General features: G+C 61.2%; 122 protein-coding genes, 1 tRNA gene and 3 pseudogenes (2 of these 126 cut by a window edge). 59 read left to right on the top strand and 67 right to left on the bottom strand.

The window, feature by feature from the left end:
• On the bottom strand, positions 1–396 hold the start of the coding sequence (mfd, locus tag ACPPVP_RS23715; protein WP_426524956.1) for a transcription-repair coupling factor. 3,123 nt of this gene lie to the left of the window's left edge; only the first 396 of its 3,519 coding nucleotides appear in the window; its start codon is at positions 394–396; its stop codon lies off the left edge, out of view.
• Positions 393–683, bottom strand: coding sequence for a succinate dehydrogenase assembly factor 2 (locus ACPPVP_RS23720; protein ID WP_426524958.1), 291 nt, complete (start codon positions 681–683; stop codon positions 393–395). The genes mfd and ACPPVP_RS23720 overlap by 4 nt, the downstream gene beginning before the upstream one ends.
• Before the next feature lie 205 nt (positions 684–888).
• Between ACPPVP_RS23720 and recG the strand changes: the two genes are divergently transcribed.
• Complete coding sequence (gene recG / locus ACPPVP_RS23725; RefSeq protein ID WP_426524960.1) at positions 889–2,997, top strand: ATP-dependent DNA helicase RecG; 2,109 nt, start codon at positions 889–891, stop codon at positions 2,995–2,997.
• 20 nt (positions 2,998–3,017) lie between these two features.
• Here the strand turns inward: recG and ACPPVP_RS23730 are convergent, their stop codons facing one another.
• Positions 3,018–3,803: a DUF502 domain-containing protein gene (locus tag ACPPVP_RS23730; RefSeq protein ID WP_426524962.1), complete on the bottom strand. Its 786-nt coding sequence runs from the start codon at positions 3,801–3,803 to the stop codon at positions 3,018–3,020.
• Positions 3,804–4,020: 217 nt separating this feature from the next.
• Positions 4,021–5,847, bottom strand: coding sequence for a glutamine--fructose-6-phosphate transaminase (isomerizing) (glmS, locus tag ACPPVP_RS23735; protein WP_426524963.1), 1,827 nt, complete (start codon positions 5,845–5,847; stop codon positions 4,021–4,023).
• Positions 5,848–6,711: 864 nt separating this feature from the next.
• Here glmS and ACPPVP_RS23740 point away from each other — a divergent pair.
• The 4 genes from ACPPVP_RS23740 (at position 6,712) to ACPPVP_RS23755 (ending at position 9,792) form a co-directional block, all read left to right on the top strand.
• Positions 6,712–6,942, top strand: coding sequence for a helix-turn-helix transcriptional regulator (locus tag ACPPVP_RS23740; protein WP_426524965.1), 231 nt, complete (start codon positions 6,712–6,714; stop codon positions 6,940–6,942).
• Positions 6,943–7,074: 132 nt separating this feature from the next.
• Positions 7,075–7,971: a DUF7146 domain-containing protein gene (locus tag ACPPVP_RS23745; RefSeq protein ID WP_426524967.1), complete on the top strand. Its 897-nt coding sequence runs from the start codon at positions 7,075–7,077 to the stop codon at positions 7,969–7,971.
• Entirely contained in the window at positions 7,968–9,365 is a 1,398-nt protein-coding gene (locus ACPPVP_RS23750; protein WP_426524969.1) for a primase-helicase family protein, read from the top strand. Before ACPPVP_RS23745 ends, ACPPVP_RS23750 begins: the two co-directional genes overlap by 4 nt.
• 265 nt (positions 9,366–9,630) lie before the next feature.
• A complete protein-coding gene (locus tag ACPPVP_RS23755) occupies positions 9,631–9,792 on the top strand; it encodes a hypothetical protein (protein WP_426524971.1) in 162 nt (53 codons plus the stop codon).
• Positions 9,793–10,138: 346 nt separating this feature from the next.
• Here the strand turns inward: ACPPVP_RS23755 and ACPPVP_RS23760 are convergent, their stop codons facing one another.
• Positions 10,139–10,315, bottom strand: coding sequence for a helix-turn-helix domain-containing protein (locus tag ACPPVP_RS23760; RefSeq protein WP_426524973.1), 177 nt, complete (start codon positions 10,313–10,315; stop codon positions 10,139–10,141).
• 154 nt (positions 10,316–10,469) lie between these two features.
• Between ACPPVP_RS23760 and ACPPVP_RS23765 the strand changes: the two genes are divergently transcribed.
• Both ACPPVP_RS23765 and ACPPVP_RS23770 read left to right on the top strand, forming a co-directional pair.
• The gene (locus ACPPVP_RS23765) at positions 10,470–10,658 is read left to right on the top strand and encodes a hypothetical protein (protein ID WP_426524975.1); all 189 of its coding nucleotides are present in this window, start codon (positions 10,470–10,472) and stop codon (positions 10,656–10,658) included.
• Between the two features lie 52 nt (positions 10,659–10,710).
• Positions 10,711–11,385: a hypothetical protein gene (locus ACPPVP_RS23770; RefSeq protein WP_426524976.1), complete on the top strand. Its 675-nt coding sequence runs from the start codon at positions 10,711–10,713 to the stop codon at positions 11,383–11,385.
• 211 nt (positions 11,386–11,596) lie between these two features.
• On the opposite strand, the gene ACPPVP_RS23775 is transcribed toward ACPPVP_RS23770, so the two are convergent.
• Positions 11,597–11,836 (bottom strand): helix-turn-helix domain-containing protein, encoded by a 240-nt coding sequence (locus ACPPVP_RS23775; protein WP_426524978.1) that lies wholly within the window; start codon positions 11,834–11,836, stop codon positions 11,597–11,599.
• Between the two features lie 187 nt (positions 11,837–12,023).
• A complete protein-coding gene (locus tag ACPPVP_RS23780) occupies positions 12,024–12,602 on the bottom strand; it encodes a hypothetical protein (protein WP_426524980.1) in 579 nt (192 codons plus the stop codon).
• A gap of 555 nt (positions 12,603–13,157) precedes the next feature.
• On the opposite strand from ACPPVP_RS23780, the gene ACPPVP_RS23785 reads away from it, so the two are divergent.
• On the top strand, positions 13,158–13,628 hold the full coding sequence (locus tag ACPPVP_RS23785) for a DUF805 domain-containing protein (RefSeq protein ID WP_426524982.1): 471 nt from the start codon (positions 13,158–13,160) through the stop codon (positions 13,626–13,628).
• 172 nt (positions 13,629–13,800) lie between these two features.
• Here ACPPVP_RS23785 and ACPPVP_RS23790 read toward each other — a convergent pair whose 3' ends face one another.
• Together ACPPVP_RS23790 and ACPPVP_RS23795 are read right to left on the bottom strand one after the other, a co-directional pair.
• The gene (locus ACPPVP_RS23790; protein WP_426524984.1) at positions 13,801–14,430 is read right to left on the bottom strand and encodes a hypothetical protein; all 630 of its coding nucleotides are present in this window, start codon (positions 14,428–14,430) and stop codon (positions 13,801–13,803) included.
• A 356-nt stretch (positions 14,431–14,786) separates the two neighbouring features.
• Positions 14,787–15,020: a hypothetical protein gene (locus ACPPVP_RS23795; RefSeq protein ID WP_426524986.1), complete on the bottom strand. Its 234-nt coding sequence runs from the start codon at positions 15,018–15,020 to the stop codon at positions 14,787–14,789.
• Between the two features lie 347 nt (positions 15,021–15,367).
• On the opposite strand from ACPPVP_RS23795, the gene ACPPVP_RS23800 reads away from it, so the two are divergent.
• The gene (locus ACPPVP_RS23800) at positions 15,368–16,324 is read left to right on the top strand and encodes an MBL fold metallo-hydrolase (RefSeq protein WP_426524988.1); all 957 of its coding nucleotides are present in this window, start codon (positions 15,368–15,370) and stop codon (positions 16,322–16,324) included.
• Positions 16,325–16,350: 26 nt separating this feature from the next.
• Here ACPPVP_RS23800 and ACPPVP_RS23805 read toward each other — a convergent pair whose 3' ends face one another.
• Together ACPPVP_RS23805 and glmU are read right to left on the bottom strand one after the other, a co-directional pair.
• Positions 16,351–16,815 carry a hypothetical protein gene (locus ACPPVP_RS23805; RefSeq protein ID WP_426524990.1) on the bottom strand — a complete coding sequence of 155 codons (465 nt, stop codon included), beginning with the start codon at positions 16,813–16,815 and terminating at the stop codon, positions 16,351–16,353.
• 1,366 nt (positions 16,816–18,181) lie between these two features.
• Entirely contained in the window at positions 18,182–19,540 is a 1,359-nt protein-coding gene (gene glmU, locus ACPPVP_RS23810; protein WP_426524992.1) for a bifunctional UDP-N-acetylglucosamine diphosphorylase/glucosamine-1-phosphate N-acetyltransferase GlmU, read from the bottom strand.
• Between the two features lie 168 nt (positions 19,541–19,708).
• On the opposite strand from glmU, the gene ACPPVP_RS23815 reads away from it, so the two are divergent.
• Together ACPPVP_RS23815 and ACPPVP_RS23820 are read left to right on the top strand one after the other, a co-directional pair.
• Entirely contained in the window at positions 19,709–21,070 is a 1,362-nt protein-coding gene (locus ACPPVP_RS23815; protein ID WP_426524994.1) for a hypothetical protein, read from the top strand.
• A gap of 96 nt (positions 21,071–21,166) precedes the next feature.
• On the top strand, positions 21,167–21,547 hold the full coding sequence (locus ACPPVP_RS23820; protein WP_426524996.1) for a hypothetical protein: 381 nt from the start codon (positions 21,167–21,169) through the stop codon (positions 21,545–21,547).
• Here the strand turns inward: ACPPVP_RS23820 and ACPPVP_RS23825 are convergent.
• On the bottom strand, positions 21,507–23,069 hold the full coding sequence (locus ACPPVP_RS23825; RefSeq protein WP_426524998.1) for a beta-(1-6) glucans synthase: 1,563 nt from the start codon (positions 23,067–23,069) through the stop codon (positions 21,507–21,509). The two genes, ACPPVP_RS23820 and ACPPVP_RS23825, sit on opposite strands and share 41 nt — an antisense overlap.
• A gap of 301 nt (positions 23,070–23,370) precedes the next feature.
• Here ACPPVP_RS23825 and ACPPVP_RS23830 point away from each other — a divergent pair, with 301 nt between their 5' ends.
• From ACPPVP_RS23830 to ACPPVP_RS23845, 4 genes are all read left to right on the top strand, one after another.
• The gene (locus tag ACPPVP_RS23830) at positions 23,371–23,955 is read left to right on the top strand and encodes a beta-1-3, beta-1-6-glucan biosynthesis protein (RefSeq protein ID WP_426525000.1); all 585 of its coding nucleotides are present in this window, start codon (positions 23,371–23,373) and stop codon (positions 23,953–23,955) included.
• 219 nt (positions 23,956–24,174) lie between these two features.
• Entirely contained in the window at positions 24,175–26,847 is a 2,673-nt protein-coding gene (locus ACPPVP_RS23835; protein WP_426525002.1) for a glycosyltransferase, read from the top strand.
• Between the two features lie 145 nt (positions 26,848–26,992).
• Positions 26,993–27,068: transfer RNA gene (locus ACPPVP_RS23840), tRNA-Lys, on the top strand.
• A 92-nt stretch (positions 27,069–27,160) separates the two neighbouring features.
• On the top strand, positions 27,161–27,295 hold the full coding sequence (locus ACPPVP_RS23845; RefSeq protein ID WP_426525004.1) for a hypothetical protein: 135 nt from the start codon (positions 27,161–27,163) through the stop codon (positions 27,293–27,295).
• Here ACPPVP_RS23845 and ACPPVP_RS23850 read toward each other — a convergent pair.
• Positions 27,292–27,495: a hypothetical protein gene (locus ACPPVP_RS23850; protein ID WP_426525006.1), complete on the bottom strand. Its 204-nt coding sequence runs from the start codon at positions 27,493–27,495 to the stop codon at positions 27,292–27,294. The genes ACPPVP_RS23845 and ACPPVP_RS23850 overlap by 4 nt on opposite strands.
• 222 nt (positions 27,496–27,717) lie before the next feature.
• On the opposite strand from ACPPVP_RS23850, the gene ACPPVP_RS23855 reads away from it, so the two are divergent.
• Together ACPPVP_RS23855 and ACPPVP_RS23860 are read left to right on the top strand one after the other, a co-directional pair.
• On the top strand, positions 27,718–28,008 hold the full coding sequence (locus ACPPVP_RS23855; protein ID WP_426525008.1) for a hypothetical protein: 291 nt from the start codon (positions 27,718–27,720) through the stop codon (positions 28,006–28,008).
• Positions 28,009–28,165: 157 nt separating this feature from the next.
• Positions 28,166–28,312, top strand: a complete 147-nt coding sequence (locus ACPPVP_RS23860; RefSeq protein ID WP_426525010.1) for a hypothetical protein — start codon at positions 28,166–28,168, stop codon at positions 28,310–28,312.
• 24 nt (positions 28,313–28,336) lie between these two features.
• On the opposite strand, the gene ACPPVP_RS23865 is transcribed toward ACPPVP_RS23860, so the two are convergent.
• The 4 genes from ACPPVP_RS23865 to ACPPVP_RS23880 form a co-directional block, all read right to left on the bottom strand.
• Positions 28,337–28,516 carry a hypothetical protein gene (locus ACPPVP_RS23865; protein ID WP_426525012.1) on the bottom strand — a complete coding sequence of 60 codons (180 nt, stop codon included), beginning with the start codon at positions 28,514–28,516 and terminating at the stop codon, positions 28,337–28,339.
• A gap of 523 nt (positions 28,517–29,039) precedes the next feature.
• Positions 29,040–29,270 carry a DUF6894 family protein gene (locus tag ACPPVP_RS23870; RefSeq protein ID WP_426525014.1) on the bottom strand — a complete coding sequence of 77 codons (231 nt, stop codon included), beginning with the start codon at positions 29,268–29,270 and terminating at the stop codon, positions 29,040–29,042.
• An 801-nt stretch (positions 29,271–30,071) separates the two neighbouring features.
• Positions 30,072–30,281, bottom strand: coding sequence for a hypothetical protein (locus tag ACPPVP_RS23875; protein ID WP_426525016.1), 210 nt, complete (start codon positions 30,279–30,281; stop codon positions 30,072–30,074).
• A 154-nt stretch (positions 30,282–30,435) separates the two neighbouring features.
• Complete coding sequence (locus ACPPVP_RS23880; RefSeq protein WP_426525017.1) at positions 30,436–30,639, bottom strand: cold-shock protein; 204 nt, start codon at positions 30,637–30,639, stop codon at positions 30,436–30,438.
• 628 nt (positions 30,640–31,267) lie between these two features.
• On the opposite strand from ACPPVP_RS23880, the gene ACPPVP_RS23885 reads away from it, so the two are divergent.
• The 5 genes from ACPPVP_RS23885 (at position 31,268) to ACPPVP_RS23905 (ending at position 34,349) form a co-directional block, all read left to right on the top strand.
• A complete protein-coding gene (locus ACPPVP_RS23885; protein ID WP_426525019.1) occupies positions 31,268–31,510 on the top strand; it encodes a hypothetical protein in 243 nt (80 codons plus the stop codon).
• A 15-nt stretch (positions 31,511–31,525) separates the two neighbouring features.
• On the top strand, positions 31,526–31,729 hold the full coding sequence (locus ACPPVP_RS23890) for a hypothetical protein (protein ID WP_426525021.1): 204 nt from the start codon (positions 31,526–31,528) through the stop codon (positions 31,727–31,729).
• Entirely contained in the window at positions 31,726–31,902 is a 177-nt protein-coding gene (locus tag ACPPVP_RS23895) for a hypothetical protein (protein WP_426525023.1), read from the top strand. Before ACPPVP_RS23890 ends, ACPPVP_RS23895 begins: the two co-directional genes overlap by 4 nt.
• Before the next feature lie 483 nt (positions 31,903–32,385).
• Positions 32,386–32,838, top strand: a complete 453-nt coding sequence (locus ACPPVP_RS23900) for a universal stress protein (protein ID WP_426525025.1) — start codon at positions 32,386–32,388, stop codon at positions 32,836–32,838.
• A 119-nt stretch (positions 32,839–32,957) separates the two neighbouring features.
• Entirely contained in the window at positions 32,958–34,349 is a 1,392-nt protein-coding gene (locus ACPPVP_RS23905; protein WP_426525027.1) for a KAP family P-loop NTPase fold protein, read from the top strand.
• 424 nt (positions 34,350–34,773) lie between these two features.
• Here the strand turns inward: ACPPVP_RS23905 and ACPPVP_RS23910 are convergent, their stop codons facing one another.
• The 15 genes from ACPPVP_RS23910 to ACPPVP_RS23980 all read right to left on the bottom strand — a co-directional run bounded on the left by ACPPVP_RS23910 (position 34,774) and on the right by ACPPVP_RS23980 (position 43,179).
• Positions 34,774–35,115: a hypothetical protein gene (locus ACPPVP_RS23910; RefSeq protein WP_426525029.1), complete on the bottom strand. Its 342-nt coding sequence runs from the start codon at positions 35,113–35,115 to the stop codon at positions 34,774–34,776.
• Complete coding sequence (locus ACPPVP_RS23915) at positions 35,115–35,327, bottom strand: hypothetical protein (protein ID WP_426525031.1); 213 nt, start codon at positions 35,325–35,327, stop codon at positions 35,115–35,117. The genes ACPPVP_RS23910 and ACPPVP_RS23915 overlap by 1 nt, the downstream gene beginning before the upstream one ends.
• Positions 35,327–35,482, bottom strand: coding sequence for a hypothetical protein (locus tag ACPPVP_RS23920; RefSeq protein ID WP_426525033.1), 156 nt, complete (start codon positions 35,480–35,482; stop codon positions 35,327–35,329). The genes ACPPVP_RS23915 and ACPPVP_RS23920 overlap by 1 nt, the downstream gene beginning before the upstream one ends.
• 12 nt (positions 35,483–35,494) lie before the next feature.
• On the bottom strand, positions 35,495–35,719 hold the full coding sequence (locus ACPPVP_RS23925; RefSeq protein ID WP_426525035.1) for a hypothetical protein: 225 nt from the start codon (positions 35,717–35,719) through the stop codon (positions 35,495–35,497).
• Positions 35,691–36,161: a hypothetical protein gene (locus ACPPVP_RS23930; RefSeq protein WP_426525037.1), complete on the bottom strand. Its 471-nt coding sequence runs from the start codon at positions 36,159–36,161 to the stop codon at positions 35,691–35,693. Before ACPPVP_RS23930 ends, ACPPVP_RS23925 begins: the two co-directional genes overlap by 29 nt.
• The gene (locus ACPPVP_RS23935; protein WP_426525039.1) at positions 36,158–36,415 is read right to left on the bottom strand and encodes a hypothetical protein; all 258 of its coding nucleotides are present in this window, start codon (positions 36,413–36,415) and stop codon (positions 36,158–36,160) included. Before ACPPVP_RS23935 ends, ACPPVP_RS23930 begins: the two co-directional genes overlap by 4 nt.
• Positions 36,416–36,418: 3 nt before the next feature.
• A complete protein-coding gene (locus ACPPVP_RS23940; RefSeq protein ID WP_426525041.1) occupies positions 36,419–37,543 on the bottom strand; it encodes a hypothetical protein in 1,125 nt (374 codons plus the stop codon).
• A gap of 590 nt (positions 37,544–38,133) precedes the next feature.
• Complete coding sequence (locus tag ACPPVP_RS23945) at positions 38,134–38,283, bottom strand: hypothetical protein (protein WP_426525043.1); 150 nt, start codon at positions 38,281–38,283, stop codon at positions 38,134–38,136.
• Positions 38,284–38,408: 125 nt separating this feature from the next.
• On the bottom strand, positions 38,409–39,113 hold the full coding sequence (locus ACPPVP_RS23950) for a hypothetical protein (RefSeq protein WP_426525045.1): 705 nt from the start codon (positions 39,111–39,113) through the stop codon (positions 38,409–38,411).
• 122 nt (positions 39,114–39,235) lie between these two features.
• On the bottom strand, positions 39,236–40,384 hold the full coding sequence (locus ACPPVP_RS23955; protein ID WP_426525047.1) for an AAA family ATPase: 1,149 nt from the start codon (positions 40,382–40,384) through the stop codon (positions 39,236–39,238).
• Entirely contained in the window at positions 40,381–40,638 is a 258-nt protein-coding gene (locus ACPPVP_RS23960) for a hypothetical protein (RefSeq protein WP_426525049.1), read from the bottom strand. Before ACPPVP_RS23960 ends, ACPPVP_RS23955 begins: the two co-directional genes overlap by 4 nt.
• The gene (locus ACPPVP_RS23965) at positions 40,635–40,958 is read right to left on the bottom strand and encodes a putative PDDEXK endonuclease (RefSeq protein WP_426525051.1); all 324 of its coding nucleotides are present in this window, start codon (positions 40,956–40,958) and stop codon (positions 40,635–40,637) included. The genes ACPPVP_RS23960 and ACPPVP_RS23965 overlap by 4 nt, the downstream gene beginning before the upstream one ends.
• A gap of 181 nt (positions 40,959–41,139) precedes the next feature.
• Entirely contained in the window at positions 41,140–41,400 is a 261-nt protein-coding gene (locus ACPPVP_RS23970) for a DNA-binding protein (RefSeq protein ID WP_426525053.1), read from the bottom strand.
• A 79-nt stretch (positions 41,401–41,479) separates the two neighbouring features.
• Entirely contained in the window at positions 41,480–41,905 is a 426-nt protein-coding gene (locus tag ACPPVP_RS23975) for a hypothetical protein (protein ID WP_426525055.1), read from the bottom strand.
• Entirely contained in the window at positions 41,905–43,179 is a 1,275-nt protein-coding gene (locus ACPPVP_RS23980; protein ID WP_426525057.1) for a tyrosine-type recombinase/integrase, read from the bottom strand. Before ACPPVP_RS23980 ends, ACPPVP_RS23975 begins: the two co-directional genes overlap by 1 nt.
• A 554-nt stretch (positions 43,180–43,733) precedes the next feature.
• Between ACPPVP_RS23980 and ACPPVP_RS23985 the strand changes: the two genes are divergently transcribed.
• From ACPPVP_RS23985 to ACPPVP_RS23995, 3 genes are all read left to right on the top strand, one after another.
• On the top strand, positions 43,734–43,874 hold the full coding sequence (locus ACPPVP_RS23985; protein WP_426525059.1) for a hypothetical protein: 141 nt from the start codon (positions 43,734–43,736) through the stop codon (positions 43,872–43,874).
• A 211-nt stretch (positions 43,875–44,085) separates the two neighbouring features.
• Positions 44,086–44,475 carry a hypothetical protein gene (locus ACPPVP_RS23990; protein ID WP_426525061.1) on the top strand — a complete coding sequence of 130 codons (390 nt, stop codon included), beginning with the start codon at positions 44,086–44,088 and terminating at the stop codon, positions 44,473–44,475.
• 248 nt (positions 44,476–44,723) lie between these two features.
• Positions 44,724–44,918 (top strand): hypothetical protein, encoded by a 195-nt coding sequence (locus ACPPVP_RS23995; RefSeq protein WP_426525063.1) that lies wholly within the window; start codon positions 44,724–44,726, stop codon positions 44,916–44,918.
• A 213-nt stretch (positions 44,919–45,131) separates the two neighbouring features.
• On the opposite strand, the gene ACPPVP_RS24000 is transcribed toward ACPPVP_RS23995, so the two are convergent.
• Entirely contained in the window at positions 45,132–45,302 is a 171-nt protein-coding gene (locus ACPPVP_RS24000) for a hypothetical protein (RefSeq protein ID WP_426525065.1), read from the bottom strand.
• A 979-nt stretch (positions 45,303–46,281) separates the two neighbouring features.
• Positions 46,282–46,593: a hypothetical protein gene (locus ACPPVP_RS24005; RefSeq protein WP_426525067.1), complete on the bottom strand. Its 312-nt coding sequence runs from the start codon at positions 46,591–46,593 to the stop codon at positions 46,282–46,284.
• 768 nt (positions 46,594–47,361) lie between these two features.
• Here ACPPVP_RS24005 and ACPPVP_RS24010 point away from each other — a divergent pair.
• The gene (locus ACPPVP_RS24010; protein ID WP_426525069.1) at positions 47,362–47,772 is read left to right on the top strand and encodes a hypothetical protein; all 411 of its coding nucleotides are present in this window, start codon (positions 47,362–47,364) and stop codon (positions 47,770–47,772) included.
• A 256-nt stretch (positions 47,773–48,028) separates the two neighbouring features.
• A complete protein-coding gene (locus ACPPVP_RS24015) occupies positions 48,029–48,724 on the top strand; it encodes a hypothetical protein (RefSeq protein ID WP_426525071.1) in 696 nt (231 codons plus the stop codon).
• 497 nt (positions 48,725–49,221) lie between these two features.
• Here the strand turns inward: ACPPVP_RS24015 and ACPPVP_RS24020 are convergent, their stop codons facing one another.
• A complete protein-coding gene (locus ACPPVP_RS24020) occupies positions 49,222–49,626 on the bottom strand; it encodes a hypothetical protein (protein WP_426525073.1) in 405 nt (134 codons plus the stop codon).
• Positions 49,627–49,749: 123 nt separating this feature from the next.
• Positions 49,750–50,124, bottom strand: a complete 375-nt coding sequence (locus ACPPVP_RS24025; protein ID WP_426525075.1) for a hypothetical protein — start codon at positions 50,122–50,124, stop codon at positions 49,750–49,752.
• A gap of 356 nt (positions 50,125–50,480) precedes the next feature.
• Between ACPPVP_RS24025 and ACPPVP_RS24030 the strand changes: the two genes are divergently transcribed.
• From ACPPVP_RS24030 to ACPPVP_RS24040, 3 genes are all read left to right on the top strand, one after another.
• Positions 50,481–50,678 (top strand): hypothetical protein, encoded by a 198-nt coding sequence (locus ACPPVP_RS24030; RefSeq protein WP_426525076.1) that lies wholly within the window; start codon positions 50,481–50,483, stop codon positions 50,676–50,678.
• Between the two features lie 332 nt (positions 50,679–51,010).
• Complete coding sequence (locus ACPPVP_RS24035) at positions 51,011–51,421, top strand: hypothetical protein (RefSeq protein WP_426525078.1); 411 nt, start codon at positions 51,011–51,013, stop codon at positions 51,419–51,421.
• Positions 51,422–51,838: 417 nt separating this feature from the next.
• On the top strand, positions 51,839–52,534 hold the full coding sequence (locus tag ACPPVP_RS24040; protein WP_426525080.1) for a phosphatase PAP2 family protein: 696 nt from the start codon (positions 51,839–51,841) through the stop codon (positions 52,532–52,534).
• A gap of 829 nt (positions 52,535–53,363) precedes the next feature.
• Here ACPPVP_RS24040 and ACPPVP_RS24045 read toward each other — a convergent pair.
• The 5 genes from ACPPVP_RS24045 to ACPPVP_RS24065 form a co-directional block, all read right to left on the bottom strand.
• Positions 53,364–53,588 (bottom strand): hypothetical protein, encoded by a 225-nt coding sequence (locus tag ACPPVP_RS24045; protein ID WP_426525082.1) that lies wholly within the window; start codon positions 53,586–53,588, stop codon positions 53,364–53,366.
• A 53-nt stretch (positions 53,589–53,641) separates the two neighbouring features.
• A complete protein-coding gene (locus tag ACPPVP_RS24050; RefSeq protein WP_426525084.1) occupies positions 53,642–54,211 on the bottom strand; it encodes a hypothetical protein in 570 nt (189 codons plus the stop codon).
• Between the two features lie 369 nt (positions 54,212–54,580).
• Positions 54,581–54,886 (bottom strand): PilZ domain-containing protein, encoded by a 306-nt coding sequence (locus tag ACPPVP_RS24055; RefSeq protein ID WP_426525086.1) that lies wholly within the window; start codon positions 54,884–54,886, stop codon positions 54,581–54,583.
• A gap of 611 nt (positions 54,887–55,497) precedes the next feature.
• Positions 55,498–55,686, bottom strand: coding sequence for a hypothetical protein (locus tag ACPPVP_RS24060; RefSeq protein WP_426525088.1), 189 nt, complete (start codon positions 55,684–55,686; stop codon positions 55,498–55,500).
• A 290-nt stretch (positions 55,687–55,976) separates the two neighbouring features.
• Positions 55,977–56,156 (bottom strand): hypothetical protein, encoded by a 180-nt coding sequence (locus ACPPVP_RS24065; protein WP_426525090.1) that lies wholly within the window; start codon positions 56,154–56,156, stop codon positions 55,977–55,979.
• Positions 56,157–56,372: 216 nt separating this feature from the next.
• Between ACPPVP_RS24065 and ACPPVP_RS24070 the strand changes: the two genes are divergently transcribed.
• The 3 genes from ACPPVP_RS24070 to ACPPVP_RS24080 all read left to right on the top strand — a co-directional run bounded on the left by ACPPVP_RS24070 (position 56,373) and on the right by ACPPVP_RS24080 (position 57,207).
• Entirely contained in the window at positions 56,373–56,666 is a 294-nt protein-coding gene (locus tag ACPPVP_RS24070) for a hypothetical protein (RefSeq protein WP_426525092.1), read from the top strand.
• Positions 56,663–56,800 carry a hypothetical protein gene (locus ACPPVP_RS24075; protein ID WP_426525094.1) on the top strand — a complete coding sequence of 46 codons (138 nt, stop codon included), beginning with the start codon at positions 56,663–56,665 and terminating at the stop codon, positions 56,798–56,800. The genes ACPPVP_RS24070 and ACPPVP_RS24075 overlap by 4 nt, the downstream gene beginning before the upstream one ends.
• A gap of 107 nt (positions 56,801–56,907) precedes the next feature.
• Positions 56,908–57,207 carry a hypothetical protein gene (locus ACPPVP_RS24080; RefSeq protein ID WP_426525096.1) on the top strand — a complete coding sequence of 100 codons (300 nt, stop codon included), beginning with the start codon at positions 56,908–56,910 and terminating at the stop codon, positions 57,205–57,207.
• A 480-nt stretch (positions 57,208–57,687) separates the two neighbouring features.
• Here ACPPVP_RS24080 and ACPPVP_RS24085 read toward each other — a convergent pair whose 3' ends face one another.
• Positions 57,688–57,891: a cold-shock protein gene (locus ACPPVP_RS24085; protein ID WP_426538024.1), complete on the bottom strand. Its 204-nt coding sequence runs from the start codon at positions 57,889–57,891 to the stop codon at positions 57,688–57,690.
• A gap of 227 nt (positions 57,892–58,118) precedes the next feature.
• Between ACPPVP_RS24085 and ACPPVP_RS24090 the strand changes: the two genes are divergently transcribed.
• The 3 genes from ACPPVP_RS24090 to ACPPVP_RS24100 all read left to right on the top strand — a co-directional run bounded on the left by ACPPVP_RS24090 (position 58,119) and on the right by ACPPVP_RS24100 (position 61,525).
• Entirely contained in the window at positions 58,119–58,601 is a 483-nt protein-coding gene (locus ACPPVP_RS24090) for a hypothetical protein (protein WP_426525098.1), read from the top strand.
• A gap of 1,046 nt (positions 58,602–59,647) precedes the next feature.
• Positions 59,648–60,019: a hypothetical protein gene (locus tag ACPPVP_RS24095; RefSeq protein WP_426525100.1), complete on the top strand. Its 372-nt coding sequence runs from the start codon at positions 59,648–59,650 to the stop codon at positions 60,017–60,019.
• A gap of 1,218 nt (positions 60,020–61,237) precedes the next feature.
• On the top strand, positions 61,238–61,525 hold the full coding sequence (locus tag ACPPVP_RS24100; protein ID WP_426525102.1) for an H-NS family nucleoid-associated regulatory protein: 288 nt from the start codon (positions 61,238–61,240) through the stop codon (positions 61,523–61,525).
• 493 nt (positions 61,526–62,018) lie between these two features.
• On the opposite strand, the gene ACPPVP_RS24105 is transcribed toward ACPPVP_RS24100, so the two are convergent.
• Positions 62,019–62,522: a hypothetical protein gene (locus ACPPVP_RS24105; RefSeq protein WP_426525104.1), complete on the bottom strand. Its 504-nt coding sequence runs from the start codon at positions 62,520–62,522 to the stop codon at positions 62,019–62,021.
• Between the two features lie 1,252 nt (positions 62,523–63,774).
• Between ACPPVP_RS24105 and ACPPVP_RS24110 the strand changes: the two genes are divergently transcribed.
• The gene (locus ACPPVP_RS24110) at positions 63,775–64,152 is read left to right on the top strand and encodes a hypothetical protein (RefSeq protein WP_426525106.1); all 378 of its coding nucleotides are present in this window, start codon (positions 63,775–63,777) and stop codon (positions 64,150–64,152) included.
• A 168-nt stretch (positions 64,153–64,320) separates the two neighbouring features.
• Complete coding sequence (locus ACPPVP_RS24115; RefSeq protein ID WP_426525108.1) at positions 64,321–64,704, top strand: hypothetical protein; 384 nt, start codon at positions 64,321–64,323, stop codon at positions 64,702–64,704.
• A 4-nt stretch (positions 64,705–64,708) separates the two neighbouring features.
• Here ACPPVP_RS24115 and ACPPVP_RS24120 read toward each other — a convergent pair whose 3' ends face one another.
• The 3 genes from ACPPVP_RS24120 to ACPPVP_RS24130 all read right to left on the bottom strand — a co-directional run bounded on the left by ACPPVP_RS24120 (position 64,709) and on the right by ACPPVP_RS24130 (position 68,121).
• Positions 64,709–65,101, bottom strand: a complete 393-nt coding sequence (locus tag ACPPVP_RS24120; protein WP_426525110.1) for a response regulator — start codon at positions 65,099–65,101, stop codon at positions 64,709–64,711.
• Positions 65,102–65,199: 98 nt separating this feature from the next.
• Positions 65,200–67,533, bottom strand: a complete 2,334-nt coding sequence (locus ACPPVP_RS24125; protein ID WP_426525112.1) for a PAS domain S-box protein — start codon at positions 67,531–67,533, stop codon at positions 65,200–65,202.
• Between the two features lie 186 nt (positions 67,534–67,719).
• Entirely contained in the window at positions 67,720–68,121 is a 402-nt protein-coding gene (locus ACPPVP_RS24130) for a hypothetical protein (RefSeq protein ID WP_426525114.1), read from the bottom strand.
• 176 nt (positions 68,122–68,297) lie between these two features.
• Between ACPPVP_RS24130 and ACPPVP_RS24135 the strand changes: the two genes are divergently transcribed.
• From ACPPVP_RS24135 to ACPPVP_RS24150, 4 genes are all read left to right on the top strand, one after another.
• Positions 68,298–68,543, top strand: coding sequence for a hypothetical protein (locus tag ACPPVP_RS24135; RefSeq protein WP_426525116.1), 246 nt, complete (start codon positions 68,298–68,300; stop codon positions 68,541–68,543).
• Between the two features lie 198 nt (positions 68,544–68,741).
• Positions 68,742–69,341 carry a formyltransferase family protein gene (locus tag ACPPVP_RS24140; protein WP_426525118.1) on the top strand — a complete coding sequence of 200 codons (600 nt, stop codon included), beginning with the start codon at positions 68,742–68,744 and terminating at the stop codon, positions 69,339–69,341.
• 203 nt (positions 69,342–69,544) lie between these two features.
• Positions 69,545–69,898, top strand: a complete 354-nt coding sequence (locus ACPPVP_RS24145) for a hypothetical protein (RefSeq protein WP_426525120.1) — start codon at positions 69,545–69,547, stop codon at positions 69,896–69,898.
• Between the two features lie 121 nt (positions 69,899–70,019).
• Positions 70,020–70,397: a hypothetical protein gene (locus ACPPVP_RS24150; protein ID WP_426525122.1), complete on the top strand. Its 378-nt coding sequence runs from the start codon at positions 70,020–70,022 to the stop codon at positions 70,395–70,397.
• A 146-nt stretch (positions 70,398–70,543) separates the two neighbouring features.
• Here the strand turns inward: ACPPVP_RS24150 and ACPPVP_RS24155 are convergent, their stop codons facing one another.
• Together ACPPVP_RS24155 and ACPPVP_RS24160 are read right to left on the bottom strand one after the other, a co-directional pair.
• Positions 70,544–70,744, bottom strand: coding sequence for a hypothetical protein (locus ACPPVP_RS24155; RefSeq protein WP_426525124.1), 201 nt, complete (start codon positions 70,742–70,744; stop codon positions 70,544–70,546).
• 127 nt (positions 70,745–70,871) lie between these two features.
• A pseudogene (locus tag ACPPVP_RS24160) lies at positions 70,872–71,270 on the bottom strand (RidA family protein).
• Between the two features lie 162 nt (positions 71,271–71,432).
• Here ACPPVP_RS24160 and ACPPVP_RS24165 point away from each other — a divergent pair.
• Together ACPPVP_RS24165 and ACPPVP_RS24170 are read left to right on the top strand one after the other, a co-directional pair.
• Complete coding sequence (locus tag ACPPVP_RS24165) at positions 71,433–72,311, top strand: DMT family transporter (protein ID WP_426525126.1); 879 nt, start codon at positions 71,433–71,435, stop codon at positions 72,309–72,311.
• A 176-nt stretch (positions 72,312–72,487) separates the two neighbouring features.
• Entirely contained in the window at positions 72,488–73,921 is a 1,434-nt protein-coding gene (locus ACPPVP_RS24170; protein ID WP_426525128.1) for a caspase family protein, read from the top strand.
• A 94-nt stretch (positions 73,922–74,015) separates the two neighbouring features.
• Here the strand turns inward: ACPPVP_RS24170 and ACPPVP_RS24175 are convergent, their stop codons facing one another.
• Together ACPPVP_RS24175 and cysK are read right to left on the bottom strand one after the other, a co-directional pair.
• Positions 74,016–74,255, bottom strand: coding sequence for a BrnA antitoxin family protein (locus ACPPVP_RS24175; RefSeq protein WP_426525130.1), 240 nt, complete (start codon positions 74,253–74,255; stop codon positions 74,016–74,018).
• Positions 74,256–74,257: 2 nt separating this feature from the next.
• On the bottom strand, positions 74,258–75,235 hold the full coding sequence (gene cysK, locus ACPPVP_RS24180) for a cysteine synthase A (protein ID WP_426525132.1): 978 nt from the start codon (positions 75,233–75,235) through the stop codon (positions 74,258–74,260).
• 224 nt (positions 75,236–75,459) lie between these two features.
• Between cysK and ACPPVP_RS24185 the strand changes: the two genes are divergently transcribed.
• Positions 75,460–75,675, top strand: a complete 216-nt coding sequence (locus tag ACPPVP_RS24185) for a hypothetical protein (RefSeq protein WP_426525134.1) — start codon at positions 75,460–75,462, stop codon at positions 75,673–75,675.
• Between the two features lie 6 nt (positions 75,676–75,681).
• On the opposite strand, the gene tgt is transcribed toward ACPPVP_RS24185, so the two are convergent.
• Complete coding sequence (tgt, locus tag ACPPVP_RS24190; RefSeq protein ID WP_426525136.1) at positions 75,682–76,815, bottom strand: tRNA guanosine(34) transglycosylase Tgt; 1,134 nt, start codon at positions 76,813–76,815, stop codon at positions 75,682–75,684.
• 957 nt (positions 76,816–77,772) lie between these two features.
• On the opposite strand from tgt, the gene ACPPVP_RS24195 reads away from it, so the two are divergent.
• The 5 genes from ACPPVP_RS24195 to ACPPVP_RS24215 all read left to right on the top strand — a co-directional run bounded on the left by ACPPVP_RS24195 (position 77,773) and on the right by ACPPVP_RS24215 (position 82,963).
• Positions 77,773–78,951, top strand: a complete 1,179-nt coding sequence (locus ACPPVP_RS24195) for a patatin-like phospholipase family protein (RefSeq protein WP_426525138.1) — start codon at positions 77,773–77,775, stop codon at positions 78,949–78,951.
• A 136-nt stretch (positions 78,952–79,087) separates the two neighbouring features.
• Positions 79,088–79,828 (top strand): TetR/AcrR family transcriptional regulator, encoded by a 741-nt coding sequence (locus tag ACPPVP_RS24200; RefSeq protein ID WP_426538026.1) that lies wholly within the window; start codon positions 79,088–79,090, stop codon positions 79,826–79,828.
• 267 nt (positions 79,829–80,095) lie between these two features.
• Complete coding sequence (locus ACPPVP_RS24205; protein ID WP_426525140.1) at positions 80,096–80,716, top strand: PepSY domain-containing protein; 621 nt, start codon at positions 80,096–80,098, stop codon at positions 80,714–80,716.
• 245 nt (positions 80,717–80,961) lie between these two features.
• Positions 80,962–81,987, top strand: coding sequence for an aspartate-semialdehyde dehydrogenase (locus ACPPVP_RS24210; protein ID WP_426525142.1), 1,026 nt, complete (start codon positions 80,962–80,964; stop codon positions 81,985–81,987).
• A 547-nt stretch (positions 81,988–82,534) separates the two neighbouring features.
• On the top strand, positions 82,535–82,963 hold the full coding sequence (locus tag ACPPVP_RS24215) for an SgcJ/EcaC family oxidoreductase (protein ID WP_426525144.1): 429 nt from the start codon (positions 82,535–82,537) through the stop codon (positions 82,961–82,963).
• 101 nt (positions 82,964–83,064) lie between these two features.
• Here ACPPVP_RS24215 and ACPPVP_RS24220 read toward each other — a convergent pair whose 3' ends face one another.
• From ACPPVP_RS24220 to ACPPVP_RS24230, 3 genes are all read right to left on the bottom strand, one after another.
• Entirely contained in the window at positions 83,065–84,366 is a 1,302-nt protein-coding gene (locus tag ACPPVP_RS24220; protein WP_426525146.1) for a PQQ-dependent sugar dehydrogenase, read from the bottom strand.
• A 457-nt stretch (positions 84,367–84,823) separates the two neighbouring features.
• Positions 84,824–85,897: a tRNA preQ1(34) S-adenosylmethionine ribosyltransferase-isomerase QueA gene (gene queA / locus ACPPVP_RS24225; RefSeq protein WP_426525148.1), complete on the bottom strand. Its 1,074-nt coding sequence runs from the start codon at positions 85,895–85,897 to the stop codon at positions 84,824–84,826.
• A gap of 4 nt (positions 85,898–85,901) precedes the next feature.
• Positions 85,902–86,819: a LysR substrate-binding domain-containing protein gene (locus ACPPVP_RS24230; protein WP_426525150.1), complete on the bottom strand. Its 918-nt coding sequence runs from the start codon at positions 86,817–86,819 to the stop codon at positions 85,902–85,904.
• An 84-nt stretch (positions 86,820–86,903) separates the two neighbouring features.
• Between ACPPVP_RS24230 and ACPPVP_RS24235 the strand changes: the two genes are divergently transcribed.
• A complete protein-coding gene (locus tag ACPPVP_RS24235) occupies positions 86,904–87,386 on the top strand; it encodes an ester cyclase (protein ID WP_426525152.1) in 483 nt (160 codons plus the stop codon).
• A 42-nt stretch (positions 87,387–87,428) separates the two neighbouring features.
• Here ACPPVP_RS24235 and ACPPVP_RS24240 read toward each other — a convergent pair whose 3' ends face one another.
• Genes ACPPVP_RS24240 through coaD form a run of 4 tightly spaced genes read right to left on the bottom strand, consistent with a single transcriptional unit; the run spans position 87,429 to position 89,406 of the window.
• On the bottom strand, positions 87,429–87,893 hold the full coding sequence (locus ACPPVP_RS24240) for a peptidylprolyl isomerase (RefSeq protein ID WP_426525153.1): 465 nt from the start codon (positions 87,891–87,893) through the stop codon (positions 87,429–87,431).
• Positions 87,869–88,309, bottom strand: a complete 441-nt coding sequence (locus ACPPVP_RS24245; protein ID WP_426525155.1) for a hypothetical protein — start codon at positions 88,307–88,309, stop codon at positions 87,869–87,871. The genes ACPPVP_RS24240 and ACPPVP_RS24245 overlap by 25 nt, the downstream gene beginning before the upstream one ends.
• A gap of 4 nt (positions 88,310–88,313) precedes the next feature.
• Positions 88,314–88,856 carry a peptidylprolyl isomerase gene (locus ACPPVP_RS24250; protein ID WP_426525157.1) on the bottom strand — a complete coding sequence of 181 codons (543 nt, stop codon included), beginning with the start codon at positions 88,854–88,856 and terminating at the stop codon, positions 88,314–88,316.
• Between the two features lie 52 nt (positions 88,857–88,908).
• Complete coding sequence (coaD, locus tag ACPPVP_RS24255; protein WP_426525159.1) at positions 88,909–89,406, bottom strand: pantetheine-phosphate adenylyltransferase; 498 nt, start codon at positions 89,404–89,406, stop codon at positions 88,909–88,911.
• Positions 89,407–89,683: 277 nt separating this feature from the next.
• Between coaD and ACPPVP_RS24260 the strand changes: the two genes are divergently transcribed.
• The 3 genes from ACPPVP_RS24260 to ACPPVP_RS24270 all read left to right on the top strand — a co-directional run bounded on the left by ACPPVP_RS24260 (position 89,684) and on the right by ACPPVP_RS24270 (position 92,921).
• Positions 89,684–89,941 (top strand): hypothetical protein, encoded by a 258-nt coding sequence (locus tag ACPPVP_RS24260; RefSeq protein WP_426525161.1) that lies wholly within the window; start codon positions 89,684–89,686, stop codon positions 89,939–89,941.
• Between the two features lie 187 nt (positions 89,942–90,128).
• Positions 90,129–90,776 (top strand): 2-hydroxychromene-2-carboxylate isomerase, encoded by a 648-nt coding sequence (locus ACPPVP_RS24265; protein WP_426525163.1) that lies wholly within the window; start codon positions 90,129–90,131, stop codon positions 90,774–90,776.
• A 225-nt stretch (positions 90,777–91,001) separates the two neighbouring features.
• Complete coding sequence (locus tag ACPPVP_RS24270; RefSeq protein ID WP_426525165.1) at positions 91,002–92,921, top strand: potassium transporter Kup; 1,920 nt, start codon at positions 91,002–91,004, stop codon at positions 92,919–92,921.
• A 152-nt stretch (positions 92,922–93,073) separates the two neighbouring features.
• On the opposite strand, the gene ACPPVP_RS24275 is transcribed toward ACPPVP_RS24270, so the two are convergent.
• The 5 genes from ACPPVP_RS24275 to ACPPVP_RS24295 all read right to left on the bottom strand — a co-directional run bounded on the left by ACPPVP_RS24275 (position 93,074) and on the right by ACPPVP_RS24295 (position 98,493).
• A complete protein-coding gene (locus ACPPVP_RS24275; protein WP_426525167.1) occupies positions 93,074–94,255 on the bottom strand; it encodes a GNAT family N-acetyltransferase in 1,182 nt (393 codons plus the stop codon).
• 536 nt (positions 94,256–94,791) lie between these two features.
• Positions 94,792–95,727 carry an MBL fold metallo-hydrolase gene (locus ACPPVP_RS24280; RefSeq protein ID WP_426538028.1) on the bottom strand — a complete coding sequence of 312 codons (936 nt, stop codon included), beginning with the start codon at positions 95,725–95,727 and terminating at the stop codon, positions 94,792–94,794.
• A 98-nt stretch (positions 95,728–95,825) separates the two neighbouring features.
• Positions 95,826–97,028 carry an NAD(P)/FAD-dependent oxidoreductase gene (locus ACPPVP_RS24285; protein WP_426525169.1) on the bottom strand — a complete coding sequence of 401 codons (1,203 nt, stop codon included), beginning with the start codon at positions 97,026–97,028 and terminating at the stop codon, positions 95,826–95,828.
• Positions 97,029–97,148: 120 nt separating this feature from the next.
• Positions 97,149–97,439 carry a hypothetical protein gene (locus ACPPVP_RS24290; protein ID WP_426525170.1) on the bottom strand — a complete coding sequence of 97 codons (291 nt, stop codon included), beginning with the start codon at positions 97,437–97,439 and terminating at the stop codon, positions 97,149–97,151.
• 97 nt (positions 97,440–97,536) lie between these two features.
• Positions 97,537–98,493 (bottom strand): helix-turn-helix transcriptional regulator, encoded by a 957-nt coding sequence (locus ACPPVP_RS24295; RefSeq protein WP_426525172.1) that lies wholly within the window; start codon positions 98,491–98,493, stop codon positions 97,537–97,539.
• A 375-nt stretch (positions 98,494–98,868) separates the two neighbouring features.
• Here ACPPVP_RS24295 and ACPPVP_RS24300 point away from each other — a divergent pair, with 375 nt between their 5' ends.
• Positions 98,869–99,801 carry a helix-turn-helix domain-containing protein gene (locus ACPPVP_RS24300; protein WP_426525174.1) on the top strand — a complete coding sequence of 311 codons (933 nt, stop codon included), beginning with the start codon at positions 98,869–98,871 and terminating at the stop codon, positions 99,799–99,801.
• 107 nt (positions 99,802–99,908) lie between these two features.
• Here ACPPVP_RS24300 and ACPPVP_RS24305 read toward each other — a convergent pair whose 3' ends face one another.
• Together ACPPVP_RS24305 and ACPPVP_RS24310 are read right to left on the bottom strand one after the other, a co-directional pair.
• Entirely contained in the window at positions 99,909–100,832 is a 924-nt protein-coding gene (locus ACPPVP_RS24305) for a catalase (RefSeq protein ID WP_426538030.1), read from the bottom strand.
• Positions 100,833–101,082: 250 nt separating this feature from the next.
• On the bottom strand, positions 101,083–101,862 hold the full coding sequence (locus ACPPVP_RS24310; RefSeq protein ID WP_426525176.1) for a GntR family transcriptional regulator: 780 nt from the start codon (positions 101,860–101,862) through the stop codon (positions 101,083–101,085).
• A gap of 125 nt (positions 101,863–101,987) precedes the next feature.
• On the opposite strand from ACPPVP_RS24310, the gene pcaB reads away from it, so the two are divergent.
• Together pcaB and ACPPVP_RS24320 are read left to right on the top strand one after the other, a co-directional pair.
• A complete protein-coding gene (gene pcaB, locus ACPPVP_RS24315) occupies positions 101,988–103,337 on the top strand; it encodes a 3-carboxy-cis,cis-muconate cycloisomerase (protein WP_426525178.1) in 1,350 nt (449 codons plus the stop codon).
• Between the two features lie 33 nt (positions 103,338–103,370).
• Positions 103,371–104,366 (top strand): Bug family tripartite tricarboxylate transporter substrate binding protein, encoded by a 996-nt coding sequence (locus ACPPVP_RS24320; RefSeq protein WP_426525180.1) that lies wholly within the window; start codon positions 103,371–103,373, stop codon positions 104,364–104,366.
• A gap of 272 nt (positions 104,367–104,638) precedes the next feature.
• Here ACPPVP_RS24320 and ACPPVP_RS24325 read toward each other — a convergent pair whose 3' ends face one another.
• Positions 104,639–105,007, bottom strand: a complete 369-nt coding sequence (locus tag ACPPVP_RS24325) for a hypothetical protein (protein WP_426525182.1) — start codon at positions 105,005–105,007, stop codon at positions 104,639–104,641.
• A gap of 368 nt (positions 105,008–105,375) precedes the next feature.
• Here ACPPVP_RS24325 and ACPPVP_RS24330 point away from each other — a divergent pair.
• Together ACPPVP_RS24330 and ACPPVP_RS24335 are read left to right on the top strand one after the other, a co-directional pair.
• A pseudogene (locus ACPPVP_RS24330) lies at positions 105,376–105,963 on the top strand (GAF domain-containing protein); the annotation flags it as partial.
• Between the two features lie 75 nt (positions 105,964–106,038).
• Positions 106,039–106,863, top strand: a pseudogene (locus ACPPVP_RS24335) (sensor histidine kinase); the annotation flags it as partial.
• 82 nt (positions 106,864–106,945) lie between these two features.
• Here ACPPVP_RS24335 and gyrA read toward each other — a convergent pair.
• On the bottom strand, positions 106,946–108,146 hold the end of the coding sequence (gene gyrA, locus ACPPVP_RS24340) for a DNA gyrase subunit A (protein WP_426525184.1). 1,529 nt of this gene lie beyond the right edge of the window; only the last 1,201 of its 2,730 coding nucleotides appear in the window; its start codon lies off the right edge, out of view; the stop codon is at positions 106,946–106,948.

Here is a 108,146-nt window from a genome sequence, read left to right on the forward strand (position 1 = left end):
CGCCGGCACGCGCTGCACGACGGCGTTGACAGTCGTGAGAACGATCAACGGCTTGTCGCTGCCCTGCAGGCGCGAGAGCCGCGCCAGCGTGGTCAGGCGCTGCGCCAGGATGCCGCCATGCGGCGACACACGGTCGTAGGGCTGGCAATCCCAGGCCGGAAACTGCATCACGGGCAGATCGGGGGCGAAGAATTCCAGCGCCCGCGCCAGCTGCTGCATGCGCGGACCGTCGCGGCAAACGACGGCAAGGCTTACTGCTGGCGGTTTTGGCCGAGCCGCCACCGCGCGGGCGAGGTCCGAGATGACGAGCCCTTCAGCGCCTTCGGCAACATTGGCAAAAGTCAGCGCGCGGCCGGGGGCGAGCAGCGCGGCAGGTGATTTGACAGGCGACTTCATGCGTCGTGATCCACGGCGCGAAACGCCTTGATGCGGTCGAACAGCGCGGTCGCATATTCCGGATCGAGCGGCGTATCGCCGATCAGCGCGGCATAGAGATCGGGATCGGGCAACTCGATCAGGCGCTCGAGTTCGGTCAGTTCGCCGTCGCGCATGGCCACTATCTCGGCATCCGCAAAGCGGCCGAGGATGAGATCCATCTCGCGGGTACCGCGATGCCAGCAGCGGAACAAAAGCCGCTTGCGGCGGTCGTCGAGGCCACCGCTTGATCGTGTCGTACCCGTCATTTCTCTGGTCCCATTCGAACGCCAAAAGCCCGGACGTGCCGGGCGAGGTTGATATAGCGATACGGATCGCCAATGTCAGCCCTTCCTGCTCGCAATTATCAACTACATCGTCATCGCCGGGCTTGACCCGGCAATCCATCCTCTTTTGAAGATGGATGCACGGGTCAACCCCGTGCATGAGGCACGAAGTGCGACGAGAAATCTGATGCGCCCCACCCTGCTCAATCCGTTGTTTGCGCCGGTCACGACCCTTCCGGGCGTCGGGCCGAAGCAGGACAAGCTCTTGCGCTATCTGCTGTCGCGCGATGAGACGCCGCGGCTGGTCGATCTCTTGCTGCATCTGCCGGCCAGCGTGATCGACCGTCGGGCGCAGCCGAAGATTCGCGAAGCCGTACAGGGAACCATGGTGACGCTGGAAGTCACCGTGGATCGCCACCGCCCGCCGCCACCGCGCAATTCCCGCGCGCCCTACCTGGTCTATGCCTCAGACGATACCGGCGACGTGGTGCTGACGTTCTTCCGCGCCAAGCCCGGTTATGTCGAAAAACTGCTGCCGGTCGGCGAGAAGCGCTACGTGTCCGGCACGCTGCAGATGTATGACGGCATCCCGCAGATCGTGCATCCCGACCGCGTCGTGGATGAGGCCGGATTTGCAAAACTCAGTGGCATCGATCCGGTCTATCCCCTCACGGAAGGTCTGGCGCTCGGCTCGCTGCGTCGCGCGATCGCGCAGGCGCTGCAGAAACTGCCTGACCTGCCCGAGTGGATCAGTCCCGAAGTCATTCGCCGCTGCAGCTTTCCGCCGATCAGCGAAGCGCTCAATCGCGTGCATGTCCCGCTCGAACTCACCGACATTTTGCCCGATGGTCCGTTCTGGTCGCGGCTCGCCTTCGACGAACTCTTGGCCGGCCAACTGGCGCTGGCGCTGGTGCGCGCGCAACTTCGGCGCCCGGCCGGCGACCGCAACGCCGGCGACGGCCATCTGCGCCACAAGATCATCGATGCCCTTCCTTACGCGCTCACATCCTCGCAGCGCGAGGCGGCCGCCGCCATCGCCGAGGATCTACGCCAGCCGATTAGGATGCTGCGGCTGCTGCAGGGCGATGTCGGCTCCGGCAAAACGGTGGTGGCGCTGCTCGCCGCCGCCGCGGTCGTCGAGGTCGGCAAGCAGGCCGCGCTGATGGCGCCGACGGAAATCCTCGCCCGCCAGCATATCAAGACCATCGCCCCGCTGGCCGAACGCGCCGGCCTGCGGGTGGCGATCCTGACCGGCCGCGAGAAGGGCAAGGAGCGGCGCGAAATTCTGGCGCGGCTGGAAGCCGGCGAGATCGATTTCCTGGTCGGCACGCATGCGCTGATCCAGGATGACGTGATCTTCAAGGCGCTGGCGCTCGCCGTGGTCGACGAACAGCACCGTTTTGGCGTGCGGGAACGGCTCGCGCTGACCAACAAGGGCGACGCGGTCGATGTGCTGGTGTTGAGCGCGACGCCGATCCCGCGCACGCTGGTGCTCACTTATTTTGGTGACATGGACGTTTCCGAGCTGCGCGAAAAACCGGCCGGCCGTCAGCCGATCGAGACCCGCACCATCTCGATGAGCCGCCTCGACGAGGTGACTGATGGCGTCGGCCGCGCGCTGCAGGCCGGCAAGCTGGTTTACTGGATCTGTCCGCTGGTCGAGGAATCCGAAGCCGAAGGCACCGAGCACCTCACCAACGCGACGGCGCGGTTCGAAAAGCTGAAGCAACGCTTCGGCGACAAGGTTGGGTTGGTCCACGGGCAGATGAAGGGGACCGAGAAAGACCGCGTGATGGCGCAATTCGCCGCCCACGAGATCGGGCTATTGGTGGCGACCACGGTGGTCGAGGTCGGCGTCGACGTCCCCGCCGCGACCATCATGGTGATCGAGAACGCCGAGCGCTTCGGGCTCGCGCAATTGCACCAGCTGCGCGGCCGGATCGGGCGCGGCTCGGAGGCGTCGACCTGCCTGCTGCTCTACAAGGAGCCGCTCGGCGAGATGTCGAAGGCGCGGCTGAAGGTGATCCGCGAGACCACCGACGGTTTTCGGATTGCCGAGGAGGACCTGAAGCTGCGCGGCGAAGGCGACGTGCTCGGCATCCGCCAGAGCGGCCTGCCCGGCTATCGCATCGCCCGCTCCGACGTCCACGCCCAACTGATCACGCAGGCGCGCGACGAGGCGCTGCGGATCATGAAGGACAATCCAAAACTCAAGGGCGAGCGCGGTGAGGCGCTGCGCTGCCTGCTCTATCTATATGAGCGGGACGAAGCCGTGCCGCTGATCGGCGCTGGCTAATTGCGGCCGGGCGGCAGACTTCAATCCCTCTTCACTTTCACGGCAGCCGGCTGCAGCGTGGCTGCCGAGTTGGCCACGCGCGCCGCGTTCGCCATACCGGCCAGGGCTGCGGCATTGCGTTTCTGCGGATCGGAGCCGGGCTGCACCACGCCGGCCGACATGATCAGGGTCGCGGCGTCCTCGGTGCTCATGTCGACTTCGATGATCTTGCTCTTCGGCACGTAGAAGAAGAAACCCGTGGTCGGGTTCGGCGCGCAGGGCAAAAATACCGAGATATGTTCCTCTTCGCCGGGAAGTTGGCTGGCGATGTTCGCGCTCGGGGACTGCGAGATCAGGACGATCGACCACATGCCCGGCGAGGGAAACTCGACCAGGCCGACCCGGCGAAAGCTCGACCCCTTGCCCGAGAACAGCGTCTCGAACACCTGCTTGAGGCCGCGGTAGATCGCGCGCACCACCGGCATCCGGCCGAGCAGCCGCTCGCCGAGGTCGACCAGCGTCCGGCCGATCAGGTTGGCGGTGAGGAAGCCGAGCAGCGTCAGCGCGATCACGGCGACGATCAGGCCCGAGCCGGGCAGCCCGAACGGCAGATAGGTCTCCGGCCGGTAGGCCGTCGGCACGAACGGACGGACGATGCTGTCCACCCAGTTCACGAACCACCAGGTCAGATAGAGCGTGATCGCGACCGGCCCTGCGACAATCAGTCCGGTCAGAAAATAGTTCCGGAATCGGGCCATGAGCCCGCGAGGGTGTTCCGGCGGGGATTCGTCCGGAGGCGCGGTCGGGGGCAGTTCTTCGCGGTTCATTGGGGTTCCAGGTCAGGGCAGCCGGCCTATGCCAGCTAAGCCATCCTAGCAGGTTTTTGAAGAGCCAGCGTGACAGCCAATCGGCTTGACTAGAGCCTTTTCCGTTTCGATTGCAACGAAACGGGGCTCTGGATTCCTCGTTTTGACGCGTTTTCTTAACGCGAACCGGGGTCCACCCCCGGATCAAGTCCGAGGGCATGCTTCGCTGGAAAATGCTCTATTCGACCGTTACCGATTTGGCGAGATTTCGCGGCTGATCGACGTCGGTGCCCATCACCACGGCGGTATGGTAGGCTAGCAATTGCACCGGGACGGCGTAGACCATCGGGGTGAACGCCGAGGCCATGTCGGGCAGCACGATGGTGACCAGCGATTCGATGGTGGCTTCCGCCGCCCCCTTGGCGTCGGTCATCAGGATGATGTTGCCGCCGCGGGCTGCGACTTCCTGCATGTTGGAGACGGTCTTTTCGAACACCCGGTCGAACGGCGCGATCACCACGACCGGCATGTTCTCGTCGATCAGCGCGATCGGCCCGTGCTTGAGTTCGCCGGCGGCATAGCCTTCGGCGTGAATGTAGGAAATCTCCTTCAGCTTCAGCGCGCCTTCCAGCGCCAGGGGATAGCTGGTGCCGCGGCCGAGATAAAGCACGTCTTTCGATTTCGAGAGGTCGCGCGCCAGCTTTTCGATCTGCGGCTCCGACGTCAGCGCCGCCGCCATCAGGCGCGGAACTTCGACCAGGCCGTGGATGAGCTTCTGCTCGTCATCGTCCGACAACTCGCCGCGCGCCTTGCCGGCGGCGACCGCGAGCGCGGCCAGCACCATCAACTGGCAGGTGAACGCTTTGGTCGAGGCGACGCCGATTTCGGGACCGGCCAGCGTCTGCAGCACGGTTTCGCTTTCGCGCGCAATCGTCGAGGTCGGCACGTTCACCACCGACAGGGTATGGACGCCCTCGCCCTTGGCGTAACGCAAAGCTGCCAGCGTGTCGGCGGTCTCGCCGGACTGCGAGATGAAGATCGCGAGATCCCCCTTGCGCAACGGCGCCTCGCGGTAGCGGAATTCGGAGGCGACATCGACCTCGACCGGCACGCGCGCGAACCGCTCGAACCAGTATTTGGCGACATAGCCGGCATAGCTCGCGGTGCCGCAGGCCGTGATCGAAACGCGCTGGATATCCTTGAAGTCGAACGGCAGTTTTACCGGCAGCGCGACGCGGTCACTCGCCATGTCGACGTAGCGCGCAAGGGTATGCCCGACCACTTCCGGCTGCTCGTGGATTTCCTTGGCCATGAAATGGCGATAGTTCGCCTTGTCGACCAGCGAGGTCGAGGCCGAGTGCTTGACCGCCTCGCGGTGCACGATCGCGTTGTTCTTGTCGTAGATGGTGGCGCCCTTGTGGGTCAGCACCACCCAGTCGCCGTCCTCGAGATAGCTGATCGTATCGGTGAAGGGACCTAGCGCGATCGCGTCCGACCCGAGATACATTTCGCCGTCGCCGTGACCGATCGCCAGCGGCGGGCCATTGCGGGCGCCGATCATCAGGTCATCGTCGCCGGCAAAGATGAACCCGAGCGCGAACGCGCCGCGCAGTTCCGACAGCGTCGCCCTCACCGCCTCGACCGGCGCGATGCCCTGCTGCAGCAGATTGTCGACCAGGTGCAGCACGATCTCGGTATCGGTTTGGGTCTTGAAGACGGTCCCCTTCTTCTCGAGCGCCTCGCGCAGCTCGCGAAAGTTCTCGATGATGCCGTTGTGAACCACGGCGACGCGATCGGTCGCGTGCGGATGGGCGTTGTTCTCGGTCGGCTTGCCGTGGGTGGCCCAGCGGGTATGCCCGATCCCGGTGTGGCCCTGGAGCGGCTCGGCATCGAGCCGCTTTTCGAGGTTCTTCAGCTTGCCCTCGGCGCGGCGGCGCGCGAGGCGGCCGCCTTCCAGCGTGGCGACGCCGGCGGAATCATAACCGCGATATTCAAGCCGCTTGAGTGAATCCACCAGTTGCTCCGCGACCGGAGCGCGTCCCAAAATGCCGACAATGCCGCACATGCGGTTCAATTCCCCAAAACGACGATAGCGCGTCGCAACCCGCGACCCTCTTAACGAGAAATGCAGCCTGACAGATACTCAATAATTGTTGCGTATTGAGACAGTCTTAAGTGGAAGGCTTAACAACGCTTAACCGGTGCCAGTTCCTCATGGCGGGGAGCCCGCGCAGCAGGCGTCTCGAACCATGAGGCCCCGTCCGTGGCCTGCATCCTTCGAGACGCCCGCTCCGCGGGCTCCTCAGGATGAGGGATCGACGGTTGTGATGCCGCAAGATCAGCCGCCACGTGCGTCAGGACTACGAAATACAGCGTCGCGATCTCGCGGCATGACCTGCCCGAGCTTTGACCTTGGTTCTCCCCGAAGAGAGGGAGCAGGGAATGCCGGATGCACGCTGCACCCGCGATCTCGCGTGCAATGGGTAGAAGGAGGCGCACACGAGCATACAGGTTCAGCGGAGGCACTCCGGCATTCCCTGCGCAATGGCTTTACGGCTTATACGTGCTCTCCCCGGCGACGAATTCCTTTTTGTCACCGTCGCCAGCGGATTGAGATTTGTCTTGAGCCCGGTCGGGCCGACGCGTCTCCGCTGGCTTGACATCAGCCACGGATGCCAGAACCACACGGCCTTGCCGCAAGCATAAAGAAATGTTGGCTTTTCAATGCTCTAGCGAAATGGAGCGGCCTGCTCGGAAGGCCCGGGCCCCGAATATGCCCCAACCCAGCTGAAGCCGATTGGCCCTGCCCATCCTTGAAAATAAATTTCGCTCTGAGCGCCAGTGACACGCTCTGAGCGCATCTCGCATTTGCGGCTTACCGCTTCCAGTGAGATGGTTGCGGGAGGCTCATTGAAGCAGGGAGAGGCTCATGGCTAAGGTGGCCAACCGGAAGATGCCGACGCCTTCGTGGACTCGCCGCGAGCTTTGTGGCGCGCTCGGTATCTCTATCGCCACTTACAAGAGGCTTCAGGCCGAGGGCAAGGGACCGCAAGAGCTGCGTCTGTCGCCAAGAATTATCCGCATCACGCCAGCCGCAGTCGAGCAGTGGATGATGCGGGCGCGAACGGCTGAAAATAGCGCCGACGCGAACGCGGCCTAAAACGTACGAAGGCCCCGGAGGGTGCCGGGGCCTTCGCAATTTCGACCGGGCAAACGGTCGGCGCTTAACAAGCACCCGACGATATAGCCCGCTCCGAGCCGCCCCGCCAGAGGGTGCATGAGGAACCGGGCCATGACGACCGCCCAGCAGATAGCTTTCACGCTTAGCGGCCAGCGCGCTCAGCGCCTCACAGGTGGCGGCTGGCTGGTGCCGTGCCCTGTTCCATCCCATGGCCGGGGTCGCGGCGACCGCTCGCCGTCGCTACGCGTTGGCGACGGCGCTTCCCGGCTGCTGGTGTGTTGCTATGCGGGTTGCGATCCTCGCGACGTGCTCGATGAGCTGAGGCGGCGCGGTCTGCTTGATGATCGGCAGCGCGCAAGCTGGAAGCCGGTTGCCAAAGCGCCACCTCGTGACGACGATCAAGCGCGCAAGCAGCATGACAAGGCCGCATGGCTCTGGTCGCAGCGCAAACCGATCACCGTTACCATCGCTGAGACCTATCTGCGCGTGGCGCGGAAGATCAGCTGTGAGCTGCCGCCGACGCTCGGCTTCCTGCCAGCGCGAACACCCAAACGGCACCCAGCAATGATCGCGGCGTTCGGCCTCTGCGATGAATTGGCCCCTGGCTTGCTCGCCGCACCGCGCAATGTGCAGGCTGTACATCTGACGCTGTTAAAGCCTGACGGTAGCGGCAAGGCGGATGTTGAGCCAAATAAGATTGTTATCGGAAGTCCGAGCGGCAAGCCGATTATAATCGCACCCCCAAACGATCCCTTAGGGCTGGCGGTAAGCGAAGGCATCGAAGATGCGCTGTCGGTTCATCAAGCGACAGGCTTGGGAGCATGGGCCGCTGGAGCCGCAGGCTTCATGCCGAAGCTGGCCGACGCCGTCCCCGACTACATCAATCACGTCTCTGTCTTCGCCGACGCCGATCCGGCAGGCCAACGCAACGCAGTACTACTGGCGGAGCGGCTAAATGCGCGCGGCGTCTTTGCGGAGATACTGCCATCGGCGGGAGCGCAAGCATGAGCCGCGATGCAAATGATGTCCTACGCGAGCACGGGCCCGATGCGTTGCGGCACGCGTTCGACAGCGCACCACGTCTGACGGCTAATGGGCAGGACGGAACCGACTGCGGCAGTGGCGGCGTTCAGCTTGAGGATTTTGCCGCATACATGCCGCAGCACTGCTACATCTTCAAGCCGACTCGCGAGACGTGGCCCGCGAGCAGCGTGAACGCAAGGGTTCCCCCCGTCGCTCTCGGCGTCGATGAGGATGGCAAGCAGAAATTCCAGAGCGCGAGCGCTTGGCTCGACCAGAACCGCGCCGTTGAGCAAATGACTTGGTCTCCCGGTGATCCGATGCTGGTTGATGGGAGGCTCATTAGTGAAGGCGGTTGGATACGGCGCCCCGGCTGTCGCGTTTTCAACTTGTATCGGCCACCAAACATAGAGCCAGGCAACGCAGCTGAAGCCGACCGTTGGCTGGAGCACGTCTTCAAGGTCTTCGGCGATAGCGATCAGCACATTGTCAAGTGGCTGGCGCATCGGGTGCAGCGGCCACATGAGAAGATAAACCACGCCCTCGTGCTGAGCGGCCATCAGGGTATAGGGAAGGACACGTTGCTGGAGCCGGTGAAGCACGCCGTTGGACCGTGGAACTTTGCCGAGGTGTCGCCCCAGCACATGCTGGGCCGCTTCAATGGATTCCTGAAGTCCGTGATCCTGCGTGTCAGCGAGGCGCGCGATCTCGGTGATACAGATCGTTTCGCGTTCTACGACCATATGAAGGCATACACCGCCGCCCCGCCAGACGTACTGCGTGTGGACGAAAAGCATCTGAGGGAATACGCCATCCTAAACGTCGCCGGCGTCATCATCACGACCAACCACCTCATGGACGGCATCTACCTGCCGGCTGATGATCGCCGCCATTTCGTCGCATGGTCTGACCTCACGAAGGAAGACTTCGTCACGAGCTACTGGCGCGACCTTTGGGCGTGGTTCGGCAAGGGTGGCATCCGCCACGTCGCCGCCTATCTCGCCGAACTCGACCTCACAGGCTTCGACCCGAAGGCACCCCCGCCGAAGACCGATGCGTTCTGGAGCATCGTGGATAGCAACCGAGCGCCCGAGGACGCAGAGCTGGCGGACGTTCTCGACGCACTAAATAACCCGCCCGTGACGACGTTGGATCGGATCAAGGGAAAGGCTCTCGGCGACTTCCATGACTGGCTGGCCGACCGCAAGAACCGGCGCGCCATCCCTCATCGCCTTGAGCGCTGTGGCTATGTTCCAGTTCGCAATGACACCCGCGAGGATGGCCTCTGGATCGTACGCAAGGTCCGGAAGGTAATCTATGCTCGGAAAGATATGTCACTTCGAGATCGTCTGAGCGCCGCCCGGAACCTTGCCGAGCAGTGAGAGCAGCAAAAGCAGTGAAATATCATTATCGCCATAAACCCCGCCATGTGCCACTTCCTTTGCAAAAAGCGCGCGCGCGAGGGAGGGGCCCGTGGGAGATAGAGGAAATTTCACTGCCTTCACTGTCGGCACTGCTCGACGAGCAGGGCCAAGCGCACAGCAGCGAGCATCGGTGATGCTCGGGCACGCACCACTTGGCCGCAGCGATTCTCCAGGGGCCCTGCGGGCGCGCAGGGCTCGGGCACGCCGCCGCGCAGGATACAAAATGCTGCATCTCTTGGTGAACGAACGCCGGTTTGCTGCAGCTCTGCGCGCAAGGGATCAGCTCGAAGGCGCCGGCGCAACCGAAGACCTTGGAACGGCAGCCAGTGATGTGCTGTCCAGTTTCTGTGATCGCTGGATCGGGAAAGAAAAACCGCGCGCGTGACGGCCCGTAACCCCGGTGAGGTACTATGGTCGCCACATGCTGACAAGAGCACTTGTACCGGAGGATTTTCAGCGGAACGCGCAACTTGAACGCCGCTCCTGGCATCGAGCCGTGACCGCATGCGCGCTCGCGAGGGCTCAGCGCTGCGATCCCGAGACAATCATGATGGCTGCGTGGCCGACGGATGACCGTGCTGCGCTGATCCCCAAAAGCGGAAATCGCGCACGACCAAAGCCAGAATGCCACGGCGGGCAACGAGGCACAGGGCTGAGAAGCAAGTAGCCCGCACGAGCCAACGGGTCGCGCGAATGCGCGCCCGATGGCTCGTCCGCGCTACGCTTGCTGATCAATGGAGGCGGCGCGCCCAGCACAACAGCCACTCCGGCTTCACGTCGAGCGCATGACACAGCTTTATCAGCTCGATCGGGTACATCCGCGCGCGCCCGCGCTCCCAGCTCACAATCTGTTCCACACTGTAGCCTGTCAGTTCAGCTCGCCGATCCGTTGCTGCTTGAGCGCACATTCAGGTTCCGCCTGTCTCATATCTGCCGCACATCGCTCGAACGTGACCGGCCTGCCGCACTGTGGGCGCATTCGGGCATTCATGCTCACGGAGTGGCTGAGGGGCGCGCGGCTGGCTGCCCTGATTTCTCCAACGAACAGGAATAAATACTGTGATGAAGATCGTGATTGTAGCGGGTGCGACGCTTGCTCTGGTGACCGCGGCTGGCGCTGCCGACATCCCGCGCCCACAGCCCGTCTATCAGCAGGCCCAGTTCGGCAAGATGCCGATTGGCAAGACCCCAATCGGGAAGACCCCGATCGGAAAGACGCCCGTCGCGGCGCGGCCCTATGCGCGGTATTGACCAGGATCCTCGTTGATCCTGAGCTTTATCTTCGACAGTTGAGGGGCGAACCGTGGCAAACAGGCCGAAGAGATCAGGACTATGCTTGCTTGCAGGACTCGCGGTCCTGCTCCAGTGCGGAATCCATCCTGCTTCAGCACGCGAGATTGACATTCTCGCGGGCCTGGAACGTCTCATTTCCCCCCAACAGGAAGTCGACAAGCGCGCCGCCAACGCGAGCGCGCTTGTTTCCGGTGAAACGTCGACCCGAAAGCCAGCATCGGGATCAGCAAAGGGCCCGTACTATGTCGACTTCAGAGCCAGAACGGCGGCGAGCTGGGGACATGCTTTCGTCTGGTTCGGGAAGACAAGCGAGCGCGCCGTCGAAGTCGCGGGCCTTACCCCGGCGGGAGACACCGTGCCTTATGTGCTTGGTCATCTGACCTGGGTGCCGTCCGAGACCAAGGCAAGCTATGGCGATCTGGATCCGCAGTACCTGACCGCCAGCTACCGCGTTTACTTGAATGAGCCCGACGCAAAGAGGGTTTTCGCCTACATCAAGAAATTGCAGGAAAGTTCGCCGGTCTGGAACGCCGAAACAACCAATTGCACTTCGTTTATCGGCAGCATCGCAGAATTCATGGGATTGAAAGTCCCTCACCGCTGGCAGCGTCCCGAGAACTACGTCAACAGTCTCAAGGCGATGAATGACGGGCGCCAGATGATCCGCCTGTCGTCAGAGCAATAGCTCGCGTTCGTCACTGTCCCCTGAAGGATGAGCTTCGCGTCGCCCGCGACCTGAGATGCCGGCGCGTAGGATGGGTGGAGCGAAGCGATACCCATCAGCTGCGGTGCGTAAACCCGATGGGTTTCGCTTCGAGGCTGAGCAAGTAGCCCGCATGAGCCAACGGGTCGCGCGAATGCGCGCCCCGTTGGCTCATCCGGGCTACGCTTGCTGATCAATGGAGGCGGCGCTCCCAGCACAGCAGCCACTCCGGCTTCACGTCGAGCGCATGACACAGCTTTATCAGCTCGATCGGGTACATCCGCGCGCGCCCGCGCTCCCAGCTCACAATCTGTTCCACACTGTAGCCTGTCAGTTCAGCAAGCTCGCTGCGATTCATGTGGGCCTTGGCCATCGCACGCGTCAGGCGCTCGCCGATGCGTTGCTGCTTGGCAGCGTAATTCTCGTGAGGCATCGTCGCGCCTCCCTTGTCCAACTGTAGCCTACACCAAATGTCAGGAGACGGCAGCCTTTTCCCGCGCCAAAGGATGCGCGCCCCATGGGATGAGGCAAAGGCGCTGCAGCGGCCGTTGCCGGACAATGCAATCAGGATCGTCGCGCGAGGAGCAGACAACGAAGACAAGGCCGCCGCATGAAATTGCTCATCGGGCTTTGACCGCCGCGCAGAACTGTTCCGTGACCGCTGTCGTTTCCTCGGTGACGTTCCAGCCGTTCGTCTCGGCGTTTTCTTTTGCCAACTTTTGCTCGTTCTGAAGCATCTTCTTGATGAGCGCGTACGGTTTCCAGTCGGCCCTGGACAGCTTGACGGGGGGCGCACCGCAGACGTTGTGGGCAATCGCTTTCTGCACACTTGTGCTGACCTCGCTCATGTGGCCCTCGACCACGGCGGTAAAGCGCGCCTTGGCGTATTGGCTGTTGGCTGCGATGAAGTCCCTGCAAAAGGCGACCCGTTGACCTGCATCGCGGGCCTTGATGTAGGCCGTTTGCGTTTCGTAGTGCACGCGGTAGGCGAGTTTGTTGGCGTTCGGGTCAGACTTCACCGCTTCGAACATGGCGCGATGGTCACCCGAGGTGTCGTCACTGATCCTGAGGTCACATACTTTGGCCAGGGAGGCGACCGGAACGTAAGCCCGCACCTGGGCTTCCAGGGCGTCGTTGGCGTGCGCTACTGGCGCGAACAGGCTGGTGGCGATTGCGAAAGGAGCGAGACAGCGCTTCATTGGCGATACACTCCAGATCACCGGACCGGAAGCGGTGGCGGGGTTAGGGTCGCGGTGGTCCACCACACGCACCAGCGCGGCGCCCCAGCCGCGAAGCGTCCAGCCCGGAAAACGGGTTGAGCAACTTACTGCGCGAATTCATTGGGCGGCAGGAGAGCCGCAACATTGATCTGGATCATGCCGTTCTACATCCAGGACCGGGTCGTCGGTCGTGCCCATCGATACCGCGCCGCGACTCGCCATCCCGCCCCCTGGAGCCGCGGTCCGGCAGGCAACCCATTTACCCTGCGAGCACCAGATCGCTCGCCTTCTCGGCCAGCGCAATTGTGGCGACGTTGGTCATTGCCTGCGGGATTCCGGGGAAGACTGACGCGCCGATGACACGCAGCAAGTAGCCCGCGTGAGCGCAGCGACATGCGGGGACGAACCACAATCCGGATATCGCTGCAGTCATCCGGGCTACGCTTGCTGCCTGAAGAAACCCCGTTTCGAACCAGATCTGCCGCCGTACCGACCAATCAAAGCACCCGAGAGGACGCCCCTGGCGAGGATGCGATGAAACTGCAGAAAGTCCTTTTCAGCTTCGAGGGCCGGATCGGCCGCGGCACCTATTGGCTGGCGATCCTCGCCTTGATGGTCGCAGTGCTGGTCTTGACCTTCGCGCCCTTTCTCCTCGACAGCGAAGCGGCGGCCGTCCTGTTGCTCGCCTTGGCCTCGCAATTCATATGGCTCTTGAGCCTGTGGCCGATACTGGCCGTGGGAGCCAAGCGATTGCACGACCGCAACAAGAACGGCTGGTGGCTGCTGGTTTTCTGGCTGTTCCCCTTCGCCCTGGTTTGTGGCGGCTTCAGCATCATCTTCTTTGACGACCCCAGAACCGGCCGGAGCGGAGATTTCTCGACCGGCTCGATCCTGATTTTTGCGAGCCTTCTGCCCGCACTATGGGGCATCGTCGAGCTCGGCATTCTGCCGGGCACCAAGGGGCCGAACCTCTACGGCGCCGACCCGGCGCAACAGCCGGCTTGAAAACCGCTATGAGTCCTGCGCCGGAATTACGGCCGGCTATCCTTGAGGGCTGCGGCCACGCGAAAAATCTCAGCGCGTGGAATCTCATTTGACGTGGGAGCTGATGATCTCGGACCGCTTCCGAGTGGAAAGCCGGATCACGTGACAACGCTGGACCGCCAATCGGCAGGCTCTAATATCCGCGGCGCTGTCGTTCCCGTTCCCTCTCCCGAATTCGCATGTCGTAGACGCGACTGTCGCGTTCAAGTTTGTATCGTTGCGAAGCCGCGTCACGGTCCCTCATGGAGCTTTCGATACGATTATTTGCGACCTCGGAGCGGAATTTTGCCGCGTCGTATTCTCGCTTGGCGGCAAGCGCCTTGACGTTCGCCGAGGCTTCTTTCGCTTTCAACTCGTTCATCCAGTCATCAACGTAAGTCCGAGCCGAGTTTGAACCAACGGTCTGCTTGATAGGTGGTGGATCGGCATGATTGAACAAAGTCGGGTTCGCGGCCCTTGCTGCAGCTATTTTGGCCACTTCTTCCTTGCAATTGGGGAGAGCCCCGGCCAGGTGGCATCCGTCGTTGACGGCTGGAGAAGCCAGGCCTTGCTGCGCCGATGCACTTGCCGTTTTGGCACCTTCGGCAGGCGCACGGGCTCGGCTGTCGAGCGCCACCGCAGCAAAAAACGTTGCGCTGCAAGTTGCAACGACCATCAAGGCCATTCGCCGGCTGTGAATTTTTAGAAATCGAAGCGGAACAGCTACCGCGATCAAGCCAACCAGAATTCCGAGAAGCGACAATAGGCCGACAAAGGCATTCATTTCGTGTGCCCCCTGCTCTTGCTCGATCCTTAGCTGAGGTGCTTGAAACGGCGGTTAGTTCATTAGATAAACATCTAATGGTTGCACTAATAGTGCGTGCACAATCCACGGGCGTCGCCTTCCGCGACCGGGTCGAGCCAGCGGCAAGTCCGCGGGTGTCCACTATGCCGCGTTTCATTGCTCATGATGATTAGGCCGCACAGCGGCGGTCTCACCATGTGAAACCGCCCGCGGCTTTCATCCTTCGCGACGCGCGCTGCGCGGCCACCAGCGTGAGGGTTTGACGGCCACGACGCAGTCAACGGCAGCGGTCACGTCCGTTTCGGCCAGATGAAATGCGCCAGTTCGCGAACGCGCTAGCGAACTCTGAGGATTGCCTTGGCCTGTTCCAGAACGACTTCAGCCTTGCCGTGCTGTCCGGCACTGTGGAACGCCTCGCCTTCATTGCGCAGCTTGATGACCTGCGCTCGCTGTGCCGGTGTAATTTTTGCCGTCGGCAGCGCCGCATTGATTTTCTGGACATCCTGCGGATGCTTTGATTGAGCCATTGCAACGTTCGTCAACGCGACCAACGCGATTGCGATCAACATTCCAAATCTCAATGTCGCCTCCCCATGAAATTGTTTAGGTCACGTTTTTGATAATCACGGAGGCTATGGCAAAAGCCGAATGAGGGCAACGAAACGCGGCGGCTATCCCCGGAGACGCCGCAGCAAGCAAGGGGGATCCGCTTACCATCAGCGTCTTTGCGTTACCGCTCCCGATGCGGCGAGACGGACTCAGGAGGCAGGCTGCGCGGTGACAGTGCCCTTATATGCGCCTCGCCAGCAACCTTGGCTTGACGCCGAATCTGGCGAAATTGACCATGCCGGACATTGACGGTCTCACAATTAAGGATGAGGCTCCCGGGTGTAGGCACCAACGGAAGGCTGCGATCATGTCCAGGACGCTGTCGTCATTCGTCGCGTTGTTGTGCCTCCTTCTTGGCCCGACCGTCAGTGCGCAGACCAAGGCTGACGACGATTTCAGGGTCACGTTGCTCGGCACTGGCACGCCTATCCCCGATCCGGATCGGTTCGGCCCAAGCACACTGGTAGAAGCGGGAAATCAGAAACTGCTTTTTGACGCAGGGCGCGGCGTGCCTATCCGCTTGCGGCAACTTAAGGTGCCGCTGGGCAACATCGATGCGCTCTTCCTTACCCATTTTCATTCGGACCACACGGCGGGGATCCCCGATCTCTGGCTCACGGGGTGGTTGGGGTTCAACCGGAAGAAGCCATTCCGGGTGATTGGCCCGGTCGGCGCCAAGGCGCTGATGGCCAACCTTGAAAAAGCCTACGCGCTCGACATCAAAATCCGGCTGGAGGACGAAAAACTGCCGCTCGAGGGCGTCGCAACGGCCGCCGAGGAATTCGAGCAGGACGGCGTCGTCTATGACAAGGATGGCGTCAAAGTGATTGCATTCACGGTCGATCACGGGGCGGCGATCAAGCCTGCCGTCGGCTATCGCATCGAATACAAGGGCCGCGCGGTGGTGATTTCGGGCGACACCCGTTACGACCAAAACGTCATAAAGTATGGCGCCGGCGTTGACCTGCTGATTCACGAGGTCTGCATCGCACGACCTGAATTGCTGTCAAATATTTACATCCAGCGCGTCGTCGCCCACCACACCAGTGCCCGGGAAGCTGGCCAGGTGTTTTCCTTGACCAAGCCGAAATTGGCCGCCTATTCGCATCTGGTCTTTCTCGCCAGCGACAGCATTCCTCGGGCGAGCGTTGACGATATCGTGGCAGGAACGCGCGAAACCTATAGTGGCCCGCTGGAGGTTGGTGCGGACCTGATGTCCTTTGAAATTGGCGATACCGTCACGGTGCGCCCACGCAATCCGTAGGCGCTCCGTTCCGAGAGCGAGTGACCCTAACCTTGGGCGCCGATCGCCAGTAGCCGTGATGGAATGTACGCGACATCAATGCTGATGCCGTCGCCGTTGAGAGGGTTCGCGGTGTAGACCGCGGACACGGACAGCTCCAATGGGCTCGCGATCGACAGAATGGCGATGGTGAGCGGGGCCTCTCCGCTCGGGGCCGGCAGCATCTCCGCGATGCGGCAACAATCGTCCATCGTCGCCGCCAGCGGCGGAAGGATGATGGTCTCGACCTGGCGTTTTGGAAGCGTAAGGGGGTTCGTGACGTCCGGCTCACGCGCAAGAACGGCGCCCATGTGGATCAACGGTTGAACGAACTTCAGAACCGGCGCCTGAACAAGATTGAAATTCTGAATGTTGACCTCGGTCGCGTACAGGCCCGGCCGGGTGCCGGCGACACAGCAACAGTTTTCCCCGGTCTGTTTGCCGCACACGATCTTCACGCTGTAGGTGAACAAGCCCCGCTCCGCGGCGGCGGCATGCATTTCGCGCAGATTATCGAGAAGCGGATGAGTCTGGCGGTCGGCGTTTGCGTGGGTTTGGTTCGTAGCCATTCGACCTCCGAAGAGTTTGAGGGTTGAGCAGTACGAGCATCATGATCCATTCAACCCACGAGTGTATGAGTTGGCTCACACGCCGACAGAGATGACTTCACGAAATCGGCACTGTGCGGAGAGTCGTCGAACCATGAAATCATGGCGCACGTGGAGCGCATCATCCATCGGCCCGCTATCGGGTGACGGTCATCAGTTTCCATCAAAATGCAATTGAGCCATTCACCAGAAATCGAAATGCGCAAGCCTGCGTTTTGTCTGCGCGAAGAAATCGACGAATGACATTGCGCAGGAAGTTCGCGGAAGACGGACGACTGAATGCGTATGGCGTGGGCGGACGTAAAGTACCAACGCTCTCGGGATCGCATCGAGGCTTGTTACGGCGCGCCATTGATTTGCTTTCGTGCGCCACGAGCGAGCTCCGCCAAATCCAACCTAGGCTGGCGACGGGACGAGCTCAGTGATGAAAGCAGCAGTTGCTCAAACAGTGAACTCGTTCACAGCCACTTGCGCTCTTCCGGTACATAACGTGCGTGCGGAGGGCACACGCTATGACCCAACCTGCAAAACGCATACCCACATGGCTCACGATTGACGTGCTGGTGATCGTCATATCGCTGGCGATTATCGGGATAGGGATAGGAATCGGGATTGCTCCCTAGGCCATGAATCTGAACCGGACCCGACCGCCATGCCGCCAGCGCCGGACCATTTCGACCCGCCCGTCGCCGGCGGTTTGCTGACCATAGCCGGCAAGCGGCGTCCTCTCGCGGGCCGCTCAGCCTCCCGGCCGTGAGGCTTGCCGGCGGTCATTCGCGCATCGGCTTGCTGCATTCTCCTTTTGTCGAACAGTATTCCTCCGGCGTTGGAAGATCCTGTCACGTCGTGTCATGTGCTACGTGCCGAACTTCCAGTGAGGGCGTATGAGTAGCTTTAGTCGTGCGCAGGCTTTGCTTCAAAGCGCTGCTGAAATGGCCAGGCTGATTGTTGAACTCTGTGATCTTCGAACGCGGGTACAGCGGGCAGAGGCGGGTGCGCTTGCCAGCGGCCATGTCGCCGCGAGAAAGTCGCGCGGCGCTGCTGCCGATTTGAGCCGGCGCGCGGTTGCGGCGAGGGCGAGGCCGCGTCGGGATCGTGCTTCACGTGCCGAAAAGACCCGCCGCCGCTCGGGCAGCCACCGTGCGAATAGATAGATACAAGCCGCGCCCACTCCTTAAGTCGTGCCAGCCGCAACCGGCGGGTAGAACCTGAGATCAACCCTGCCCCGCGCTCACCCCTCCTTCGGCTTCTTCGCCCGCATCTTCATCTCGCGGTACCGCTTGGCGCCGCCCTCGCGATTGTTCTGCGGGCTGCGCTCCACCGCCATCGCATCGTCCGGCACGTCCTTGGTGATGACAGAGCCCGAACCGATATAGGCGCCGTTGCCGATCTTCACCGGCGCCACCAGCGAGGAGTTGGTGCCAACGAACGCGCCCTCGCCGATCGTGGTCTTGTGCTTGAAGAAGCCGTCGTAGTTGCAGGTGATGGTGCCGGCGCCGAGATTGGCATTGGCGCCGACATGGGCGTCGCCGACGTAAGAGAGATGGTTGACCTTGGCGCCCGCCTCGATCGTCGCGGCCTTGGTCTCCACGAAATTACCGATCCGAACGCCCTCGCCGAGCGAGGTGCCGGGGCGCAGGCGCGCATAGGGGCCGACGGAGGCGCCTCTGCCGATCGAGGCCTGCACGATGTGCGAGAACGAATGGATCACCGCGCCGTCGGCGATGCTGACCCCGGGGCCGATCACCACGAACGGCTCGATAGTGACGTCGCTGCCGAAGGTGGTATCGGCTGCGAGATGGACCGTCTCCGGCGCGATCAGCGTCACCCCGGCGTCCAGCGCCGCCTTGCGCAGCCGCGCCTGCATCACCGCTTCCGCCTCGGCGAGCTGGCTCTTGGTGTTGATGCCGCGCACTTCGTCCTCGCTGGTTTCGATCACGACGGCCTCCAATCCCATTTCCCTGACGATAGCGACGGCATCGACCAGATAATACTCGCCCTTGCTGTTGGCGTTGCCGATCCGGTCGAGAATTTCCAGCGCGCGATGGCCGTCGAACGCCATCACGCCGGCATTGCACAGCGTAACCTTGCGCTCTTGTGCCGTCGCATCGGCATGCTCCCGGATCGCCATCAGGCGATCGCGCTCGAGCAGCAGCCGGCCGTAGCCGGTCGGATCGGCGGCACGGAAGCCGAGCACGGCGAGCGCTGCACCCTGCGCCAGCGGCGCGCGCAGCCGCGCAAATGTCTCGGCCGAAATCAGCGGCGTATCGCCGAACGCCACCAGCAGATCGTCGGCGCCGCCGGTGATGGCCGCACGGGCGGCCAGCACGGCATGCGCGGTGCCGAGGCGTTCGGCCTGAACGAACGTCGCCGCATCGGGGCGGATGCGCTTGACCTCCTCAGTGACCGCCTTGTGGTCCGGCCCGATCACCACCGCGAGAGCAGCGCCCGCTCCGTGCGGGGCGGCGTCCAGCACATGCGCCAGCAGCGACTGGCCGGCGATGGGGTGCAACACCTTCGGCAATGAGGACCGCATGCGGGTGCCCTCGCCGGCCGCAAGCACGATAGTCAGGCTGGATCGAGCGGTCATTCTATTCCCTAACGGACAATTCGGATGGCGCCGGGCCGTCTTTAATTGTTTTCCCCCGGAGATCAAACCGAATCGCCGCCCGTAAACCGCCGGATTCAAGTGGGCGGCGCTTTTCCTGTTAATGTTTACCTTGTGATTCGGCAGGGCCTTGAGGAGGGCCGAGGGCGCTTGGCCAAAAAACCAGACCATCTTCCGGACTTCGAGGCGGATGACACCGGTGGCGTGCTGAGCAACCTGTTGGCCGAGGAAGGCGAATTCGACCGCCGCGCGCTGTGGCGGATCGGATCCTGGGGCGTCGGCGCCACGGCCGCGGTGATTCTGGCCGTGATGGCCAACCAGTCGTCGCTCGGGCTCAAGCGCGATCAGGTCGCCGCCGTCGATCTGACCCGACAGGCGCAGCAGATCCAGCTGGTCGCCAGGGAAAGCCAGAACGAGGCGCGGCGGCTTGCCGCCGCCATCGAGACGCTCAACAACGATCGCGACCGGCTGTACACCCGGGTCACCGGCCTGGAACAGGGGCTCGACTCCGTCACCGGGGCGGTAGCCCGCCAGGGTTCCGGTGCGGCTTCGCCGGCTGTTGCACATGCGGAACCGCAGGCCGGCCAAAATCCGCAACCCTCGCCGGCCGTCGCGCCGGTAGCGACCGCGCCAACCACGCCCGCCGCGGACAAATCCATCGCCGCCACCGCCGAGCCCGCGCCATCAGCCGTTTACTCCGGCGCCAAGGATGCAGCGAAAACCGACGCCGCCAAGGCGGAGAGCGCCAGGCTGGAAGCGGCAAAGGCCGAGATGACGAAAGCAGATCTGGCGAAAGCAGATCTGGCGAAAGCAGACTTGGCAAAGGTAGAGGCGGCAAAAGCAGAGGTGGCAAAGGCCGATGCCGTCAAGCCGGAGCCCGCCAAGCCTTCCCCCGCCACGCCCTTGATCGCGGCGCAGTCGATGATGGCCCCGCCCGATCCCGCGGCCAGCAAGCTGGTCGAACCGGGCAAGGCGCCAAACCCGGTCATTTCAGGCCCGATCCCTGACGTCATGGCCTCGGCGGCCGACGCCGAAGCCGACGACGATGCTGCGCCAAAAGTCTCGCTGCGGCGAACCGAGTTCGGGGTCGACCTTGGCACCGCCAATTCACTGAACGGCCTGCGCATGCTGTGGCTCGGGCTGTTGAAATCGAGATCGAACGCCCCGCTGTCGGCATTGCGTCCGATCATCGTCATCAAGGAGAGCAGCAATGGGCTGGGCATGCAGCTTCGCCTGGTCGCCGGTCCCTTGAACGACGCCGGCGCCGCCGCCAGGATCTGCGCCGTCCTGACCGAAAACAAGCGGCCCTGCGAAACCACAATCTTCGACGGCCAACGGCTATCGCTGAAGGCCGATGATCCCTCGCCCGCGGCTGCCAAGCCGACCTATCACCGGCGCGGCATCGCCAAGCGGGCGGCGGTCGTCGAGGAGGTGTCGAAAAAGCCGGAAGTGCCGCCGGCGACAACGCAGGCGACCCTGTCGTCCTTCTTCAACCGGAAAAGCGCGCAATAATCTTTTGACACCAGCGCGTTACGCCGAATTTTTGACATGCTCTGCCAGCATTGGCGACCGCTTGTCCCGGCAACCAATCCCGACCATATTGCCCCCATGAAAAAATCCCCGTTCCGGCTCACCCCCTATCAGGTGCAATTCCTGCTGGTGGTCGGCTTCATCACCGTCGGCTACGCTCTTTATTTGCGCTACCTCGCGGTCGAGTTCTCAACGGTTGCGCTCGCCTGCGACGCCGGTCTGCAAACCATGCTGTGCAAGTCGCGGACGCTTGCGACCTATTTGTTCAAGAATTCGGTGTTCGGCATCGTCGCGCTGATCATTGCGACGCTTCACGTCATGCGGCCGTCGATCGTGCTGCTGACCGGCGGGCTGATCGCGGCGGGACTGGGGATCGTGCTCTACAATATCGTGCTGTCGGGACTTGCGGTCGGCCTGCTCATTTTGGGATTTGCACGGCCCGCGCCCGCCACAGCGTGAGCGCCAGCAGCACATAGACCGCGCAGGTCCACATCGACTGCCAGTTCTGGTTGCCCTCGTTGATGCCGGTGAACAGCGCGGCTGCCACCAGCAGGCCGGCAAACGCAGATTCGGCGATCGGGCGCACGCCCTCTTTCGGCCGGTTCAGCAGCATCAGGGCTGCGAACGGCACCACCGCCATGGTCAATGAGGCGAACGGAAAATCGCGGTAGCGCGGGTCGAACGTAAAGCCGAGCGCGGTTCCCGCCGCAATCAACGTGGTGACGACCAGCACGAGACCCAGCAGCACCCCGTTGGTGCGGTAATCGCGCGGTCCGAGCAGTTCGAGGAATGTCGGCAGCGGCCGTCCCGACATCGCAGCGTTCGCGCACAGCAGGGGCGACGCGATCGCCGCCGCCAGCAGCGCCCCCCATTGCAGCCAACCGCCAACGCCGTAGCTCTCGTAATACATCTTGTCCGCGGCGATCCCGAGCAGCATGCCGGCGGTTGTCGCCGACGTCCCGACCGCGACCCACGCGGCCAGCCGCGGCTTCCACGGCCGCCGCCGCAGCGTCAGCCAGCCCGCCAGGAAGACCAAGGCGCTCAGCGCCATCCCGCATCCCATCTGCAGCTTCCAGGCCGGATAATTGCTGATCGGCTCGCCGGGCGGATATTTCACCGCGCGCTGCGCGTCATCGATCATGCCCCAATAGCCGCCGACGGTGCCCTCGAGCTGGCGCTTCCACGGCTGGTCGTAGGCCTCGATCAAATTGACCCGAAACTTTTCCCGCTTTGCGAGGTCGAGGATTTCGGACACGACGCGCGCCTGGTTGGTGCGCGACGGCAGCGCGCCTTCGCGCATCCGCCCGGCACTCGGCCAGCCGGTTTCGCCGATCAGGATTTCCTTGTTGGGAAACGCCACCGCCATCCGCTTGCGGATATCGTCGACGTGGCCGGCGGCGAATTTCGCGCGCACCGGGATGTCTTCCCAGTAAGGCAGGATGTGGATCGTGACGAAGTCGACGGCGTCATAGACCTCGCGGTTGCGCAGCCAGAATTCCCAGACATCGGCATAGGTCACGGGCACCGTGACCCGCGACTTGACCGAGCGGATGTTGGCCGCGAGATCCGACGTCGTCATCTCGCCGCGCAGCAGCACCTCGTTGCCGACCACCAGCGCGGTAATGACGCCCGGGTGCTCCTTGGTCAGTTCGACCGCGATCGCCATCTGGGCGAGGTTCTTGATCCGGTTGCTGGAGAGCCAGATGCCCTGGATCACCTTCAGCCCGACCTTGGCGGCCAGGGCCGGTACTTGGTCGAGCCCGTTCTCGATCGAATAAGTCCGGACGCAGTCGGTGATCTTGGCAAGCTGCGCCAGATCCTGCGCGATCTGTTCAGGCGAGATCTGCGTGGTCGGGACCAGGGGCGTCTGGGTGCCACGGAACGGCGCGTAGGAAACGCATTGCAGCTTTGCGTTGGGATCGATCGGCGCGCGCGCCAGCGTAATCGGCGTGGCCAGCCACCACCAAAGAGCCGCGATCATACCTAGCGATGAAAGGAGAAGCGCCAGCGGCGTACGAAAAGAAATCGGTTCCATCCTCCGGGCGGGGACCGTCGATTACCCGTTCATCGGCGTCCTGCCAAGATGTACGGTACCCCTATTCCGCCGCGTCGCCTGCGGCAGTTTTACCACCACCATGATAAAGTTGTGACTTTGCTGGACAAAATCCGAAATACCCGTCATTTGAATCGCTGAGCGTGTCCGCCGTATTGGAGACCAATTTGGCGGCAACAAGCCAGACCATCACACCGGCCGCGGGCGGCTGAAACTAATCGGGGAATGTATGCGTCGACGGGTGCGTGATCCAAGAGTTGCGGTTTTGCGGGGTTTCGCCGCTGCCGGCCTGGCCCTCCTGATCGGATCGGCTGGCGCGTTTGCCCAGAGTGGCACCCCGGCCCCCCAGGATCAGTCCGGCAAGCCGGCCGCCAATGCCGCCGACGCCAACAAGGACAACCAGCGCAAGTCCGACGAATTCGTCGAGGCGGCCCAGGCCATCAACGGCCCGGGTGGAAACCCCGAATGCGTCTGGCTCGGCCGCCGGGTGGTTCGCCTGATGTGGCGGGACGACCTGGATACCGCGTTCCGGCACCTCGATCTCTACGACCGGTTCGGCTGCCCTGGCGGCCATGTCCAGGCGGCCTTCCGCTGCCTGACCCGCTTCGGCGGACAGATCGATCCCAAGGTGGCCGAAACCCTCGACAGCCGCATCCACGTCTGCTGGATCAACCCGGGCGCCCAACCCCAGGCTGCGGCGGCGGCCAACCCGGCGCCAGCGGCGGCCCCTGCGACCGCCGGCAATGCATCGCCGGCGCCGCTCGCCTCGCCCTCACCGGCTCCCGGCGCAGCACCTGCCCCCCCGGCGAAATAGACGTCCGGCATTCAGGCTGCGTTCAGCGGAACGTTCCTAATGATGCGGCGTTTGGATTGGCCGCGCCCTGGAAACGCTGTCCTTAAAAAAGTCACGGCGTCATTCCAGTTGTGAAATCGCAGGGCAGGACTATCCTTAAGATGCCGCCGTGTCGGTCGAACCTAGGGGACAGGTTCGCTTCCCATAAATAAAATGCAGCCCCGTATGGTTTAGCCCTCGATGCGTGCCGTCGTTGCCGTTCTGCTGTTCGTAACCGCAGCTCACGCCGGGCTGTGGGGCCTGTTTCAGGAAAAGCAGGCGGCACCCGACTTCCGGGGCATTTTGCCGAGCGTCTCCTACACGCCGTTTGAACCCGGCCACGTCGTAATCGAAGGCATCGACTCCGAAAAAGTTCGCGCCGATCTGAAGAAGTTCTCCACCCTGACGCGGGCCGTTCGTCTGTACTCCTCGTCGGAAGGCAGCGAATTGGTACCGCCAATTGCCGCGGAATTCGGCATGAAGGTCACCCTGGGCGCTTGGATCAATAAAGATTCGGATCGCAATGACCGCGAAATCGAGGCCGCGATCAGCTTGGCCAAGCACAACAACAACGTGAACGGAATCGTAGTCGGCAACGAGACCATTCTCACCGGCCTGCAAAAAGTCGATGAGCTGATCGAGAAGATCAAGAGGGTCAAGAAATCCGTCAACGTTCCCGTCACGACCGGGGATGTCTGGAACACTTGGCGCGACAATCCGGACCTGGCGTCCAATGTCGATTTTATCGCCGCCCACGTGCTGCCCTACTGGGAAAACTTCACGGACAAGCAGGCTGTGGATCAGGCCGTCGATCGCTATCAGCTCTTGCGCAACCAATTTTCCGGCAAGCGGATCATGATCGCTGAATTCGGCTGGCCGAGCGCTGGCTATAATTTGGCGAATGCTGATCCCGGCCCGTTTGAGCAGGCCTCCGTGCTGCGCAATTTCGTCACCCGCGCCGAAGCGATGGGTATGGAATACAACATCGTCGAGGCGGTCGATCAGCCCTGGAAAACCTTCGAAGGTGGCGTCGGACCCTACTGGGGCATTCTCGATGCATCTCGCGAACCGAAATTCGCCTGGACCGGGCCGATCGTGAACGAGAACTACTGGAAGCTCGCCGCGATCGCGCTGTTGGTCGGCATCCTGATGTCGCTGCCGATCCTGCGGTTGGAGCAGCCGACCCCGATGCAGGCCTTCATGCTCTCGGCCGCGGCCAATGGCGTCGGCGCCTGGACCTCGACCGTGTTCGCTTTTTGGGCCGGGCACTATTTCGTGTTCGGCTCGGCCTTCGCGCTGACGCTCGGCCTGATCCTGCTGGTGCCGCTGATCCTGATCGCGATGGCCCGGATCGACGAAATCGCAGCCGTTGCGTTTGGTGTCGGCCCTCGCCGGCTGATCGCCAAGACCGCGACGCTGGCGCCCGCCACGATCGGCGAAGGCGTCACCTTCCCGAAAGTGTCGATCCATATCCCCGCTTATTTCGAGCCGGTCGAGATGCTCAAGCAGACGCTCGATGCGGTCTCAAAGCTCGACTATCCCAACTTCGAATGCGTCTGCATCATCAACAACACGCCCGATCCGGAGTTCTGGCAACCGATCCAGGACCACTGCCGCACGCTCGGCGAACGCTTCAAGTTCATCAATGCCGAGAAGGTGCAGGGCTTCAAGGCCGGCGCGCTACGCATCGCCATGGAGCGCACCGCCGTGGACGCCGAGATCATCGGCATCATCGACGCCGACTATGTCGTGCATCCGGACTGGCTGAAGGATCTGGTTCCTGTGTTCGCCGACCCGCGCGTCGGCCTGGTGCAGGCGCCGCAGGAGCATCGCGACGGCGACCGCTCGCTGATGCACTACATCATGAACGGCGAATATGCCGGGTTCTTCGACATCGGCATGGTTCAGCGCAACGAGCATAACGCCATCATCGTGCATGGCACGATGTGCCTGCTCCGCCGCGCGGCGATGGACATGGCCGGCGGCTGGTCCAGCGACACCATCTGCGAGGACACCGATCTCGGCCTGACCATCCAGCAGCAGGGCTGGCTGACGCACTACACCAACGTGCGCTATGGCGAGGGCCTGCTGCCCGACACCTACGAGGCGTTCAAGAAGCAGCGTCACCGCTGGGCCTATGGCGGTCTCCAGATCGTCAAGAAGCACTGGCGGCGCTTCCTGCCCGGCGCAAGCCGGTTGTCGCCGGACCAGCGCCGCGAATTCTCGCTGGGCTGGCTGAACTGGCTGGGAGCCGAAAGCCTCGGCGTGGTGGTCGCGATCCTCAACCTGATCTGGGTGCCGATCGTGGCGTTTGCCGACATCGCGGTTCCGGACAAGATCCTGACGCTGCCGATCATCGCCTCCTTTATCGTCTCGCTGGCGCACTTCCTCGCGCTCTATCGCCTTCGGGTAAAGATCAAGGCCGGCCAGATGCTCGGCGCCATGATCGCGGCCATGAGTGTGCAATGGACGGTGTCGCGCGCGGTGGCGCAGGGCCTTATCACCGAGCATATCGCCTTCGCCCGGACCTCCAAGGGCGGGTTGTCGCGCATGTCGATCGAATTCCAGGCGTTCTGGGAAGCCGTGATCGGCGTGCTGCTGCTGGTCGGCGCCACGGTGCTGGTCGTGACGAACGGCTACAAGCAGGTGCGCGAGATCTACATCTTCGCGGGTGTACTGGTGCTGCAAAGCCTGCCGTTCCTCGCGGCGGTTGCGATCGCGCTGTTGGAAAACTCCCGCACCAATTCCTTCGCCTTCTGGCGCAACAGCGCGGTGCGGACGGCGGAACTGATCGGCCTGCGCCCGGTCCGCCTGCCGACGGTCAGCAACCAGTCGCAGCCGGTGGCATCCGAAATCCGCCGCGAGGCCAACTGACGCGTGGATGAAGCGGCCCGGTCCGCTTCAACAAGCCTCGCTAAGCGCCACGGGTACAAGGACAATTTGGGTTGCGCACGTGCCGCTTTTGTCGCGCCGGCACTATTGACCCGCAGGGGCCCGCCCCCTACACAGCGCGGCAAGTGAGCGCGTAGCTCAGGCGGTAGAGCACGTGACTTTTAATCATGGGGTCGTGGGTTCGAGTCCCACCGCGCTCACCAAGCAAAATCAAAGACTTAAGACCGGAAAACCTCTTCTGAAAAGGAAGAGGTTTTTCTTGTGCACACACCCTGCACACCGATGGAGGTGCGTCATGGATGACGCCGATACCATCGGACTCGCCGTACTGTTTATCGCCGTCGTGACATTGCTGGGATTGGCTGCTCTGTTCGCAGCAGCCGTTTCAATCTCGGCGAAGGTCAACAAGCTCGGCAGCAGCATCGATTAGCCGACGCCGTAGGGCTTGTTCAGGAAGTAGTCCCGGTTTCCTAGCGCCTTCTCGGCGTACTGATCTATCGCTACCGAGATCGCCTGGACGTGCTGATAACAGTGTCCCTCACGCGTAGCCCGTTGCCGCAGTTCGGCTAAGGCCGTAAGCCAAGGCGAGTTGTCCGCCTTCTCGTCGTGCCAATTGAGCGGATCCGGCATCCATATCGCTCCTTCATTGCTCTCTGGATTGTCCGAACGAGTCCCTCAGCACGGCGCCCGAGCTGGTCGTAGAGCCGAAGCCGCCTGAAGAGGATCTCGATTTCACGGTCGCTTGGCATCATGCGGCCAGGCCAATAGTACAAAACATGAACAAGATGACAAGCCGCTAGGAATAGCCTGTGCTGGGGCAGCACACCCCAGATCATTGCCTGAGTACGTTTATTGCCCTGGTCGACCCGTTTTGAAGATCCCATAATTTTGCCCGATGGCCGGCAGCTGATCACGCTGAAGGAAGCAGCTGACTACGTCACCGGGTTGCCCAAGACGGAATCTGACTTGGCGCAGTGGCAAGTCGCGATCGAGGCGCTGATGCTGTGCAGCCGTGGCGGACACGTGATGCTGGCGCGCATCGCATTCATGAAGGCGCATAATCGTAACGTCGTGGTTGCGTTCAATCCCGACGCCGCCAAGAAGCATCACTGGGGCAAACGAAAGCTGAAGCGAGAAGAATGAGGCTTGGGGCCAGGATAGGAACGGTTGCGGCATCAGGGAGTCCTATGTTGGCTTCCGGTCCAGCCCCCAAAGCCTCTCCCGGAAGTAAGCGGTCCCAGTGCGTACCCGTCCCACAAGCTGGGACCGCTTTTCATTCTGGTGTCAGATAGGACCCCCGATGACTGTGTTCATCTACGTGGATACGAGCAAGCAAGTCGGGGACCGCGATCACCTCAAGGTCTTCGCGAACGCCGACGCCGCGGAAACCTGGTTTGCGGAAAACGATCCCGAAGGTGTGGCCTTTGAGTATGAGGTTCTGGAGTGAAAGACACCGCCTCAGTCGGCGGCCTTACGTCCCAGTCTTCCGTTCAAGCATCGCCAGCTCGACTTGATCGGCGAGCACTGTGAGGTGGCCGGCCAGCCTGTCAAACAACTCCCGCTTGGCGGGGTCCGTGGCCAGATCGCGGATCAGAGCGCATTCAGCGGCGTCTGTCCGGAGCTTCTCGACCTGCGCCAAATAGTCCTTCACGACGGGACCCGGTACCTTGGCATTACCTGATTTTCAATCCGGGAATGCGCGGAGTCAACCCGAACGATGGTGCAAGGTGAATCTGGAATGAACCGCATCGGCCGGCGCATGGCGGTCGTTTGGCGGGTGCTTGGGTCGCTGTAGGCCAGTGAGACGACCCCGGCGTGGGGCAGGTATTGCACCGGAGCCGTCCCATCTCGCGCTGGCATGCCTTCCTATCGGGATAAAATGGCAAAACCGTGCGTCCAAATCTGTCAGTACGGTGTCGTAATAAGCGGGCACGAAAAAGCCGCCGCTGGGTTGAGACAGCGACGGCTCTAACGCAACACCTCGCGAGAGATGATCTCGGCGATTGCTTTGACCGTACGGACCCTCCTCGAACCATTTCTCCGCGGCGTCCTGGCTCCCGTGATATGCTTAGCGGGAAGCATGGAGGGCTGGCATTATGGAACGACCCGGAAGGCGTGGCGTTCGAATATGAAGTGGTGGAATGAAAGAGGCCGCCAACTGACGCGGCGACCCTTTACCGCTCTTGCTCGGCATTAATGCGAATGACGTACAGGCGATTGGCAAATTCGTCCGTCACTTCCATACGCCACTCCTTGCCAGGCTGCAGTTTGCCATCGATGTCTCGGATGATCTGCCCGGCGGTAACTATCGCCTCTTCCCATGCTGCGTGCTTATCAGGAAGATCTTCTCCTTCGTGATCGACCTCGGCTCGCTCATAGTAGACGTGGAAAAAGTACTTTGGCATGCGCTATTTCGGGCTTCTGAGACCCGGCGACGCAAGCCATTCATTCAGATGGGAGGCGGTGTCGAGCTGCCTGATCTTTTTGATTAGCTGCTGCATTTGAAACCCAGGTTTCAGCTTGGCGACTTGCGCTTCCAGCTTGGCCTTCTCGGCAGCAATATTTTCTTCACATGTGTGCGGAACGGATCGTCAGCGAAGCGGCATGATACTACCTCAATGCTTACGGGTCCTGGACCGTTTTGCAAGTTCCGATTCTAATATGCAGACGGCCCGCCGTCAGTTCCAAAGTGAACACAAAACGCCTTCCAGCAGGGAAAGAGGGTGCACCATGCGTGAAGGAACGTGCGGTTTCCCGGTCGGTTGATGGAGCATGGAGCGCGCTCTCATCTTGGAAACCGTCGCCTTGATCGCCGTCGCTGCGGTCGTGCTGTACGTGATGTTCGGACCGAATTGAACTGCCCGAGAGCGCTAGCCGACGCCGTAGGGCTTGGGGCCGCCATCGGGCGCGAAACCAACGACGACCCCAGCCGGCCGCTTGCTCCTCGTGAGGTCGGCAACCGACAGCGCTCAACCAGTGAACACGGGAGGAGTTGCTAAGAATCTGAAAAGTGGGGCCGCCAGATGCGGTCGGAGATCCTAGCCCGACGACCCCAGCCGGCCGCGACAGCTGGGTGAGCAACCCGACCGACTTACTCAGCAACGCAGCGAGGGCGAACGGTGTTCCAAATGAAAGAGGCCGCCAACTGAGGCGGCCCTATTGTCTTAGCCCATCCAGCGCGCAATCGCGTGCTGGAGCAGCTTCCTCTACTTCTTCATGCCGGACTCGCGTTGACTTTTCGCATATAGCTCGCGGTCAGCGGCACTAACCTGGCCCATCATCATGGGCGGAGCTGCGCCCGTGTTCGTGGTAGGGGCGGCGGCGGGAGCCTTCGGCTTGGCCGTTTTCTTGGCTGCCAAAGCGCCGGAAGTGGAGACAGCGAAGATCGCAAGACCGACAAAAATCGCCTTCTTCATACTCAGTTCTCCCTCGATTTGGAAAAGGACGGCGCCCGGTGGCGACTCCACCCTGGCCTGCCCGGCGCGATAATCCAGACCGGCGGCGAAAGTTCCGTGACGGAAAAGGCCCGCCAGCGTGAACCGGCGGGCCCCGTTTAGATGGGCGCTACTTTCAACCTACCCTGAGGTTTTCGGCGGATTCCTTCCCGCGGTTGGCCACCACTTCGAAGCTTACCTTCGCGCCCTCATTCAGGCTGCTCAGACCCGCTCTTTCGACGGCCGAGATATGGACAAATACGTCCTTGCCGCCAGTGTCGGGCTGGATAAAGCCATAGCCCTTTGTCGCGTTGAACCACTTCACCGTACCTACTGCCACGTCGTTTCTCCCCATGGATTTTAGAACCCGATAAGAAGGTGACTGAAATCCGGCAGAATAATGGACCAATGCAACCCTGGCACGAAAAAAGCCGCCGCTGGGTTGAGACAGCGACGGCTCTGCTCTCACTCTCGCGGGAGCTTGGGAGCTAGCCGCGATTGATCGGCACCCTAATCAGCCGAGGTTAAAAATCGGTTGGCTATCCAGGAACCTTCGCCACTGATTGGGGTTGTGGCTCTGCCTTCAGCCCTGCCCCCAAGGTTTCTGAAGGCAAGTTGTGGCCCCGTCTTCCTTGCCCTGGACGGGGCCACAACTTTGTCTGGCCAGCGTAAACCGGCGGGCCCCGGGCTGTGACACAAGTCCGTGCGCACCATAAGGCGAAACGGGGCCTCTCAAATCCGTGAACTGACTTCACTCCTCGGTTCCGAAGAAACGATCCTGCAGCCATTTTCCCACTTGGACGAAGACGGCCCGAAACAATCTCCTGTCATTTTGTGGGTGTGACGAGCTCAAGAGGCGCCTTGCTTCTCAGCGCGTTCCTCCCAAGACTTGGGCCGCCGGACGCCGGCGGCCCTTTTTTTTGAAAGCGGAGACAGTCGTCACCGGCTGATGGATTGAGGGCGAAGAAATGACCGGCAAAACTTCGCTTGAAATCCTCAACATGAGGCAGCGAACGGTTCTGCAATATCTAAGTGTGGCGGATTGGAAGATGGTCAATCGCCTCCCCATTTCGGCGGGGCAAATGACATTGGCCCGGATGGTTCATCAGGGTTGGATCGAGATGCGAGGTGTGGAGCAACATACGGAAGTCAGACTCACCCCGGCGATGCGGTCGCCGATCGGAAAGTCATCCGCCGGCTCGGAGAGCTAGGCTGGAAGCGAAAAAATGACAAAGCCGCCCACCAAAGCCGAGCGCGATGCGCGTAAGGCATTTCGCCAAGTCGATGCCAAAAAGGCAATGACGGAGCACGAGATCGCGCAGAAGGCATTCTCTAATAACCGAGAGCGTCTGAAGGCAGAGCGGCTCGCAAGGGAGTCTGCGGAGCCACCGCCCCCAAAAACCAAAGCCACCAAGGCGAAGGGGAAATGACCGACGACGAACCCGAACTGCCCCCGTCGCAAGTTGTGGATGCACCCTTCCTCATCACTGCTAGCGAACTGCGCGACCGACAGACAATAAGGCGACGCATGCGCCATCGCTCGAACCGCTCGGAAGCCATCCGCCGGCTTGTAGAGCTGGGGCTGAAGGGAAAAAGTAAGTGATCAAGCGGTCTGCCGAGCAACAGGTTGCGGACGAACTCGCGCGACGGGCTCTCCATCCGCTTTCGTCGAGGCAGACGATATCGGACAGCCAAGCCGAGCCAGAATTCCATGTAAACCACAAACGCCTTAGAGCAGAAAGGCTGGCGCGAGAGGCAGTCGAACTGGAGCTGAGGGTGAAGAAATGAGCGATAGATCGAGGAACATCGGAGCGCGCCTGCTCATCCTGTGTTGGGTGATCGCTATTGTCGGCGGCTTTTTCGCGGGCCTCGTCATGAGCATCCAGGCTTTCAGAGATGGCAACACAACGAGCGGGATGACTTTAGGCGCGATTGCGATCGGGTGTGCGGTACTTTGCTATCGGACATATGTTGCGCGCGACCAGTTGCGGACCTAACCCATACCCCACGCGCCGGCTTGTAGAGCTGGGGCTGAAGGCGAAGGGGAAATGAGTGCAAGTGCTCGATGCAGCAAGGGAGTCTCCGGATGTACGCCAATATTCTCTTGAGCACGGATGGATCAGATGTCGCGAAAAACGGCGTTGAGCACGGGATTGCTTTAGCAAAGGCCTTGAACGCCAAAGTGACGGTCATCACCGTGACGGAACCGCTGCCGGTCGATTATGGGAGCGGACACGCTTCTGGGTGGATTCCCTCAAAAGAAGAGTTTGATAGCTTCGACGCAGCCAGCAAGGAAAGTGCGGGCAAAGTCCTTGATGGGGCTCGAGCTATGGCAGAGCAGATTGGTATCACCGCCGAGCTTTTACATGTTCCGAATGCGCACCCAGCCACTGCTATTATCGAAACAGCAAAGTCCAGAGGCTGCGACTTGATCGTCATGGCCTCTCATGGGCGACGAGGCCTCAGGAAGTTATTTCTGGGGAGTCAAACATCGGAGGTCCTTGGGGACGGAAGCGTGCCGGTGTTGGTAGTGCACTAGCCGGCATTTCCGGATACGAGAGGCCGCCTTCGGGCGGTCTTTTGTTGTGTACATCGCGTTGACTCAACCGCGCGGTGGATTGAAGGGTTCTCTCAAGGAAAGCCTGCGGTGATGGGGAAATGAACCAAGACATCAGCGACATTTGGACAGACGACCTCTTACGACGCGAGGCCGATGCTCGTTTCATTTTCAGATTTCTCGAAAACCGGATCGCCGAAAGAGGCAGGCTCGGCGGCAAACGATGCTTCGTCCTCAATATCGATGCTGACTGGGGAGAAGGCAAATCGTTCTTTATCGAGCGACTCAACCAAACCATCGGAAGACATGGACGTCTCACGGTGCTGATCAACGCCTGGGAGGATGACCATGCCGATGATCCTCTGATCGCAGTCATGAGTGCAATTGGTCATAAGATCGAAACGCTCAACAAGGTGAGTGAAAAGACAAAGTCGGCGCTTCGGAAAGCAACTGCAATAGGGGGGCGCATTGCGTACGCTGCAACGAAAGGAGCTGTAAAAAAGACCGCAGAAAGATTCATCGGCACAGAGGGCGTGACAGACATTCTAGCCGAAGGAATGCATCAAGCAGGCAAATCCATTGAGGATATCTATGATGCCGAGGGGAAAAAGCTCTTTGATAGATTTGCCGAGAGCAAGAAATCGATGGAGGACTTTAAAAGGCAATTGCGCCAAGTCCTCATCTCGCTAAAGGGAGATCTCAGCCCACCGCTTTTCGTGTTAATTGATGAGCTCGACCGCTGCAGACCACCTTACGCTATTGCTGTTTTGGAGCGTGTAAAGCATCTATTTGACATTGACGATGTAGTCTTCGTGTTTGCGACGAACGCCGATCAACTCCAGCACTCGATTGCGGCTGCCTACGGAGCGAACTTCGATGCATCTAGATATCTGCGTCGTTTCTTCGACCAAACGTACCGGTTCGCGGAACCCAACAGGTTGGACTACGTAGTAGCCAAGGTGGGTCAAATTGACTGTAGCCGACTGTCACAGTTTCCAAATAAATCGCAAGCTAGCTTTGTGTTGGACGTCTTCAATGCCTTTTCGCTCAGCCTTAGAGACATCGATCAGTGCATCGAAATTTTACATGATTGCATTACGGCGTGGACGCATCCAGCGCCTCTTGAACTCGGAGCCTTGCTTCCTCTGGTGGTGGCGCAGCAGAAGCGGCTAGCGCTTACATTTGACCGCCAACTCGTGTCTCGCATGCAGGGGTCAAAAGACGGTCAAGGCAAGTCTTGGGGATTCCCGATTGGCAATAACTTTATTCAGGGTCAAGATCTTTTTGCGAAGTTTGCCGACTTGAGCGCCACGCCAATGGTGAACGCTTTCGACTTGCGTGCAAGTGAATACACCGCGGAGTGGTTTGTTCGAGACGCGCTCATAAGCGAATCCCGCCATCGCCCAAGCGGCGTGACAACAAGCTGGATACGTGAGTATCCCGAACTGGTCCGGACCGCAGGGCGTTTCATGACCGACCGCACGGGTAGCTAGCAACTACCCACAGACGGGTTGGCGTTGACGTCGGTATTGCGGCCGCCTCATGCCGCCCACGATGCAGCGGCCATCGTTCCGCCGAATGACAGATCAACGGTGCTCGAAACCCCTACGGTCCCCGTCGATGTGGAATGCGCCATGCCGGCTTGGGCATTCGCGTTTCCGGTTGTCTCATCGCCCGCCCCCGCCGTTGTCCCGGTCCAGGTGAACGTCGGCATGCCGCCGCCAAAGTTCGCACCCACAACTGCCGCGCCGATCCCACTTAATGGTACAGTAAGAGAAACTGAAAGCGGCTGCGCTCCGCTGGCTGTGTACGTGACTGCATTGCTTGATGCCGCGGATCCACCGCTACTCTGCCCGCCAATATTGCCACGACGATCGACACGCAACACCCTTCGAGATTCCTTTCGCTTAAAAACGTTCACGCAAGACTTTGCGGCGGATATTTCAGGCGTCGGTTGAATGGCGCATCGGTCGATTGAAACCTTGCCAGCGCCATCCGCTTCGCAATGCGAATTGCGTCCTCGCCCGGCTGCATCACGTAGGAATTGGCCTTGCCGATCGCGGCGCCCTTCTCGTCCGTCAGCGTCACCGTGTTTTCGTCCACCGTGTAATGAACAAAGATCACCGCGCCGGGATCGCCTATCTCGCTGTCCGCGGGTCGCGTCTGGGCGTAGGTCGTCTGCACGGCAGGCTTTGGCTTGCGAGGCTTTGCCTGCTTGCCTGCGCTATGCGCCTTGATCTTCTGTGCCCAGGTCGCCATCAGATCGCCGGCAGCTTCTTGCTGGCGAAATCCACGCCATAGACGACATTGCTTGCCGGCTGTTGCGTCTTCCCCAATCGCGCAGCAGCTCGCTGCCGCTGAACCGCGTGAGCCTGTTCGGCTGAGCAATCCAGCTCGGCCTGGATGTCCACGGCTTCAGCGATCGCGCCCAACAAGCCGCCGTACCAATTGGTTGTTGCGGGTTCGCTCATCAGCGGCCCTTACCGTCGCGACGCGCCTCGGCTTCGCGATTGATCTGGTCAATCAGCTTTTCGCCACTTGCGGGCTTCGATTTCGGCGGCTGGTATCCCTTCTCGACAAGGCCGCGGGTTTCGGTGTCAACGCTCGTCATGTCTTCTTTTGCCATTTCAGTATTCCTTTAGTTGGTGGGTTGTTCGGCGATGTTCAGATACGCCCTGCAAAGGCAGCCGTCTGATCGGCTCATTAGAATGTTACGCAAGACAGTCTCCGGGACGCCCTCGCAAGGCGGATTGTTTCCGTCGCCACGCTTGATGTCCTGGACGCGCTTGTCGATAAATGCGTTGATCTCCGCCCGCATGGCTTTGACGCGCTCCTCAAGCGGCGGTGTTTTGCTGAATGCCATCGTTCGTTTCCTTGGTTGCAGCGAGAGCCTTGCGGGCATCTGCAGCTTCGTTTTGAGCTCGTCTGATTACCCGGGTCTGCTCGTCGTCTCGCTCCGACAAGTAGACCTGAAGTTCGTGTGGGAGCTGCAAGAACCACGGCTTCTTGTCTTTCGGCCACGAACGCGGCGGCTCGACCCACGCAATCTCGTTCATCGCAGCCGCTACAGGTCCACCCGCGGTCGGATCAGCCAAACCGCGCGAGAGATATGCTTTGGAGATTGCCGCCACCGTGGCAGCTACCTTTTCAATTCCCAACGTCTGTGCCTGCCTCACGAACACGGCGATGTCGGCCGGCGCCATCGGTATTGGACGAATCCCCTTCCCGTCACACCATTGTAGAAAAAGATCGAGCGCCGGATCCCCGAGGGGGTTGTTGATCGCTCGCAACACCGGGTTCGTCATCGGCCGACCTTCAACAGGCTTTGGTGAATGCGGTTGAGGTCGCGATGCAGTCCCGACATTTCTGAATATTGCCGCAGGTCAGTCGTGTCGATCTCGGCCATCGCGTGGTCGAGGGTATCTAACGCATCCGCGCGGGTGGCGCCGTCAAAATATGCGAAGTCCTCAACGGTCTTTTTGGGACTCCAGTCATTTTCGCCGTACCAGTTGCGCCGGATGTCTTCCAGCCTGGTGAAGAGGGATCGATCGTCTGCCATGTTTTAACCCCTTGCCTTTCTTTCCAGTCCCCAGATTTCTGCACTGATACGTGCGGCCCTGTCGCCGGACGCCGTGAGAAGTTGTTTGTTGAGAGATGCAATCTTCGCATTCGGCGAGGATGACGGAACTTTGTTCGATGTGCCGGGCCGCTGAACGGGAGGAAGGTCCTTCGGAGCAGCTTTAGCGGGCGCCTTCTGCAGTCGGTGATATGCAGCCGCGTCCGCCATCATGCGCTGCACCTCCGCGCTGCGTAGGATCGGATGCGCCAGCATCGCATTGCCGAGCTGCTCGCGCGTGAGCCCCAGATCGCCGGCATACGAGACAACTTCGTTTGCTTTTTCCTGGGTGAACTCAATGCCCATCGTCTTGAGGCGAGCGTCTTGCGATTTAGCCCACGCCTCGATCTGCTGATGCTCAACCTGAGCCCGCTGCTGCTGGTCCTGCTGCTGCGCCTGCGCGATAGCGTGGGTCCGACCGAGGATATTCATCGCGCTTTGAAAGGCCGGAGGATCAACCTGAGACAGGAGCGCTAGGCCTTCCTCGAATTGAGCCGGAGGCAGGCCCGCTAGATGCGGTACGACTTCCCCCAGGGTGGCCAGCGCATGAACGCGGGCGTTTTCCAAGCCGGTTGAATATTGGTTCCTGGTCTCTTCAGCCCGGGTAAATTCCTGCTCGATCGCTTCACGCACCTGCGGATGCTGGATCGCCTTGGCCACTTCGGGATCTACACCGCTGTCGATCAGGGCTTTTGTCTCGGCAGGGATGGCGTTTTCGAACTCGACGCCACGATGCCGATCGACCTCGTCGCGTAGTTCGGCCTCCGCCTTTTCCTCAGCCGCCTTCGCCTTCTCGGCTTTTTCGGCCGATGTGATTTCGGCTGCCTGCTCGACCGTCAGGGTTACGTTGTCGTCGAGCCCATCGAGGACCGAGTAAGTTACTACGTCGCTCTCGGCGGTGCGCGATGCTGATAATTCTGCCGCGGCTTCCTCGACCGTCAACTCACCTGCGGGCTCTTCGGCGGCGGGTCTGAATGGGACGTAGCCCTGGGCGGCCTCGATGCCTTCGCGACCGGTAAGTGGCTCGGCAGGCGTGAATTGGCCGGTGGCCTCGTCTCTGGTTTCGCTCATGTGCTATAGAATCCTGAATGATGTAGTGGGAGCGGTTTTATGCGCCTGCCAGCTTGGCTAAGTGGTTTTTGCCTGTTCGTGGCACTAACCCTCATTCCCCTTCTGTATCTGTTTCAAAAGGAGAGGTTGGCCTACGTGAACATGACGTGGGGTGACTGGATTTTGCGGCAAATCACAGGACCCTGATGATGTAGTTGCAGATGATGGTTGGCTGCACCGTTCTAGCCGGCGTACTGGTGCCGCCCTGCGGGCTTCCTGCAAAGCTTGACCCAAGTGCAATGCCGGATCGAAGGGCTCGCTGTCGAAGTGACGGACAGGCAACCAGGTGCGACCATTCTCCTCAGGCTTGGCCTCCTGGTAGCTCACAGAGCGGATCTGATCGCCATCAACCCAGGCATAGCGCTGCTGACCGTCCAGAGCGTCGTACAGCGTGCCGGCATCACTGGCGGCCGTTGGATCGAGTCCCTGAGTCCGTAGAGCGGCGTACAATGTTTGCCGTGCCCATGTACTGCTCTTGCAGCCAGCGCGCTCAGCGGCCTCCGCAACGAGTCCCAGGGCACGTTCTGGCATGATGATCTGGAGCGGCTTGCTCAACTGGCAACCCCGGCAGGCGGGGTGATCTTGTAGCCGCGCTGCTGCATCAGCTCGAACACGGTACGGGCTTCCATGTTGGAGAGCCGCACCAGCGGTGACTGCGACTGCAGCATCAGAACAAGCGCTTCAATTTCCTTGTCAGTCATCGTTCAATCCGTTCGGTCATGCGGCGCATTCTGCGCTCGCTTCGAGACCACGTAATCTTTTATCATGGGCTAATAGGAATAATATACTGTTTTATCAATAGCTTTGGTAAAGCCATGGAATGCGTTCACACGCTATGCACACTTTCGGAAAGAGATGCGACAAAATGCGCGCGCAGAAATCCCTCGATCAGCCCGAACACATGCTCCGGCGTCTCATCGCTTGGAGCGATCTGCTCGATCAACTCAGACACGCGTGTAATGGCGCTCCAGGCTTCTGGCGTGAGGTCCGCAGGTGGAGGGGTTGGATTGTGCGTGATCCGAAGCTGTTGACGTGCGGGCTCGGCCGGCCGCTCAGAGTGCGCACCGTGGTCTCGGGGATCGATGATAACGCGCTCGATCCGCGTCACATCTTCCCATTTGATCGTTAGCGGGCCGCCAGGTCGTGAATCATCACCAGCGAGCTTGTCGCCGTACTGTCGGGGGAAGAGCTTGCTTGCAATCCACTTAAGGCTATCGACCTTCAGCCGATCGCGCTGCACCTTCGCGTGGTTGGCAACGGCCTTGGTTTTGTCGCCGTCCTGTTCGATCGTGATGTCGCCGGATTCATCGAACGCCACCGCAAGGATCTGCTCGGCGTAGAAGTCCATCATGGCCTCTCTCGCGCGCGCGTACTTGTCTCTGAACGGCTTGTGGGCCTCCAGCCACCTGTAAACCGTGGTCCTGCTTGGCATGGCGTCTTCCTGACACAGCTTCAGGAGCCCTACGCCTTCAGTCATCCGTTCGCAGATCTGCGTTGCTACCTCTTCGGTGTATTCGGACGGTCTAGCCATTGTTTACCTCTGGGACATTGGGACAGGACGGGACATTTTCGGACATTGTCCCAGACACCCGGACGGGACGGACAGGGACACCACCCTATAGGGGTGTCCTGTTGTCCCGTTTGTCCGGCTCGTCAGTTGATGATCCAAATCCACTCTTGGCCTCCCTGTGCTTCAGCTCCGATCAGTCCGGCGTCTCTGGCGGCCTTGAAGTTCCGCGCCCAGGCTTTCCGCTCCGCTTCGTGGCGGTCGCCGTCTCCGTTGCTGACATATCGGCTGTTGTGAATCGCCCGAGCGGTGGGTACCTGGATAGCCCTTACCGTCGGGCCGCCGTCGATCTGGCGATCGGCACCATTCTGGATCAGCGCCTCGTTGATGCAGTCGCCCACCAACCGCAGCCCCTTCGACCAGCGATCGCGAGATTTTGACAAATTGCCAGAGACCTCCTCAGCGCTGACGATGTTGACCGAGATCGGGTCGCCGTCCTCGTCGAAGCTGAACTCATGGATTTCCGACTTGAAAGAAAACAGCGGGCCTTCGGGGGAATCATTTGCCTTTGTGACGACCGCAGTCCGGACGATGTCGCCTGAAATCTCCACCATCATGTCGACGTCACCCAGGATCGCATTGGATCCCCTGGCTCCGCGTTCCACATTCTTGCCAGTGTGTCCGACGAGGGCGACGTGAACATCCGTTGCGGTCTTGACCTGTTGAACCCGGTTGAAGATCAGCCCTTGGTCCCTTGCCTTGTCCTCATCGAGACCGGCCGCCGCAATGAGCTTGGCAAAGGTATCGAAGATCACCAGACCCGCCGACAGACTGTACTCCGCCTCCACCTCTCGGATGGTCTCGATTACCCTGCCGACGGTCTCGGCGGCGCCGAAATTGATTGCCGCTTTGACAACCACAATTGGCAGGTCAGCCAGTTTCAGCCGGATCCTGTGCGCTTCCAGTCGACGCTTTACGAGGTCGGCGCGTTCCAGCGCGAAATAGACCACTCCGCACCGCTCTTTATTGCGCTTGCCGAACCAGTCGGCGCCGCTCGCCACGCTGATGGAAGCCGCCGCCATAAGGGCTGACTTCATTCCTCCGGGCGGGGCAATCCATGCCGAAGTCTCACCACGGGCGAACACGCCTTTGATGATATGGCGCTTCGCAATGGTCCCGTTCATCTCGTCGAAACGGTCGAACGGGAATCCCTTGTAGGTGGCGCGGCGATCGAGCCGGATTACAACGGTATCGAGCTTGGAATTATCAGCGCCTTCGAACTCTGATTCCGTCATCGCGCCTCCATTCCGACCACGATCAGGTCTTCGATGGTGGCGCCGCCTTGGACGCTCAACAGGTCGTTGGCCATGGCGATATCATAGAGGCCGTCGACCACCTCCCGCTTGCGGTGCGGGTTGCGGATGGCCATTCCGCCCAAGCGATGACATTCATCCTCGAAGCGGCTTAGCTTGGCAGTGGCCACATTGTAGCGGGCGTCACGGATGGCCGCGGTGATGTCGTCCGTCTCCGTAATGGTGACGTGCTTCATTGCCCGCCTGCCCTTGCTGCGATCTCGGCCGCCAGTTTGAGCGGCAGGACAACGAGCGGTTCGCTGCGGTCGGCCCGGACAATCAGGATGTCCCGGTCAACGAGCCACTTATAAAGCTCGCGGAATCCATCGGCCCGGCATTTCACCTCAACCACGCGATCAGTGCCCATGATCGGCACCGTCAGGTCGCCCAGGTAGGAGCCGCCGGCAGAACCGGACAGCGGAACACGCTCGGCAGAGAAACCCTGCGTCTGCAGGAATTTGACAATCGCCCTCTCGGCACGGTTGCCCTTCTGACGTGATGCTTTGCCGCCCTTCATCGCATCGCCTCCAGAAAAACGAGAGGCGCGAGTGCTTCAGCCATCGACGCATTGCCGGCGTAGAGCCGACAAAGACGAGAAGCTTGCAACGCTATGAGTGAGGGTGCTATTGAATCCGTGTCTGCCAGGACAATCGGAAATTCTGGGGCCGCTTCGGCGGCCCTTTTCGTTGGGATCATGGTTACGCCGCGGCCTCCGCTTCGGAGACTTTGCGCTTGCGCGGGAGTCCCTTCCGGGCACCGGACGTTGACGCCAGCTTCCCGGCTTCTAACCACGCATCCAGATCGTCCAGATCATAGCGGACCGTTCCATTCCGCTTGATGAAGACGGGGCCGCCCCCGGTGCAGCGTATCTTGGTGAGGTAGCTACCGGCGAAGCCGGTGTAGAGGGCCGCGCCCTGCGTGTCGACGGGCGGCCGGTGAGTCTTCTCGGTAGTAGGCATTTGGCAGTCCTCGCTTTGTTGAGACCGCCATCCAATTACTGCCCCTTACCTGCCCCGTCGTGAGCAGCTTATTCGGCGATTAAATCTCCCCCAACCAATTGCCGGAGTTCTCCCACGGCGTCGGCGTCGGGTTCGCAACATCGATAGCGCGCTGATGTTCGCGAATGCGTTTGGCGCAGTTTCTAACTTCGTCGTGGCCGAACTTCGGATGATGGGCTCGAATAGCCTCTGCCATGCCGTCAAACCACGGCAGGCTAGCCACGATCATTGCATCGTCTTTGTTATGGCCGATCCCACGCGGCGGCTTTTTGCTGGTGTGCGGAGGATGGTGGTAGTCGTGCGCAACCGATATCATGCCTTTGATCGACCTCAGTGCTGCGGCTAGATCGTGTTCCGTCGGCTCCCCCTCAAGCAAAAGGGAAACTTGCTCTTCAAATGTCTCAGCAACTGCACGGAAGATACTGAGACCGTTTGCAACATCTTCTCTGGTGGTTTTCCCCTCCATCACTGCGCCGCCTCAGTAAACTGGATGACGTTGTTTGCCGGCGGGTTGAGGATCATGGCAACCATGCCAGCCAACGCCTCAAAGGCCCTTCGCTTCTCCTCCAGGTATTCATACCGATCGTACGTCTCGCGCACGCCGCCGATGACGTGGCCCATGCATCGCTCAGCATGGTCGGCATCAACCTTGGCGCGGCTCATGAGACTGCGGCCAGTGCGGCGCAGGTCGTGGAGCTGCCACTGCTTCATTGCCGGGCGCCCTTCCGCCTTCCGGTTCTTGGCAATGATCCTGTTCAGCTCTCTCTTGGCCTTGCTGAAGCCGCTGAAGGGCTTTGCGCCGTCGAGTTCGCCCTTGGTTTTGGTGGTTGAGAACACGTACCAGGAGTTTTTCTTACACCCCGCCGGCTTCTCGCCGATCAGCTCCCGGATGGCCGGGGTAATCGGAATGACGTGATCCCGCTTGTTTTTGTACCGGCTGGCAGGAATTGTCCAAAGATCGCCCTCAAGCTCGTCCGTGTGCATTCCTGACGACTCGTTGCGGCGGGTCATCGCGAGCAGAAGCGACTTGACGTACCGCGGATAGCAAGCAGGTCCGTCCTCGAATTGATCCAGCGCCTTCCAAACGTCCCTGATCTCGTCGTCAGCGAGGACACGCTTTCGCTGCCTCTCCTTTGGCTTGGTCTTTGCCATGCCGCGGACGATCGGCGATTTGAACTCGTCATCCTGCACCATCTGCCAGTTAAACGCCTTGCGGACGTGCGCCAGCACCCGGTCAGCCATGACGGGCCCGCTCTCTGCCTTGATCTCGTTGAGCATGGTTGTGATGTCGCTGCGCTTGAGGTCGTAAATCGACTTGTCCCCGAGGCGGGGTCGAACGTGGCTCTTAAAAGCGGCCTTCACCTGATCGCCGCTGCGGAGCCCGTCGACGTGATCCTTCTCGAAGGCGTCCAGGACCGTGTTGACGGTATTCGCTTCCGCTAGCTTTTCCCGTTTGGCCTCCGCCCTGCTCTCTTGGATCTCGCCAACCGGATCCTGCTTGTTGGCAACCTCGCCGGCCGCTTTCTTGGCGAATTCACGGGCCTGATCTGCCGTGATCGAACCGTGCAGCCCAAGGCCAAGCCAGCGCTGCTTGCCAGTTGTCTTGTCACGGTAGCGGTAGCCGTAGGTGACGGCACCGCTGCCCAGACACCGCGCCACAAAGCCCTTCACTTCCTTGTCGGCGAGGATGTCCCCCGCCTGGAGCGCGTCAACTTTCGTCTTGGTTATCTTGGCTTGCATCGCATTGCCCCGTGCACACAGAGTCGTTATGTGGTCGCCGTGCACACTCTATGCACACAGCTACGGGTAAACGCAAGGAAAAAATCGGAACATATGGGAAGCGCTAGAAATGCCTGCTACACTGCGGTTTCTGCGGCATTTCGGAGAAAAGCTAATGATTGTATCAGCTTCGCCTGTATGCGCACCCCTAACTTTTAATCATGGGGTCGAGGGTTCGAGTCCCTCCGCGCTCACCATGAAATCAATAGCTTAGTTGATATTTTAGCCCAGAGCATCGAACCCGAAAAACTCCGGTGTACACAATGTGTCCACTTCCGGGGACTCGTTCTCTGGGCGGTGGTAATCTCAGTCGCCGCCGCCTTAGTCGCGATATGTGCTGCGATTGTTTCGATTTCAGCCAAGGTCAACAAGCTCGGCAGCAGCATTGACCAAAGCGGCCCTGACCATTGCGAACATGGGAAACGGCCTTGGCCCTGGGCCGGGCGCAAATGCCCCACCTTCACCATGATTTATGCATACATCCGTCCAATGCCTGCTGGGGCAGGACGGCGCCAATGGCAGCTAGTCTCCATGAGATAACGGATGAGGAGTTCGAGGTGCAGGTTCGCAACCTCGTGCGCGTCGTGTCGGTCTGCACCCTGGGGCTTTGGTCCTTTTCTGCAGGTCTGCTGATCGGGACCTTCTATCTGTTTTGAAGTGTTGGGGCGGGCAACTTTCGCTTTAGGTCGGCCGTTACGTCAGCCATCGCCCTTACCCAACCCCGTAAGGCTTGTTGAGAAAGTAATCGCGGTTGCCGAGAGCCCTTCTCGGCGGATTGATCGATCGCAACGGTGATCGCCTGGACGTGCTGGAAGCAGTGGCCCTCATGCGTGGCCCGCTGGCGCAGCGCGGTGAGCGCGGTGAGCCATGGCGAGTTGTCCGCCTTTTCGTCGTGCCATTTCAATTGTTCGCGCATCACCAACTCCTCCCGCCAAGCACTCGCCCTTTCGTTGGACCGCCCTCCTCCTTCTTGAGCCGCTCCCGCTCTTCACAAAGGCGCTCGATCTTTGCCTGCATCCGCTCCAGCAAAAGCTCAGCCGCTGCGGTCGATATGCCGGCGCGCTGCCGAAGAAGGAATCGGGGCTGCCGGAATGGCAAACGGCTATCGAGGTGCTGATGCTGTGCAGCCGTGGCGGTGACGCCATGCTCGCCCGCATCGGCGTCATGAGGGCCCTAAACCGTCACGTTGAACGGGTGTTCAATCCCGATCGCAAAGAGACACATTGGGGCAAGCGCAAGCTGAAGAGGGACCAATGACCGTTTTTATCTATGAGTACGAGCTGATTGGAACTTTTGCCGCCTAGAGAGTCGGAGATCGGCTGTTCACAGATGAGGGAGCGCCGCACGCTCGTAGTCAAAGCTTCACAAACCCGCGGCAGACTTAGCGAGCCGGCATTTAAGCAGCCGACCGGGGAAATGCCGATGCGGCCGAGCGATTATACTCCGCTCCGGCCGGCGTCGCGCCTCAGAGGGAATTAGCCCCACTCGTCAAAGGACGACAATAAATGATGGATCAACAGTTGGCTCGATTGCTTGCGCATCGCAGTAATATTCAACGCTATCGCAACCTGTTGCAAACCAGCCTGACAGAGCTTGAGCGTCAGTTTGTGGAAAAGCGCCTCACAGAAGAGCGATCAAATCTAGAGAGCGTGACCGCCTCCCTTGGTTCGATGACTTTCGCGCGTGAAAAGCTGCGTTAAGCGGCACTTCAACAAGGAATAACGGCAGGCTGTTGGAACCGAAGACGGGTGCCAAGAGTCGCGCTTCGTGCTTCCGGTTCCAGCCCCCCCCAACGCCCCCAACCGGAAGAGTTAGCGGCCCCAGCCGTCCCCGCTGGGGCCGTTTCTCATTCAGATGTCGATAGACCCAGTTGGAGATGAAAGGGGACACCAACTGAGATGGCGCTTTTTGGCCTAGTTATGAGCCGCGATCTTATCGAGGGGAATCTGCAACTTTGCAGCTCGCTCCTCGCGATCCCTTTTTAGAAATTCCCGCTCGCGACGCTCAAAAGCGATGAGTTCCTTTTCGGCCGCCTGCAGAAAGCGGTCGCGTGTTGTTACTGCCAATTGAGTGTGACCCGTCATCACGCACCCTACGATTTGCCCCGGACGTTTCCACGATATCCAAGTGTTGGAACCGGCGGAAGGTTCGATGCCGTAAAATTACGGATTTATGACGGCAAACGGACGGCCTTAGTGCACAACGAAGCTGCCGGTGAGCACCGTCGCGAGCAGCGCAACGCCGCAGATTGCAATGCCGAGACAGATTCGTGCTCAAATTGAATAGGAATCGAGGTCGGGTTGTTCGATCATGGCGCGCTCCCTTTCTGGGCAGGCCGAAGCGCGATTGGTCTCTCAGCCACCGACGCCTCCGAAACAAAGCGTTGGCCGGTGATGCTGGGTAACGTTGGGAACCTGATTGATTGCCTAGAAAGCTGGCGTTCCTAAAGAAAAGGCCCATAACGAAAAGCCCGGCACGAGGCCGGGCTGAACGCTAATATATTCCAAGGGCGATAATTGGGTAGCTAAGCGATCCTGCGACAAGCCGTCTGTGCAGAATGGCGCTTAGGAACAAAGATTCGTGGCCGTAGAAATACTGGGCCCGCCAGCGTGAACCGGAGGGCCTTACTCACCCCGACGCTTCGTTGATCCCTTGCTTCGCAATGCCTGTCGCATATTCGGCCGCAGGCTGAGCGAAATTCCCAACTTAGATGCCTCCATCGCCGTCGCGCCCGGGCTGCGGCTGAGTTTGGCCGCGATTTGATCGCGCGGGATTCGGCCGGCCATACGCTTAAGCTTAGCAATCTCGACATTGGTCCAAGTGCGGCTATTGTCACCCAACGCGGTACTCCAGTGCTGGAATCCTAAAGCGCCAACTTCTGAAAAGTTTCCCGGTCGAGTCGCGGCCTCTCTTGAACATGAAAAAGCCGCCGCTGGGTTGAGACAGCGACGGCTCTACTCTTACTCTCGCGGGCCTTGGGGGCTTGCGCGATTGTCGCCAAGATACCGAGCCATTGTTAACAAAATGCGGCGCCCGCCAGCGTGAACCGGCGGACCCAGGCTATCAGGCCGCGAACTGCTCCTTGAACCGCTCGGCCTGCTCACTGCCCAGCAATTCGAGCATGAACGATCGGATCATCCTGACGTCGTAATCAGCGTCCTTATCGCTATCGCGCCACCCGACTCCGGCGATGCACGTCAGAAGGACGTCCAACTTCGAGCGCTTTCCTTCCGCTGTGCGCGCGGGTATCCCCCACATTTCCTTGATCAAATCATCCATGCGATCGAAGTGGGGCTGCGCGAGATCGTCTAGTTCTCTTTGTCGAGCCACTTCGGGCATGTTTCGAATAGCCGCGCGGATCTCCTCAGGCGTCATGAAGCCGCCAGATCAAGCGGCCTCTTTTTTGAAACTTCGGTCGGTTCCATCACGTAGCCATAGAGTCGACCATCGCTTCTGTTTGTGGCAGGGCAATTGCAAGTGGTCGGCAGGGGCCGCTCGCTTTAAGTCTACGGGCGGCCCCACCCTTTGGTTTCAATCACTCAAGATATTTAAGCTGACACGCGGAACGCCCGACGTCACTTTGTGCTAAAGAGACTTGCGCTCGGATGGGCGCAACAAGGGGACGGTCCCGGTGCACACCAGCCCCGCGCCGGGGCCGTCTTCACTCACGGACGGATGCGCCGAGAGCGGGAGGACAGAACCTTATTTCCCGGAGCCGAGTTCGCCCTTGAACCAGCCCTGCGTATCTGCGCCTTGCATGGGGTCAGGTTGACCGCAATCGATGCAGCGCAGCTGATTTGCTTTCCGCGCAATTGACAAAATCCCCTCTCGGGGGTTACGCGCGTCTGCAGTTCCGCTGCGAACCTAGCTTCTCGCGATCGACGCGCTAAGGCACGATATCTAGCATAAGCAATCACCCATATATTCTCACCACCTCGGACCGACTCGCTTTATGATTGCGGCAACTGCCCGGCTCGTCTTGGCCGGGGAGGCAGGGTCCGGCGCGTTGCGCTTATGGTGCCTGTGTCGAGCAGGGCTATCACATGGTGTTTGCTATCTACTCTCTGATCGGTGCTCTCGCGCTCTTCGTCGTCGTGCGTCTGGTCCTGCGGCATTTCTTCCCGCCCGAAACATGATGCACACATGAGGATCATCGCAATTTCCCTTGCCGCGTTCGCGGTCTACTTGCCTGCTGCATATTTGGCTGGACGCAATTATATTCCGGCTCCGAAGCCGGTCGGCGAGTTGGTCGAGCCGTTGCTGGGGGTCGTGCAAGGCGATGGATCATCCTATCGGGCGCAGTCCTATTCGCTCGGTGGATATGTGGATGCGAGCGAGGACAACATGCACTCGCCCGTGATGCTGTACGAAGGATTGAAGCCGCTAGGGCCGGCGCGAAGCTACATCCGCGAGGTTCAAGACGTCGGACTTGGGCGCTTCAACTTCATCCGGTTCAGCGGAGACCCCCGCAGCCATGTCGTTTTCTCGACCAGCGATAATTCAGACCCTCGCACCAACGGCCGGAACTATTGGCTTGTGCTGCCTGGGCATTGAAGGCGCGGTATTGCCTGCTTGGGGCGGCGGCTTACTTTTGAATCAATCCAGAGTAGCTCAATGACCGCCTTCGAGCGGTGTTTTGTTGTGTACATCGCGTTTCTTAATCTCGGAGGGCCGGCGGGATCCAGCCAGGACGCCGTCCGCCGGCTTGTAGAGCTGGGGCTGAAGGCGAAGAAATGAAACCGGAGGCTCCAATGAACGAGAGCGAATTCGTAGTGCAACTCATCCGCGAACACCCCATTGCCAATCGTCCATGAATCACATCAATTCCCTAGTGGGCTTTCTGGGGGGATCGAAAATGCTTCGGCGATTCGGGCTATATCTTGTACTTGCGCTTTTCGGAAGCGTCGCGACGGCATCTGCTGCGGTCGTCAACGACGTAGATATCGCAACCGGCTGGACCAACGGTACCGGGCCCGTTGGCGGTCACTTCGCCGTTGACACGGTCAACGGTGGAATAGAAATAGCACTCCGAGCCTCACTGCGCACAATCGGCCCTATAACTCCGGTCGGAAATGTGTACACCGCACCCGTGGGCACGAGCGGTGGGCTAGCACTCTGGAATTTTGATTTTTCTATTAATCCGGGGCAGCTATTGAACCCTGTTTCCAGGCTCACTATTACGGGCCCGAACGGATTTACGTTCTTTAATGCGATCTTGATCCCGGATAACACGCCAACCGGAGGCCCCTTCTATCAAAACAGCGAAAATCTAGGCTTTCCGTTTTTGTCGGCGGCCATTGGTGGGTTCGATCCTAATTTAGTCGGCACATACAAGTTTGATTTGGCGCTCTTCTCTTCTGATAACCGTACCACGGTCGCGGATGTAAATATCGTGGTCAACACGGCAGCCGTCCCCGGTCCGGTCGTTGGTGCCGGTTTGCCCGGTGTGATGATGGCACTAGCCGGACTAGTTGCTTGGCGACGCCGAAAAGCGCAGACGGCATAACCTGAGACCTCATAATTCCGATTTGCTGAAAGGCCGCCTTCGGGCGGTCTTTTGTTGTGTACATCGCGTTGACTCAACCGCGACGGGAAGCAGCGTTGGGTTATGACAACCGTATGTATATTTGCGCCGGTATACCACGCGCTGGAAACGATCGGCTTCCATTTCCAGTCAAGCGGCTCCAATGTCATTTTTGCCACGCGACAAGATGGCGATGAGCGTTCGGAACATCCTTGGGTCCTGCAGCGTGTCAGGCAGATCCACGAAGCCCGCTCGGACTGTGGCGCTTCAACGGAACGGCCCTATTGCATCGGCTTTATTGGAAACAGAGATCCTCCCGAGCGGGGCCGCATCTTGAAGGCCTGCCGCCTTGCCATCGACCAGGCGCACGCAAAGGTGTTTGGATCGATTACGACGATGGGCATCACAAATCCCTCTCTCCCGAGAAATATGTCGAGACGCTGATGCTGCGCAGCCGCGGTGAACTCTGCCCGGCAGGGTTACTGACAATTAGGATATTGATAGCTACCGAGCATAGTGCCATTCAGGCATTGACGGAACTCCACTTTCGCTTCGGCACAAATCGGTGAAGAGAAAGCTTGAACGGGTTTGCCTCGACTCTCCAAGAAGCCGGGACCAAATTTACAATCAAATTCATTGTTGCTTTCGCCTTCTTCTCGCGGACGAATGCAGGGCCCATAGCCATCGCCATGATGACCTTGAATTCCAAAAAACTGTCTGCCTGATCCGTCCGTGCCACGACAAGCGCGAAGGTTACATTCGGCTGCAGAGAAAGTGCGACCGGTGATCACGTTGTAGCACGCAATTTCGTCTCGCACGGCCTGCTCAGCGTCCGCTTTCTTCGTTGCAATTGATGAAGTCGTGGACGCTATCAGCAACAACATCAGAATTATCTTCGGCATTTTTTTCTAAACTTTCACACAACCGGTGATCAAGCTTATCACCGCTTCAGGTTCCGCCAACAAGGGCCCGCCAGCGCGAACCGGCGGGCCGCTTCTCATTCAAAATCAATTCGCGAATGCTTCACGCAGCGCAGTTGCACAGTTGCCGACAAGGTGATGAAAACCCCACCCGTCGATATAGAGCGTGCCACGCTCCTGCGGCTTACCGGCTGGCGTCAGCAGCTCCACGGCCTCTGATGCGCTTGCGGGCTTATACGTTGTCAACGCTCGTTCGGCAGCCGTCCAGGTATCCAAAGCGCATAGTTGCTCTCGTTCGGCGGCGCGCAGTTCTTTCGGGAATGCGCGGCGAGCTGCCCTCGTCTGCCGATCCCAATCGGCTAGCTGCTCAAGCGTACCCTCTTCCTTGACGTGGTTGCGATCCCGAAAAAACCACTCTCCCGGGCTCTTAAGCATTTCCTTCCCGTCAATGACGATGGTCATGTCATGGATTGGACCGCCGTACACCTTTGGCGTTTTGACCCGTGCAAGGTTGCCGTTAGCACGGCTGCACCTGCCGCGACGGCAGCGCTTCCCACAAGCATGTTCATGATGGATCTCCTGCTCATTACAGCCCCGCTTCCGAGAATCTCCGAACCGGGGTTGGTTCTGGCTCGTTTGACTCCCTGCCCTGCAGCAATTGGGGCTCAGTGGAATCACTGGAGGTGGAGACGTTTTTGTGAGTGGCGTGCTAAGCACGCGATCAACCTTAGGCATAGGTCGCTTCCTAGCCTGGGGTTAGAGCCGGGCAGGATGTTTCCGCACTCGCCCGGTTCGCTATTTTATGAAACCATCAAATCATGAAATCAAAAATAAATAGCGCTAAGAAATCCCGTGGCCGGCCAGCGGTTGAATCCGAAGCGGTCAACGTGCGTATTGCTGTTGATGGTTTGCGGGCTATCGACGATTGGCGCCGTCAGCAGGACGACCTGCCCGGCCGCCCCGAAGCGATCCGCCGTCTGGTGGGACTGGGGCTGAAGGCGAAGTCGAGGGGTTGAACAACCTTCGTATGCGTGCTACCGGGCATACAATCAGATTGCTCGCCGCAAGGTTGTGGGCTAAAACGCGACACCCGAAGTGGACGGGGGGACGCATGGAAGGCTTTATTTGCGGGCTTGCGATCGTTGCGGTGCTTTACATCGCCTTGCGTTTGACGCTTCGGCACTACTTCCCGCCCGATAGGTGAGGAAATGAAGATCCTCATAACGGTCATCGCGCTTTGCCTATTTCTTTTCTCAGCTATCGCCTTAACGCTTCCCTACGCACAGTGCGAGCAGCATCAAGGGAGGCCGGGTCAGGTTGGCGGCAAATCGTTCGGGCCGGATTGCGGTTGAAGATCGCGGCGATAGGGCTGGCCCTATATGCGACCTATCTTCCCGTCGCATTCTTGGTAGGCCGCCTCTATGATCCGCCCCCACGGCCATCCGGAACGATGACCGAGTCCCTGCAGGGGTTCGTGCAAGGCCCAGGCTTTTCGTACCGAACCATTTCCTATCTGCTGGCAAAGTATGCAGACGCAAGCGAAGACAACATGCGCTCGCCTGTGATGCTGTATGAAGGGTTGAAACCGCTTGGACCGGCCCGGAGCTACATCCGTGACGTTCAAAACGTCGGGCTCGGTCACTTCATTTTTGTCCGGTTCGGAGAAGATCCCCGAAGCCATGTCGTAATCTCGACCAGCGACAATTCAGACCCGCGCACGAACGGGCGAAAATATTGGCTGGTGCTGCCTGGGCATTGAAGGCGCAGTACTGCTTGCGGCGGCGGCTTACTTTTGAATCAATCCACAGTAGTTCAATGACCGCCTTCGGGCGGTCTTTTGTTGTGAACATCGCGTTTCTTAAACTCGGCGGGCCGGCAGGACCAGCTAGGACGCCATCCGCCAGCTTGTAGAGCTGGGGCTGAAAGCGATGGAGAAACCCTGGCGTCGCACTTACAGCGATCAGACTTGTCTCTGGTTCCAGATTTAACTCACCCGACAGACATCAAGCTTAATTCGTGAGTTTAGTTGCGACTGGCGACGAGACATCTAGACAAGTTGGAACCAACGTACTTCGCGAATAAGGGGCCGCCGGTATCCACGGGCGGCCTTGCCGAATGATTGCGCTGTACTGGTAAGCTTACCCGACTTGGTTAGTACGTGAGATAAACACTTCCAATGGTAATTTTATCCGAACTGGACACAAAACTCCTGCTGGCCATCAACTCGTTTTTCTTAAGTACTAATCAGAAAAGCTACTTCATGCTTTTCATGGGAAACAATCCTGTACCCCGAGGATTCCCAATTTTCTTTGCTCTGGTTGGACTTTGGTTCTCAGCAGAATGCAACAAGCGGCGCGGCCGAATGCTGATCGGACTACTTGCAACTTGTTTTGCCACCGTTACATCGGTGTGGCTGCAGCGGCACTTCACCCCTCATATACGCCCGTTTTTAGATCCAACACTCCCCTTAAAGGCCGCCGATTTTCCGACGACCGGATGGGATCGTCTGGGTTCATTTCCCAGCGATACAGCGACCCTATTTTTCTCCTTGGTTGCGGTAATTTTCATTGAAAGCCGCTTAGTCGGACTGTTGTGCTTCGCATGGGCATTCATGACGGCCGGCATCGCTCGCATCGCACTTGGGATACACTTTCCAAGCGACATCTTAGGCGCGTTGGTGCTGGGGCCAGCAGCTGTCTGCCTATTCGATAGCGTGCCTTATCTCCAAACACTGGTCGTGCGCGTGCTGAATTCCTTTCAAGACCGCATGTATTTGGTGCATTCGTTGCTATTTTTGTTCTTGGCCGAGGCTTACGACTTGTTTGCCGGATTTCAGGGTGTTCTCAAGTATTTTCGGATTGTAGGCGGATAACCAGACGAACCGGCTTGGCGAGCGGCGAATAGGCTGCTCACCCGCAAATTGGGCGTTATTCCTTACTCGACGCTCTTCGGCAGTCCGTTCACAGCGACAATTGCAGTTGATACGAGCCTCGGAACGCTCACAACCCTGTCCCCGTGAAATTACGATCTGCTCGGCGGCCTGACAGATAAGGTACGACCTCGCCTTACGACCGATATGCATCGAGTGCGTGGGCGACCAAGATGCCTGCGCTGATTACTAAAAGAATTGCTGCGACCACTTCGAAAAACATGGGTCAGCCTAGCGGTATAAATACGGGGCTTAATACGATGCCTAGTAAAAAACCGGCCAGTGCTGCACAGTCAAAAATATTCGAATCTGGCGCGCTGATTCTGTTGCAGCTGGTGATTTTGGGCAACGGTCGCCGCTGGTTGAGCCTGAGCTCCAAGAATGACCGGTTCGCACCTTGTTATTTCTGCAGTTCTAACCGCTGCCGCCCTGGCAGGGTCCTTTACCTATTTGCTTCGCCCACCGGTCGCTTCGGTCGCAGTCGATCAGCAACCTCATCTTGGCAAGATTGCATTCAGTCGCCCTGACACAACGGCTTCAAAGGGCGCTGACAGGCAGCCAGTTGAAGACGAAAAGGCAGCGACAGCCTACTTGGAAGCTGCCAAGGCAATCCTCAGGCGAGCACCAACCGCGCAGGCGTCCGCGAATGCCGATGAGATACCGATCACGGGACGTATTCCGCTACCTAGAAAGCGTCCGATCCCGCGCTCATAACTTGGCGGGTTGAATACTACCTTCGCGAAACGGCCGCCGCCCCTCCGACTGACCTCTATTACGGCAATGGTGTAATTTGGGTTGGCAGCTTCCGCTTGCCTTGCGGGCAGCCCGTTTTCTTCTGTGAGTTAGACTGATCCGATTTGAACACGGATGCGCTCATAAATTCATTCCAGGCAGCGCCCGATGACCGGTTGGAGTCAACAGAAACTGCGAACGCCAGTGCGATCACGGCGAGAAGCCCGACCGCCGCTGTAGTGCCTACGCCATAGATGTTGAACATCGGTTGCCTCCCGAAAATCGGGGCTGCCATGGCGTTAGACGAAGGCGGGACTTTCAGATGTGAACTGCGTCACGTCTCACAGTTTCTTGATGCGGAGGTAGCTCGCGCTGAATCAATGCACCGTCCCGCTTGCATGCCGGTAGGCTCTGACGGCGGCAAGAACGGCCTTTTTCGAGAAGGAAGCAGTCGCAGAAATCATCCACGACGCCATCATCGTCAGCGTTGTCGGTTAGGCGGATCGTCAGCAGAAGCAACGGCGCGTGAAGATCGACCGGTAAAGGAATATGGATCGCTCCCTGTTCCGAACGGCGATTGAGGCCGGATGACGTTCGCTTTGGCCGAACAAGGTTTCGGTTTGCGCGCTGCCATTTCAGCCCCTGATCCCCTGCAAAACTTTTAAAGTTAGCGTCGCCGACGACAGCGCCGAGGCGTTGACGCGGATGCCGCCGAGCGGATCCTAGCGATGAATTACCGGTCGTCGCTGATGACATGGCGAACCACGCAGCGCTTGCCGCTGGTGTCGCCTGGAGGTCATCCGGCGTCCCTTCAATCGTGAAGGTGAAGGCTCCGGAACTGCTGCCGATTACCGCATAAGTGACATACGTGGCCGCGAGCCAGTCCAAATTTACTGCCCAAGAGACACTACCGGCGACAGGTGGTCGAAATTGGAATCTCCGTGGTCAGTGCCTGCCGCAGTTCGCCGGGAAAGTAACCCTAATTTTCTGTTTCGATTGTCGTTAGAATTTTATCGGTTAGTCTCATCGTCAGTCGCGCGGGGGCGATACCCGAACGATCAGAGGCCAGTCCGAAGACCGCGCGTCTTTCACGGCCTCGCCGAAATCAAGCGATGGAACCGGTCACGAACCGGCAATTGCGGTAAAGAGCCGTCCGGTGACCGCCCGGACGGCTCTTGCTATTGTGGGTCCGTCGTGAGCTCGAATGCGCGACCGCTCAATCAGACCGCAGGGATCTGCATTGGGACAAACGAAAGCTCAAGCGAGACCCGTGACCGCTGACTTTTGGCGCTTCTTTTCGCCCGCCCTTTTGAAATAGACGCCGAGATTGTCCCCGTTAACCCAGGCAAGTTCGCAACGTCGAAATGCCGTTCCGGTGGACGACAGGACCAGAAAAAATTCCTTCAAAGGCAGGCCTTCGATCGAACTCTCTACACTGAGTTTCGCTCCGGTCTCGGAAATATCCTCGATCTGGCAAGCTCGGTGCCAAGTACCGTCGATAGCCATCAGTCGAGCGTCGTACCCACGCTCGAACACGACCCGACGTGATGCCCGCTGCTCCATTTGGGTTTTCCGTTACCACATTAGGCGGCCTCAGCGCTGAGGTCGGTCAGCATCTGAGGCTGCTCAGGACATAGGCCAGATTGGGGTCCGACTATGACGACCGTAATTTCTATTGTTGAAGGGTGCCCTAATCAGCCTATCGAAATCCGGCACCGGTTGGACTGATGCGGCGCCTTTTTGCTCTCCATCAAAAAGCGCCAGCTGGTCCAGGAGTAGCCGCCATAAGCGCAACGGAAGATGGCAACGGCGTGATCGCAGGTCCATCAGGAAGCGAAACGAAAGTGCTATAATTGAAGCTCGTGATCCTCCCAGTGATTGAATCATCGCGCTTGTCGAAAGATCCAGAACAGACGCTTTCGTTCTGATGATTGCGCTGGGCGTCGCCGCCAAGCTGTCACGGTGCAGGGATCCGCCCGCCGACTTAGCGCAACGCGCATGGGACCAGGCCAGCCGAAGCAGAAATGGCCCCAACTCGGGCTGGCGGGAGCTGAGGCCATTCTCTGCGGGGAACGGTGCAGCCCTCCACGGCGCGTCCGTTCGATTCAAAGCAAGCACGTTGCGAGAGGGCGAGCTGTTCAATATTGATCATCAAACAAAATATTTAGTCTCGGCTACCCGGCGCCGTAGGGCTTGTTGAGAAAGTAATCGCGGTTGCCCAGCGCCTTCTCGGCGTATTGATCGATCGCAACGGTGATGGCCTCGACGTGTTGGTAACAGTGACCCTCACGCGTGGCCCGCCGGCGCAACTCGGCAAGCGCATCGAGCCATGGCGAGTTGTCCGCCCCTTCTCGTCGTACCATTTCAGTTGCTCGCACATCACGAACTGAGGCCGCTTAGGACGCGTCCGTTAGTAAGGTCGCCCTCCTCCTTCTTGAGCCGGTCCCGCTCGGCGCAAGGTCGTCGATTGTCCCCAGCACCCCCGTCAACAACAGTTCCGCAGATGCTGTTGAGATGCCGGCTCGAAGCTGGAGGATTTTCTTACGCTGCCGTCCGGCTTGGATGCGCATGTGCTTGATTTCGGAACGGACGGACCGCTTCTCCGTTACGAAGCCAGCAAGCCGGTTGAAAGAGGCCGCCAACCAAGTCGGCCTTAACTCGAGGGCTCGAACCGGCCCAAGAACCTTTCGCCCTGCCATAACTCGACGGGATAGGCGCCGACCAGTTGACGCGCGCGCTCTTTGGCATCGTCGTCGTCATCGCAGACCAGGTCAACGCGATCCACGATGTGGCCGTCCGGGCCTATCCCGTAGGCCTTGTACTCAACTGCCATCGGTCCCCACCGTGAAGGCGATTCAGAACCGCACTTAAACACATCGGGAAAAAGTGGCAAGAAGCGTCAAGGATTCCGGCGTAATCAGAGGCCGCTCCGCCCCCTGGTGAAGGCGAAGGCGGTCCCGAGGGCCGCCCAGCAGGGAACCGGTGGCTACCAGGCAAGTTGGAACTGGGCCGGGACCGGAAGTCGATTCCCCGGCTTGTAGCGACGGATATGACAAACGCCCTCTCATCGATGGAATACCCGCACTGGCTGATCATCGCCGGCGCCTTCCTATTGTTGCTGGGCTGTGTCGGACTCGCATTGAGTCAACGAAGCGTTGAAGTCGACCCTGGCGACATGACGAGCGATCAAGAGCCGTCCAGGCCTGAGGCCGACCTCACCCCGGCAGAGGATGCAGATCGCACGGTGAAAGAGAAGAAAAAGGATCGATGGGCCGATAGAGAGCGCGACATAACGGTCACGTCGAACGATAGGCCGAAAATTTATGGCAAGGAATCGAGATGATCGTCTTTGTCTACGTCGACACCGGCAAGCAAGTTGAAGACCGCGATCACCTGAGAGTCTTCGCGAATGCCGATGTCGCCGAAGTCTGGTCCGCGGAAAACGATCCAGAGTACGCTGCCTTTGGTACGAGGTAATAGGCGCGCCAGCATGAACCGGCGCTCCGTCCCATCCCGCTTAGGAACGAATGCAATGAGCGGCCGTTTTCCTTAGGTGATAAAACATAACCTAGGGAGATCATTTGATGAAGAAGATCATGTTGGCTTCGGTCTGCATCCTGGCACTCTCCTCACCCACAGCATTCGCGCAGACGGCTCAACCCACTGGCGGTGCTTCGAGCCAAGGCAATGTCGGACCGGGTGCGTCGGAAGGCGCGATGAAGGACAGCAGCGGAACCATGCACAAGGGCACCACAGGCACGAGCAGCAAGCCCTCGCCCCGCGGTGACGCCAGCACTTCCGGCGCCGACACCGCGGCCGGCGTCAAAAACACGGGCACTGCCACCGAACCGGGTGCCGTAAAAGACGGCGTCAACAAACAGTAAGAGAACCTTTAAAAAGGAGGCCGCGAACCGAGGCGGCCTCTTCAAGCCACGGACGGGCCGGTGATGGGCGATATCACCGCCGGACCATGAGCCAAATCAAGCCAATGGAATTTCGGTCTTACTTCAATGGCTACTGGCGGCCGGGATAATCTCCACGACGGCGAGTATTGCGTCTCTCACGGTGACGCGCCGTCCAGTTACTTCTGCGAGTTGCGGCGGCGGGAGACGGGCCGAAATTTCCCGCTGGTCGCTCATGACTCACCTTTGTTCCACCATTAAATCACTATCGGAAATCGGCAAGTATGCGCGGGGTTCCGGGAGTGAACTGGGTGGCAAGAAAAAGCCCCGCCGATTGGGAGCGGGGCAGTGCTTGGAATCGTGCCCTGAGGGGATGGCTTTAGACTATCACCTTGGTCAGGGTCTTCCGGGGTACCGCATCCGCCAGCGCTCGAGCTTGAGCCGATATCGGACCAATCGGGGTCAACCTACCCTGAGGTTTTCGGCGGACTCTTTCCCGCGGTTGGCCACGACTTCGTAGCTCACCTTCGCGCCTTCATTCAGACTGCTCAAGCCCGCTCTCTCGACGGCCGAGATATGGACGAAGACGTCCTTGCCGCCAGTGTCGGGTTGGATAAATCCATAGCCCTTTGTCGCGTTGAACCACTTAACTATCCCTGTCGCCACGTCGTTTACTCCCCAAGAATTTAAGAACACGACAGGATGGCGAGAGAAATCCGGCAAAAGATTGTCCCACCCGCGTGAACCGGCAGGCTCCAGCCTGTCGAGGAGCTCTCGCTTCGCCGGTTCCGTAGCTAGATCGCAAATCAGCCTGCATTCGGCGGCGTCGCTACGAAGCTTTTCCAAGTGATTCTGATAGTCCTTCATCCTCATCCCCTGCCCTGGTCGGGAACATGCTTCGGCTCGAACGGGCTGCGCATTATCAAATGCTAAGCCCAAACAGGCCGGTGCGGAAATTAAACCAGGCCACGGCCACGGTAGAACAGAGCGGAAAGAAGTATGGCCTGCCGCGGTGGCCGGGCGGGCACGAGGTCGAGTCGGCAACCTTTCGTGGTGTCCTCAATGAGGACCTACGCCGACCACAGAACTGGACACCTTGTGAGCCACTTCACAGCTTCGGCCCGGAGAAAAATGATAGGTTGGAGTTGATGGTGCAGATCAACTCCAAACAGCGAGATTGGATCATGCCCGCTTTATTCGACCTCCTCTACCGCGAATACTGCCGTGCGCGCCTCGCCGAGATGCGGAAGCAACTTCTGATTTCGCCCAGGACGCATGGGGTCCCAGAAGCACTTTGCAACGAAAAGGATGGTCTTGGCGCTAGTCTGGCAGGCGGCAGTGAGATAACTGCCCAGCACAAGACGCTGAATCACTAAGCCTCTGTTCCGGCGTGTTGCCGGACGGACCCTTAAGGGTCTCCAGTGATCGAGGCTTGGCACACACATTGCTGATTAGTGGATGCTGGGGATTTGAGTGGCCCAGTTTGAAACAAAAGCGCCGCCGGGTATCTATTTCGAACCGGCGGCGTCCTTTTTCGAAACAGACCATACGCAATTATTCCCGCGGGGTCCTCGGAGGCATTCCGCGATGGGAGCTGTCCAATTCGGCTGCTCGCGCATCACCAACTCGAACGGCTCGCTTAAGCCGGCCCCACGAGGTTCAACCGTGGCTTCCTGGTCCCAGCAAGGTTGTTGTTCATCCAAAAAATAGCATTTGTCAGGGCGGGTCCATTCGGCGCCAACCCAGACTTGCGTCACTCAAAGGATTTTCTTCAGGCTGAACCACGATGCCGGATTACCGCGTCCAATCTTGGAAGAAGTCCGTAAGCTTAGTGGAAGTAGCTCAATGGCAGAGCGTCGGTCTCTCGGCCGAAGGTGCCGGTTCATTCCGCGCCATCCCGCTCCAGAGCGCACTGCATCGTCACGACGCCCCGCTGGCATGCGCTGGCGCCTCGCGCGAGCCGGTCAAGATCTGAGGACTCAAACTCCAGTTCCGTTTGCGCAAGAACCCTGCGCATTGCCCAAAACTTCGTCTTGTCTCAATTCGCCAACCTCGCTTCACTTGCTCTACAGGCCATTGCGGGCGACATCGGTTCGATCTCGGGCTGCCCTCGCTCCATACCCTGTTAGCCCCCGTCGTCTCTCCAAGTTGCGGCGGGGGCTCCCTTCCTCAGCAATTGACCGACGAGCAAGTGAACGGCTCGGTGAAATCGGATCCGCCCTTCTCCTTGTGCCACGCCTCCAGCCTAACCGGCCGGCAATCCTGTGCGTGTCTTTGGCCCTGCCCCAAAATGCTGCCGCTGACCGGTCGTCTTGCAGCTCTCGTCGTGCATCGTCACAACACCACCGAATAGAAGCCGGGGTTCGCATGCGCCAGCGCGTCCATGGTTGCACCTATATAGTTTTGATGACGAGAGAAGGCCTTGGCTTCGCCGGTTGCGCGGCTGGGGACCGCGCGCCGCTCCAGAGCGTCCTTCCGTATAAACGGAATGACGTTGAGCGGGATTGAGCCCGATGGCGCGCATCACGCTCCCGTGAAAGAAATCATTCAGCGCAAATTTGAAATCGTCCGGAAACCAATACCTGTTTGCCTTACGAAATTACGAAGCCAATTGGCCGGCAAAGGGGAATTTCAAATGACCGCTTTCAAGGCAACAGTCGCTTCAACCGTTACCTCCAAAACCCGCGGCAGGTTTGACAGCTTCGTTTCGGTCGCAATCTTTAGCGGGATCGGACTTCTTCTATCGGTATCAGTATTGCTTCTCGACAAATACATTCCCGGCGAATGGTTTTAATAGACCTCAAATGCCGGGTTGAGACGACGGGGTATTCAAAGCGCCTGGAATCTATAAAGGGTCGCGTTGGCGCGACCCTTTAGCCGGTCAAATTTGTTCGGAATGAAATGCAGCCCCGGCAAGAGCCATCATACAGTTTTCCACAGGCCCGAGTATCCGTAAGACCACGGCCTCGAGGCGCGCAGTTTATTCCATCTTCTCAAGCGTTGGAGCGCTCCACAGCAAGGCCGCCGGAGCGATAAGGCATGGCGTCCAGGCGAGCATGGCTCCGAGTGCGATAGCTTGCAGGGTACTCATAGATCCCTCCGTGCCTGCCGCTAATAAGAAGTAAACTTCCGATACTGCTGTAGCGGATCCACACGCGCCGCTGGGGCTTACAATCGGGTACGCCGTCCGCTGTTATATTTCGATGACACGGCGGCAAGGCGCGCGCAACGCCAACACGGACAGTTCTTGGATAGCCTACCGTGTCGATCATCAGCCTCGGCGATGCCCTGATTGCGCTTCTGCGAAATCTGCTCCGGCGGATACGAAGGCTGCGAAAGCCTCGCTCGCAGCGACGCCGCGCCGCTGAGTAAGAAGTCTCGGATAAGCAGGATTTGCGTGTGCTCCGGCATTAACCCGCAACGCTGACATCAAGCTTAACGCGCGAGTTTCGTTGCAGCCGATTCAGACAGGTCTAACGTGACGGCAGGTCGCGCAGATGGCGATTAGTCCCCGCCTGAGTACTGCGCGATTAGGGGCCACCTCGTGCCCTAGAGGCGGCCCCGCCCCCCCCTTTGGCACGGGCGTTGCTAGATACACGGAGACTGGGATTTCAGAGCCTCAGTCTGAGACAAGGCGCCGCCGGGACAACGTATTTCGAGCCCGGCGGCGCTTCTTTTGACACACGCGCCCGCCTTGCTCCACCCAGCGCGTGGTCACGCCGACAGATGTAGAACTTGATCGTATCGACCTTCGGAAGTTTGGCACCCTCATCGGCGCACCGAATACGACGGCTATCTCTCACGCAAATAGCTGAGGCTGCGCGTCCGTCCGTAGAACTACGGTGGCATGGGCGCTTCCGGCGGAAGCGCCGAACAATTATTCTCGCCTGACGCAGCGATCAGTCCATACGAAGGCCGCCCCCTCGCCGCTTTTCCTTTATTTAAGCTTTCCATCGCATGGTGATCGCGTCATTGCCTGGGGCCGGCTGTGAAAGACCGAGAACTGGAGAAGATGGAACTCAATGACCTCTGGGATCTGCACCAGAGGATCATCGACGTTCTGGATCGAAAACTGGAAAGCGAAAAGCGCAAGCTTCAAGACCAGCTTGATGAACTTGGTCGCAGGTTCGGCGGGTCTCCCAAAGACATTCCGCAACGGCGGCCCTACCCCAAAGTCGAGCCGAAATTTCGAAACCCTAAAGACCCCTCAGAGACGTGGTCAGGCCGGGGCAAAACGCCGCGCTGGATAACCGAAATGCTTGCGGAAGGACGAAGCGTCGACGAGTTCAGGATCCAATAGCTCGCCGGGGCCGAATTTGATTCTTGAGCCGCTGCGCCATGGGTCTGCAAAGCGAAGCCATCGGTTGTTGCGTCATCCGCCCGTCCCGTTCGGCTTTCCGTCAGTGAAGAATTCGAGGGAAGCGAACTGGAACGCTTACAATCAATCGCCGTTCAATTCGCAACCAGGAAACAAGCGAGGCTGCGATGACGAAACCAACGATCTTGCTTGGCGCTGTTGCCCTATCGTTGCTATCCGCACCTGCCGGCCCGGCGTCGGCGCAGCACGTCATTACCAATCCGGGCTGGTGCGCCCAATTCTATCCGAATGCCAATTGCCAGAACTACGGGCGCGGAAACCCCTACACGAGCTATGGCTGGCGACGAGCGGAACATCGTTACTACGGCGGCCATCGTCATCACCGCCGCCATTGGCACTGACGCCAGCCAGCGGAACGAGCCTGATTAAACCCTCGTCTGAATTCAGAAGAGCCGAGGCGAGCAGCCGCGTCGGTTCAATTATGCGATTGGGCTACGCTTCCGGCGCTCTCGCGCGTAGCGACTTGTGGCAAGGCCAGGCTGAGAGCATCGACCAGCCGACGTCGCCAGGGCTGCGTCAGCATCGACAGCTTGCCTTCGAGCAGAGCCGCCCTTTCCCGGGCGCCCATGCCTTCGGAGGTGGCCTTGAGCAATTCCGCCAGGAGCTTATTGGTGCGTTCGCACTCCCTCTCAAAGTCCGCCCGATGACCGCTGGCAATAGCCTTCGCCTCGAGCAGTTCGGCCTGCAAGGCCTCGATCTTCTGCTTCAGGGTGGTGATCAGCTGTTGACCGGCCTGTGCTTGCGGCGGACGAGAGATCGGAGAGTGGCTGATCTCGGTTAAATCGACCTGCACCAGCGTCTTGCCGTCGTTGGAACGGGAACGCGGCCATCGGTGTCGTTTTACCAGAGCCCGGGCAGCCTCCGGGGAAATCGTGAGCCGTTCGCCCAGTTCGGCGTACGTCAGCATTTCGACGGGCATAGTATGCGCTCCCGCTTAGCCGGACGGTCACCACCCGGACGCAAGCGCATGGTACCGATTCATGGTTAAGCGTTGGTTTACCGTGGGTGGGCTCACCCCGGGCGCGCGCGACGACCTCGTGCCGGCGCTACTCGCGACAACGGTCCGCGTTGAACCAGAACGGCCCTATCCTCTGCGGCGGCGCATCCCGAGCAGGTCAAGGCCCCAGAAGGCAATGAGGATCAGGGCACACGTGCTCACGGCCAGCAACAGTACAATCGCTTCCAGCATGCTCGAATCACTCCGCTGGTGAAGCAAAATCATGCGCGTCCGCCGCAAAATTGTCATCATTGAGTTCCGGCTAACCGCCGGACGAAACCATTTTCCGGGGCCGACGAAAACATCCTGAAACAAAGGCCTGCCTATCTGGTTGGTAAGGAAATAGGGACGGCCGACATGCAATTCATCTTCGATTTCATCTGGAACCAGTCACGCAGCAGTTTCCTCGCCACGATTGGCGAGCAGGAGGCGCCGCAATGATCGAGATCCTCGCCTTGTTCAGCGTCGGCATTTTTGCCGCCCATGCACTGGATGCCTACCGCTCCGGTTAGGCTCGCATCGGAGACCGCATCAGATCCGGCTTCACCCTCGAGGGCCGCGAGCGTCAGCTCAGCCGGGCCGATCAGACGCAGCCGGCCTGTTGCCGGTGCCCGTCCGGCAGAAGTCCCTTGGCTCCGGGTCAATTACCTGGGAGCGCGCCTTAAGCGGCAGCCCTAGCTGATGAGCCTTGAAGGCCACCCCACCCACGGTTCGGTCTATCTTTTCGGCAATCGCTTGAACTGAATACTCTTGAGAAAGCGTCTTGAGGTCTCTGATGTCCTCGGCACTCCAGCGCTTCGCCATATTTTTACCGCTCCCTATTCCCGTAGTTTAAATCGGGAAAAAGCGGGAAGTTCCTTCAAGCGATTCGGCCCGGCATATTTAACCGTCACGATGCGACAGACTCCGGCTTGCTGGAATAGAACCTATTAAATGATCCTGCCGGTCAATTAACCGACGGGCACGTTCGCGGATGAGAAATAATCCGCCAGAGACGGTTATCATAAGAGCGCGATCGGGAGACCACCGCTTGTCCGGACGGGCGTTTTGGTGATTTCTTCAATCATGGAACGATGTCTCGTGCAGACGCGACCCACAAAGATATCGCTGGCGTGAACACGAGCGACAGAGATCGGCCGTAGTGAGAAATTCTTGCCACCAGAGGGACCGATAGATGATCGTGAGCATTGCCAGCGTAGCCCTCACGCTACAACTGGGACTACCCACCCACCCGCCGAACGAAAGCATCCCCTTCGCCCAGGAAATCCGCTACCGACGTCACGGCCATCCGCCGCCATGCGGAGACGGCTACGATCTCGATGAGCGGGACGGCAAGTGCTACCCGAACGGCACGGTGCCGCCGCGGTTTCAATCGGGCCGGTATTATCCCCTGGAGTACGGCGGCGGCCGGCGGCCGGTACCCTGCGGTCACGGCGCCGACCGCGATATTCGCGATGGGCTCTGCTACCCGAACGGCGCGGTGCCGCAGCAGTATCAGGAAGGCCGCCCGGGCTATCACTATCGACGAAACGGCTACTTCGAAATGCGATAGCGCGGCAGCGCTAAACATCTGTTCGCCGAGCTGAAACGCGTTCATCGCATATTCAGGGCATGTTTTGAATATTTGCATGGACGCAACAGCAGCCGCTCAATCGTGATCCGGCAACTCGCCAGCGCGTCGTGAAACGCCGGCAGCTGCTGGTTTGATCGGAGAAGGACCATGATCGTCAGCATTGCCGCCGCAGCACTGGCCATTCAGTTGGGCATGACGCCTGGAATCGCTGCTGCACCCGTCTTGCCTCAAGCCGTGCAATACCGTGTCCCCGCCCATCCGCCGCCATGTGGCGACGGTTGGGATCTGAGCGCGCGCGATGGCTTCTGCTATCCGAATGGATATCTGGCCCCGCAGGACCAGGCCGCATTTTACCAGCGTAGCCGCCGTTATCCCGTGCCGTGTGGGCATGGCGCCGACCTCGATGTCAGGGATGGCCAATGTTATCCGAACGGGATGGTGCCGCGGGAGTATCAGCAGGGGCGTCAACAGTATTACGGCGAACGGTACTACCAACGGCCGCCGCAGGGCCGGTACTACTATCGGGACTGAGCGGCTACGGCCGGCGCAGCGCTGCGACAGCCTCGGCAACCACCGCGACGAGCGACGCCATGGTGTAGGGCTTCGGCAGCCATCCGAGCGGGGCATAGGGTTCGGCGCGTCCGCGCGTGTGCGCGTCGTCATGCGCGGTCGCAAAGATGCAGCGGATGGCAAAGTCCTGGTACAATTGCCGTGCGGCGTCGATGCCATCGCGGGTGCTGGCGAGACGGATGTCCATCACGGCGAGCGCCGGCTGCGCCTCACCGGCCAGCGCGACCGCTTCCTCGGCGGTCGTGGCTGGGCCGACCACTTCGAAGCCGGCTGCCGTCAGCGCGATTTCGGTTTGCATGGCGATCAGAAAATCATCCTCGACGACGAGAACGCGCGGCGGGCCCTGCTTGTCTTCCATCCGCCGGGCCTCTTCCGCAGACGGCGGCGGGTTCCGGTCCGGCCCGGGCTGCGGTGAAAAAAGCCCTGCGCGCTGCTGCGGCATCATCGATGACCGCCCTAGATTTTCGCGGCGGGAAAATCGAGACACGCCCGTGAAGGGTTTTTCGTGACGGCAAGCGTTCCGTGCAGCTGGCGCGCGAGGCCGAGCACGAGCTGGAGCCCGGATGAGTTCTTGCGCACCTCCTCCAGATCGAACCCCTCGCCGTCATCCTCGACGCTGAGTGCCAATCGCCCATCCTGATCGGTCAGGCTGACCCGAACGCCCTGCTTCGCATGGTCCTTGATGCCGTGTTTGACGGCGTTCGTCAGAAGCTCGTTCAGTATCAGCGCGAGCGGCATGGCCACGTCGTTGGAAAGCACGCCGTGCGCTGCGCCGCTTTCGATTCGCGCCTCCGGCGGCAGCAATTGCCGGATTGTTTCACAGACCGCGGGCAGGAACTCCGCCGCCGCAAACCGGCTGGCGTCGCTGCGGCCGTACAGCACGCGCTGCGCCGCCGCCATGGCCGCGATCCGCGCACTGGCCTCGTTGAGGACTTTCCGCGCCTCCTCGCTGTTCGCGGTTCTTCCCGCGGAGAACAGCAGCGCCTGCAGCATCTGCATGTTGTTCTTGGTGCGGTGGCTGAGTTCGTCGAGCAGCAGCCGCTGCTGCGTCTCCGCCTGCCGCCGCTCGCTGATATCAACCAGCATGTTGATGGCGCCGTTGATCCTGCCGGAAGAATCCCGCAGCGGCGTCGGGAACGGAATGAAGGGAACCCGCGTCCCGTCCGGCCGCTCCGCGACCGCTTCGGCGCCACGCACGGCGCGCCCTTCCCGCAGCGCGACAGCCATCGGACACTCATCGTGCGGGAGCGGCGTGCCGTCCGGCATGAACAGCTTCCACGTGACGCACCATTCGTCGCTACCGAGCACGGGGGTCCGGCCCGAGAATTCGACCGCAGCCTCGTTGAAGTAGGTAATTTTTCCCTGCGCGTCGGTCGTGTAGATCGCGGCCGGTATGGCCGCGAGCAATTCGGTAAGACGCTGCTCGCTTTCGCGGAGCTTGCGCTCGACTTCCTTGCGATCGGTGATGTCGCGGGCGATCTTCGATGCGCCGACGATGCGTCCCTCGCCGTCGCGCACCGGCGAGACGGTCAGTGAAATGTCCAGCAGGCTGCCGTCCTTCCGCCGGCGAACGGTTTCGTAATGGTGGATACGCTCGCCGCGCCGGATGCGCGCGAGAATCCCCGGCTCCTCGTCTTCGAGGCCCGGCGGAAAAAGAATGGTCACGGGTTGGCCGATGGCCTCGCCGGCGGTATAGCCGAACAGCCGCTCGGCGCCCGAATTCCAAGTCCGGATGATACCATCCAGATCCTTGCTGATAATCGCATCGTCGGAGGATTCCACGACGAACACGAGCTGCTGCGCTCGCTCTTCGGCCAAGCTTCGCGCCTGTTCCGCCCGCAGCCTCGCTACGCCGAAGCCGAGTTGCCGCGCAAGCGTCAGCGCGACGTCGATCTCCGCTTCGGCGAAGCGATGCGGCTTGTCGTAATAGGCCATGAATTTTCCGGCGAGCCGGCCGCCGATCATGATCGGAATGAAAGCAACCGCTGCGATGCGTTCTTGCGCAACCGTTTCCTTGAGGGCATCGGAAAGACCGGACTGGCCAACGTCCTCGAAATAGACCGGCCGCGGATTTCGTTCACTCCTGTCCCATGGCGAATGGCCCTCGACCGCCTTGCGGTACCCGTCCGCCAGGCCCCGCCATCCGACGAAACGCATCACGTCGTCGTCGTCGAACAGGAGAATGGAGGCGCGCTCGCAGGCAAGCGCGGCGAGGATGGCGTCGAGGCCCGCGTCGTAAACGTCGGAAAGCGACGCGGCGTATTGCAGCTTTTCGGAGAACCGGAACAGTGCCCCCTGCTCTTCGCTGCGGCGCGCCAGCGCCTGTTCGGTCTCCTTGCGGGCGCTGATGTCATGCTGAACCCGCACCGCGTACAGGAAATTTCCTGACGCATCGCGAACGCTCGAGGACGTCACCTCCGCCCAGAAATACGTGCCATCCTTGCGGCCGAGACGCTTTTCAATGGTGTAGCGATCGAGTTCGCCCGCGATCTGTCGCCTGAACTGCGCAATATCCTGCGCGAGGTCCTGTGGCGAGGTTTCGTCAAAGATGGAGCGGCCGACCAGATCGGCCGCTTCGCGTCCCGTCAGCTCGCAGAGCTTCTGGTTGACGCGCAGCATCCGCCCGGCCTCGTCGATCTCGGCGATACCCACACCGACATGATCGTAGGTCACGGCCGGACTGTCTTCGTGCGCCCGCAGCCATTCGTCGCGCGGCGCGCAGGCGACATCCGGAGCGGCGGACAGGCCCGGCGGAGAGAGAGTCTTGGCCGTCCGTTGCTGGAGGTTCATTCCGGCCATTCCCTGCCCCTGGGGCAAATTTTGCGTCACTCAATACTCGGCAGATGCAGGGTCAGCACGCATGACCTCTGAGGTCATAAGTTCGGCAAGAGAAGATTGTTCCCCGCCAAAGCCGAACATCGAAATGTCCGTTTTCCTGCGTGGTCGCTGGTTGCGGGATGGATCGCAGTTTGCCGGCTAGCAACCCCGGCAGATCCCCGTGAAGCTGCTCACCTCGGGTCGCGGCCGGCGCCGAAGCGGCGGTTTTCGCGGGTAAGCCTGGCGTGCGCTGAAGATCCGCTGCGAGGCGCCGGTATACGGCGGCGTCGCGAGCCGCGCGCGCGGCGCTGGCGTATCGACTGAGCCGTAGGAGGTTACCGGCGGCGGAGGGTTGGGGCGGAGCGGCGGGATATTTCCGGCGTTGCCGATACCGCTGGGATCGGAGAGCGACCTGGGATTGGCCGGGCCAAACGGCACGCCCGATATCGCCGAATTGCCGGCACCGGCCGAGCCGGCTGGCGGCGTCAATTGTGCAAATGCCCTTCCAGGGACGATCAGGGCGAGCGCCGCGAAGAGAACAAGCGCCGGATTGCGGATCATCGAGGTCTCTCCAAGGGGCACCCACGCAACGATTATGTGGTGCGCGCGTTCCCTTGCTTCCAGCTCGCCTGTTTCAAATCGCCGGATTTTCCTGCCGTCCGTCTTGCTACGGAGTAGGCGGCGGCCAGAGAATCAGACCTAATTATGGCGCGATCACGTTTTGAGATTCCGGCGGAATGAACCAGCCTGAGATGCTCGATTCCGATATCCGCGCCCTGCAGCAATGGATGCGCGCTGCCTGGGCGCAGCTCGGCAATTCCTCTCTCACCACCTTCAGCCGGCGCGAGTTGCGCAACCAGATGAAGCAGTGCAGCGCCGACCTGCGGGAGCGACTGCAGATGGCGGCCGACCAACAGTCCGGGCCGGTCCAGCAACCTATCCCGACCTACACCCGGCCCGAGCTGCGCATCTTGTCCTGGTGACGGAACAACGTCAGGCGCCTGCCGCTCCCCCGCCGGCCCGTGGACGAACCCCGCCCAGTACGCCATTGCAAGCGGCAGCTAGCTGATCGCGTAGCTGCGCCGCCCTGTTGATAACCCCAATGCCCCGGACCCAGTGTCGAAACAGGCGGTCATGGTGTGCTATCGGCATACCGGCCTGATTAACGACGGACGGAACACATGCGGATCACCCTGGTCGGTTCCCGCCATTTCGGCGTGACGACATTCAACACCCTGCGCCAACACGGGGTCGATATCGTTCGCGTCGTGGTTCACGACGGCGAGGACCGGCTTGCCGCCACCGCGCACGCCGCCGGGATCGAGGTCGTGGTACAGGCCGACCCGAAATTCGTGGTGGCGTCTGAAATCGCGCCCAATACCGACCTGATCGTGACCGCCCACAGCCATGCCCGCGTCACCCGGGAAGCGCTGGCCGCCGCCAAGCTCGGCGGCGTCGGCTATCACCCTTCGCTGCTGCCCCGGCATCGCGGCATCGCCGCGGTGGAATGGACCATCAAGGAGGGCGACCCGATCGCCGGCGGCACCGTCTATCACCTCGCCGACCGGATGGACGCCGGCGCCATCGCCGCCCAGGAGTGGGTGTTCGTCAAGAAGGGCGAGACCGCCCGCGAGCTCTGGGAGCGCGCGCTGGCCCCGCTCGGCCAGAAACTGCTGGCTGACGTCATCTTTCACGCCAAGACCCATCACAGCCTCCCCGCCACGCCGCAGGACGAGGAGTTCGCCACGAAGGCGCCGAGTCTGTCGGACGCCAAGCATTGATCCCTACCTAAATACCCATCTTGGTCGTCTTCTAGCGAATCAGCGCCAAAAGATGGCAATTTCGTCGTTCCGCGGCTGGAACCGGATTCACCTTGATGTGTTTGAGTTCACAGGAACATTTCACCGTGCTGCGGCGCACCCCAGTTTGGCCACATTGTGACCAGATAAGGTGCGTCATCACACACATCTCAGGGATTTGATCCATGCGCGCCAATCGCATCAGCGACATTTTGTTTGCTTCGTTTCTTGCCTCCGCCGCGGTTCTTGCGGTCGCTCCGGCCTCCGCCCAGTCGCCCTATGACGGCCTTTGGCAGGTTACTGTGGTAACAAAAACCGGCAGCTGCGATGCGCAAACCACTTCAACGGTGAATGTCGCCGACGGCAAGATTTCGGGCGGCCCGGTTTCCGGCAGCGTCGGCAGCGGGGGGCTTGTGAAAGTCTCGATCAATGGTGCATATGCGAACGGTCAACTCAGTGGCAACTCCGGATCGGGGAAATGGAATGGGGCTTCAGCTGGTGTCGCGTGCAGCGGTCGATGGGAAGCGTCCCGTCAATAGAGCAAGCCAGACTTCAGAATTTTTCGCCAAAGCGCGGCGGCTGACATTCGCAGCCGTCGCGTTTTTTTTGACGGCGTTCGCGGCTTCCACCAGTTACGCCCAGTCCAGTGCATTCGCCGGCATGGCCGGCATCTGGTCCGGTCCCGGCACCGTGACGCTGGATGACGGTTCGAGCGAGCGGATCCGCTGCCGGGCGACCTACAAGGTGAGCGGTGCCAGCCTGGACATGAGCCTCACCTGCGCCAGCGACGCCTATAAGTTCAACCTCCAAGCGGCGGTGGTCGCAGCAGGCGGCGAAATCACCGGCAACTGGAGCGAAAGCAGCCGTAATGTCGGCGGCAGCATCCAGGGACGGGGCGCCAATGGCAGCTTCCAGCTGATCGCCGAAGCGGCCGGTTTCAGTTCCAGCATCTCGCTGAAAACCACCGGCAGCAAGCAGCACATCGCCATGAAGGCCGACAGCCAGTTCCGGGCTGCCAATATCTCGCTGTCGAAGTAGATCGTCATACCCGCGAAAGCAGCTATCCAGTTGCCGCGGCTTCTCGGCCCGATCACCGACGTCTCAGGAACACTGGATCGCCCGCTCCCGTGCGCAATTGCGCACAAGGCGGGCGATGACAGTTTCGGGCCGTCGATATCGACGGCTTAACTCGTCTTCGGCTTCTCGAGTTTCGCCGCGGTCTCCTTGATCGTTTTGGCGATCAACAAAGCCTGCTCCTTGTTGAACGCAAAATCCTGCACGCCCCGGTGCGTGGTCAGCGACAGCACCATGAGGTCGGGCTGGTGCTCGGGCCAGCCGGTTGCGAAGGCGGTGACGTAGTCTGCGGAGGTCGATCGAGTGTTCATTGGCTCACGATATCCTTTTGGCTTTTCCGGCTCACCTGACGTGGAAAGCGTCCGGCCGTTTTGATGTCTTGTGGTGCCTTGCGCACCAGTCCTTGCGCACCAGTCCTTGCGCACTAGTCCTTGGGCGCTAGCCCTTGGGCACGTTGGCGGTGACTTCGATTTCGACCTTGGCCCTGACGTCGACCAGCCCGTCGATGTAGAGCAAGGTCGATGGCGGGAAATTGCGCCCGAGTGTTTCCTTCCAGGCTGCACCGATGCCGGGACCTGCGGCCTCGTATTCGCTGCGGCTGGTAAGGTATCAAGTCAGGCGGACGATGTGCTCCGGGCCAGCGCCGGCTTCTCCAAGCAGCTTGACGATGCGCTTCAGCGCCGTGCCGACCTGGGCGGCCATGTCGGGGGCATAATCGCCCTTCTCGTCGCCGCCGGTCTGGCCGGCCAGCACGATCCATTTGCCGGGGCCGTCGACCTCGACACCGTGCGAGAAGCCACGAGGTTTCGACCATTCGGCCGGTTGCAAGATACGCATGCGTAAGTCCTCCCTGAGACCGCTGCTCCTTAGCACTGAACCGGCAGCCGCTCCCACAGCGAAATTGCGACGCGGCGCATCGCTGCCCCGCCGCATATGCGCATTGCAAATTGCGGCACGCTCGCCGATACCGGCCTGCCTCCAACCCCGCAAGCTTCCCGAATGGACCGCACACAATCCAAAGCCCTGGCCGCGCTGTGGATGGCCGGCTGGCTCTCCCTGATGCTGATCATCATGATCGCCGGCCGCGAGGCGGCGCGTGAGATCAACGTGTTCCAGCTCATGGAGATGCGCTCGATCCTCGGTTTCATGATGCTGTACCCGCTGATCCGCGCCGCTGGCGGATTTGGCATGATGAAGACGAAACGGCTGCCACAGCATATTGCGCGCAACCTCATTCACTACGGCGCGCAGCTCGGCTGGTTCTTTGCGCTGACGCTGATCCCGATCGGCCAGGTGGTGGCGATCGAATTCACCATGCCGATCTGGACGGCGATCCTGGCCGCGAGCTTTCTTGGCGAGCGCATGACGATCTGGAAGATCGCGGCGATCGTGCTCGGCATCGTCGGCGTCGTCGTGATCGTTCGCCCCGCCACCAGCGAGGTCAACCCGGGCCAGTTGATCGCGCTGGCGGCGGCCGTCGGATTCGGCGTGTCGGTCGCGATGGTCAAGTCGCTCACCCGCACCGAGCAGACGCTCGCAATCATGTTCTGGATGCTGGTAATTCAATCGGCGGCAGGCCTCCTTCCCGCGCTCTACGTCTGGACGTGGCCGCCAGCCTATCTCTGGGGCTGGGTCGTGGTGATCGCGTTCTGCGGCACGTTCTCCCACTACTGCATGGCGCGCGCCCTGCTGCATGCGGATGCCACCGTGGTGATCCCGATGGATTTTCTCCGGGTTCCCTTGAGCGCCGCCGCCGGCTGGCTGATCTATTCCGAGCGGCTGGATCTTTTCACCGTGCTCGGCGCGACGTTGATCCTCACCGGCAATCTGTTGAACCTGAAACCGAATCCTTCGACTAAGGCATCCGCGCCAAGCTGAATTTTATTTGCCTGGCTGTGATCTAGATCACGCGACGACGCGTGTCGCGACGGTAACGGATGGCTCCGGATTTGGTCGTCGCGCCGCTTTTTTGTGGCGCGAAGCGGGCGGTTTTCTGTAATGTCCGGCCAGCGTTACAATCAAAGCCTTTTATCGATTCTGCAGGGGGATTTCCTATGCGCTACCCAACCCTCATTATGTCCGCCATCTGCATGGTCCTTACGGCGGGCGCAGCCAGCGCCGAGAAGCGGGTTGCCTTTGTCGTCGGTAACGGCGCCTACAAGAACGTTGCCCCGCTGCCGAATCCATCGGTCGATGCGAAGGCGATCGCCGCGACCCTGCGCAATGTCGGATTCGAAGTGGTCGAGGGTTCCAATCTTACGCGCGACAAGATGACCGAGCGGCTGCTCGACTTCGGCAAGAAGGCGCAAGGCGCCGACGTCGCGCTGTTCTTCTACGCCGGTCACGGCATCGCCATCTCGGGCACCAACTATCTGTTGCCGATCGACGCCGACATCAAATCCGAAATGGACGTCAAGCTCGGCGCCGCGATCAACATCGACCTTACGCTCGAGCAAACCATGGGCGACGCCAAGGTCAAGCTGGTGTTCCTCGACGCCTGCCGCGACAATCCGTTCGCGGCCAAGATCAAGTCGAACTCGGCGACCCGCAGCGTCAACGTGCAGACGGGTCTGGCCGAAATGAAATCCGGCGAAGGCACGCTGATCGCGTTCGCGACCGGCCCGGGCCAGACCGCGCTCGACGGCCAGGAAGGCTCCAACAGCCCGTTTACCCGCGCACTCCTCGCTAACCTCACCCAGCCCGGCGTCGAGATCCAGCAGGCGATGACCAAGGTCCGCGCCCAGGTCAACGAGGAAACCAACAAGGGACAATTGCCCTGGGGGCACACCAACCTGATCGGTTCGGTCTACCTGAACGGCGCGCCCGCGCCCGGCGCCGTGGCGGCTGCAACGCCGGCGGCTGGAGCTTCAAAGGCATCAGACGTGGAACTGGAGTTCTGGCGTTCGATCAAGGACTCCAACAAGCCGGAAGAACTCAACGCCTATCTGAGCAACTATCCCAATGGTCAGTTCCGCTCGCTGGCCTTGTCGCGGATTGCCTCGCTGGAGTCCGGACCCAAACCCGATGCCACCCGCAACCTGACCACGGGCGTCGATCCCGCGACCTTCAAGGAGGAAGCGGACCAGACCACCGAGGATCAGATCGGCCTCGACAAGGGCCAGCGCCGCGACGTGCAGCGCCGCCTCACCGGGCTCGGCTTCGACATCAAGGCCACCGGCCAGTTCGATCAGGCCACCCGCGGCGTGATCACGCGCTGGCAGGTCGCCCGCGGCTATCCCAAGAGCGGCTATCTCAACAAGCTGCAGCACAAGGCGCTGCTGAGCGAAATCGTCGCGGCAGCGCCGACCGCGAATTCCGACGAGGATCGGCCCAAGCGCCGGGCCCCCAGCAGCGGTCAGGCACAATCGCAGCCCCAACCCCAGCCGCAGCCGCAGCCGCAGCCGCAGCGGCAACACAGCAACAGCGGTCCTGATCCCGCCGGCGCCGGGCGCTTCATCGGCGGCGTCGTGGGCGGCATGCTGCGCTGAGGCGCACGCGACCTACTTGCAAAAAAGGCCCGGGTTCATCCCGGGCCTTTTTCGTTCTGCACTTCGCAAATCCAAACTGCGTGCGCGCGGCGATCTATTTGCCCGCGGCCTTTCGCAATGCCTCGTTCATGCGGTCCTGCCAGCCGGGGCCGCCCTCCTGGAAATATTCCAGCACGTCCTGATCGATGCGCAGCGAGACCAGTTCCCTCACGCCGGGAAGCCGGGGTGCCTTCGGCGGCGCCTCCGCCACCTTGGCGGTGGTTCGCTTGAACGCCGCCTCGGCCTCGGTGCGTGCGTCGTTCAGGGTTCTCGGCCGCCTCGGCTGGTCCGCCATCGCTAGATTCCTTCAAACAGTGCGGTTGACAAATAACGCTCGGAGAATGACGGCACGATCGCGAGGATGGTCTTGCCGGCGCTCCCGGGCCTTTTGCCGATCTCAAGTGCCGCCGCGATCGCGGCGCCCGAGGAGATGCCGCCCGGAATGCCTTCCATGCGCGCCAGCGCGCGCGAGGTTTCGATCGCCGTCGGGCCGTTGACCTTGACGATCTCGTCGATGACAGATCGATCCAGGATGTCCGGAACGAAGCCGGCGCCGATGCCCTGAATCTTGTGCGGCGTATGCTGCCCGCCCGACAGCACCGGGCTTTCCTCCGGCTCGACGGCAACAATCCGCAAGCTCGGCTTGCGCGGCTTCAGCACCTGTCCGACGCCGGTAATAGTGCCGCCGGTGCCGACGCCCGCGACGAAGTAGTCGATGTTGCCACCGGTATCGTTCCAGATTTCTTCGGCCGTGGTGCGGCGGTGAATTTCAGGATTGGCCAGGTTCTTGAACTGTTGCGGCATTACCGCGTTGGGCGTGGTCCGCACCAGTTCCTCCGCCGTCGCGATCGAGCCCTTCATGCCCTGGGCTGCCGGCGTCAGGATGATCTCGGCGCCGAGGAAGGCCAGCATCTTGCGCCGCTCGATCGACATCGACTCCGGCATCACCAGCTTCAACCGATAGCCGCGCGAGGCCGCGACAAACGCGAGCGCGATGCCGGTATTGCCTGAGGTCGGCTCGATCAGCACGGTGTCGGCGTTGATCACGCCGGCCTTCTCCATCGCGATCACCATCGCCGCGCCGATGCGATCCTTCACGCTTGCGGCGGGATTGAAATATTCGAGCTTGGCCAGGATGGTTGCGCTAACACCATGCGCCTCCGGCAATTTGCGCAAGCGGACGATCGGCGTGTCGCCGATCGCGTCGACGATGGAGTCGAAAACCCGCCCTCGCCCGGGACGTTGCACTGCACTCGTGGCTGACGACGCATCCATCTCAACGCTCCTGTGACGATCTCGTGCGGGGAATTGGCGGTTCCCCTTACTTAGGAGGCGGCCCGTGCGATGCGCAAGCCGGAACTGCCGACGCGAAGCGTTCGCTGCATTGCAAAACAAGAAGTTCGTTAAATCAACGCATTTGTGTTGCGACATCGTCAAAGATTGCGGACTATACTTTCGTCGTGAGCGGAGCCAGAGGTTCAGAGCGCAGGGAGCCCATGATGCCAGCTACTGCTGCAATCCAGTCGACCACAGCGTTCAAACCCGATCCGCGTGGATCTGATTTGCCGACGTGCCCCGTGTGTGCCGACACCATGGTGGCTGCGGAAGCTTCGGCCTACCTCACCGACCACGTGATCAGCTATCTCTGGACCTGCGACACCTGCGGTTACGGATTCGTGACCAAACATTCGGTCAAGAGGTTCGCCTGTAATTGACTCAAACTATCGTGAAGCGATGTCACCGCGCGCCCAATCGGCGCGCGTTTTCATTTGGAACGCCTCGAAAGCGCCACTCGCGATCGCCTCGCGCATGCCCCGCATCAGATGCTGGTAATAGGCCACGTTGATTTCCGACAGCAGCATCGCACCGAGTGTTTCTCCCGAGCGGACCAGATGATGCAGATAGGCGCGCGCGATGTTGCGCGTCGAGGGCCATTCGCTTTCCTCATCTAACGGTCGTGGATCATCGGCATGGCGGGCGTTGCGCAGATTGATCTGGCCGAAGCGGGTGAACGCCATGCCGTGACGCCCATTGCGGGTCGGCATCACGCAGTCGAACATGTCGATGCCGCGCGCCACCGCCTCGAGCAAATCCTCGGGCGTGCCGACGCCCATCAGATAGCGCGGGCGATCCGCGGGCAACGCCGGTGCGGTTTCCTCGATCATCGCAAGCATCACCGCCTGCGGCTCGCCAACCGCAAGTCCGCCGATGGCGTAACCGTGAAAACCGATCTCCACCAGTTCGCGCGCGCTGACATGGCGCATCTCGGGAATGTCGCCGCCCTGCACGATGCCGAACAGCATGTAGCCGTCAGGCGCGGCCTCGAACGCGCGCTTGCTGCGCTCCGCCCAGCGCAACGACAGCCGCATCGCGCGCTCGATGTCGTCGCGCCCGGCCGGCAGCCGCACGCACTCGTCCATCTGCATCGCGATGTCGGCGCCAAGCAGCCGCTGCACCTCGATCGAACGCTCCGGCGACAACTCGACCTTGGCGCCGTCGATATGCGAGCGAAAGGTCACGGCCTTCTCGCTCACCTTGCGCAGGTCCGATAGCGACATCACCTGGAAGCCGCCGGAGTCGGTCAGCATCGGGCCGTTCCAGCCGGTGAAGGTCTGCAGGCCGCCGAGCGCGGCGATCCGCTCGGCGCCCGGCCGCAGCATCAGATGGTAGGTGTTGCCGAGCACGATATCGGCCCCGGCATCGCGCACCTCGCGCCAGTGCATGCCCTTCATCGCACCTGCGGTGCCGACCGGCATGAAGGTCGGCGTGCGCACCGCGCCATGCGGCGTGGTCAGGCGGCCGGCGCGAGCATTACCATCCGTGGCGAGCAATTCGAAATGATTGGGAAGACTCATGGCGCTGCTTATTGCGTGCCGGGCGCGGCCAATCAACCGCCCAGTGGATGAAATCTGACGCCTGGTGCCCAACACGGAAGCACTCGGGCTCCCTTGCCGTTGGATTAAAACTCGGCACTTTGCCCCAGTCGTTGCGGCGCGATATTACGGAAGCTATCGGGAGGAAAGCGGACGTCGCGCGGATAGCCTATTTCAGTAGCGATTGACCCAGCGCGGTCATCAGCCGCCATATTCGGGAACGAGGTTGATATAGATCAACACTTGATGATGTCTCTCGTCGCAGTGGTTCCATCTCTGATATCATATGGAGACGGGCAAATGAGTAAGAAGCTTGTTTCGCTAGGACTGATCGCCGCGGCCATGTTCGCTAGTCCGGCCATGGCGACATGGTACGACAAAAACGGCGCAGCCATCCATCCCTCCCGCGTCGTTCACTGCATCCGGGCTCCAGACACTGGCCAGTTTGCCGGAGGTCCGTGGAACAAGCCTCCTTGCGAACCGGCAACCCGCACCAGGGCGGCGTGGCGCGACAGAAACGGCGCAGCCATCCATCCCTCCAGCGTCGTTCACTGCGTCCGGGCTCCAGACACTGGCCAGTTTGCCGGAGGTCCGTGGAATAATCCTCCCTGCGAACCGGCAACCTGGCGCTAAACCACTAAAACGCGCGTATGGGTGGGCGAAAAGCCCGGTCTGATGCTGCCAACATTCCCAGCGAAGGGAATGTTCAACGTCAGGACGGTTCGCTCACGCTGTACGGCACCAAGCGTCAGATTTCATCCGCCAGTGCGCGCTCCGGAGCAGCCCGTGTCCGACGCCGACATAATTGAGCCGCCCGGGCGCCTCAGCCTCCCGCTTGTTAAACAAAACGATACCGTATAGTTTTATGAACGGGGCACGAAACCCCGCTGGCGATGAGGCCGGCGGCGGCAAGTGCTTGTGTACGGTGACTGACGGCGAATGCCCTGCCTCTCTTTCCTGACTGGATCAATCCTCTCCGACAGCCGGATCAGGGGGACAGGCTCACGCCTGCTCAGGTCGGCCGTCTTGCTGTGCGGCCTGGCGCTCGCCGCCTGCACGTCCTTGCCGCGGACGCCCTACAGCGCCGCGGATGCCTCTGGCTCCCGCGTGCTCGATATCGACGGCCTGCGGCGCTACACCGACGAACCCGTCACCAAATTCCGTTTCGAGAAGGACGACCGCTCCTTAACCAGGACCTATCTCGCGCTCTCCGGCGGCGGCGCCGATGGCGCCTATGGCGTCGGCGTGTTGAACGGCTGGACCGCGGCCGGCACCCGCCCGACCTTCTCGGTCGTCTCAGGCGTCAGCACCGGCGGCCTGATTGCGCCTTTTGCGTTTCTCGGGTCGCAATACGACGACACGCTGAGGGAGGTCTACACCAGCGGCATCGCGGAAAGCCTGCTCGATGATGCCAGCATCATCCGCGTGCTGTTCGGATCCGGCCTGTTCGGCAACAAGCGACTGCGCGAGCTGGTGGCCCGCTATGTCGGGCCGGAGATCCTGGCCGCCGTTGCACGCGAGAATGCAAGGGGCCGAAAGCTGCTGGTGGTGACGACCGATCTTGACACCCAACGCACGGTTATTTGGGACATGGGAAAAATCGCCGCGGTCGGTTCGCCCGAGGCGCTGCGCCTGTTTCGCGACGTGATGGCGGCCTCCGCCAGCATCCCCCTGGTCTTCCCGCCGATCCTGATCGAAGCCGAGGGCCAGGGCCGGCGCTTTGAGGAGATGCATGTCGACGGCGGCGTGACCGCTCCGGTCCTGACGCTGCCGGATGCCCTGCTGTTCCAGGGACGTCTGCCCGGAAACAGCCGGATGAACATCTACATCCTCGTCAACAAGAAGCTCGAACGAACCTTTGAGCTGGTGTCCAACAGCACGCTCGATGTCGCCTCGCGCAGCCTGTCGTCGATCACCCAGTCCCAGACGCGCTCGGTCATCTTCTCGACCTACGATTTCGCCAAGCGCAATCGGTGGGGCTTCCATCTGTCCTATATCGAGCGCGATTACCCCGCGGCGGCGTCCGAGGGATTCGACACCGCCTACATGCGCACCCTCTATCAGCATGGCTATGAGAAGGCGGCGTCGGGCCGCGCCTGGACCTCGACGCTTCCATGAGCCACGCTGGGGCGGAACGACGACCTGCCTGGACTGTTGAGGATGTGGCCAATTCGGCCAGATTCGCGATGACGCCTCTCCTGCTGCGCGTTATAGAGCAATGACCATTATGACGACCGCGCAGGAATCGATGGGCATGGGATTGACTGCGACCAGGACCAGACCGGCGAAACGAGACGTTCCAAAATCGCGCGGCGGCCGGCCGACTAAAAGCGCCGCGATCGAGCGCGATCAGCGGCTGATCGAGGTTGCCACCCGTCTTTTTCTGGACCGGGGCTACGATGCGACCTCGCTCGATGCGGTTGCGGAAGCCGCTCGGGTCAGCAAGCCCACCGTCTATTCGCGCTACGGCGACAAGCGCGGGCTGTTTGCGGAGGTGCTGAGGCGCGAAATTGCGCGCTGGCTTGCTCCGCTTGCTGAAGCGGCCGAGGTGCAGCTCACGCGTTCCTCGGACATTTCGGTCGAGCAGCGCCTGATAGAGATCGGGCGCGAGATGCTGATGTTCACCTGCGGACCCGATGCCGTCGCATTCAGCCGCATGATGACGTCACAGGCCATCAACTTTCCCGACATTGCCAAACTTGGCAGGGAGGAAGGCTGGTTGAAGGCCGTTTCCACGACGGCGCGCTTCTTTGATAAATTGGTCGCACAAGGCGCGATGGACGTCGAAGATACCGGCATCGCGGCTGAGGTCTTTCTCGACGTGGTCGTTGGTCACACACACCGCATGGCGACGTTCGGAACGCCGCTGGAGATGAAGTCCGCCGAAAAACGCATGCGCTCGGCGATCAGGCTGTTCCTGGCCGGTGCGCTCGGGCCACCGAGCCGCGTCCTGTCCACACCCAAAGCGACCGTTCGGCGACGCCCCTCCCGCTGACAATTCCGTGAGAAGGGCGTTTCGCTTGAGGCGCGGCGCTCGCGCGTCGTTGACCAAAACAAAACGATACGGTATGGTTTTGTTACAAGCGACGTGCGGGTTCCCGCTTTCAGTGGTCCCAGCGGGGCTCGCGCCGCTTTGATCGCCGCAAACGGCGGTACAGCCCCGTTTGCGACGTTCCGCGGCCGACCCATATGCCTCCAAGGGGTCGGCCGCATTTTTGTACAAGACGATCCGGCCGCTCCGCCGTTAGAGACAGGCTCAAGGATGGAGACTGCAAAGATGCGTACGCCCCGGTGTTGGAGACAGTTGCTTGCAATCGTCCTGGTGGCGATCATGCTCCCTGCCCCGGTCTATGCCATCGCGCCGTCGACCGACGAACCGGCCTCCATCCCCAATGAGGCCGGCGATAGCGCCGCGTCCGACCAGCAGGCGGTCAACCGCGAGCTCGCGCTTTTCCGCGGGTCGGCTATCTCGCTGAGTCAGGCGATGGCGATCGCCGAAGCCCTGCATGCAGGAGCTACGACCGCCGATATCAGCTTCGACGGCGCGTCGGATTCACCGGTCTACCGGGTAAAGACCCTTCACAACGACCGCGTCTGGCACCACGCCATCGACGCCGCGACCGGCAAGATCGTTGGCGGCGAAGCCGCCCTGCCCCTGAAGGAGCTCGATGCCGAGGACCGCAGCAACCTCGCTGCACTCCGAATAATCCGGCACCGTTTGGCAGATGCCATTCGCGTGGCCGAGCAGGCAGCGTCGGGCAAGGCCATCAGCGGCGGCCTGATCCGCGAACGCGGCCGGCTGAATTTCGCGATCGTCGTCATGAGCGGCAGCGACCTCAAGGAGGTGATCCTCGAGCCTCCTGGCGCCGCAGGGCGGCGATGACGGGCCCGTCTGTTGAAGCCCGGATGAGGCCAAAAACCGTTGACGGCGCCTCCAACCTGCCGCATAAGTCCGCGCCATGACGATCTCGACCAAAACGACCGCGAAAACCAAAGCACCCTCCGGGGGCTCGGGAGCCGTGCGCGCGTAGTCGAACGATCGCATTATCTGAACCGAAGCCCCGCCTGAAAAGGACCGGGGCTTTTTTATTGCCCGCAAGCATTGATGCTCAACCAGAGGACAGACCCGTGAGCTACGAACCCGTTGTTGCTATCGCCGGCGTGACCGGCGCGGTCGGCGCCGAATTCATCGCCACCATAGACAGGCGCGCCTTTCCGGTCCGCAAGCTCAAGGCGCTGGCCAGCGCCCGGTCGGCCGGCAAGACCATCGACTTCCGCGGTGAGAGGATCGTCATCGAGGAGCTCACCGAGAAGTCTTTCGAGGGCGTCGACATCGCGTTGTTCTCGGCGGGCGCCGGCATCTCGCGCAAGTTCTCCCCGGCAGCCGTGAAGGCCGGCGCGGTCGTGATCGACAATTCCTCCGCGTTCCGGATGGATCCGAACGTGCCGCTGGTGATCCCCGAGATCAACGGCAACCGCATCCGTGAGCACAAGGGCATCATCGCCGTTCCGAACTGTTCGGCGATCACAGCGCTGGTGCCGCTGTGGCCGATCCACCGGCAGAACCGCATCAAGCGCGTGATCCTGTCGACCTATCAGGCGGCGAGCGGCGCAGGCGCCGCGGCGATGGAGGAGCTGGTGGAATCGACCCGCGCCCATCTCGAGGGCCGGCCCTTCACGCCCAAGGTGATCCCGCTTCCCTACGCCTTCAACGTCTTCAGCCACAACACGGACATCGATCCGGAGACCGGCTACAACGGCGAAGAAACCAAGGTGATCAAGGAGACCCGCAAGATCTTCGAGGACGAGCAGATCGCCGTCGGCGTCACCTGCGTCCGCGTGCCGGTGCTGCGCGCCCATAGCGAGGCGATCACCTTCGAATGCGAAAGACCGATCACCGAGCACGAGGTCCGCGCCATCCTGTCGAAGGCGCCGGGCGTCAAGATCGTCGATGACCGGGCGAAGAACTACTTCCCGATGCCGATCGACGCGTCAGGCCAGGATGACGTTCTGGTCGGCCGTATCAGGAAGGATCTCAGCGATGCCTCAGGCCACTCGATATCGATGTTCGTGTCGGCCGATCAGTTGCTGAAGGGCGCGGCGCTGAATGCGATCCAGATTGCGGAGCTGTTGCCGCAGCGCGTAATGGCGTAACCAGGCGAAGGGATCGTAGGGCGTGCAAAGGCGCACTTCGCGCCGTGCTCACCATTTACCCTCATTGGTAATGAACGGTGGGCACGCGGAGCCTGTCATCGGGCGCGCGTTCGCGCGACCCGTTGGCTTTGCCCACCCCTTTTCCTGCCAGACCTCATCCTGAGAAGCGCGGAACACGCGTCTCGAAGGATGAGTGGCACCAGCCGGGCCACATGGTTCGAGAGGGCGCTTTCGCGTCTCCTCACCATGAGGGTTTATTGGTTGCGACGCACATCGACCTTTTTTGCTCTCTGGTAAGTCAACCGCTCTGACTTATGGTTCGCGGGTCGCGGATGATGTAGTTTCACTCGTGTGAGGTCACGAAACACAGCCAAGCCGGGTTGGGACAGTTCAATTTATCAGCCCAGGTGACGTCGATTGCCTGACGCTGAACCGTGCAAATCAGTAGCCGCTCGCATTGCAAGAGGCCGTCTCGTATCTGGCCAGTATTCGCAAGGGAGTGTGTCATGCGAACCTTTTCAAAAGCAGCTAGTGCAGCACTTGCCCTGTGCATGTTGTTGCTACCATTTGGCTCCAGCGCTTTGGTAGAATCGAAAACGGAGGTGGCAGCAGCGGCCTCGGCAGGGGACAAGCTCTTGGCGGAGGCGATCCCGAAAAAGTCTTAACGCTCTATGCGGACGATGCCGTACTCTGGGGCACGCTGTCGCCGACGGTGCGTTCCAATCGAGAGGCGCTACAAGATTATTTCGTGAACGCCTTCAAGGTTCTGCCCGGCGTGAAGGTCGCCTTCGGCGATCAGTTGATCCGTGTGTACGGGAATGCGGCGATCAACACTGGCAATTACACGTTCTCCTATGTCAGGGATGGCGAGGCGAAGAACTTGCCCGCGCGCTACAGTTTCACCTACGTCAAGAACGGCGAGCGTTGGCTGATCGTCGACCACCATTCCTCGGCCATGCCCTCGCCACCGAAATAGGAGCTGTAGGGTGGTCAAAGCGAAGCGTGCCCACCTATCAGACTGACAATGCGGAACGATGGTGGGCACGGCGCAGTCGCGCCTTTGCCCACCCTACGCAGCTACGCGCCCGTCACACGCCAGATCACGTTGCCGACATCGTCAGCCACCAGCAGCGAGCCGTCGGGGCCGAGCGTGACGCCGACCGGACGTCCGTAGGAGACCTTCTCGTCGGGTGCGAGAAACCCGGTCAGGATATCCCGCGGCGGACCGGAAGGGCGCCCGTTCTCGAACGGCACGAAGACGACGGCGTAGCCGCTCAGCGTGCTGCGATTCCACGAACCGTGCTGGCCGATCACCATGCCGTCCGGAAAGCCCGGCAGCGTGCCTGCCGGCATCCAGCACAGGCCGAGTGAGGCGGTGTGCCCACCGAGCGCATAATCCGGCTGAATCGCCTTCGCGACCATGGCCGGATCCTGCGGCACGCGATCATCCACCGTCTGCCCCCAGTAGCAATAGGGCCAGCCGTAAAAGCCGCCGTCTCGCACCGAGGTCAGATAGTCGGGCGGCGTCTCGTCGCCGAGGCCGTCGCGCTCGTTGACGACGGTCCAGAGCACGCTTGTGTTGGGCTCCCATGCAAGGCCCACCGCGTTGCGCAGGCCGCCGGCGAAGATGCGGCTCGTGCCGCCGGCCAGATCGAGCTCGTAGATCGCGGCGCGGCCCTCCTCCACTTCCATGCCGTTCTCGGCGATGTTGCTGAGCGAGCCGACGCCGGCATAGAGCTTTTTGCCGTCCGCGCTCGGCAGCAGGCTGCGCGTCCAGTGCCCACTGGGCTTGAACGCCACGAGCTTCCGCCCCTGCGCGGTAATGCGGTCCGTGCCCGCCACATACGGAAAGGCGACCACGCCGTCGGTATTGCCGACATAGAAGGTGTCGCCGACCAGCGCCATGCCGAACGGCTGGCTCAGCCCTTCCATGAAAATTCCGCGTCCTTCGGCCACGCCGTCACCATCGCGGTCGCGCAACAACGTGATGCGGTTGGCGCTGACGCCGAGCGCCCTGGCACGCCGCATCGTCGCCTGCATCGCATAGTGGAACACGCTCCTCGGCGGTCCGGCGATCTGGTTCGACTCGGCAATGAGCACGTCGCCATTGGGCAGCACGTTGATCCAGCGCGGATGGTCCAGATCTTTTGCAAACGCGTTGACCTTGAGCCCGGGTGCAGCGGTGGGCTTTTGCCCGTCGCTCCAGCCCTGCGCCGACGGCATCTTGAGCGTCGGGATGGCGCCTTGCGGCTTCGCCTCCGGTATCGCCGGCGCGTTGCCCCAGGCCGCCTTAGGCGCCGCGCCCTGCATGCGACGCCAGTACAGCGCACCCGCCCCGACTACCGCGACTGCCCGCGCAAAGACACTCGAAAAGCTCATGAAGTTCTCCCGATGAACACGCGAACACTGTCCGAGGCCATATGTGTCGGCCTTCCCGGCGAATGTCCACTATGACCAACAGAAATTGGAGAAATACTCAGCTTTGTGGCACGCGACATGCGGTGGGGAAGCGAGAAACCCCGGAGTCGCGCGTCCAGTCGACCAGTATTGACTGCAAGTTTTCGCTATATTCCATTGAATATATCGATAACAAATCGAGAATGCAGTGCGGCGCTCACGCATCCTTCCTCCATGGCGCGGTCCGCGCGCACGATGTGAAAGACGATAAGGCAGCCATCAAAGTTTGTGGCGAAAAATCGGTAGTATTACGGCCTTTTCTGGACCTCCCGAATCGGAGGAATATAAACTTGGCGCTTTCCGAAGCGCTTCCTCCCTGAAACTTGGCCCGCCCAATCGGCGGGCTTCCTTTCGGGATAGGGTTGCAACGCTCCCTTGCTCACCGCTGCCGGAACAGCAGGCAGGCATCGCCGTAGGAATAGAACCGGTACCCCGCCGCAATCGCATGCGCATAGGCCTGCTTCATCGCGTCGAGCCCCGAGAAGGCCGACACCAGCATGAACAGCGTCGAGCGCGGCAAATGGAAATTGGTCATGAGGATATCGACCGCGCGAAAGCGATAGCCTGGCGTGATGAAGATCGAGGTCTCGCCGTCGAACGGCTGAATGGTGCCGTCTTCGGTCGTGGCGCTCTCCAATAGCCGCAGCGACGTAGTGCCGACAGCTATGATGCGCCCGCCCTTGGCGCGCGCGGCGTTCAGCGCCGCCGCAGTATCGGAAGAGATCGCTCCCCACTCGGCATGCATCCTGTGCTCGGTGGTTTCCTCGACCTTGACCGGCAGAAAAGTCCCTGCCCCGACATGCAGGGTCAGCCGGTGCAGTTCGACGCCGCGGCCGCGCAGCGCTGCTTCCAGCTCCCGCGTGAAATGCAGTCCTGCCGTTGGTGCGGCGACCGCGCCTTCATTGGCCGCGAACATGGTCTGGTAGTCGGCGGCATCGCGATCGTCGGGCGTGCGCTTGGAGGCGATGTAGGGCGGCAGCGGCGGCGTGCCGAGATCGGCGATGGCCTGATCGAGTGCCGGTCCGTGAAACGAGAACGACAGCGTGATCTCGCCCTCCTCGCCCTTGGCCTCGACCTCGGCATCGAGATGGCCAAGTAGGCAAACCTTGCCTTCATTGCCGAAGCGAACGACGTCGCCGGGCGCGAGCTTCTTCGCCGGCTTCACCAGCGCCTGCCAGCGCGAGCCGTCGAGCCGCTTGATCAGCGTCGCCTCGATCTTGGGCTCGGTCTCGCGGCCGATGCGGCGGCCTTTGAGCTGCGCTGATATCACCTTGGTGTCGTTGACGACGAGCTGGTCGCCGGGCTGCAACCATTGCGGCAGCTCGGCGACGGTGCGGTCAAGCAACGCGCCGTCCGGCTGCACCACCAGCATGCGCGCAGCATCGCGCGGGCTGGCAGGCCGCAGTGCGATGCTCGTGGCAGGGAGTTCGAAGTCGAAGAGATCAGTGCGCATGCTATCAACCGGCGAAGTTGCGTTTGACGATCGGACGCAGCCGATCGCGCAACCAATTCATCGCGGGATCCCGGCTCCGCGTGGTGCTCCAAACCATCACATGCGGAAGCGGCGCAATCGGAAACGGCACTTCTCTGCTCTCCAAATCATAGGCGTGCATGGTCTCGACCATTGCGACGACAGGCAAAGTCGCAAGCAAATCCGAGTTCGCCAACACGGGTGCGATAGCAGAGAAATGCGGTACCCAGCCAGCAATCGTTCGATCGAGGCCGGCGGCGGACGCGGCAACATTGACGGGGCTGGTAAGGCTGTCGCCGACCCGGACGACGAGATGCGGCCACCGCGTCCAGGTCCGGCGGTTCCACTTGGCAAACGCCGGATGTTTTTTCCGTCCGTAGCATCGCCACCCGAGCGCGCCTACGGCTTCGCTGGCGACGCCTTCGGGGAGACGAAGTTCGGCGGGCACGATCGCCACATCGATCTGCCCCTCCGCAACGTCCAGCAAGGTCGGCTCGCGCGGCGCGGTCCATTCGGCGGATACGCCCGGTGCCTCGCTGCGCAAACGCGACAGCAGATGTGCAAACACGGTGAGCATGAAATCAGGCGCCGCGACGCGGAACACCCGTCTTGAACTGGCAGGATCGAAGACGTAGCGCGGCGAAAGCACGCGCTGGATTCCCCGCAGCATCGGCCGTATCTGTTCGATCAGATCGAGTGCGACGGCGGTCGGCTGCATCCGCACGCCGCCTTTGATCAACAACGGATCGCCCAACTGGCTGCGCAGCCGGGAGAGCGAGTGGCTGACCGCCGACTGCGTCCGTCCCAGCCGCTCCGCGGCGCGGCGGACGCTCCGCTCCGTCATCAGGACCTCGAACACGATCAGCAAATTGAGGTCGAACCTGCGTAAATCGATTTCATTCATGATCCGGCAGGATTACTCATTAGATTGATGATCCATTCCGGTTCATACCACCGGCGCAACGCCAATCAAGCCGCTGGAGCCATCATGAAATCAGTTTCTGCCCTCTTCGCCGCCGTGATCGGCGTGGCGACCGTGCCCGCCCAAGCGGAGATCAGCACGGAGGCTGCCCGGGCCGGCGTTGCGCCATTCTACAGGGCGCTCAATGCCGAATTCGCCAGTGAGAGCGCCGACCTGATCCGGCAAGCGACGGCGGCGGATTGGGTGTCCTGCCGCGGTAACGCCGATTGCAACACCCGCGACCAGGTGATTGCCGGAATCGGCCAACGCCTCAAATCGGTTCCCGACTTGAAATGGGAGATCAAGGAGATCGCGGTCTCCGGCGATCAGGTCACTGTGCGCGGTGAAGCCACCGGTACGCCGGCCGGCGAGTTCATGGGCGCCCCGCACAGCGGCAAGTCATTCAAGTTGATGTCGATCGATGTTCACACGCTGCAGGGCGGCAAGATGGTCCGCTCCTACCATGTCGAAGACTGGATCGGCGCGGTCCGTCAGCTCACCGCGAAATAGGCCGTCGTCACCTGACGGCAACGACGGACCGCTCGCACGTAATCAGGCCGCGTCGGCGGCCATGTGCGCCTTGACGATCTTGTCGGGGTTCTGCACCGGCTCGCCGCGCTTGATCTTGTCGACATTCTCCATGCCGGACGTGACCTTGCCCCAGACCGTGTACTGGTTGTTGAGGAAGGAGGCGTCGTCGAAGCAGATGAAGAACTGGCTGTCGCCGGAATCAGGGCTCGCGGCGCGGGCCATCGAGGTGGTGCCGCGGACGTGCGGTTCCTTGTTGAATTCGGCCTTCAGCTTCTTGCCGGAACCGCCGGTGCCGGTGCCGTGCGGGCAGCCGGTCTGCGCCATAAAACCCTCGATGACGCGGTGGAACACGATGCCGTCGTAAAAGCCCTCGCGCACCAGTTCCTTGATCCGGGCAACGTGGCCGGGCGCCAGATCGGGGCGCATTTCGATGGTGACCGGGCCCTGGGTGGTTTCAAGAATCAAAGTATTTTCTGTATCAGCCATGCTCTTTTCTCTTCAGGTTTGGGTGGACGTTTGCGGGTTCTGAAAGTGACCGCGAAAGGCCGGCCGGCGACCGCACCGCCCAGTCCCTCGGTAAATGGCAACGGCGTACAGCGTTGCAATGTTTCCATTACGGCAATTCGGTACGCGATCCTGTCGTTATCGCCGGCGTTCGCGGATTCATAGGTAATCCTTGGTTGACCGAGAATGGCGCCTTCGCGGTTGAAACTGACGATGACCGTGATGTCGATCGGGTTGGCGCGGGAGGCAGGCGGCGGCTGCCAGCACGAATACAATTTGGCGTAGACGTCCTTGATGGTGTCGAGTTGCTCCGGCTGGGCCTGCGCGTGCGCCACCGGCGCAAGCCACACGAAGGCGGCGGCAAACCAGACGGATGGCTTGCTGCGCGCCGAAACCATCGCCTCACTTGATGTCGGATGCGACCTGCACCTTCACCATCTTGTCGGGATCGGCCACAGGTTCGCCGCGCTTGATCTTGTCGACCACGTCCATGCCCGACACCACTTCGCCGATCACGGTGTATTTCCCGTTCAGCGAGGCGCCCTCCGCGAACATGATGAAGAACTGCGAATTGGCGGAATCGTTGCTCGCCGCGCGCGCCATCCCGACGATCCCGCGCTTGAACGGCACGTTGGAGAACTCGGCTGCGAGATTCGGATATTTCGAACCGCCGGTGCCGTTGAAGTTCTTGCCGTCGCCGGTCTGCGCCATGAATCCCTCGATCACGCGATGGAACGGCACGTTGTTGTAGTAGCCCTCGCGCGCCAACAGCTTGATGCGCTCGGCATGCTGGGGCGCGAGATCGGTCCGCAGCTTGATCACGATACGGCCCTTGGTGGTGTCGATCACGATCGCATTCGCCTTGTCGAGATTGGCGGGCAGCGGCTGGGCGATCGCGGGGGCCACAAGGAACAGCGCGGCGACGAGTGCAAAAATGCGGATCATGAAAGCTCCGGTCATGTGAAAACAGGAAAGCGTAGTGTCGCGTACCAGCGTGTTAGCTCGCGAACTTGGTCTTCAGGCTGGCTGCGACCGATGGCGGCACGAAGGCCGATACGTCGCCGCCCATGGCCGCGATTTGGCGTACCAGTGTGGCGGTGATCGGGCGAACGGCGACCGAGGCCGGCAGGAATACCGTATGCACCTCCGGCGCCATGGTTTCGTTCATGCCTGCGATCTGCATTTCGTAATCGAGATCGGTGCCGTCGCGCAGGCCGCGGATCATGATGGTGGCGCCGGCCTGTTGAGCCGCAGTGACGGTCAGATTGTCATAGGTGGTGCAGTCGAAGTCGCAGCCGGCCTTGGCGGCCAGGGGTGCGAATACCGCCCGGACCATCGCCAGGCGCTCCTCGGTCGAAAACAGCGGCTTTTTGCCGGGATGGACGCCGATGGCGACGATCAGGCGGTCGCACAGGCCGACGGCGTTCTGGACCACGTCCAGATGGCCGTTGGTGACGGGGTCGAATGAGCCGGGGTAGAGCGCGATACTTGGCATAGGCCCCTCCTACCCCGCCTCGGGCGGCCCGGCAAGCCGGTCAAGGTTCCCCACCGGCACGGCTTTATATTTCGGATCGGTCAATGAACCACTACCCCGGTCTGGGCGTCTCCCTTGGGCGGACGGACAATGTTTCATCGGCCAATGGACGACGAAACAAAACTCCGACCCGACGAAACCGTTTTTGCAGCCGGCGAAGACGGCCGGAAACTTGCGCTGGCTACAAGTTCAACCAACGAAACGACGGGGCCGCCAAGGCCCATGACAGGGGACCGTCATGATCAAGGCTTTTTCCGCAATCGCTGCTGCTGGGTTCGTTGCCGCCGCGCTGACCGTATTGCCCGGCTTTGCCCCCCAGGTCGAAGCCAGTGTGCCGCAGGCGCTCGCCAAGGGTGACCGCCTGGATATCCGTACCGTCGGCAAGGATTGCTCGCAGCAGGCCTGGCCGAATTTCGAGGCGTCCTGCCTCCGCGCCGCCGGCTCCAAGCTGGTGGTGAAGGAAGCGCGCCTGGTTACCGCCGACCGTACCCCGTAACGGCGCAGTTTTCGTTCCGAATAACCTCCGAGGGAACCGCAGTCATGGCGAGCAGGGATGCCCCCCTGGTCGCCATTTGCGTTCCGAGCGACGTTCTCGCGGTCCTGCCCGTCCCGGATCGCACTTTCGGCCATCCTTCGACCAACATCGAAGCATCGTCGGACGCGGTGCGCGTAACATCGTGGCGATGACCGCGCCGATAGATATCTACTACGACTTCAGATCACCCTACGCCTACCTGGCCTGGTGGCGAATCCGTCGACAGCAGGCGCTGTCATCATGGCAATGGCGATGGAAGCCGGTTTCGATCGATGTCCTGCTGAACTTGCAGGCCGGACGCGAGCCGCTGGCACCGTATGTCGACCCGCTGCCGCCCCCGAAGCGAAAGCACTTTTTGGCTGACATCAGGCGATCGGCGAACTTCCTGGGCGCACCATTGTCGCCACCGCATCAACCTCGTCCTGATCCCGCGCCGGCCTTGTGTGTCGCGCTTCGGCTCGCGCAAGACGGCATTCCCCACGATCGGTTTATTGACATGGTCTTCGAGGCGATGTGGCAGCATCGCCGTGATATCGGCACCCGCGAAGTCCTGACGAATTGCCTGACATCTGCCGCGCTTGGGGAGACCGCGATTGAGTCTGCGGTCTCGCCGGGGACACGAAGCGAGTTGGTCGCGCAATCCAAGCAGGCGTACGAGATGGGCATCTTCGGCGTGCCGAGTTTTGTGGCGCATGGCGAGATTTTCTTCGGAGCCGACCGTTTGGACATGCTGGCATGGCGACTGGAACAGCAATCCACCCCATCGATTGGCCAAGGCGCAATGGAATCTGGTTGATTCCACTCAGGCGCGCGATTCGGTCGGAAGATCGTGACGCGCCGCCGGCTCCCGGTCGACGGTGAAGGAAGCCTGCCTAGTAGCCGCTTACCGCACGCAGCGAGCCGCGCGGCTTTCCGCACAATTGGACGCCCGACAATCGGAAGCCCATGGCAATTTGCGGCGTCTCGTCGCAGACTGGCAGACGATCGCGGCCCCTCGGCTGATCCGGCGGGCTGGATGCCAATGGGGGCGCCAGTGACCAGTACGCCAGTTGCAACCGCCGGCCATTCCGCTCAACTCCCCGCCGCCGCCACCCTCGGCGCCCTTGGTGTCGTCTACGGCGACATCGGCACTAGCCCCCTCTACGCCCTGAAAGAAGCGGCCAAGGCGGCCACCCACGGCGGGCCGCTGACGAACGAGGCCGTCCTCGGCGTGGTGTCGCTGATCCTGTGGGCGCTGATCCTGATCATTTCGATCAAATACGCGCTCTTGATCCTGCGCGCTGACAACCGCGGCGAAGGCGGCATCGTTGCGCTATTGGCATTGCTCCACGCGCGCCATGCGCCAGCCGGAACATGGCGCGCGAAGTTGCTGGTGGTGGGACTCGTCGGCGCCGCCCTGCTCTATGGTGACGGCGCGATTACGCCGGCGATCTCGGTGCTCAGCGCCATCGAAGGCCTCAAGGTCGACGCGCCCGTGCTCGCGCCCGCCGTGGTGCCGGCCACGGTCGTGATCCTGATCGGGCTGTTCGTCATGCAGAGGCAAGGCACCAGCTTTATCGGCCGGATCTTCGGTCCGGTGATGGTCGGCTGGTTCGCGGTGCTGGCCGCGCTCGGCATCCACGGCATCGTCATGGCGCCCGGCGTGCTCGCCGCCCTCAGCCCGCTCTATGCCTTCGATTTCCTGATCCACCAGAACTTCCATGTCAGCTTTGCCATTATCGGCGCCGCGTTCCTGGCCGTCACCGGCGGCGAGGCGATGTACGCCGACATGGGACATTTCGGGCGATTTCCGATCCGGCTCGCCTGGTTCGCGGTGGCGCTGCCCGCGCTGGTGCTGAATTATTTCGGACAGGCAGCGCTGCTGATTACCGATCCCTCGGCGCTTGAAAATCCGTTCTACCAGCTCGCGCCGGATTGGGTGCACTACCCGCTGGTCGCCTTCGCCACGCTCGCCACCGTGATCGCCTCGCAGGCCATCATCTCGGGCGTGTTTTCCCTGACGCAGCAGTCGATCCAGCTCGGCTTCCTGCCGAGGATGCACATCGAGCACACCACCTCGGACGCGATCGGCCAGATCTACGTGCCGCTGGTGAACTGGCTCTTGGCGGCGGCGACGCTGGGCGCCGTGCTGCACTTCGGCTCCTCGGAAGCCCTCGCCGGCGCCTACGGCATTGCGGTGTCGCTGTTGATGGCTATCACCACGCTGCTGGCGGCGCTGGTGGCGATCCAGTGGGGCTATTCACCGTTCATCGTGATCGCGGTCAACGGATTCTTCCTCATCATCGACGGCATTTTCTTCGCCGCCAATTCGGTCAAGCTGTTGGAGGGCGGCTGGTTTCCGCTGCTGCTCGCAGCGATCATCGCCTTCGTGATGCTGACCTGGCGCAGCGGCGTCAAGCTGGTGGAGCGTGCGCGCGGAAACCTGCGCCAGCCGGAAGAGGATCTGATCGAAACCGCCATCAACCGCTGCCATGCGCGGCTCACCGGTACCGCCGTGTTCCTGGCGTCCTCGCCCAACGGCGTGCCGCTGGCGCTGACGCAATTCGTCAAGCACAACCACGTACTGCATCAGCGCGTGGTGCTGGTGACGGTCTTGATCGAGGAGGCGCCACGCATATCCGACGAGGATCGCGCCGAGATCGTCGAAATCATCCCGGGCATCACCCGCGTCATCCTGCATTACGGCTTCATGCAATATCCGACGATCTACGACGGGCTGGTCCTCGCCTGCAAGCAAGGCAAGCTGCCGGGCATCGACCTCACCGACATCACCTATTACATCGGTCGCGAGACCATCATTCCGCGCGAGGATATCCCGGGCATGTGGGTGTGGCGGGAAGCCCTGTTTGCCTTCCTGCAACGCAACGCCGAGCGCTCGGCGGCGTTCTTCGGCGTGCCGACCAGGCAGGTGGTGGAGTTCGGGACGGAGATCGAGATCTAGGGCGAGGACTCATCAACCCGAAGCCATAGCCTTATTCGATGCAAGCCGGAGACATTCGACCTTCCCAGAAAAATGAAGCCTCAGGCGCTCGCGATAGTCGATGAGGCACTCTCGAAGAGAATCCGAAAACTCAATTGCGGGCAGCAAGATCGTCACCAAAGGTCCTTGTAGTTTGCAAACAGCTTCAATGTCGCGTCGTAGCGTACTGGAACGATCCAGGGCAGCGCCAGCTTGAATATTGCATTTGCAAGGATCGAGGTATGGCGCACATAGAGATCAGTCGGATCGAGGCGGTGCCTCATATGCAGCTTCGGATCATAGTTTAGGCCGCTGCTACGGAACCATTTGTACCCTTTGCTGATCCCCCAATTGATCATATCCCGAACGACATAGTGATAGAGATGCAGGTCGAGTGCGACGGCGTAGTCGAAACCCACGTACTCCGCGTACAGGGAGTCTCCTTGCACCATGCAAAGGCTGAAGGCCACCAGCACGTTTCCGCGACGCCACGTGAAGAACCGTACTTTATCGTTCATTCGCTGGCCGATCTGGAGGAAAAAGTCCTTCGTTAGCTTCTCGAATTGCATCCTTGAGCGCTCGAACACCTGCAGATAAAGCGGATAGATCTCATCGACGAACCTTGCCGCATCGTTGGCGACGCTCATGCGAATATCCGATACACCCGCTGTCGCCTCGAGATTCTTGCGCAATTTCTTTCGCGATGAGCTTTTCAGCGCCTTTGCCATGTAGGCGTCGAAGCTGTCATATCTGATGTCGAGCATCGTCATCGGCATGCTCGGCGCACGCGCGAAGCCGCATTGCCCGAAGCAGCGGAGCAATTTGCGGTAGCAAGAAGGAAATTCCTTGAGCACGATGAGTTTCGCGTTGAGCAACCTCGCTTGCTTGATGATACCGTTGGACAAGGTTTCCGCGAGGATGTCGACGGGTAGAGTTTCCGTAGCTGCGAGGTGACCCTCGCCGGCGGAACAACCGACCATCAAAGTGCGCAGCTTAAGGAAACGCGGATAGAATCGCCGGACCCGCGAAATCCAATGAATTCGTTCAGCACCGAGCCCTTCAAGGATGTCCTGATCGACAAGGAAGAACGGTTGGACCGCTCGTACATGGCCGTTGCTGTCAACAATCGCAAAATATCGGTACTCAAAGTTACCCTGGAGAGTATCGTCCAGGATCTCGTAATATCGATAATCCTTTCGCTGGTCGGTGAAAGTCGAGGTCCAGGGCGCGCATTCGGACAATTCGGCACGGGACACAACGGAAATCGAGAACGACTCACAGCGCGCGCTGGCAACGGCGGGACTAATCGCGCTCATCTCTCCACTCCGCGGGACTCCAGTCAAAGTGATAACTCCGCGCGATGCAGATTATTTCCCGCCTCTTCGGTTTCGACGCGGACGTGCAAGAGAGAGTTTTCTGTCTTGGAATTTAGAAACTAACAATGGGCGCCTCGAAGGCCGCGCTGTTTCGTCGTACAGGTGACATATACCTGATGGCCAAACGAATGCGGCACGTGGCGGATGGCACAGCATGGCTGCTTTCAGGGCTACAGCGGACGTCGCTGATTAATAAGTACGCGCCCTCAGACCTTGGCTGGCGCCCAATTCTTGCGGCTGCCCTAGGCGCGCGATCTCTTGCCGGAAGGTCGCGGCGCGCTGCCCTCTGTCGTCCCCGGATTGCCCACGCGCTTCAGCACCGACGTCACGACGTATCGGCCGGCGGGATGAGTGCTTTCCGAGATTTCGAACAGGCGGCCGTTTGCGTCCAGATAGCACGGCGACAGGCAAACCAGGGCGTGAACTCATTTACGCGATGAGTGCGCGCCCTGGTTCGGATCTAACCCAACAGTCGGTCAGTAGTCCCAGAAGACCGGCACCCAACGAAAGGCGTCGCCGTCGACCGCCACATGGCCGACGGAGGGGAACGGCAGGTGAGTGGCCACCAGCAGCCCGCCGGTCTCAGCCAGTTCCCGCAACAGACGGACCCGAACGCGGGCCGCCTCCGCGGGGTCGTGTTCGAAGCCGTTGTACCAGTCGGGGTGCTCGAACCCGACTGCGAACACGGCGTCGCCGGCGAACATCAGCCGATCGCCGCCGGACGCCACGCGGACCACGCTGTGCCCGGGGGTGTGGCCGCCGGTGCGATGGACGACCACCCCCGGCGCCACCTCGTACTCGTCCTCGAACGGCCGCAGATGGTTGCGATACTCTTTCACGAACCGCTTGGCGGTCGCTCGAAGCGCGTCGGGGAAACCCGGCGGCATGGAGACGTGGGAGAAATCGGGCGCCTCCCAGAATTTGACCTCGGCGGCGGCCACGTGAATCCGCAGGTCCGGACGCAGCCTTTCCTTCACCCCGTCGACGAGCAGTCCGCCAACATGGTCCATGTGCATGTGGGTAAGCACCACGTCGGTCACGGACGCGAGATCGATACCGACGGCCTCCAGTCGCTTGATCAACTGCCCGGCCCGCGGCAAGTGCAAGTCCGGGTCCAACCCCAGCCCGGCGTCGATGAGGATGGTCCGGCCGCCGCTACGCACCACGACCACGTTCAGCGCCCAATCGAAAGCGTCCGAAGGCAGGAACATGTCGTGCAGCCAGGTCGCCCGGACGGCCGGGTCGGCGTTGTGTCCCAACATTGCGGTTGGGAGCGGTAGCACGCCGTCGCTGACCACCATCACGTCAATGTCGCCGATCCGCAGCGCGTAGCGCGACGGAACCAGCTCTTCGGGCCCTGGTCTGCCGGGGTGTGAGGTGATGTTTGGGCTCATTTTTGTCGCTTGCATCATGGTCATGGTTCTCTCCTGCTTCATGGTAAAGCTCGTGGCTGGCTTGGTTGAGCAGGCCGCGCCGCCAGCCCAGAACGCGGCCGTCATCGCTGGGACGTCTAGAGGTTGGTCACGCGTTCCGGATCGGCCGATGCGAGTGCAGCAGCGCGCTCGGCTTTCGGCGGGTAGATCCAGACGGTGTTGATCTCCTGCTTGGTTTTCTTGGCAACGTCGCCAACCATCTCCACCTTGCGCTCCCACCCGCGCGTGAACAGCGCGCCGGCGTCGCCGAGATCGAGACAGGTGACGTAGGCCTTCTGGTGGTAGGGCCTGGTGGCAACGCCCAGCAGTTCGGCTGCGGCATTGTTGCCGGCAAAGGCGCCCATCCGTGTCGCGTGCTGGCACGACATCAGTGCGTAGTTGCCGTCGTCGTCGCAGGCGGCACGAGCGGCATCGCCAGTAGCGAAGACGCCTTGAACGCCGGGCACGCGCAGATCGCGGTCGACCAGCAGCCGACCGAAATTGTCGCGCTCGGCGGGGATCTGCGCGGTCAGGGGGGCGGCGCGAATACCCGCTGCCCAGATCACCGTCTCGGCTTCGATGTGTTCGCCGCTGGACAGCGTCACGCCGGAGGCGTCGAGCGAGGCGACGCCGGCGCCGAGGCGGGTTTCCACACCGACCTTGCGCAGGGCGTTTTCGATCACGGGGCGAGGACCTGCGCCCATGTCGGGCGCGATCGCGCTGTTGCGCTCGACGATGATGACGCGGGTCTTGACATCCTTGCCGAGGATATCGCGAAGCCGCGTCGGCATTTCTGTTGCCGCCTCGATGCCGGTGAAACCGCCGCCGGCCACGACGACCGTGTCGCGTCCGTTCATGGCCGGCCGCTTGGCGAGGCCATGCAGATGCTTGTCGAGGGCAACCGCATCGTCGAGCGAGTCGACGCTGAAGCCATGCTCGGCGAGACCGGGAATGTTCGGACGGAACAGCCGGCTGCCGGTGGCCACGACCAGACGGTCGTACGACAGCGACTTCCGCTTGCCATCGGCGGCGATCTGAAGCGAGCGGGACTTGGTGTCGATCGTTTCGGCGCTGCCTTGCACATAGACGACGTCGATCGCCTTGAGCACATCGAGCAGCGGCGCGGTGAGCGTCTCGGGCTTCGGCTCATAGAGACGCGGGCGAACCACCAGCGTCGGCTCCGGTGCGACCAGCGCAATCTCGAATTCGTCGGGCGAGACGCCCTGGATATCGCGCAGGCGGGCCGCAGAAAGGGCAGCATACATGCCGGCGAAGCCGGCGCCGATGATGACTAATCGCATGTGACGTTCTCCTCAGGTTGGGACTTCTCAGGTGCAGGCGCGTTGCCACCGCCGCCTCCGGATTGCGGCAAGCCTTGTTGCGGTCGGCAACGACGCAAAGGTGTGAAACGGAAGCGCCGGTTAAGGCGCGATGCAGCCGGGCGGTGAACCTGGCGGCCAGCCCTGGCGAAAGACGACCGGCTGCGCGGACTTGCGGCCCCAGTCTTCATAGGGAAGGCGTGAGCTATCCCTGGTGGTCATGAGTGAAATCAGCGCGTGCGCGCGTTGCGCGGATTGCAGCGGGACTTCCACCTCCTCCCCTGCCGCTGAAGTGAAACGGACAGCCAGCGAAAGTCCGTACACCACGGCGGTCGCAAGGCCCCTTCGTGATGACGTGATTGCCAGTCGGCTGACGAAGTTCTTCCCGATCATCATTTGTCTCCGTGCGTGCTTTGGACATGGTGATGGTCTAGCTGATCAGGTCTGCCGCTGCCCCAGAGCGATTGCCGTCGCTGAAGAGCGATTGCTGCTAACGCATGCGCCTTCGCCAATCGCTCGGGGTTTCGCCGGTCAGCTTTCTGAATGCCGCAGCGAAGGCCGTCTGCGAGGCGTAGCCAAGCGCCGCTGCGATCGAAACGACCGGGTCGTCGGTCTCGCGCAGCATCTTCATGGCCTGCTCGAGCCGGTGCTGGCGCAGCCAGGCATGCGGCGAGAGCCCCGTGCTCTCCTTGAAGGCGCGGCAGAAGTGGAAGCGCGACAGGCCGGCGTCCGACGCCAGCGCGGCAAGGGAGACGTCCGTATCGTCGTCCGAGTGCAAACGCTCGATCGCGCGGCGTAGCGCGGTTGGCGCCAAGCCGCCCAGCGTTGGCTGAAAGACGGCAGGCGCGCCGGTATGCGCAGCCAGCAGGCGTGTGGCGAGCAGATCATTGAGCTGGTGCCGGAACAGCGCATCCAGCGCCGCGCTGCCTTGAATCGCATCCGATGCGCTGATGAGCAGACGGGACGTGATGGGATCGGGATGCCCGGTTCGCTCCAGCAACTCGTCTGGCGCCGACATGTCGGCTTCACCGGCAACGCGCTCAAGCGTCCTGTGAGGAAGATAGAGCTGAACGACGTTGACAGGCCCGGGAATGTCCCAGCGGGCGCTCGAGCCGGCCGGAATGATCGTCACGACGCCGGACCGCGCCGTTCCGATCGCAGCCGATTTTCCGTTGCGCCGCTCCAGCCGCTGCACGCCGGTGGGATACGTCATGATGACGTGGTCCGCCATCGGCTCGACGACGTCATGCAGCGCGCCATGCTTCCAGTGGGCGATGGCGCCGCTGGCCGGGTCTGACGCGATTCTGACCGGCGCGGTCTTCAGCACGCGCGCCATCTCCACATCGGCGGGACGCGCCTCGCCGTTCGGCAGAAAATGCTGGGTCGTCTCGGGAGTGTCGGACTGGGTCCGCTGCGGAACGTCGCGCGGGATTGGCCTGCAGCTCATGGTCAATGTCCTCGCCGTTGAGAGGCACTTCGAATTGAGCCTGTTCGGGACGCGTTCTAGGCGCTGCGAAGGTCAAGCGTCTTTCCCAAAGCCGCCACGCTTTGTCCGAACCTGCTGCAAGCGGCCATCATCCCTGTGCGACCAAAGTCGCACGGCGAACCGCCGCGGTGTGCCGCGAGAAGCCAGGCGCCGACTGCATTGCCACGCGACAACTGCACTCACATTCTTGTGTATGTGATTGAGCTTTACGTCACAAAACCGCAACACTGCAGCTTCGGACGAACAGCTGGACGGCCTCGCGGTGATGTTGGATAATGGTACTCACCTCGCGGGCGAGCGAGTTTCGGCTTAAACCTCATTGATGAGATCATTTCGATGGCACAGGCGGGCGCTTTCGGGCGAAGGCTGGGGCAATTCCTGCACTTGAAGAATGCGCCGCCTTCGCTGATGACGCGTTCCTTGCGCAGCATCGAACTCGCCGTGACCGAGACCCGTGATGATAATCCCGTGCCCGGCCTTTCTGGTTCACTTGCGCTTGAAGACGCCTTTCTCGTCAGCCTGAAACTTCATGACTACCCGGACTGCGAGCTCTGGGAGCACGGAAAATGCATCATGAAGCGGGATGTCCGGGCAGGCGCGACGTATCTGTACGATCTCAAGCGCGATCCGCGTTATGTGATCGACAAACCGTTCCACTCCCTGTTCTTCTACCTTCCTCGCTCGGCGCTCGATGGCATATCCGAGCAGTCGGGCGCGCGACGCGCTGGTGAGATCGCGTGCGAGCTCGGCGTCGGTCATGACGACGCGATCATTCGCCAGATCGGCGCTTCGTTCCTGGAAGGGCTGCGCCGGCCGGCCGAGACCAACCAGCTCTTCATCGATCACATGATGCTCGCGCTCACCGCGCACGTCGCCCAGGCTTATGGGGGATTGCAACGCCCCGCCGAGCTGGCCCGCGGCGGTCTTGCGTCCTGGCAGGCGAAGCGCGCTTGTGAAAAGCTCGAATCCGATCTCGGCGGAAAAATCTCGCTGGAGCGAATCGCGGCGGAGTTCAATCTTTCGGTCAGCCATTTTTCGCGCGCCTTCCGCGTCTCTACCGGCCTACCGCCTCACCAATGGCTGCTGCGCCAACGCGTCAATACGGCCAAGCAGTTGATGAGCGTGCGCGACCTGCCTTTGTCGGAGATTGCGATATCGGCCGGGTTCGCCAATCAAAGCCATTTCACGCGGGTGTTTTCCTCGGTGGTCGGCGTCAGCCCGGCGGCGTGGCGCCGCGAAACGCAGGGCGCACCGGAAAGCAAGACCTGACGTTCTTGTTTTGGCGCGTTTTCTACCGCGGATAAGTCTACGCAATCTGCGTAAACTTGGTTGCTATGCGAACCGGTATTCACTTCGCTTGAAAACGCTTTGCCGGATCAGCGACGTCTTGTCTGCGAGATCGCATACGCTGCGCAGCGCGCCGCAAATATCGCGTCCGGCGGACGACCGATGCCTTCGGCAAGGTTGGCCGGATTGAAGACGGCCTCCTCGCACGCATCGTTTGCTTCGACGCCGGTGACCACGATCGTCCCCAGTCGCAAAGCTTCACGCGCGTCCTCGTCGGGCCATCGGATGGTGACATCCATGACGGGGTCGCCGGGACGGTCGAGCAGCGCCATCACGCTGAACCTGATATCGCGAGCCGCGATCCGGGAGTCGAGGTCACCGTGCAGGAGGTCGGGAGATTTCGCCGTGGCCTCGTTCGCGGCCAGCCTGCCTTCTTCGCCGACCGGCAGGACCTTGAACTTGATGAACCGCGTCTCGCCTTTTGAATTCGTCGCGGGGAATGCGTGCACCCCCCAATAGGTCGTGCCGGCAAAGCTTGCGGGCAACGGATGCGCGGCAATGTAGTCCGCCTGATGCAGCGTTTCAGGATTGCTGGCGGAGAATGCCTCGACCTTCTGCCAATCCGGCTTGCCGTCCGGTCCCAGAACGCGCGCCGCAAGGAAGGCCAGCATCTGATCGAGCGTCCTGGCAAAATGAACCGGCGCGCTTTGCGTGAAAATGTCCGAGCGCTGACCATCGCTGCCGAGCCGGAAGCTGAAGCCGCGCAACAGGGGGTCCGTGTTCGCCGCCGCCGGATCGCCGCCGTCCAGAGCGAAGCGCGCCAGCACGCGCGATGGCTTGGTGAAACTGCGGGATTTCGTGATCTCCCGGGCCTGGTCGGAGGGGGCGTAGGTACCCCGAACGCATCGGCCCCAGGCGAAGCTCGCGCGAGTCCGTGGCCGCAGACCGGCTGCCGCCTTCAGGGCGTCGATAATGGATGCGGGCGTGGTAGCACCGCTGGGAAACCTGGGCAGAATGGAACCTTGGGCTCGAACGTTGGGACCTGCTTTTGGCGCAAGGCAAGCCAGGCGTCTTTCCCGAAGCGGCCATGCCTTGTCCGATTCTGCGACGAAACTTGCCGATGGCGGGACGTAGCCGGGATGGAGCGAAGCGAAATCCGGGAACGGTCGCGCCCGCCGGTGGGCTGCTCCCGGGTTGCGCGGAGCCTGTCATCGGGCGGCTCGAACGGGCTACAGCATCGACGAAGCAGCGCGCCAGCCGCCCCTAACCTCGTGATCGCTTGCCAGTTGATCGCGGCGCGCCGCCCTCTGCCGCTCCGGGATTGCCGACGCGCTTGAGCACCGACGTCACGACGTAGCGGCCCGCGGGATGAATGCTTTCCGATATCTCGAACAGGCGGCCGTGCGAATCCAGATATCGGCGGATCACTTCGAGCGCGGGCGATCCGGCTTCCGCGCCCAGCGCCTTGGCAGACGCGTTCGGGATCACGGTCGCCTCGACCGTCTGATGCACTTCGGAGGCGATCACGCCGTAACTGTCCGCGATCATGTCGCAGACCAGGCGGCGATCTTTTCTGATGCCGCTCACGGCATCCGCATAGCTTTCCTCGACATAGCAATCGACCCAAGCCAGCGGCGGGCTTTTGGGCTTGGTCGATGCACGAACGTAGGCGATCCGCAGCCAGCGCGAGCCCGGCTGACAGCCGAAACGCCGTGCCGCCTTGCGATCCATCACGACGGTGTCAATGCTTCTGATGTCGCGATCCGTTGCTGCGGCCAGCGCCACCAGATCGCTCAATGAGCCAAGCGTCTGCTGAAAACTCTCCTGCGGACGTTCGCGCGTCTCCACCCGCGTGCCCGAACCCTTCCGGCGCGAAACCGCCCCGAGCTCGGTGAGCCGGCGCATCGCCGCGCGCACGGTCTGCCGGCTGACATCGTAGCGCGCGGCAAGCTCCAGCTCGGTCGGAATCAGCCCGCCGATGGGGTACTGGCCCCGGTGGATCGCCTCCAGCAGATCGCGGGCGATATCCTCGTAAATTGGCATGTCGAAACAGTTCTCGCGGTCGGGCGCTCCCATAGCACGGCTTAGCCGGCCCCGCACCCCGCGCTTGACAAATTTGTACATATAATTGATATGGCCGTACATATTAACGGGAGTGAAACAGGCGCATGGCCAGCACCATGTTCGACAGCGTCCTTTATCGCGACGTGTTCTCGACGCCGGCCATGCGGGCGGCATTTTCCGACGAAGCCCAGTTCAAGGCCTACGTGCAGGCGGAAACAGCGCTCGCAATGGCCCAGGGCGAAGCCGGCGTGATTCCGCGCGAAGCCGCCGAGGCGATCGCGCAAAAGGCTCCGACCATCGCACTCGACAGCGAGCAGTTGAAACGCGACACCGAGAATGTCGGCTACCCCATCGTCGGCCTGGTGCGCCAGCTCTCGGAGCAGCTCGGCGAAGCCGGCCGCTACGTGCATTGGGGGGCGACCACCCAGGACATCATGGACACCGCGACCGTGCTGCAACTGCGCGAAGCGGTGGCGCTGATCGAAGCCCAGCTCGCCGAGGTCATGGCCACGCTCGCCGATCTCGCCCGGCTGCATCGCGATACGCCGATGGCAGGGCGAACCCATCTGCAGCAGGCGCTGCCGATCACGTTCGGGCACAAGGTTGCGGTCTGGCTCTCGGCACTGCAGCGCTCGGCCGACCGGCTCGAACAGGCCAAGCCTCGCGCCCTCCAGGCGCAGCTCGGCGGCGCGGTGGGGACGCTCGCTTCCCTCGGCGACCGTGGTCTCGACGTGCGTGCCGCTTACGCACGCGCCCTCGGTCTCACGGAGCCTGACATCACCTGGCACGTCGCCCGCGACGGGCTGGTCGAGATGGTCCAGACACTTGCCGTGATCTGCGGCGCGCTCGGCAAGATCGGCTATGACGTCATGATCCTGATGGCGACAGAGATCGGCGAGGTGTTTGAGCCGTTCTCCTCGCATCGCGGCGCGTCCTCGACCATGCCGCAGAAGCGCAATCCGATCTCGTCGGAAATTCTGCTGGCCAACGCAAAGATCTCCCGTGACGCCGCTTCACTGATGCTGGACGCCATGGTGCAGGATCTCGAGCGTGCCACCGGTCCGTGGCATGCCGAATGGATGGCGTTGCCGCAGGTCTGTCTTCTGACGGCCGGCTCGCTGGCGCAGGCGCAATTCATGCTTTCCGGCCTGATCGTCGATCGGGCCGCGATGAAGCGAAACCTCGATTCCACCCGCGGGCTGATCGTAGCCGAAGCGGTCATGATGGGGCTCGCGCCCGCGCTTGGCCGCCAGCACGCGCATGACGAGGTCTATGCCGCCTGCCGCGATGCGTTCACACGCAGCGACGCGCTCCTCGATGCATTGCTGCGGCGGCCGGCGATTGCATCCGCCCTGCCCCGCGATCAACTCGCCGCCCTGTGCGAACCATCGAACTATCTCGGCACGGCCGGGGCGATGGTGGACCGCGTACTCGCCCGTCACACCAAACGATAATCAAAACAATGAGCACCTTGGGAGGATATCTTCATGGCGTCCCGAATTCTTGACCGGCGCGCAGTCGCTTTTGGCCTCGCCGGCGCACTCTGCATGCCGTCGATCCTGCGCGCCCAGACGAACTACCCGGACCGGCCGATCAACGTCATCGTGCCGTTCGCCGCCGGCGGACCGACCGACGCGATTGCGCGCATCTATGCCGAATTCCTTTCGCGTGACCTCGGGCAAACGCTGGTGATCGAAAACGTCGCCGGGGCCGGCGGAACGATCGGCTCGACCAGAGCCGCGCGCGCGACGCCTGACGGGTATACGATCCAGATCGGCCAGGCCGGCACGCATGTGTCCAGTGTCGGGCTCTACAAGAACCTGAAGTACAACCCGATCACGGATTACGAACATCTTGGATTGCTCGGCGATCTTCCGCAGGTGCTGATCGTCAAGCGCGACCTTCCGCCTGACAACTTCAAGGCATTCGTGGGTTATGTCCGCGCCAACGAGGCCAAGCTCAACGCCGGCACCGCAGGACCCGGCTCGTCGGCCCACATGGGCGCAGCGATGCTGAACGTCCGGCTCGGCACCAAGGTCAATCTGGTCTCCTATCGCGGAACGGGTCCGGCCATGAACGATCTCATCGCGGGTCAGATCGACTACATGGTCGAAGTGTCGCTCACGGCGCTGGCGCAGATCCAGGCGAAAACCGTGCGGCCGCTGGCGGTGTTCCGCTCGGCGCGGATTTCGACCTTGCCCGAAGTGCCTTCCACCAACGAGTTCGGCGTCGACGGTCTCGACTTCCCGGTCTGGCTCGGATTCCTGGCGCCCAAGGGAACGCCGCAACCGATCGTGGAGCGGCTGAACGCCTCGATCCGCAAGGCAACCCAGGATGCGACCTTGCGCGCCCGCCTCGCCCCGCTCGGCCTGGAAATGCCGCAGGATGCGACCAATACCCCGACCGGCTTCCGCGACTACGTCCAGTCGGAAATCAATCGCTGGGTGCCGCTGATCCAGAAGGCTGGTTTGACGATTGAGTGAGGCCGGCGCGTAGCCCGGAAGGAGTTGGCGGCAATCAGCCGTTATACAGGTTGGCACCGCGTCGTCGGCCAGCGCAGCATGATGCACGACCGTCTTCAACGCGCGGGCGCAACAGAAATTTGTCGAGATGAGTTATTCCACCACATCGGCAGCGGGGCGACCGGATGCAGGCCACGCGCATCGGCCCAGCCCCTCGCCGATGACGCTGACGGTCGGCTGCGGTCGGAATGGGCAGCAGTTGGAGCGTCTTAGCCCACAGCCAGACACCCTCCTCAAGCGTCCTCGGGTTCAAACTGCTTTTCCCAGGCCTTATCCGCCTCGCTGCGTTTGAATTTGTCGTACTCGTCTGTGATCTTCTTAAGCTTGGCCACATTCGAATTCATGCTGTAGCGGCTCACGCTTTCCAGTTGCTCCGGATCAAAAAAGATAAAGCGGTCCGACAGTTCAACCATTGCGATTCCAAGACGAATGCAGGTGTCCTGCAGTTCATCGCGCTGGTTTGACCCCAATCGGCTCATGCCAAGTACTTTTAACAAGTTGGACTTGCTGATTTCGAAGAACGTTTTGCCGGCATCTTTCTTCCTCTCCTGAACGTACAAACCCGAGAGGGCATACTCAATGAAGGTCTTCGCTTTGGACATCTGACTCCTCCTCGCCTAGAAGGAATCCTAATTGCAGCATTATCCTTAATTTGTCAATTAAGGTTACAACCTAAATTACGGTGATGCGATTGCTCCATGCCAGAAAGTCAGGCGAGTAACACGAATCCTAACGGCACCCTTTAAGCCCGGCGTATCCGGCAATGCCTTAGGCCGTTCTCTGGATCTACCGGGGCGCTGAGGAGACCGACACCCAGTCGTGGTACGTCGAGTGCTTTCTCAGTCAGCAGCGGGGCGCACTCCAACAACCTGCCTCATATTTTCGCCCTACGGGGACCTGCTGTCGGACACCCTTTCCCTTTGCAGGTCTAAGCCGGTACGATGGCTTCTCCTGAGACTTGGGACAGGCGATGAAAGCAGACGACAGACCAACCAGATCGCGAAGCCACGCGACGACCAAGGCAAAGCCCCGCCAGGCGACAAAAGCAGCGAGCGTCTCCCGCCCTGCAACAAAGGCGAAAGTCGAAAGTTCCGCCACACCGGAAGCCGAGCGGCTTTCCCTCGAACTTCAGGAAGCCAGGGAGCGGCAGGCAGCGACAGCCGAGGTCTTAAGCCTCATCTCGGACTCGCCGACCGGCATCCAGCCGGTGTTCGACAGGATCGTCAAGAACGCCGCGCGGCTGTGCCAGAGCGTGCTGAGCGCCGTCTATCGGCGGGATGGGGATCATGTCGATCTCGTGGCGTACGATCAATTTTCTCCGGAATCGGTGGCCGCGGTGCGCAAGGCCTACCCTGCCCCGCTGACCAGCAAAAACCTGATCTCGGTCGCCATCCGCGAGCGCCGCGTCGTGCACGAGCCTGATGTGCTCGTCTCCGGCGGATACAGCGAACTGCAGAGAACCTCGGGCTATCGGAGCATCCTGGTCGTGCCGATGTTGCGCGACGAGGTCGCGATCGGCGCCATCGCGGTCATGCGGCTTGAGCCGCAATTATTTCCCAAGGCGCAGGTCGAGCTCCTGAAAACTTTCGCCGGTCAGGCGGTGGTCGCCATCGAGAACACGCGGCTGTTCACCGAGGTCCAGGAACGCACGCGGCAATTGTCGCAATCGCTGGAGGATCTGCGCGCCGCGCAGGACAGTCTGGTACAGACCGAGAAGCTGGCCGCGCTGGGAAGGCTGGTGGCGGGCGTCGCCCACGAACTCAACACGCCCGTCGGCACCAGCCTGACCGTCGCGTCGGCATTCCTGAGCAAGGCCGATCGATTTGAAGCCAATGTCGCCAGCGGCGGCGTACGCCGGTCGACCTTGACGGAATTCATTGCGGCCGGCCGGGAGGCGGCGTCGCAAGTCATGATCAATCTCAATCACGCGATCGATCTGATCCAGTCGTTCAAGCAGGTTGCGGCCGACCGCAACGTTTCGGACCGGAGAGCCTTCGATCTCGGCCAGGTGACCAGGCAGGTCGTCAAGGGATTGCGGTACGGGCTGCGCAGAAATCTCGTGGTCAGCGTCGAGTGCGAGCCTGACCTCGCCATGAACAGCTATCCCGGACCGTACGGCCAGGTGCTGACCAACCTCGTCATCAATTCCGCGGTACACGCCTATCCGGACGGCGCACGCGGATCGGTCCGTATCGCGGCACAGGCGTCGGGCAAGCACAACGTCGAAGTGCTGTTTTCAGACGACGGCTGCGGCATGAGCCCGGAGGTCCGGCGTCAGGTGTTCGATCCATTTTTCACGACCCGGCGCGACCAGGGCAGCACCGGCCTCGGATTGCACATCGTCCACAACATCGTGACCAATCGCTTGGGCGGCCGGATCAATCTGGAAACCAGGCCCGGCGCAGGAACGAAGATCCGGATCGTCGTGCCGCGCGAAGCGCCGCTTGCCGCGGAGTGATGCGCATCTCCGGAGTCCGGCGTCGTAGCCCGGATATCGCTTCGCTCATCCGGGCTACACACTACGCGCGGAGCCGGCGGCGCTAGCCGCCGTTGCCGTTCTCGCCGTTCTCTCCGTCGTCGCCGATATGCTCGACCGACACCACGTGCTCGTCTTCTGCCGTATCGAACACGATGACGCCTTGCGTCGAGCGGCCGGCGATGCGGATGTCCTCGACCGGGCAGCGGATCAGCTGGCCCTTGTCGGTGACGAGCATGATCTGGTCGCTGTGCTCCACGGGGAATGACGCCACCAGCTTGCCGTTGCGGTTGTTGACGGACATCGCGACGATGCCTTTGCCGCCGCGGCCGGTGGTGCGGTACTCGTAGGACGAGGTGCGCTTGCCATAGCCGTTGACGGAGACCGTCAGCACGACCTGCTCCTGCGCCGACATCTCGACATAGCGATCGGACGAAAGCTGGATCGCGGTCGACGCCTCCTCGGTCTCCGCCTCGGCGGGTTCCTCGGATGCGGTCTCGCCGGCCACCGCGCGGCGCATCTTGAGATACGCCGACCGTTCGTCGGAGGTGGTTTCGACATGGCGCAGGATCGCCAGCGAGATCAGCGTGTCGTTGTCGGCGAGCGCAATGCCGCGCACGCCCATCGAGGTGCGGCCGGTGAAGACGCGCACATCAGTGACGGGGAAGCGGATGCACTGGCCGCCGGCCGCCGTCAGCAGCACGTCGTCGCGCTCGGTACAGATCTGCACGTCGACGATCGCCTCGCCCTCCCCGAGCTTCATGGCGATGATGCCGGAGCGGCGGACATCGACGAAGTCGGACAGCTTGTTGCGGCGAACCGTGCCGCCGGTGGTGGCGAACATCACGTCGAGATTGCCCCAGGAGGATTCATCCTCCGGCAGCGGCATGATGGTGGTGATGCGCTCGCCCTGCTCCAGCGGCAGGATGTTGATCAGCGCCTTGCCTCGCGCGTTGGGCGCCGCCACCGGCAGCCGCCAGACCTTTTCCTTGTAGACCTGACCCTTCGAGGAGAAGAACAGCACCGGCGTATGGGTCGAGGCCACGAACAGGCGGGAGACAAAATCCTCATCGCGGGTCTGCATGCCCGCGCGGCCCTTGCCGCCACGGCGCTGGGCGCGATAGGTCGACAGCGGCACGCGCTTGACGTAGCCGGCGTGCGAGACCGTGACCACCATGTCCTCGCGCTGGATCAGGTCTTCGTCCTCGACCTCGCCTTCCTGCTCGATGATGACAGTCTTGCGCGGGGTGGCGAATTCTTCCTTC

Source organism: Bradyrhizobium sp. McL0615 (genome assembly GCF_049993905.1).
In the GTDB taxonomy this organism is placed as follows: Bacteria; Pseudomonadota; Alphaproteobacteria; order Rhizobiales; family Xanthobacteraceae; genus Bradyrhizobium.

Bases quoted from the DNA above. Each gene is read 5' to 3' on its own strand.
- glmS (WP_426524963.1), bottom strand. From the start codon at position 5,847: ATGTGCGGCATTGTCGGCATTTTGGGACGCGCTCCGGTCGCGGAGCAA.
- ACPPVP_RS23985 (WP_426525059.1), top strand. From the start codon at position 43,734: ATGGCAGCTAGTCTCCATGAGATAACGGATGAGGAGTTCGAGGTGCAG.
- ACPPVP_RS23755 (WP_426524971.1), top strand. From the start codon at position 9,631: ATGCTGCATCTCTTGGTGAACGAACGCCGGTTTGCTGCAGCTCTGCGC.
- glmU (WP_426524992.1), bottom strand. From the start codon at position 19,540: ATGACCGCTCGATCCAGCCTGACTATCGTGCTTGCGGCCGGCGAGGGC.
- ACPPVP_RS24175 (WP_426525130.1), bottom strand. From the start codon at position 74,255: ATGGCGGACCAGCCGAGGCGGCCGAGAACCCTGAACGACGCACGCACC.
- ACPPVP_RS24030 (WP_426525076.1), top strand. From the start codon at position 50,481: ATGAAATCAAAAATAAATAGCGCTAAGAAATCCCGTGGCCGGCCAGCG.
- ACPPVP_RS24105 (WP_426525104.1), bottom strand. From the start codon at position 62,522: ATGCCCGTCGAAATGCTGACGTACGCCGAACTGGGCGAACGGCTCACG.
- ACPPVP_RS23845 (WP_426525004.1), top strand. From the start codon at position 27,161: ATGGATGACGCCGATACCATCGGACTCGCCGTACTGTTTATCGCCGTC.
- ACPPVP_RS23860 (WP_426525010.1), top strand. From the start codon at position 28,166: ATGACTGTGTTCATCTACGTGGATACGAGCAAGCAAGTCGGGGACCGC.
- ACPPVP_RS23930 (WP_426525037.1), bottom strand. From the start codon at position 36,161: ATGACGAACCCGGTGTTGCGAGCGATCAACAACCCCCTCGGGGATCCG.
- ACPPVP_RS24230 (WP_426525150.1), bottom strand. From the start codon at position 86,819: ATGAATGAAATCGATTTACGCAGGTTCGACCTCAATTTGCTGATCGTG.
- ACPPVP_RS23875 (WP_426525016.1), bottom strand. From the start codon at position 30,281: ATGAAGAAGGCGATTTTTGTCGGTCTTGCGATCTTCGCTGTCTCCACT.
- ACPPVP_RS24025 (WP_426525075.1), bottom strand. From the start codon at position 50,124: ATGACCATCGTCATTGACGGGAAGGAAATGCTTAAGAGCCCGGGAGAG.
- ACPPVP_RS24310 (WP_426525176.1), bottom strand. From the start codon at position 101,862: ATGCCAATTTACGAGGATATCGCCCGCGATCTGCTGGAGGCGATCCAC.
- ACPPVP_RS24300 (WP_426525174.1), top strand. From the start codon at position 98,869: ATGGCACAGGCGGGCGCTTTCGGGCGAAGGCTGGGGCAATTCCTGCAC.
- ACPPVP_RS23790 (WP_426524984.1), bottom strand. From the start codon at position 14,430: ATGAATGCCTTTGTCGGCCTATTGTCGCTTCTCGGAATTCTGGTTGGC.
- ACPPVP_RS23775 (WP_426524978.1), bottom strand. From the start codon at position 11,836: ATGCCTCACGAGAATTACGCTGCCAAGCAGCAACGCATCGGCGAGCGC.
- ACPPVP_RS24270 (WP_426525165.1), top strand. From the start codon at position 91,002: ATGGGGGCGCCAGTGACCAGTACGCCAGTTGCAACCGCCGGCCATTCC.
- ACPPVP_RS24110 (WP_426525106.1), top strand. From the start codon at position 63,775: ATGATCGTGAGCATTGCCAGCGTAGCCCTCACGCTACAACTGGGACTA.
- ACPPVP_RS23835 (WP_426525002.1), top strand. From the start codon at position 24,175: ATGCGTGCCGTCGTTGCCGTTCTGCTGTTCGTAACCGCAGCTCACGCC.
- ACPPVP_RS24265 (WP_426525163.1), top strand. From the start codon at position 90,129: ATGACCGCGCCGATAGATATCTACTACGACTTCAGATCACCCTACGCC.
- ACPPVP_RS23765 (WP_426524975.1), top strand. From the start codon at position 10,470: ATGAAGATCGTGATTGTAGCGGGTGCGACGCTTGCTCTGGTGACCGCG.
- ACPPVP_RS24205 (WP_426525140.1), top strand. From the start codon at position 80,096: ATGGAGACTGCAAAGATGCGTACGCCCCGGTGTTGGAGACAGTTGCTT.
- ACPPVP_RS24235 (WP_426525152.1), top strand. From the start codon at position 86,904: ATGAAATCAGTTTCTGCCCTCTTCGCCGCCGTGATCGGCGTGGCGACC.
- ACPPVP_RS23900 (WP_426525025.1), top strand. From the start codon at position 32,386: ATGTACGCCAATATTCTCTTGAGCACGGATGGATCAGATGTCGCGAAA.
- ACPPVP_RS23850 (WP_426525006.1), bottom strand. From the start codon at position 27,495: ATGCCGGATCCGCTCAATTGGCACGACGAGAAGGCGGACAACTCGCCT.
- recG (WP_426524960.1), top strand. From the start codon at position 889: ATGCGCCCCACCCTGCTCAATCCGTTGTTTGCGCCGGTCACGACCCTT.
- ACPPVP_RS24055 (WP_426525086.1), bottom strand. From the start codon at position 54,886: ATGGAGCAGCGGGCATCACGTCGGGTCGTGTTCGAGCGTGGGTACGAC.
- ACPPVP_RS23970 (WP_426525053.1), bottom strand. From the start codon at position 41,400: ATGCCTACTACCGAGAAGACTCACCGGCCGCCCGTCGACACGCAGGGC.
- ACPPVP_RS24040 (WP_426525080.1), top strand. From the start codon at position 51,839: ATGGTAATTTTATCCGAACTGGACACAAAACTCCTGCTGGCCATCAAC.
- ACPPVP_RS23940 (WP_426525041.1), bottom strand. From the start codon at position 37,543: ATGAGCGAAACCAGAGACGAGGCCACCGGCCAATTCACGCCTGCCGAG.
- ACPPVP_RS23870 (WP_426525014.1), bottom strand. From the start codon at position 29,270: ATGCCAAAGTACTTTTTCCACGTCTACTATGAGCGAGCCGAGGTCGAT.
- ACPPVP_RS24250 (WP_426525157.1), bottom strand. From the start codon at position 88,856: ATGATCCGCATTTTTGCACTCGTCGCCGCGCTGTTCCTTGTGGCCCCC.
- ACPPVP_RS24065 (WP_426525090.1), bottom strand. From the start codon at position 56,156: ATGGCAGTTGAGTACAAGGCCTACGGGATAGGCCCGGACGGCCACATC.
- ACPPVP_RS24045 (WP_426525082.1), bottom strand. From the start codon at position 53,588: ATGTTCAACATCTATGGCGTAGGCACTACAGCGGCGGTCGGGCTTCTC.
- ACPPVP_RS23830 (WP_426525000.1), top strand. From the start codon at position 23,371: ATGCGTCGACGGGTGCGTGATCCAAGAGTTGCGGTTTTGCGGGGTTTC.
- ACPPVP_RS24100 (WP_426525102.1), top strand. From the start codon at position 61,238: ATGGAACTCAATGACCTCTGGGATCTGCACCAGAGGATCATCGACGTT.
- ACPPVP_RS23745 (WP_426524967.1), top strand. From the start codon at position 7,075: ATGACGACCGCCCAGCAGATAGCTTTCACGCTTAGCGGCCAGCGCGCT.
- coaD (WP_426525159.1), bottom strand. From the start codon at position 89,406: ATGCCAAGTATCGCGCTCTACCCCGGCTCATTCGACCCCGTCACCAAC.
- ACPPVP_RS24090 (WP_426525098.1), top strand. From the start codon at position 58,119: ATGCTTCGGCTCGAACGGGCTGCGCATTATCAAATGCTAAGCCCAAAC.
- ACPPVP_RS24245 (WP_426525155.1), bottom strand. From the start codon at position 88,309: ATGGTTTCGGCGCGCAGCAAGCCATCCGTCTGGTTTGCCGCCGCCTTC.
- ACPPVP_RS23905 (WP_426525027.1), top strand. From the start codon at position 32,958: ATGAACCAAGACATCAGCGACATTTGGACAGACGACCTCTTACGACGC.
- ACPPVP_RS23915 (WP_426525031.1), bottom strand. From the start codon at position 35,327: ATGAGCGAACCCGCAACAACCAATTGGTACGGCGGCTTGTTGGGCGCG.
- ACPPVP_RS24185 (WP_426525134.1), top strand. From the start codon at position 75,460: ATGCCAGCTACTGCTGCAATCCAGTCGACCACAGCGTTCAAACCCGAT.
- ACPPVP_RS23785 (WP_426524982.1), top strand. From the start codon at position 13,158: ATGAAACTGCAGAAAGTCCTTTTCAGCTTCGAGGGCCGGATCGGCCGC.
- ACPPVP_RS24165 (WP_426525126.1), top strand. From the start codon at position 71,433: ATGGACCGCACACAATCCAAAGCCCTGGCCGCGCTGTGGATGGCCGGC.
- ACPPVP_RS24140 (WP_426525118.1), top strand. From the start codon at position 68,742: ATGCGGATCACCCTGGTCGGTTCCCGCCATTTCGGCGTGACGACATTC.
- ACPPVP_RS23920 (WP_426525033.1), bottom strand. From the start codon at position 35,482: ATGGCAAAAGAAGACATGACGAGCGTTGACACCGAAACCCGCGGCCTT.
- ACPPVP_RS23780 (WP_426524980.1), bottom strand. From the start codon at position 12,602: ATGAAGCGCTGTCTCGCTCCTTTCGCAATCGCCACCAGCCTGTTCGCG.
- ACPPVP_RS24320 (WP_426525180.1), top strand. From the start codon at position 103,371: ATGGCGTCCCGAATTCTTGACCGGCGCGCAGTCGCTTTTGGCCTCGCC.
- ACPPVP_RS24115 (WP_426525108.1), top strand. From the start codon at position 64,321: ATGATCGTCAGCATTGCCGCCGCAGCACTGGCCATTCAGTTGGGCATG.
- ACPPVP_RS23980 (WP_426525057.1), bottom strand. From the start codon at position 43,179: ATGCAAGCCAAGATAACCAAGACGAAAGTTGACGCGCTCCAGGCGGGG.
- ACPPVP_RS23910 (WP_426525029.1), bottom strand. From the start codon at position 35,115: ATGGCGACCTGGGCACAGAAGATCAAGGCGCATAGCGCAGGCAAGCAG.
- ACPPVP_RS23885 (WP_426525019.1), top strand. From the start codon at position 31,268: ATGACCGGCAAAACTTCGCTTGAAATCCTCAACATGAGGCAGCGAACG.
- ACPPVP_RS24130 (WP_426525114.1), bottom strand. From the start codon at position 68,121: ATGATCCGCAATCCGGCGCTTGTTCTCTTCGCGGCGCTCGCCCTGATC.
- ACPPVP_RS24275 (WP_426525167.1), bottom strand. From the start codon at position 94,255: ATGAGCGCGATTAGTCCCGCCGTTGCCAGCGCGCGCTGTGAGTCGTTC.
- ACPPVP_RS24155 (WP_426525124.1), bottom strand. From the start codon at position 70,744: ATGAACACTCGATCGACCTCCGCAGACTACGTCACCGCCTTCGCAACC.
- pcaB (WP_426525178.1), top strand. From the start codon at position 101,988: ATGGCCAGCACCATGTTCGACAGCGTCCTTTATCGCGACGTGTTCTCG.
- ACPPVP_RS23800 (WP_426524988.1), top strand. From the start codon at position 15,368: ATGTCCAGGACGCTGTCGTCATTCGTCGCGTTGTTGTGCCTCCTTCTT.
- ACPPVP_RS23965 (WP_426525051.1), bottom strand. From the start codon at position 40,958: ATGAAGGGCGGCAAAGCATCACGTCAGAAGGGCAACCGTGCCGAGAGG.
- ACPPVP_RS23950 (WP_426525045.1), bottom strand. From the start codon at position 39,113: ATGGCTAGACCGTCCGAATACACCGAAGAGGTAGCAACGCAGATCTGC.
- ACPPVP_RS23995 (WP_426525063.1), top strand. From the start codon at position 44,724: ATGATGGATCAACAGTTGGCTCGATTGCTTGCGCATCGCAGTAATATT.
- ACPPVP_RS23720 (WP_426524958.1), bottom strand. From the start codon at position 683: ATGACGGGTACGACACGATCAAGCGGTGGCCTCGACGACCGCCGCAAG.
- ACPPVP_RS24005 (WP_426525067.1), bottom strand. From the start codon at position 46,593: ATGACGCCTGAGGAGATCCGCGCGGCTATTCGAAACATGCCCGAAGTG.
- ACPPVP_RS24280 (WP_426538028.1), bottom strand. From the start codon at position 95,727: ATGATGCAAGCGACAAAAATGAGCCCAAACATCACCTCACACCCCGGC.
- ACPPVP_RS23935 (WP_426525039.1), bottom strand. From the start codon at position 36,415: ATGGCAGACGATCGATCCCTCTTCACCAGGCTGGAAGACATCCGGCGC.
- ACPPVP_RS23795 (WP_426524986.1), bottom strand. From the start codon at position 15,020: ATGTTGATCGCAATCGCGTTGGTCGCGTTGACGAACGTTGCAATGGCT.
- ACPPVP_RS24150 (WP_426525122.1), top strand. From the start codon at position 70,020: ATGGCCGGCATCTGGTCCGGTCCCGGCACCGTGACGCTGGATGACGGT.
- cysK (WP_426525132.1), bottom strand. From the start codon at position 75,235: ATGGATGCGTCGTCAGCCACGAGTGCAGTGCAACGTCCCGGGCGAGGG.
- ACPPVP_RS23975 (WP_426525055.1), bottom strand. From the start codon at position 41,905: ATGGAGGGGAAAACCACCAGAGAAGATGTTGCAAACGGTCTCAGTATC.
- ACPPVP_RS24015 (WP_426525071.1), top strand. From the start codon at position 48,029: ATGAATCACATCAATTCCCTAGTGGGCTTTCTGGGGGGATCGAAAATG.
- ACPPVP_RS24200 (WP_426538026.1), top strand. From the start codon at position 79,088: ATGGGATTGACTGCGACCAGGACCAGACCGGCGAAACGAGACGTTCCA.
- ACPPVP_RS23890 (WP_426525021.1), top strand. From the start codon at position 31,526: ATGACAAAGCCGCCCACCAAAGCCGAGCGCGATGCGCGTAAGGCATTT.
- ACPPVP_RS23945 (WP_426525043.1), bottom strand. From the start codon at position 38,283: ATGACTGACAAGGAAATTGAAGCGCTTGTTCTGATGCTGCAGTCGCAG.
- ACPPVP_RS23820 (WP_426524996.1), top strand. From the start codon at position 21,167: ATGAAAAAATCCCCGTTCCGGCTCACCCCCTATCAGGTGCAATTCCTG.
- ACPPVP_RS23955 (WP_426525047.1), bottom strand. From the start codon at position 40,384: ATGACGGAATCAGAGTTCGAAGGCGCTGATAATTCCAAGCTCGATACC.
- ACPPVP_RS23760 (WP_426524973.1), bottom strand. From the start codon at position 10,315: ATGTGCGCTCAAGCAGCAACGGATCGGCGAGCTGAACTGACAGGCTAC.
- ACPPVP_RS24010 (WP_426525069.1), top strand. From the start codon at position 47,362: ATGAGGATCATCGCAATTTCCCTTGCCGCGTTCGCGGTCTACTTGCCT.
- ACPPVP_RS24125 (WP_426525112.1), bottom strand. From the start codon at position 67,533: ATGAACCTCCAGCAACGGACGGCCAAGACTCTCTCTCCGCCGGGCCTG.
- ACPPVP_RS24260 (WP_426525161.1), top strand. From the start codon at position 89,684: ATGATCAAGGCTTTTTCCGCAATCGCTGCTGCTGGGTTCGTTGCCGCC.
- ACPPVP_RS24080 (WP_426525096.1), top strand. From the start codon at position 56,908: ATGAAGAAGATCATGTTGGCTTCGGTCTGCATCCTGGCACTCTCCTCA.
- ACPPVP_RS23895 (WP_426525023.1), top strand. From the start codon at position 31,726: ATGACCGACGACGAACCCGAACTGCCCCCGTCGCAAGTTGTGGATGCA.
- ACPPVP_RS24020 (WP_426525073.1), bottom strand. From the start codon at position 49,626: ATGTTGTTGCTGATAGCGTCCACGACTTCATCAATTGCAACGAAGAAA.
- ACPPVP_RS23740 (WP_426524965.1), top strand. From the start codon at position 6,712: ATGGCTAAGGTGGCCAACCGGAAGATGCCGACGCCTTCGTGGACTCGC.
- ACPPVP_RS24075 (WP_426525094.1), top strand. From the start codon at position 56,663: ATGATCGTCTTTGTCTACGTCGACACCGGCAAGCAAGTTGAAGACCGC.
- ACPPVP_RS23925 (WP_426525035.1), bottom strand. From the start codon at position 35,719: ATGGCATTCAGCAAAACACCGCCGCTTGAGGAGCGCGTCAAAGCCATG.
- ACPPVP_RS23825 (WP_426524998.1), bottom strand. From the start codon at position 23,069: ATGATCGCGGCTCTTTGGTGGTGGCTGGCCACGCCGATTACGCTGGCG.
- ACPPVP_RS24170 (WP_426525128.1), top strand. From the start codon at position 72,488: ATGCGCTACCCAACCCTCATTATGTCCGCCATCTGCATGGTCCTTACG.
- ACPPVP_RS24135 (WP_426525116.1), top strand. From the start codon at position 68,298: ATGAACCAGCCTGAGATGCTCGATTCCGATATCCGCGCCCTGCAGCAA.
- ACPPVP_RS23960 (WP_426525049.1), bottom strand. From the start codon at position 40,638: ATGAAGCACGTCACCATTACGGAGACGGACGACATCACCGCGGCCATC.
- ACPPVP_RS23990 (WP_426525061.1), top strand. From the start codon at position 44,086: ATGGCGAGTTGTCCGCCTTTTCGTCGTGCCATTTCAATTGTTCGCGCA.
- ACPPVP_RS24220 (WP_426525146.1), bottom strand. From the start codon at position 84,366: ATGAGCTTTTCGAGTGTCTTTGCGCGGGCAGTCGCGGTAGTCGGGGCG.
- ACPPVP_RS23730 (WP_426524962.1), bottom strand. From the start codon at position 3,803: ATGAACCGCGAAGAACTGCCCCCGACCGCGCCTCCGGACGAATCCCCG.
- ACPPVP_RS24120 (WP_426525110.1), bottom strand. From the start codon at position 65,101: ATGGAAGACAAGCAGGGCCCGCCGCGCGTTCTCGTCGTCGAGGATGAT.
- ACPPVP_RS24285 (WP_426525169.1), bottom strand. From the start codon at position 97,028: ATGCGATTAGTCATCATCGGCGCCGGCTTCGCCGGCATGTATGCTGCC.
- ACPPVP_RS24000 (WP_426525065.1), bottom strand. From the start codon at position 45,302: ATGACGGGTCACACTCAATTGGCAGTAACAACACGCGACCGCTTTCTG.
- ACPPVP_RS23750 (WP_426524969.1), top strand. From the start codon at position 7,968: ATGAGCCGCGATGCAAATGATGTCCTACGCGAGCACGGGCCCGATGCG.
- queA (WP_426525148.1), bottom strand. From the start codon at position 85,897: ATGCGCACTGATCTCTTCGACTTCGAACTCCCTGCCACGAGCATCGCA.
- tgt (WP_426525136.1), bottom strand. From the start codon at position 76,815: ATGAGTCTTCCCAATCATTTCGAATTGCTCGCCACGGATGGTAATGCT.
- ACPPVP_RS24060 (WP_426525088.1), bottom strand. From the start codon at position 55,686: ATGGTACGACGAGAAGGGGCGGACAACTCGCCATGGCTCGATGCGCTT.
- ACPPVP_RS24070 (WP_426525092.1), top strand. From the start codon at position 56,373: ATGACAAACGCCCTCTCATCGATGGAATACCCGCACTGGCTGATCATC.
- ACPPVP_RS24240 (WP_426525153.1), bottom strand. From the start codon at position 87,893: ATGGCTGATACAGAAAATACTTTGATTCTTGAAACCACCCAGGGCCCG.
- ACPPVP_RS24145 (WP_426525120.1), top strand. From the start codon at position 69,545: ATGCGCGCCAATCGCATCAGCGACATTTTGTTTGCTTCGTTTCTTGCC.
- ACPPVP_RS24195 (WP_426525138.1), top strand. From the start codon at position 77,773: ATGCCCTGCCTCTCTTTCCTGACTGGATCAATCCTCTCCGACAGCCGG.
- ACPPVP_RS24295 (WP_426525172.1), bottom strand. From the start codon at position 98,493: ATGAGCTGCAGGCCAATCCCGCGCGACGTTCCGCAGCGGACCCAGTCC.
- ACPPVP_RS24290 (WP_426525170.1), bottom strand. From the start codon at position 97,439: ATGATCGGGAAGAACTTCGTCAGCCGACTGGCAATCACGTCATCACGA.
- ACPPVP_RS24325 (WP_426525182.1), bottom strand. From the start codon at position 105,007: ATGTCCAAAGCGAAGACCTTCATTGAGTATGCCCTCTCGGGTTTGTAC.